This window comes from Aeromicrobium panaciterrae, from assembly GCF_039537165.1.
Lineage (GTDB): Bacteria > Actinomycetota > Actinomycetes > Propionibacteriales > Nocardioidaceae > Aeromicrobium > Aeromicrobium panaciterrae.
Genome location: NZ_BAAAZZ010000002.1, coordinates 3,179,158 through 3,292,487 on the forward strand (window position 1 = coordinate 3,179,158; position 113,330 = coordinate 3,292,487).

The 113,330-nt window shown below is 67.0% G+C and carries 109 protein-coding genes and 1 tRNA gene (1 of these 110 running past the window's edge); 39 read left to right on the forward strand and 71 right to left on the reverse strand.

What is annotated here, in order from left to right; translation table 11 throughout:
• Window positions 1-222 precede the first annotated feature (222 nt).
• The 12 genes from tatC to dop all read right to left on the reverse strand — a co-directional run bounded on the left by tatC (window position 223) and on the right by dop (window position 12,431).
• Window positions 223-999: a twin-arginine translocase subunit TatC gene (tatC, locus tag ABD683_RS16625; protein ID WP_344771188.1), complete on the reverse strand. Its 777-nt coding sequence runs from the start codon at window positions 997-999 to the stop codon at window positions 223-225.
• Window positions 1,000-1,040: 41 nt separating this feature from the next.
• Window positions 1,041-1,262, reverse strand: coding sequence for a twin-arginine translocase TatA/TatE family subunit (gene tatA / locus ABD683_RS16630; RefSeq protein ID WP_344771189.1), 222 nt, complete (start codon window positions 1,260-1,262; stop codon window positions 1,041-1,043).
• Between the two features lie 8 nt (window positions 1,263-1,270).
• Complete coding sequence (locus tag ABD683_RS16635) at window positions 1,271-2,239, reverse strand: helix-turn-helix transcriptional regulator (protein WP_344771190.1); 969 nt, start codon at window positions 2,237-2,239, stop codon at window positions 1,271-1,273.
• Between the two features lie 76 nt (window positions 2,240-2,315).
• A complete protein-coding gene (locus ABD683_RS16640) occupies window positions 2,316-3,284 on the reverse strand; it encodes a helix-turn-helix transcriptional regulator (protein WP_344771191.1) in 969 nt (322 codons plus the stop codon).
• A 12-nt stretch (window positions 3,285-3,296) separates the two neighbouring features.
• Window positions 3,297-4,211, reverse strand: a complete 915-nt coding sequence (locus ABD683_RS16645; protein WP_344771192.1) for an FKBP-type peptidyl-prolyl cis-trans isomerase — start codon at window positions 4,209-4,211, stop codon at window positions 3,297-3,299.
• Window positions 4,212-4,284: 73 nt separating this feature from the next.
• Window positions 4,285-5,646 carry a Pup--protein ligase gene (gene pafA / locus ABD683_RS16650; protein WP_344771193.1) on the reverse strand — a complete coding sequence of 454 codons (1,362 nt, stop codon included), beginning with the start codon at window positions 5,644-5,646 and terminating at the stop codon, window positions 4,285-4,287.
• A gap of 13 nt (window positions 5,647-5,659) precedes the next feature.
• Entirely contained in the window at window positions 5,660-8,608 is a 2,949-nt protein-coding gene (locus tag ABD683_RS16655; protein WP_344771194.1) for a hypothetical protein, read from the reverse strand.
• Between the two features lie 39 nt (window positions 8,609-8,647).
• Entirely contained in the window at window positions 8,648-9,343 is a 696-nt protein-coding gene (prcA, locus tag ABD683_RS16660) for a proteasome subunit alpha (RefSeq protein ID WP_344771195.1), read from the reverse strand.
• Window positions 9,344-9,356: 13 nt separating this feature from the next.
• A complete protein-coding gene (prcB, locus tag ABD683_RS16665) occupies window positions 9,357-10,178 on the reverse strand; it encodes a proteasome subunit beta (RefSeq protein WP_344771617.1) in 822 nt (273 codons plus the stop codon).
• Complete coding sequence (locus tag ABD683_RS16670; RefSeq protein ID WP_344771196.1) at window positions 10,178-10,372, reverse strand: ubiquitin-like protein Pup; 195 nt, start codon at window positions 10,370-10,372, stop codon at window positions 10,178-10,180. The genes prcB and ABD683_RS16670 overlap by 1 nt, the downstream gene beginning before the upstream one ends.
• Window positions 10,373-10,419: 47 nt before the next feature.
• The gene (locus ABD683_RS16675) at window positions 10,420-10,926 is read right to left on the reverse strand and encodes a GNAT family N-acetyltransferase (RefSeq protein WP_344771197.1); all 507 of its coding nucleotides are present in this window, start codon (window positions 10,924-10,926) and stop codon (window positions 10,420-10,422) included.
• Between the two features lie 2 nt (window positions 10,927-10,928).
• Window positions 10,929-12,431 (reverse strand): depupylase/deamidase Dop, encoded by a 1,503-nt coding sequence (dop, locus tag ABD683_RS16680; protein ID WP_344771198.1) that lies wholly within the window; start codon window positions 12,429-12,431, stop codon window positions 10,929-10,931.
• 80 nt (window positions 12,432-12,511) lie between these two features.
• Between dop and ABD683_RS16685 the strand changes: the two genes are divergently transcribed.
• The gene (locus ABD683_RS16685; RefSeq protein ID WP_344771199.1) at window positions 12,512-13,351 is read left to right on the forward strand and encodes an SDR family oxidoreductase; all 840 of its coding nucleotides are present in this window, start codon (window positions 12,512-12,514) and stop codon (window positions 13,349-13,351) included.
• A gap of 3 nt (window positions 13,352-13,354) precedes the next feature.
• On the opposite strand, the gene ABD683_RS16690 is transcribed toward ABD683_RS16685, so the two are convergent.
• The 4 genes from ABD683_RS16690 to ABD683_RS16705 all read right to left on the reverse strand — a co-directional run bounded on the left by ABD683_RS16690 (window position 13,355) and on the right by ABD683_RS16705 (window position 17,471).
• The gene (locus ABD683_RS16690) at window positions 13,355-13,765 is read right to left on the reverse strand and encodes a GNAT family N-acetyltransferase (protein WP_344771200.1); all 411 of its coding nucleotides are present in this window, start codon (window positions 13,763-13,765) and stop codon (window positions 13,355-13,357) included.
• A gap of 59 nt (window positions 13,766-13,824) precedes the next feature.
• Window positions 13,825-15,561 (reverse strand): proteasome ATPase, encoded by a 1,737-nt coding sequence (gene arc, locus ABD683_RS16695; RefSeq protein WP_344771201.1) that lies wholly within the window; start codon window positions 15,559-15,561, stop codon window positions 13,825-13,827.
• An 84-nt stretch (window positions 15,562-15,645) separates the two neighbouring features.
• Complete coding sequence (locus ABD683_RS16700) at window positions 15,646-16,533, reverse strand: tRNA (adenine-N1)-methyltransferase (protein WP_344771202.1); 888 nt, start codon at window positions 16,531-16,533, stop codon at window positions 15,646-15,648.
• Between the two features lie 8 nt (window positions 16,534-16,541).
• The gene (locus ABD683_RS16705; protein WP_344771203.1) at window positions 16,542-17,471 is read right to left on the reverse strand and encodes a site-2 protease family protein; all 930 of its coding nucleotides are present in this window, start codon (window positions 17,469-17,471) and stop codon (window positions 16,542-16,544) included.
• 66 nt (window positions 17,472-17,537) lie between these two features.
• Between ABD683_RS16705 and ABD683_RS16710 the strand changes: the two genes are divergently transcribed.
• Entirely contained in the window at window positions 17,538-18,401 is an 864-nt protein-coding gene (locus ABD683_RS16710) for a RecB family exonuclease (RefSeq protein WP_344771204.1), read from the forward strand.
• A 96-nt stretch (window positions 18,402-18,497) separates the two neighbouring features.
• On the opposite strand, the gene ABD683_RS16715 is transcribed toward ABD683_RS16710, so the two are convergent.
• Window positions 18,498-19,139 (reverse strand): HAD family hydrolase, encoded by a 642-nt coding sequence (locus ABD683_RS16715; protein WP_344771205.1) that lies wholly within the window; start codon window positions 19,137-19,139, stop codon window positions 18,498-18,500.
• A gap of 246 nt (window positions 19,140-19,385) precedes the next feature.
• Between ABD683_RS16715 and metH the strand changes: the two genes are divergently transcribed.
• Window positions 19,386-23,105 (forward strand): methionine synthase, encoded by a 3,720-nt coding sequence (gene metH, locus ABD683_RS16720; RefSeq protein ID WP_425548537.1) that lies wholly within the window; start codon window positions 19,386-19,388, stop codon window positions 23,103-23,105.
• Window positions 23,106-23,125: 20 nt separating this feature from the next.
• Window positions 23,126-23,974 (forward strand): PAC2 family protein, encoded by an 849-nt coding sequence (locus tag ABD683_RS16725; protein ID WP_344771207.1) that lies wholly within the window; start codon window positions 23,126-23,128, stop codon window positions 23,972-23,974.
• A 1-nt stretch (window position 23,975) separates the two neighbouring features.
• Here the strand turns inward: ABD683_RS16725 and ABD683_RS16730 are convergent, their stop codons facing one another.
• Window positions 23,976-24,389, reverse strand: coding sequence for a MarR family winged helix-turn-helix transcriptional regulator (locus ABD683_RS16730; protein WP_344771208.1), 414 nt, complete (start codon window positions 24,387-24,389; stop codon window positions 23,976-23,978).
• A 49-nt stretch (window positions 24,390-24,438) separates the two neighbouring features.
• On the opposite strand from ABD683_RS16730, the gene ABD683_RS16735 reads away from it, so the two are divergent.
• Window positions 24,439-25,905 carry an MFS transporter gene (locus ABD683_RS16735; protein ID WP_344771618.1) on the forward strand — a complete coding sequence of 489 codons (1,467 nt, stop codon included), beginning with the start codon at window positions 24,439-24,441 and terminating at the stop codon, window positions 25,903-25,905.
• On the opposite strand, the gene mshC is transcribed toward ABD683_RS16735, so the two are convergent.
• Window positions 25,902-27,125: a cysteine--1-D-myo-inosityl 2-amino-2-deoxy-alpha-D-glucopyranoside ligase gene (gene mshC, locus ABD683_RS16740; RefSeq protein WP_344771209.1), complete on the reverse strand. Its 1,224-nt coding sequence runs from the start codon at window positions 27,123-27,125 to the stop codon at window positions 25,902-25,904. The genes ABD683_RS16735 and mshC overlap by 4 nt on opposite strands.
• Before the next feature lie 31 nt (window positions 27,126-27,156).
• Between mshC and corA the strand changes: the two genes are divergently transcribed.
• The gene (gene corA / locus ABD683_RS16745) at window positions 27,157-28,158 is read left to right on the forward strand and encodes a magnesium/cobalt transporter CorA (protein WP_344771210.1); all 1,002 of its coding nucleotides are present in this window, start codon (window positions 27,157-27,159) and stop codon (window positions 28,156-28,158) included.
• On the opposite strand, the gene ABD683_RS16750 is transcribed toward corA, so the two are convergent.
• Window positions 28,159-28,995 (reverse strand): undecaprenyl-diphosphate phosphatase, encoded by an 837-nt coding sequence (locus tag ABD683_RS16750; protein ID WP_344771211.1) that lies wholly within the window; start codon window positions 28,993-28,995, stop codon window positions 28,159-28,161. It abuts the gene before it with no gap.
• 49 nt (window positions 28,996-29,044) lie between these two features.
• On the opposite strand from ABD683_RS16750, the gene ABD683_RS16755 reads away from it, so the two are divergent.
• A complete protein-coding gene (locus tag ABD683_RS16755) occupies window positions 29,045-29,998 on the forward strand; it encodes an aldo/keto reductase (RefSeq protein WP_344771212.1) in 954 nt (317 codons plus the stop codon).
• 10 nt (window positions 29,999-30,008) lie between these two features.
• Window positions 30,009-30,194: a DUF5703 family protein gene (locus ABD683_RS16760; protein WP_344771213.1), complete on the forward strand. Its 186-nt coding sequence runs from the start codon at window positions 30,009-30,011 to the stop codon at window positions 30,192-30,194.
• Here ABD683_RS16760 and ABD683_RS16765 read toward each other — a convergent pair.
• Complete coding sequence (locus tag ABD683_RS16765) at window positions 30,191-31,483, reverse strand: M20/M25/M40 family metallo-hydrolase (RefSeq protein WP_344771214.1); 1,293 nt, start codon at window positions 31,481-31,483, stop codon at window positions 30,191-30,193. The two genes, ABD683_RS16760 and ABD683_RS16765, sit on opposite strands and share 4 nt — an antisense overlap.
• Before the next feature lie 44 nt (window positions 31,484-31,527).
• On the opposite strand from ABD683_RS16765, the gene ABD683_RS16770 reads away from it, so the two are divergent.
• Complete coding sequence (locus tag ABD683_RS16770; RefSeq protein ID WP_344771215.1) at window positions 31,528-32,094, forward strand: dihydrofolate reductase family protein; 567 nt, start codon at window positions 31,528-31,530, stop codon at window positions 32,092-32,094.
• On the opposite strand, the gene ABD683_RS16775 is transcribed toward ABD683_RS16770, so the two are convergent.
• The gene (locus ABD683_RS16775) at window positions 32,091-32,507 is read right to left on the reverse strand and encodes an SRPBCC family protein (protein WP_344771216.1); all 417 of its coding nucleotides are present in this window, start codon (window positions 32,505-32,507) and stop codon (window positions 32,091-32,093) included. The two genes, ABD683_RS16770 and ABD683_RS16775, sit on opposite strands and share 4 nt — an antisense overlap.
• Before the next feature lie 15 nt (window positions 32,508-32,522).
• On the opposite strand from ABD683_RS16775, the gene ABD683_RS16780 reads away from it, so the two are divergent.
• Together ABD683_RS16780 and ABD683_RS16785 are read left to right on the forward strand one after the other, a co-directional pair.
• Window positions 32,523-33,404, forward strand: a complete 882-nt coding sequence (locus ABD683_RS16780; RefSeq protein ID WP_344771217.1) for an AAA family ATPase — start codon at window positions 32,523-32,525, stop codon at window positions 33,402-33,404.
• A complete protein-coding gene (locus tag ABD683_RS16785) occupies window positions 33,401-34,807 on the forward strand; it encodes a vWA domain-containing protein (protein ID WP_344771218.1) in 1,407 nt (468 codons plus the stop codon). The genes ABD683_RS16780 and ABD683_RS16785 overlap by 4 nt, the downstream gene beginning before the upstream one ends.
• On the opposite strand, the gene ABD683_RS16790 is transcribed toward ABD683_RS16785, so the two are convergent.
• The 4 genes from ABD683_RS16790 to macS all read right to left on the reverse strand — a co-directional run bounded on the left by ABD683_RS16790 (window position 34,804) and on the right by macS (window position 39,152).
• A complete protein-coding gene (locus tag ABD683_RS16790; protein WP_344771219.1) occupies window positions 34,804-36,321 on the reverse strand; it encodes an MFS transporter in 1,518 nt (505 codons plus the stop codon). The genes ABD683_RS16785 and ABD683_RS16790 overlap by 4 nt on opposite strands.
• Before the next feature lie 84 nt (window positions 36,322-36,405).
• The gene (locus tag ABD683_RS16795; RefSeq protein ID WP_344771220.1) at window positions 36,406-37,242 is read right to left on the reverse strand and encodes a phosphatase PAP2 family protein; all 837 of its coding nucleotides are present in this window, start codon (window positions 37,240-37,242) and stop codon (window positions 36,406-36,408) included.
• A gap of 100 nt (window positions 37,243-37,342) precedes the next feature.
• Window positions 37,343-37,975 carry a response regulator gene (locus ABD683_RS16800; RefSeq protein WP_344771619.1) on the reverse strand — a complete coding sequence of 211 codons (633 nt, stop codon included), beginning with the start codon at window positions 37,973-37,975 and terminating at the stop codon, window positions 37,343-37,345.
• 22 nt (window positions 37,976-37,997) lie between these two features.
• Window positions 37,998-39,152, reverse strand: a complete 1,155-nt coding sequence (macS, locus tag ABD683_RS16805; RefSeq protein ID WP_344771221.1) for a MacS family sensor histidine kinase — start codon at window positions 39,150-39,152, stop codon at window positions 37,998-38,000.
• An 84-nt stretch (window positions 39,153-39,236) separates the two neighbouring features.
• Between macS and ABD683_RS16810 the strand changes: the two genes are divergently transcribed.
• Window positions 39,237-40,970, forward strand: a complete 1,734-nt coding sequence (locus tag ABD683_RS16810) for an aminotransferase class I/II-fold pyridoxal phosphate-dependent enzyme (RefSeq protein ID WP_344771222.1) — start codon at window positions 39,237-39,239, stop codon at window positions 40,968-40,970.
• Window positions 40,967-41,770 carry a phosphatidate cytidylyltransferase gene (locus ABD683_RS16815; RefSeq protein WP_344771223.1) on the forward strand — a complete coding sequence of 268 codons (804 nt, stop codon included), beginning with the start codon at window positions 40,967-40,969 and terminating at the stop codon, window positions 41,768-41,770. Before ABD683_RS16810 ends, ABD683_RS16815 begins: the two co-directional genes overlap by 4 nt.
• A gap of 90 nt (window positions 41,771-41,860) precedes the next feature.
• Here ABD683_RS16815 and ABD683_RS16820 read toward each other — a convergent pair.
• The 3 genes from ABD683_RS16820 to ABD683_RS16830 all read right to left on the reverse strand — a co-directional run bounded on the left by ABD683_RS16820 (window position 41,861) and on the right by ABD683_RS16830 (window position 43,928).
• Window positions 41,861-41,945, reverse strand: a tRNA-Leu gene (locus ABD683_RS16820).
• A 70-nt stretch (window positions 41,946-42,015) separates the two neighbouring features.
• Window positions 42,016-42,273, reverse strand: a complete 258-nt coding sequence (locus ABD683_RS16825) for a DivIVA domain-containing protein (protein WP_344771224.1) — start codon at window positions 42,271-42,273, stop codon at window positions 42,016-42,018.
• A gap of 377 nt (window positions 42,274-42,650) precedes the next feature.
• Window positions 42,651-43,928, reverse strand: a complete 1,278-nt coding sequence (locus ABD683_RS16830; protein WP_344771225.1) for a DUF445 domain-containing protein — start codon at window positions 43,926-43,928, stop codon at window positions 42,651-42,653.
• Between the two features lie 53 nt (window positions 43,929-43,981).
• Here ABD683_RS16830 and ypfJ point away from each other — a divergent pair, with 53 nt between their 5' ends.
• The 3 genes from ypfJ (at window position 43,982) to hrpA (ending at window position 49,232) form a co-directional block, all read left to right on the forward strand.
• Window positions 43,982-44,878, forward strand: a complete 897-nt coding sequence (gene ypfJ / locus ABD683_RS16835; protein ID WP_344771226.1) for a KPN_02809 family neutral zinc metallopeptidase — start codon at window positions 43,982-43,984, stop codon at window positions 44,876-44,878.
• A 108-nt stretch (window positions 44,879-44,986) separates the two neighbouring features.
• Window positions 44,987-45,643, forward strand: a complete 657-nt coding sequence (locus ABD683_RS16840) for a CPBP family intramembrane glutamic endopeptidase (RefSeq protein ID WP_344771227.1) — start codon at window positions 44,987-44,989, stop codon at window positions 45,641-45,643.
• Between the two features lie 7 nt (window positions 45,644-45,650).
• Window positions 45,651-49,232, forward strand: coding sequence for an ATP-dependent RNA helicase HrpA (gene hrpA, locus ABD683_RS16845; RefSeq protein ID WP_344771228.1), 3,582 nt, complete (start codon window positions 45,651-45,653; stop codon window positions 49,230-49,232).
• Window positions 49,233-49,242: 10 nt separating this feature from the next.
• Here the strand turns inward: hrpA and ABD683_RS16850 are convergent, their stop codons facing one another.
• Entirely contained in the window at window positions 49,243-49,965 is a 723-nt protein-coding gene (locus ABD683_RS16850) for a GAP family protein (protein ID WP_344771229.1), read from the reverse strand.
• Between the two features lie 9 nt (window positions 49,966-49,974).
• Complete coding sequence (locus ABD683_RS16855) at window positions 49,975-50,334, reverse strand: FKBP-type peptidyl-prolyl cis-trans isomerase (RefSeq protein ID WP_344771230.1); 360 nt, start codon at window positions 50,332-50,334, stop codon at window positions 49,975-49,977.
• A 41-nt stretch (window positions 50,335-50,375) separates the two neighbouring features.
• Here ABD683_RS16855 and ABD683_RS16860 point away from each other — a divergent pair, with 41 nt between their 5' ends.
• Complete coding sequence (locus ABD683_RS16860; RefSeq protein WP_344771231.1) at window positions 50,376-51,422, forward strand: zinc-dependent alcohol dehydrogenase family protein; 1,047 nt, start codon at window positions 50,376-50,378, stop codon at window positions 51,420-51,422.
• Here the strand turns inward: ABD683_RS16860 and ABD683_RS16865 are convergent.
• From ABD683_RS16865 to ABD683_RS16875, 3 genes are read right to left on the reverse strand one after another with little or no spacing between them, the layout of a single operon-like run.
• Window positions 51,400-51,732 carry a DUF952 domain-containing protein gene (locus ABD683_RS16865; protein WP_344771232.1) on the reverse strand — a complete coding sequence of 111 codons (333 nt, stop codon included), beginning with the start codon at window positions 51,730-51,732 and terminating at the stop codon, window positions 51,400-51,402. The two genes, ABD683_RS16860 and ABD683_RS16865, sit on opposite strands and share 23 nt — an antisense overlap.
• On the reverse strand, window positions 51,732-52,946 hold the full coding sequence (locus tag ABD683_RS16870; protein WP_344771620.1) for an acyl-CoA dehydrogenase family protein: 1,215 nt from the start codon (window positions 52,944-52,946) through the stop codon (window positions 51,732-51,734). Before ABD683_RS16870 ends, ABD683_RS16865 begins: the two co-directional genes overlap by 1 nt.
• Window positions 52,947-52,959: 13 nt before the next feature.
• Window positions 52,960-54,273 (reverse strand): acyl-CoA dehydrogenase family protein, encoded by a 1,314-nt coding sequence (locus ABD683_RS16875; RefSeq protein ID WP_344771233.1) that lies wholly within the window; start codon window positions 54,271-54,273, stop codon window positions 52,960-52,962.
• A gap of 151 nt (window positions 54,274-54,424) precedes the next feature.
• Here ABD683_RS16875 and def point away from each other — a divergent pair, with 151 nt between their 5' ends.
• Entirely contained in the window at window positions 54,425-55,024 is a 600-nt protein-coding gene (def, locus tag ABD683_RS16880; protein WP_344771234.1) for a peptide deformylase, read from the forward strand.
• 104 nt (window positions 55,025-55,128) lie between these two features.
• Here def and ABD683_RS16885 read toward each other — a convergent pair whose 3' ends face one another.
• Window positions 55,129-55,932: a TrmH family RNA methyltransferase gene (locus ABD683_RS16885; protein WP_344771235.1), complete on the reverse strand. Its 804-nt coding sequence runs from the start codon at window positions 55,930-55,932 to the stop codon at window positions 55,129-55,131.
• Window positions 55,933-55,950: 18 nt separating this feature from the next.
• Here ABD683_RS16885 and ABD683_RS16890 point away from each other — a divergent pair, with 18 nt between their 5' ends.
• The gene (locus ABD683_RS16890; RefSeq protein ID WP_344771236.1) at window positions 55,951-56,478 is read left to right on the forward strand and encodes a YbhB/YbcL family Raf kinase inhibitor-like protein; all 528 of its coding nucleotides are present in this window, start codon (window positions 55,951-55,953) and stop codon (window positions 56,476-56,478) included.
• Between the two features lie 3 nt (window positions 56,479-56,481).
• On the opposite strand, the gene ABD683_RS16895 is transcribed toward ABD683_RS16890, so the two are convergent.
• From ABD683_RS16895 to ABD683_RS16905, 3 genes are read right to left on the reverse strand one after another with little or no spacing between them, the layout of a single operon-like run.
• The gene (locus tag ABD683_RS16895; protein WP_344771237.1) at window positions 56,482-57,573 is read right to left on the reverse strand and encodes an SPFH domain-containing protein; all 1,092 of its coding nucleotides are present in this window, start codon (window positions 57,571-57,573) and stop codon (window positions 56,482-56,484) included.
• Entirely contained in the window at window positions 57,573-58,025 is a 453-nt protein-coding gene (locus tag ABD683_RS16900) for an NfeD family protein (protein ID WP_344771238.1), read from the reverse strand. Before ABD683_RS16900 ends, ABD683_RS16895 begins: the two co-directional genes overlap by 1 nt.
• A complete protein-coding gene (locus tag ABD683_RS16905; protein ID WP_344771239.1) occupies window positions 58,022-58,843 on the reverse strand; it encodes an ABC transporter ATP-binding protein in 822 nt (273 codons plus the stop codon). Before ABD683_RS16905 ends, ABD683_RS16900 begins: the two co-directional genes overlap by 4 nt.
• An 80-nt stretch (window positions 58,844-58,923) precedes the next feature.
• Between ABD683_RS16905 and serB the strand changes: the two genes are divergently transcribed.
• Entirely contained in the window at window positions 58,924-60,135 is a 1,212-nt protein-coding gene (gene serB, locus ABD683_RS16910; protein WP_344771240.1) for a phosphoserine phosphatase SerB, read from the forward strand.
• Here serB and ABD683_RS16915 read toward each other — a convergent pair.
• On the reverse strand, window positions 60,132-60,437 hold the full coding sequence (locus ABD683_RS16915; RefSeq protein WP_344771241.1) for a transcriptional regulator: 306 nt from the start codon (window positions 60,435-60,437) through the stop codon (window positions 60,132-60,134). The two genes, serB and ABD683_RS16915, sit on opposite strands and share 4 nt — an antisense overlap.
• An 88-nt stretch (window positions 60,438-60,525) precedes the next feature.
• Here ABD683_RS16915 and ABD683_RS16920 point away from each other — a divergent pair, with 88 nt between their 5' ends.
• The gene (locus ABD683_RS16920; RefSeq protein WP_344771242.1) at window positions 60,526-61,728 is read left to right on the forward strand and encodes an MFS transporter; all 1,203 of its coding nucleotides are present in this window, start codon (window positions 60,526-60,528) and stop codon (window positions 61,726-61,728) included.
• 3 nt (window positions 61,729-61,731) lie between these two features.
• On the opposite strand, the gene ABD683_RS16925 is transcribed toward ABD683_RS16920, so the two are convergent.
• Window positions 61,732-61,947, reverse strand: coding sequence for a dodecin (locus tag ABD683_RS16925; RefSeq protein WP_344771243.1), 216 nt, complete (start codon window positions 61,945-61,947; stop codon window positions 61,732-61,734).
• A 42-nt stretch (window positions 61,948-61,989) separates the two neighbouring features.
• Between ABD683_RS16925 and ABD683_RS16930 the strand changes: the two genes are divergently transcribed.
• Both ABD683_RS16930 and ABD683_RS16935 read left to right on the forward strand, forming a co-directional pair.
• Complete coding sequence (locus tag ABD683_RS16930) at window positions 61,990-62,304, forward strand: DUF3099 domain-containing protein (protein WP_344771244.1); 315 nt, start codon at window positions 61,990-61,992, stop codon at window positions 62,302-62,304.
• On the forward strand, window positions 62,297-62,491 hold the full coding sequence (locus tag ABD683_RS16935) for an acetone carboxylase (protein ID WP_344771245.1): 195 nt from the start codon (window positions 62,297-62,299) through the stop codon (window positions 62,489-62,491). The genes ABD683_RS16930 and ABD683_RS16935 overlap by 8 nt, the downstream gene beginning before the upstream one ends.
• A 5-nt stretch (window positions 62,492-62,496) precedes the next feature.
• Here the strand turns inward: ABD683_RS16935 and moaA are convergent, their stop codons facing one another.
• The gene (gene moaA, locus ABD683_RS16940; protein WP_344771246.1) at window positions 62,497-63,483 is read right to left on the reverse strand and encodes a GTP 3',8-cyclase MoaA; all 987 of its coding nucleotides are present in this window, start codon (window positions 63,481-63,483) and stop codon (window positions 62,497-62,499) included.
• 68 nt (window positions 63,484-63,551) lie between these two features.
• Between moaA and ABD683_RS16945 the strand changes: the two genes are divergently transcribed.
• Window positions 63,552-64,328 (forward strand): SURF1 family cytochrome oxidase biogenesis protein, encoded by a 777-nt coding sequence (locus tag ABD683_RS16945; RefSeq protein ID WP_344771247.1) that lies wholly within the window; start codon window positions 63,552-63,554, stop codon window positions 64,326-64,328.
• A 54-nt stretch (window positions 64,329-64,382) separates the two neighbouring features.
• On the opposite strand, the gene ABD683_RS16950 is transcribed toward ABD683_RS16945, so the two are convergent.
• From ABD683_RS16950 to ABD683_RS16995, 10 genes are all read right to left on the reverse strand, one after another.
• A complete protein-coding gene (locus ABD683_RS16950) occupies window positions 64,383-65,981 on the reverse strand; it encodes an ABC-F family ATP-binding cassette domain-containing protein (protein ID WP_344771248.1) in 1,599 nt (532 codons plus the stop codon).
• Window positions 65,982-66,209: 228 nt separating this feature from the next.
• On the reverse strand, window positions 66,210-66,575 hold the full coding sequence (locus ABD683_RS16955) for a metal-sulfur cluster assembly factor (RefSeq protein ID WP_344771249.1): 366 nt from the start codon (window positions 66,573-66,575) through the stop codon (window positions 66,210-66,212).
• Window positions 66,572-67,033: a Fe-S cluster assembly sulfur transfer protein SufU gene (gene sufU, locus ABD683_RS16960; protein ID WP_344771621.1), complete on the reverse strand. Its 462-nt coding sequence runs from the start codon at window positions 67,031-67,033 to the stop codon at window positions 66,572-66,574. Before sufU ends, ABD683_RS16955 begins: the two co-directional genes overlap by 4 nt.
• A gap of 23 nt (window positions 67,034-67,056) precedes the next feature.
• A complete protein-coding gene (locus ABD683_RS16965; protein WP_344771622.1) occupies window positions 67,057-68,304 on the reverse strand; it encodes a cysteine desulfurase in 1,248 nt (415 codons plus the stop codon).
• A 2-nt stretch (window positions 68,305-68,306) separates the two neighbouring features.
• Complete coding sequence (gene sufC, locus ABD683_RS16970) at window positions 68,307-69,071, reverse strand: Fe-S cluster assembly ATPase SufC (protein WP_344771250.1); 765 nt, start codon at window positions 69,069-69,071, stop codon at window positions 68,307-68,309.
• On the reverse strand, window positions 69,071-69,409 hold the full coding sequence (locus tag ABD683_RS16975; RefSeq protein WP_344771251.1) for a non-heme iron oxygenase ferredoxin subunit: 339 nt from the start codon (window positions 69,407-69,409) through the stop codon (window positions 69,071-69,073). The genes sufC and ABD683_RS16975 overlap by 1 nt, the downstream gene beginning before the upstream one ends.
• Before the next feature lie 85 nt (window positions 69,410-69,494).
• A complete protein-coding gene (gene sufD / locus ABD683_RS16980; protein ID WP_344771252.1) occupies window positions 69,495-70,655 on the reverse strand; it encodes a Fe-S cluster assembly protein SufD in 1,161 nt (386 codons plus the stop codon).
• A complete protein-coding gene (gene sufB, locus ABD683_RS16985; protein ID WP_344771253.1) occupies window positions 70,652-72,091 on the reverse strand; it encodes a Fe-S cluster assembly protein SufB in 1,440 nt (479 codons plus the stop codon). The genes sufD and sufB overlap by 4 nt, the downstream gene beginning before the upstream one ends.
• Window positions 72,088-72,771 carry a helix-turn-helix transcriptional regulator gene (locus ABD683_RS16990; RefSeq protein ID WP_344771254.1) on the reverse strand — a complete coding sequence of 228 codons (684 nt, stop codon included), beginning with the start codon at window positions 72,769-72,771 and terminating at the stop codon, window positions 72,088-72,090. Before ABD683_RS16990 ends, sufB begins: the two co-directional genes overlap by 4 nt.
• Window positions 72,772-72,819: 48 nt before the next feature.
• Window positions 72,820-74,943, reverse strand: coding sequence for an MMPL family transporter (locus tag ABD683_RS16995; protein WP_344771255.1), 2,124 nt, complete (start codon window positions 74,941-74,943; stop codon window positions 72,820-72,822).
• Between the two features lie 75 nt (window positions 74,944-75,018).
• Here ABD683_RS16995 and ABD683_RS17000 point away from each other — a divergent pair, with 75 nt between their 5' ends.
• Complete coding sequence (locus ABD683_RS17000; RefSeq protein ID WP_344771256.1) at window positions 75,019-76,080, forward strand: DNA polymerase domain-containing protein; 1,062 nt, start codon at window positions 75,019-75,021, stop codon at window positions 76,078-76,080.
• Here the strand turns inward: ABD683_RS17000 and ABD683_RS17005 are convergent.
• The gene (locus ABD683_RS17005; RefSeq protein ID WP_344771257.1) at window positions 76,077-77,162 is read right to left on the reverse strand and encodes an ATP-dependent DNA ligase; all 1,086 of its coding nucleotides are present in this window, start codon (window positions 77,160-77,162) and stop codon (window positions 76,077-76,079) included. The two genes, ABD683_RS17000 and ABD683_RS17005, sit on opposite strands and share 4 nt — an antisense overlap.
• 37 nt (window positions 77,163-77,199) lie before the next feature.
• Here ABD683_RS17005 and ABD683_RS17010 point away from each other — a divergent pair, with 37 nt between their 5' ends.
• Genes ABD683_RS17010 through ABD683_RS17020 form a run of 3 tightly spaced genes read left to right on the forward strand, consistent with a single transcriptional unit; the run spans window position 77,200 to window position 79,818 of the window.
• Entirely contained in the window at window positions 77,200-78,126 is a 927-nt protein-coding gene (locus ABD683_RS17010; protein WP_344771258.1) for an ABC transporter ATP-binding protein, read from the forward strand.
• Window positions 78,123-78,899: an ABC transporter permease gene (locus ABD683_RS17015; RefSeq protein WP_344771259.1), complete on the forward strand. Its 777-nt coding sequence runs from the start codon at window positions 78,123-78,125 to the stop codon at window positions 78,897-78,899. The genes ABD683_RS17010 and ABD683_RS17015 overlap by 4 nt, the downstream gene beginning before the upstream one ends.
• Before the next feature lie 4 nt (window positions 78,900-78,903).
• Complete coding sequence (locus tag ABD683_RS17020; RefSeq protein ID WP_344771260.1) at window positions 78,904-79,818, forward strand: COX15/CtaA family protein; 915 nt, start codon at window positions 78,904-78,906, stop codon at window positions 79,816-79,818.
• On the opposite strand, the gene ABD683_RS17025 is transcribed toward ABD683_RS17020, so the two are convergent.
• From ABD683_RS17025 to ABD683_RS17035, 3 genes are all read right to left on the reverse strand, one after another.
• Window positions 79,763-80,581: a hypothetical protein gene (locus ABD683_RS17025; protein ID WP_344771261.1), complete on the reverse strand. Its 819-nt coding sequence runs from the start codon at window positions 80,579-80,581 to the stop codon at window positions 79,763-79,765. The genes ABD683_RS17020 and ABD683_RS17025 overlap by 56 nt on opposite strands.
• A gap of 9 nt (window positions 80,582-80,590) precedes the next feature.
• Window positions 80,591-81,667, reverse strand: a complete 1,077-nt coding sequence (locus tag ABD683_RS17030; protein WP_344771262.1) for a hypothetical protein — start codon at window positions 81,665-81,667, stop codon at window positions 80,591-80,593.
• A gap of 62 nt (window positions 81,668-81,729) precedes the next feature.
• Window positions 81,730-82,659 carry a heme o synthase gene (locus tag ABD683_RS17035; protein ID WP_344771623.1) on the reverse strand — a complete coding sequence of 310 codons (930 nt, stop codon included), beginning with the start codon at window positions 82,657-82,659 and terminating at the stop codon, window positions 81,730-81,732.
• A 216-nt stretch (window positions 82,660-82,875) separates the two neighbouring features.
• On the opposite strand from ABD683_RS17035, the gene tkt reads away from it, so the two are divergent.
• Genes tkt through pgl form a run of 6 tightly spaced genes read left to right on the forward strand, consistent with a single transcriptional unit; the run spans window position 82,876 to window position 90,868 of the window.
• Entirely contained in the window at window positions 82,876-85,053 is a 2,178-nt protein-coding gene (gene tkt, locus ABD683_RS17040; protein ID WP_344771263.1) for a transketolase, read from the forward strand.
• Between the two features lie 19 nt (window positions 85,054-85,072).
• On the forward strand, window positions 85,073-86,161 hold the full coding sequence (gene tal / locus ABD683_RS17045; RefSeq protein WP_344771264.1) for a transaldolase: 1,089 nt from the start codon (window positions 85,073-85,075) through the stop codon (window positions 86,159-86,161).
• A 3-nt stretch (window positions 86,162-86,164) separates the two neighbouring features.
• Window positions 86,165-87,757, forward strand: a complete 1,593-nt coding sequence (locus ABD683_RS17050; protein WP_344771265.1) for a glucose-6-phosphate isomerase — start codon at window positions 86,165-86,167, stop codon at window positions 87,755-87,757.
• Window positions 87,757-89,274: a glucose-6-phosphate dehydrogenase gene (gene zwf, locus ABD683_RS17055; RefSeq protein WP_344771266.1), complete on the forward strand. Its 1,518-nt coding sequence runs from the start codon at window positions 87,757-87,759 to the stop codon at window positions 89,272-89,274. The genes ABD683_RS17050 and zwf overlap by 1 nt, the downstream gene beginning before the upstream one ends.
• On the forward strand, window positions 89,274-90,173 hold the full coding sequence (locus tag ABD683_RS17060) for a glucose-6-phosphate dehydrogenase assembly protein OpcA (RefSeq protein WP_344771267.1): 900 nt from the start codon (window positions 89,274-89,276) through the stop codon (window positions 90,171-90,173). The genes zwf and ABD683_RS17060 overlap by 1 nt, the downstream gene beginning before the upstream one ends.
• A complete protein-coding gene (pgl, locus tag ABD683_RS17065; RefSeq protein WP_344771268.1) occupies window positions 90,170-90,868 on the forward strand; it encodes a 6-phosphogluconolactonase in 699 nt (232 codons plus the stop codon). The genes ABD683_RS17060 and pgl overlap by 4 nt, the downstream gene beginning before the upstream one ends.
• 102 nt (window positions 90,869-90,970) lie before the next feature.
• On the opposite strand, the gene ABD683_RS17070 is transcribed toward pgl, so the two are convergent.
• The 11 genes from ABD683_RS17070 to uvrA form a co-directional block, all read right to left on the reverse strand.
• Window positions 90,971-91,324: an RNA polymerase-binding protein RbpA gene (locus ABD683_RS17070; RefSeq protein WP_344771269.1), complete on the reverse strand. Its 354-nt coding sequence runs from the start codon at window positions 91,322-91,324 to the stop codon at window positions 90,971-90,973.
• Window positions 91,324-91,560 (reverse strand): preprotein translocase subunit SecG, encoded by a 237-nt coding sequence (gene secG / locus ABD683_RS17075; protein WP_344771270.1) that lies wholly within the window; start codon window positions 91,558-91,560, stop codon window positions 91,324-91,326. The genes ABD683_RS17070 and secG overlap by 1 nt, the downstream gene beginning before the upstream one ends.
• 16 nt (window positions 91,561-91,576) lie before the next feature.
• Window positions 91,577-92,380 carry a triose-phosphate isomerase gene (tpiA, locus tag ABD683_RS17080; protein WP_344771271.1) on the reverse strand — a complete coding sequence of 268 codons (804 nt, stop codon included), beginning with the start codon at window positions 92,378-92,380 and terminating at the stop codon, window positions 91,577-91,579.
• A gap of 2 nt (window positions 92,381-92,382) precedes the next feature.
• Entirely contained in the window at window positions 92,383-93,573 is a 1,191-nt protein-coding gene (locus ABD683_RS17085; protein WP_344771272.1) for a phosphoglycerate kinase, read from the reverse strand.
• A gap of 20 nt (window positions 93,574-93,593) precedes the next feature.
• A complete protein-coding gene (gap, locus tag ABD683_RS17090) occupies window positions 93,594-94,598 on the reverse strand; it encodes a type I glyceraldehyde-3-phosphate dehydrogenase (protein WP_344771273.1) in 1,005 nt (334 codons plus the stop codon).
• A gap of 172 nt (window positions 94,599-94,770) precedes the next feature.
• Entirely contained in the window at window positions 94,771-95,754 is a 984-nt protein-coding gene (gene whiA, locus ABD683_RS17095; protein WP_344771274.1) for a DNA-binding protein WhiA, read from the reverse strand.
• A gap of 39 nt (window positions 95,755-95,793) precedes the next feature.
• Window positions 95,794-96,723 carry a gluconeogenesis factor YvcK family protein gene (locus ABD683_RS17100; protein ID WP_344771275.1) on the reverse strand — a complete coding sequence of 310 codons (930 nt, stop codon included), beginning with the start codon at window positions 96,721-96,723 and terminating at the stop codon, window positions 95,794-95,796.
• An 8-nt stretch (window positions 96,724-96,731) separates the two neighbouring features.
• Entirely contained in the window at window positions 96,732-97,559 is an 828-nt protein-coding gene (gene rapZ / locus ABD683_RS17105) for an RNase adapter RapZ (RefSeq protein WP_344771624.1), read from the reverse strand.
• Window positions 97,560-97,591: 32 nt separating this feature from the next.
• The gene (gene uvrC / locus ABD683_RS17110) at window positions 97,592-99,535 is read right to left on the reverse strand and encodes an excinuclease ABC subunit UvrC (RefSeq protein ID WP_344771276.1); all 1,944 of its coding nucleotides are present in this window, start codon (window positions 99,533-99,535) and stop codon (window positions 97,592-97,594) included.
• 29 nt (window positions 99,536-99,564) lie between these two features.
• Complete coding sequence (locus tag ABD683_RS17115) at window positions 99,565-100,506, reverse strand: DUF808 domain-containing protein (RefSeq protein ID WP_344771277.1); 942 nt, start codon at window positions 100,504-100,506, stop codon at window positions 99,565-99,567.
• Window positions 100,507-100,515: 9 nt separating this feature from the next.
• Window positions 100,516-103,371 (reverse strand): excinuclease ABC subunit UvrA, encoded by a 2,856-nt coding sequence (gene uvrA / locus ABD683_RS17120; protein WP_344771278.1) that lies wholly within the window; start codon window positions 103,369-103,371, stop codon window positions 100,516-100,518.
• A 184-nt stretch (window positions 103,372-103,555) separates the two neighbouring features.
• Here uvrA and ABD683_RS17125 point away from each other — a divergent pair, with 184 nt between their 5' ends.
• From ABD683_RS17125 to ABD683_RS17135, 3 genes are read left to right on the forward strand one after another with little or no spacing between them, the layout of a single operon-like run.
• On the forward strand, window positions 103,556-104,212 hold the full coding sequence (locus ABD683_RS17125; protein ID WP_344771279.1) for an MBL fold metallo-hydrolase: 657 nt from the start codon (window positions 103,556-103,558) through the stop codon (window positions 104,210-104,212).
• 4 nt (window positions 104,213-104,216) lie between these two features.
• Entirely contained in the window at window positions 104,217-104,462 is a 246-nt protein-coding gene (locus ABD683_RS17130) for a hypothetical protein (protein WP_344771280.1), read from the forward strand.
• A 42-nt stretch (window positions 104,463-104,504) separates the two neighbouring features.
• Entirely contained in the window at window positions 104,505-104,900 is a 396-nt protein-coding gene (locus ABD683_RS17135) for an outer membrane protein assembly factor BamD (RefSeq protein ID WP_344771281.1), read from the forward strand.
• Here the strand turns inward: ABD683_RS17135 and ABD683_RS17140 are convergent.
• Window positions 104,897-106,168: a cytochrome P450 gene (locus ABD683_RS17140; RefSeq protein WP_344771282.1), complete on the reverse strand. Its 1,272-nt coding sequence runs from the start codon at window positions 106,166-106,168 to the stop codon at window positions 104,897-104,899. The two genes, ABD683_RS17135 and ABD683_RS17140, sit on opposite strands and share 4 nt — an antisense overlap.
• 109 nt (window positions 106,169-106,277) lie before the next feature.
• On the opposite strand from ABD683_RS17140, the gene ABD683_RS17145 reads away from it, so the two are divergent.
• On the forward strand, window positions 106,278-107,690 hold the full coding sequence (locus ABD683_RS17145) for an APC family permease (RefSeq protein ID WP_344771283.1): 1,413 nt from the start codon (window positions 106,278-106,280) through the stop codon (window positions 107,688-107,690).
• On the opposite strand, the gene ABD683_RS17150 is transcribed toward ABD683_RS17145, so the two are convergent.
• From ABD683_RS17150 to uvrB, 3 genes are all read right to left on the reverse strand, one after another.
• Entirely contained in the window at window positions 107,687-108,685 is a 999-nt protein-coding gene (locus ABD683_RS17150) for a TerC family protein (RefSeq protein ID WP_344771284.1), read from the reverse strand. The two genes, ABD683_RS17145 and ABD683_RS17150, sit on opposite strands and share 4 nt — an antisense overlap.
• Window positions 108,686-108,862: 177 nt before the next feature.
• Window positions 108,863-109,621: an aldose 1-epimerase gene (locus ABD683_RS17155; RefSeq protein WP_344771285.1), complete on the reverse strand. Its 759-nt coding sequence runs from the start codon at window positions 109,619-109,621 to the stop codon at window positions 108,863-108,865.
• 22 nt (window positions 109,622-109,643) lie between these two features.
• Window positions 109,644-111,728, reverse strand: coding sequence for an excinuclease ABC subunit UvrB (gene uvrB / locus ABD683_RS17160; RefSeq protein WP_344771286.1), 2,085 nt, complete (start codon window positions 111,726-111,728; stop codon window positions 109,644-109,646).
• Between the two features lie 62 nt (window positions 111,729-111,790).
• On the opposite strand from uvrB, the gene ABD683_RS17165 reads away from it, so the two are divergent.
• Complete coding sequence (locus ABD683_RS17165) at window positions 111,791-112,459, forward strand: TetR/AcrR family transcriptional regulator (protein ID WP_344771287.1); 669 nt, start codon at window positions 111,791-111,793, stop codon at window positions 112,457-112,459.
• A gap of 55 nt (window positions 112,460-112,514) precedes the next feature.
• On the opposite strand, the gene ABD683_RS17170 is transcribed toward ABD683_RS17165, so the two are convergent.
• A protein-coding gene (locus ABD683_RS17170) for an acetyl-CoA C-acetyltransferase (RefSeq protein WP_344771288.1) crosses the window boundary here: on the reverse strand, window positions 112,515-113,330 show its 3' portion. 516 nt of this gene lie beyond the right edge of the window; the window shows 816 of its 1,332 coding nt (coding positions 517-1,332); its start codon lies beyond the right edge, outside the window — the gene reads right to left on this strand; its stop codon occupies window positions 112,515-112,517.

Genomic DNA, 113,330 nt, shown 5'->3' on the forward strand with positions numbered 1-113,330 from the left:
GGCGCGCATCGCGTCGATCGTGATCCCCGAATCCATGCCTCCAGACTACTAGAACGCATGTTCGATGACCAGTGAAAAACCCTGTGAATTCAACGAAAATCAGCGATGCTTGTCCACAAGGCAAGCCGCCGGACCAGCCTGTCCACAAACCAAGCCCGCGCCCTTGTATGTGCGCCCTTCAAACCGGCCAAATCCACGACGCGAGCCACGCAACGCAACTGACTAGAGCGGGGACGCTTCGTCGTCGGAGAGCTCTTCGGGGGTCGCCTTGGCCTTGCGACGATCCGTCACCCGGGCGATGACTTCCGAGACCAGGTACAGCACGGTCATGGGCACCGCGAGGAAGAGCATCGTCAGGGGGTCGGTGCTGGGCGTCGCGACGGCGGCGAACACGAAGATCCCGATGACGGTCCATGGCCGGGCGGAGGCGAGCTGACGGCCACTCACGATGCCGAGGCGGTTGAGCATCACGACGACCAGTGGGATCTGTGCGGCGATGCCGAACACGAGCACCGTACGGATCACGAAGTTGAGGTAGTCGCCCAACGTCAGCAGCACGTTGACCGACTCGGGCGCGAAGCTCACGAGCACCTCAATGCCCTTGGGCAGCACGAAGTAGCCGGCCGCAACCCCGGCGGCAAACAGCGGGGCACCTGTGGCGGTGAGCAAATAGGCCCATCGGCGCTCGTTGTGGTGCAGCGCAGGGAGCACGAAGCGCCAGATCTGGCCGATCCACACCGGGGCGGCGATCACCAACCCGATGACCAGCGCGAACTTCAGCCGAAAGCTGAACGCACTGCCGACCCCGCCGCTGAGCACCAGCTCGGCCTCGAAGCCCTTGCGCTCGAGCAGCGGCGCGATGCCGTCGACGTACGGCTGCTTGAGGAACTCGAATGCCGACGGATAGATGATCCAGCCGACGATCGTGCCGATGAGGATCGCCACCACGGCGATGACGAGACGTCGCCTGAGCTCACGCAGGTGCTCGACGAGCGGCATCGTGCCTCCTGGCGGAGGCGTGCCGCGGCGAAGCGCCAACCTCAGCCCTGTTCGGGCTTCTTGTCCGCCTCTGCCGACTCGAGGGCCTCGGGCGCCGGAGACTCGTCCTTGGCGTCGTCACCCAGGTCCTTGACCTCGGACTTGAAGATGCGGAGTGCGCGGCCAGAGCCGCGGGCGAGCTCGGGGAGCTTCTTGCCGCCGAACAGCAGCAGCACGACACCGAGAAGCAACAGAATCTCTGGCGGACCGATCGAACGGAACATGGCTACTCCTAGTTGGGTGACTCGACTTCATCGTACGCGCGTAGTGCCAATGCAGCCTGAGTGGCCACATCTGCGGCGAGTTCGGCGGGCTCGATCACGGCGACCGAGCCGGCATTGCGCAGCACGAGCCGGCGCAGCCATCCCCAGTCGGCACCGTAGAGCCGGGCGCGCCAGGTGCCGTCGTCGGCTTGCTCGATCAGGTCGACCTGGTAGTACTCCGTCAGCCAATGGGCGCGCGGGTGCAGGTCGACCAGGGCATATGGGGTCTCCTCCCCCACCGTGAAGAAGCCGTCGGACAGGTCGCGGGGGGTCACGTCATGCTCCTCCGCGTCGAACGACGTGAGCTCCGCGGCGACGATGCGGTCGAGCCGGAAGAACCGCAGGTCCTCGGCCTTGAGGCACCACGCCTCGAGGTAGAGCTTGCCCTGTTCGGTGAAGAGTCGTCGGGGGTCGACGTGGCGATCGGTCTGCTCGTCACGCGAGGCGGTGGCGTACGTCAGCTCGAGCCGTTTGCCGGTGGCGAGCGCCTGCACGATCGTCGAGTGGATCGCGGGGTCGACCTCGTCGAGAACCACATCGACCGGAGCTGAGACTGAGTCGCCGACCGCGGCCTCGAGCTTGGAGAGGGCACTGTCGATGACCGTCAGCTCCTCGCCGCTCGCGGACGCACGCAGCGTACGGAGCGCCACGATCAGCGCCGCGCCTTCGCTGGTGCTGATGCGGAGTGGCCGGGTCATGAACTCCGCGTCGCGGATCGCGACGACACCGTCGTCCTCGAGCGCGGTGAGGTCGAAGTCGATCAGCTCTCCGGGATATTCGCCGACTCCGGTGTACATCAGCAGGCGCAGGTCGTCGCGGATCTGCTTGGGCTTGACCCCGAACTCGGCAGCGACGTCGTTGACGGGGATGCCGTCGTGCGACTGGAGATAGGGCACCAGGGCCAACATGCGCACGACCTGTGAGCGGGAGCGAGTCATGTCGACGTCTCCGTGGACAACCCACAATGCGGAGCCGTCGACATGACAGCCCCGTTGTGTCCTCGCTGGCGCTGGGTCATGCGTTGACCGTCCCGCTGGCAGCGGCTTTGAGACGTGTGACGACGGCATCACGTACGGAGGGCGGCGACACCACCACGACGTCGGGACCGTAGGACGCCACCTCGGAGGCGAGCTCCCAGTCGGACGAGTAGCGGATCGCCACCTCGTCGAGGTCATCGTTGATCGGGGTGACCTTCTCGGCCAGGCGGCGCAACGACAGCCCGCGGCCCTTGCGGATGCGGAGCACGGCGGCCTCGTCGGGCGGAGCCGGGAACAGCCCGCGGGCGAGGTCCTTCATGTCGGTGCCGTCGGGCACCTCGTACGAGCCGGCGGCCCCGATCGTCGAGACCTGGCCGATGATGCGTGACAGCCGGAAGATGCGCGGACCTTCGCGGTCGAGGTCGAATCCGCCGACGTACCAACGGTCGTGCCACGAGATGATCCCCCATGGCTGCAGGTGGCGCTCCATCGCCTCGCGGCCCGGTCGCGCGTAGGCGAACGACACCGGGATGCGCCGCGTCACGGCATCCCAGACGACGTCGAACGAGGGCTCGTTGGTCGAGAGCTTGGGCTCGGCCATGCGCAGCACCGAGGTGTCGACGTCGACACCGATCGCCTTGAGCTTCATCAGTGCGGTGGTCGAGTCGTTGGCGAGACCCGCGTGCTCCCACACCTGGGTGGCCAGACCGATGACGGCAGCCTCCTCGCGGGTCAGCTCGAGATCGGGCAGCTCCGCCTCGTCGCGGCGGATGCGGTAGCCGACCTCGTCACTGAAGTACGTGTCGTTGCCGCCGGTCTCGACCGGGATGCCGAGCTCGCGGAGCTCTTCCTTGTCGCGCTCGAACATCCGGTCAAATGCATCACTGCTCGGAGCATCGCGATAATCGGCGATTGCATCGCGAATCTGCGCCTTCGTGAGGAACTGCTTGCTCACGAGCAGCGCAAAGATGAGGTTCATCAACCTCTCGGTCTTGCGCTCGGCCATGACAGGAGGATGTCAGGAAGCGTCGAGCAAGTCGATCGAGAAGATCAGCGTGTCGCCACCCTTGATGTCGGCGCCGCTGCCTTCCTTGCCGTACGCGACGTCAGCCGGGCACACGAGAACGACGCGGCTGCCGACCTTGAGACCGGGCAGCAGGTCGGTCCAGCACTTGATGAGCTGGCCTTCCGCGAGCGCGAACGACGACGGAGCGCCACGTGTCCACGACGAGTCGAAGATCTTGCCCGTGGGGTAGATCTGGCCGAGGTAGTGGACGCTGAGCGTCTGACCGAGCTTGACGACGGGGCCGTTGCCCTCGATCACGACGTTGGCGCTGGGCTTGTCCTTCGTGGGGGCTGTCTTTGCGGTCTTCTCGAACTTCGACGGCTGCGACTTGTCGTCGAGTACCAGCTTGGGGAGGTCCTTGGGGAGAGCCTTGGGCTTGCCTGCTGCCGCGGTCGGCACCTTGGAGACGACGTCGAAGAGGAACACCATGGTGTCGTCCTTCTTCATGCCGAGATCGGGCTGCGCCTGGCCGAAGCCGTCCTTGGGCGGGATGGCCACCAGGACACGGCTGCCGACCTTCTGGCCGGTCAGGCCCTTGACGAAGCCGGGAAGGACTTCCTTCTCCGACAGCGTCAGCGTCAGCGGCTTGTCGCTGGTGAAGGAGTTGTCGAACTCCTTGCCGGTGCGTCCGTTGATGGCGACGTAGTTGACCTTGACGGCATCGCCCGCGGCCAGCACGAGACCGCTGCCCGGCGTGACGACCTTGGAGGTCGTCTTGGTGGCCGTGAAGCCCTTGCCGACGGTGACCTTCGGCTTGGAGTCCTTGCTGACGCTGATGTCGCCCAGACCACCGCCGGAGCTGTCAGAGCCGCATCCGGCGAGAACCAAGCTGGTGGCGGCAACAGTTGCCACGAGGAGACGACGCACGAAGGAACCTTTGGATCGGTGGAAGGGCCGTTGGTCATCGTATCGACAGAAGCCAAGAGGATGCTGAGGCCGGTCACATACCGTCGATGAGTCGCTGCACTCGCTCGTCGTGCGAGCGGAACGGATCCTTGCACAGGACGGTGCGCTGCGCCTGGTCGTTGAGCTTGAGGTGTACCCAGTCGACCGTGAAGTCGCGCCGGCGTTCTTGCGCCCGCTTGATGAAGTCGCCACGCAGGCGAGCGCGCGTGGTCTGCGGCGGTATCGACTTCGCGGCAAACACGTCGAGGTCGTTGGTGACGCGCGCGACGGCGCCCTTCTTCTCGAGGAGGTAGAAGATCCCGCGGTCACGACGGATGTCGTGGTAGGCGAGATCGAGCTGGGCGACGCGCGGGTCACCCCAGCTCAGGCCGTTGACCGAGCGGTAGCGGTCGAGCAGCTTGTACTTGATGACCCAGTCGATCTCGCGCTCGACCAGCGAGAGGTCCTCGGACTCGACGGCCTTGAGCGTGCGCTCCCACAGGTCGAGCGTGCGGGTGATGGTCGGCGTGTGCAGACCGTGGCGGTCGACGAACTCGGCGGCCTTGCCGAAGTACTCCGCCTGGATCTCGAGGGCCGACAGCTCACGACCGTTGGCGAGCTGGACCTTCTTGCGGCCGGTCATGTCGTGGGCGATCTCGCGGATGGCGCGAATGGGGTTGTCGAGCGTCATGTCGCGCATCGACACGCCGCCCTCGATCATCCGCAGGACCAGGTCGGTCGTGGCGACCTTGAGCAGCGTCGTGGTCTCACTCATGTTGGAGTCGCCGACGATGACGTGCAGGCGGCGGAACCGCTCGGCGTCGGCGTGCGGCTCGTCGCGGGTGTTGATGATCGGACGTGAACGCGTGGTGGCGCTGGAGACGCCCTCCCAGATGTGCTCGGCGCGCTGGCTGACCGAGAAGATCGTGCCGCGCGGCGTCTGCTGGATCTTGCCCGCACCGCAGATGATCTGGCGCGAGACCAGGAACGGTATGAGGACATCCGCGAGCCGGCTGAACTCCCCTGCCCGGCTCACGAGGTAGTTCTCGTGGCAGCCGTAGGAGTTGCCCGCCGAGTCGGTGTTGTTCTTGAACAGGTAGATGTCGCCCTCGACACCGTCGTCGGCGAGCCTCTGCTGGGCGTCGATCATCAGACCCTCGAGGATGCGCTCGCCTGCCCGGTCGTGGGTGACGAGGTCGACCAGGTCGTCGCACTCCGGCGTGGCGTACTCCGGGTGGCTGCCGACGTCGAGGTAAAGGCGGGCGCCGTTGCGGAGGAACACGTTGCTGCTGCGGCCCCACGAGACGACGCGGCGGAACAGGTAGCGGGCCACCTCGTCGGGTGACAGACGGCGCTGGCCCTTGAACGAGCACGTGACGCCGTACTCGTTCTCGATGCCGAAGATCCGCCGATCCATGGGGCCAGCCTAGTCACGCCCGCCTGACACCGCGGGACAACACGGCGCCAATCGCGCACAGGATCGCGCCGAGGATCACCGCTGCATGGACCGAACCAGGCGGTATGCCGAGGTAGACCGTGATGCCGAGGATGCGTGACAGGCCCCAGGGCAGCAGCGCCATCTGGTCGTTCCACGCTGTCATGGCGTCCTCGAGCCCGATCGTGGCGACGAGTGCACCCATGCCCAGGAGCGGCACGCCGGCGGCCAGCAGGACGACGCCCCAGGCGCGGCGGCGGGTCGTCGATGCCGCGATGGCCCACCCGGCCGCGACGAGCACCCAGAGGAACAGCGCGACCGCGACCGTGACGTAGACCGTGCGCGCACCCGGCTCGGTCCAGAACATGAGCCAGTAGCGACCCGGTCCTCGGATCGACAGCACACCGAGGAGCAGCAGCGTACGGGCGATTGCCGCTCCCCCGACGGCCGCCAGGACCGGGAGGCGCAGGCGTGCCGGCAACAGGACGTACAGGGCAAGCGCGAACAGCAGCCAGCCGCCGAGCACGAGGACCAGATGCGCCGGCGCGGCGAACCACGTGTAGATCCCGCGACTCACGGCCAGCGCGACGACGGGAACGCCGACGAGCAGCGCGAGGTCCCGCCCGCGTACGTCGAGGTCCTTCGTGCGCCACGGACGGGTGAAGCCGGTCCAGTGCGCCCTCGCCGCGACGGAACGGCCGAGCGCTCCCAGCAGCATCCAGCCCGCGAGCAGCACGAGAAGCCCACGGGCCGCCCACGCCATGGGCAGGTCGCGGTCTGCGCGTTCCAGCCCGATGTCGGCGGCCGTGAGGTTGTAGGCGGGCAGGTCGAGGTTGCCGGCGTACGCCTCCTCGTGCGCGTCTCGCGCGGCGATGAAGGCAGCGCGGGCGGACTTCCACTCGTCGCGGGCCTCGCTCGAGCCGGTGTCGAGCCATTGTGCGTGGCGCAGCACCATCGAGCGGTATGCACCCAGCATCGTGAACAGGTTGACCTGGTAGTCCGTGGCTTCGATGAAATGCTGGCGCAGGGCTGGCTCGCGCCAGCTGCCGGCGGGCGTGTCGGCGATGAGCTTCTGCATCTGCTTGGCCGTCGTGACGGCCTCGGCTCCCCCACCGATCGCCTCGTCGAGCTCGTCCTTGCTGACCTCGTAGATGACGTCGAGCACGGCGCTGTCGCCGGTGAGGATGTCCCACTCGAAGATCCACATCATCGGCGGCGGCTCGAGGCCGAGCGCGAACACGCGATGGTCGGCGTACGGACCGATGTAGAGACCCGTCGACACGGCTTGGCGCGACAGCGCCATGGCGTCGCCGATCGCCTTCACCGTCGCTGGATCGTCGGAGAACCAGCGGTGAGCCCAATCGGCGGTGATCTCGGCCGGGTCGGTCGTCGGGTCCTGCGCAAGACGCGCGGCCGCATACGTGTTGAGCTCGTAGAGCTGCCAGAACCCGCTCTTGAGCTCGAGCGACATCGGCCCGGCGCGCCACGGACCGCCGTCCTGCGTCCACGTCCAGATGCCCTCCACGTGAGGGTTGGGGGCAGTGAACCGCTGAATGGCCTGCTGATAGAGCGTGCCGAGGTCGTTGGGCAGCGAGCCGTAGCCCTCGAACTCGCGACGGCTCTGCAGCTCGATGATCCGGCGCTGGTCGCCCACCTCGAGCGTGTCGTTGAGCGGCAGGTGGCTGTAGAAGTCGCCGAGGGTGTACTTCGTCGAGACGATCAGGTGGTCGCTGTCGATGCCGTCGAGCACGGATTCGTACGACCCCTGGTTGGTGTGCATGTCGCCGACCGCGCCGACGCCGACACTCCAGCTGCGGAAGATGACTTCCTTGTCGGCGGCCTCGGCCTCGTCAACGAATGCGTTCAGCATCTGACGCACCGACTTCACGGACGTCACGGCCAGGTCGGAGTAGTAGTCCCAGCCCGGGAGGTCGTAGACCTTGCCGGCCTCACCGATGCGTACGAGCGTGCCGTCGATGTAGGGCATGCCGGCGTAGACCTCGTCGAGCCCCGCCCGGTAGACGTCCCACATGGCCTGGTCGTCGGTCGTCAGGCCCTGGTCGTCGAAATACTTCTCCAACGGTGTGCTGAGCGCCAGCATGTCGGTACGGAAGTAGACCTTCATGCCCATGTCGTGGGCGTACTTCCACATCGGTCCGAACGCCGCCTGCATCGCCTTCGCGCGGTCGATGTGGTCGGTCTTGCCGGTGTAGATCTCGTGGCCGTCGCCGACCTCGCTGAACGTGACGTACTCCAGGAAGCCGGGAACGGCGATGGCGTTGTAGCCCTCGGCCAGCACATGGTTGACGTAGGTCTTGAAGTCCTCGTTGGCCTCGGTCAGCGCGGACCGGTCGATGTAGGGAGCCTTCGGCAGGATCACATCGGCGAACGCACCGGAGTTGTGCGAGTAGTCGGTGCCCTTCCTCCATTCCTTCGGGTCTGGTGTGACTCCGGCGGCGCCGAGATCGACCATGCGGAACGGCAGCCCGGGAGTGACGGTCCTGCCGAGATTGGCCAGGACGTCACGGCCCGTACGCACGCGGTCGGCCATGTCATACAGCGCCGCGGTTGCACCTGCCGGCGACGTGGAGGTGATGACGGGTGCGGACGCCGAGCCCGACAGCTGGTAGCTCTGGTCGGTTCCGGCTCCGGTCACCCGGACCGTGAGCGTGCTGGTGCCCTGGCGTCCGGGTGCGGCCTTGACGACCTCGGCGAGCTCGGTGGCCGCACGGCGTACGCGCGGGTCGTCGGGTACGGAGCTCAGCGTGATGTCAGGTGCCGGGACGCGTGCGCTGGCCGGCGCGGCCGTGAGCTGCTCGATCGGTATGGCGGACGACTCGGTGCGCAGACCGAGTGCGGAGCCGATGCCGCTTGCCACCCCCCAACCGACGGCCAGCAGGATGATCACCACGAGGGCAACCGTGATCGATTGTCCCCGGCGCATCCGAGGAGTTTATCGAGCCGGGGGTTCAGTCAGCGGGCGTCAGGATCCCAGCGCGGCCACGACGTCGGACTCGGGGATGCGTCGGAACTTGCGAGGCTGCGAGCGAGCCCGGGTCAGCACGGCCACCTCGAGCGAACCGGCGTCGACGGTGCGAGGCGGCTCCACGTCGTGTCCCAGTGACGTGACGGCTGTCTTGATGGCTGTCGTGAGGTCCATGCCGGGCTTGTAGCTCGCGCCGAGGTGCTCCTCGACCTGCTCGCTCTGCCCGCCCATGACGCCGAAGCCCTGCACGTCGGCGACGGAACCGTCGTAGGTCAGGCGGTAGATCTGGTCGTCATCGGCGGTGTCGCCGACCTCGGCGACAAAGATCTCGACCTCGTACGGCTTCTCACCGCCGGAGGAGAAGATCGTGCCCAGGGTCTGCGCGTAGGCGTTGGCCAGACCGCGACCCGTGACGTCGCGGCGATCGTAGGAGTAGCCGCGCATGTCGGCCAGGCGCACGCCGGCGATGCGAAGGTTCTCGAACTCGTTGTAGCGACCGACGGCCGCGAAGCCGATGCGGTCGTAGATCTCGCTGATCTTGTGGAGCGCCTTGGAGGCGTTCTCCGACACGAACAGGATGCCGTCGGCGTACTGGACGATCGCGACGCTCTTGCCGCGGGAGATGCCCTTGCGGGCGAAGTCAGCCCGGTCCTTCATGAGCTGCTCGGGCGAGACGTAGAACGGTTGTGTCATGGGGTCTCTCCTCTCAGCTCAGCGGGGCGGTCGGGCCGTCGGGACGTACGAGACGACCACCGATGACATCATCGGCGATCGCTCCGACCTCCTCGTCGGCGAGGCGGCGGTAGCCGTCGGCGGTGACCACCGCGACAACCGGGAAGATGCGACGCGTCAGATCGGGTCCACCCGTGGCGGAGTCGTCATCGGCTGCGTCGTAGAGCGCCTGGATGACGGCGGTGACACAGTCGCCCTCGGTGAGTCCGGGGCCGTAGAGCTTCTTGAGCGCTCCCCTGGCAAACACCGAGCCCGAGCCGACCGAGTGGAACGCGTGCTCCTCGTAGCGACCACCCGTGACGTCGTAGGAGAAGATGCGGCCCTGGGCCGTCTCGAGGTCGAATCCGGCAAACAGGGGTACGACGGCGAGACCCTGCATCGCGAGGCCCAGGTTGCCGCGGATGAGTGCGGCGAGGCGGTTGGCCTTGCCGTCGGCCGACAGGACGATGCCCTCGATCTTTTCGTAGTGCTCGAGCTCGACCTGGAACAGGCGCACGAGCTCGATCGCGAGCCCCGCGCTGCCGGCGATGCCGATGCAGGAGAACTCGTCGGCGGGAAAGACCTTCTGCATGTCGCGTTGGGCGATCAGATTGCCCATCGTCGCTCGGCGGTCGCCGGCCATGACCACGCCGCCGTCGAACGTTGCGGCCACGATCGTGGTGCCGTGCGGGGCCAGGTCGCCGTGGTTGCCGGCGCCGCCGCGGGCAGCGGCACCCGGCAACAGGTCGGGCGCGGTCGTCGAGAGGTAGTCGGCGAAGGAAGACGATCCGGACAGGCGGTTGCCCTCCGGGAGCATCACTCGCCGCCCTTCTGCACGAAGCTGCGGACGAACTCCTCGGCGTTCTCCTCAAGCACGTCGTCGATCTCGTCGAGGATCGAGTCGACGTCGTCGTCGAGCTTGACCTTCTGCTCGACGTCGACCTCGGTCGCCTCGGCCGTGACCTCGGGCTCGGTCTGTTTGCGGGTGTTCTTGTGCTGCTGCTCGGACATACCTGAACCCTATATCGCCACGGAAGCGCCGCGTGGTGATCTCGGGGTCAGTGGTCGAGGGATCTCTCGAACCATTGGACGTCGACATGGCGCCCGAGCTTGTATCCGGCTTCCGTGAACGTGCCGATCGAGGCGAACCCGCAGGCGAGGTGCAGGCCCGTCGACGCCGGGTTGGGCAGCGCGACGCCCGCGTACGCGCGGTGCAGGGTCGGGACGGCCACCAGCCTGCGGATCAGCTCGTCGTACAGCGCGCGGCCGATGCCCTGCCCGCCCTTGCCGGGGGCGACGTAGACCGTGGTCTCGACCGACGAGTCGTATGCGGCCTTGACCCGGAACTGGCTGCTGGTGGCATATCCGGCCGGAGATCCGTCGATGTCGGCGACCAGCAGCACGTGCCGGTCGTCGACCGAGTGGTCGTCGAACCAGCCCCGCCGCGCCTCGACGGTGAGCTCGTCGAGGTCGAACGTCGCGTGAGACGTGCGTATGTAGTGGTTGTAGATCTCCGTCAGCGCAGGCAGGTCGTCAGGAGCGCCGAGGCGAACGTCGACAGTCATGCTCACCGCCGGGTGATCGCGGCGAACAGCTCGGACGCCGTGGTGCTCGTCTCGAACAGTGCGCCCACGTGCTCGGCGGTCCCGCGCAGCGGCTCCATCGTCGGGATCCGCTGCAACGAGTCGTGTCCGGGCAGGTCGAAGATCACCGAGTCCCACGAGGCGGCGGCGATGTCCTTGGCGAACCGCGCCAGGCACATGCCGCGGAAGTAGGCGCGGGTGTCGTGTGGAGGGTCGGTCACGGCGGCCGCGATCTGGTCCTCCGTGATCAGGCGCTCCATGCGGCCTGCACGCACCAGCGAGTGATAGAGCCCTTTGTGCAGCCGGATGTCGTGATATTGCACGTCCACGAGGTGCAGCTTGGCGTGGTCCCAGTCGAGCCCGTCGCGCTCGCGGTACTGCTCCAGCAGCGCCAGCTTGGCGACCCAGTCGAGCTCGCGGACACACTCCATCGGGTCGCGGGCGAGTCGTTCGAGCACGCTCTCCCACCGGGCGATGACGTCGTCGGTCTGCTCGTCCGAACCTTCGCGCTCGACGAAGGACTTGGCCAGCTCGAGGTAGTGGCCCTGGATCTCCAGAGCCGTCATGCGGCGGCCGTCGGCCAGCTCGACGGTGTGCGTCAGCGATGGGTCGTACGAGATCTCGTGCAGGGCGGTGACCGGCGCGGCGAGGGCGAGGTTGCCGGTGACGAAGCCGGCCTCGATCATCGCCAGCACCAGCGAGGTGGTGCCGTGCTTGAGGTAGATCGCCGTCTCGGAGCAGTTGGCGTCGCCGATGATGACGTGCAGCCGCCGATACTTCTTGGGGTCGGCGTGCGGCTCGTCGCGGGTGTTGATGATGGGGCGCTTCAGCGTCGTCTCCAGGCCGACGCCGACCTCGAAGTAGTCGGCACGCTGGCTGACCTGGAATGCGTGGACGCTGCCGTCCTGCTTCTGGCCGACCCGGCCGGCGCCGGTGAACACCTGGCGTGACACGAAGAACGGGGTGAGGTGCTCGACGATCTGGTCGAACGGCACGTCACGGCGCATCAAGTAGTTCTCGTGCGACCCGTAGGACGCACCCTTGTTGTCGATGTTGTTCTTGTAGAGCACGATCGGCGCGGTGTTGGGAATCTGCGCGGCCAGCTCCGCGCCGAGCCGCATGACGTTCTCGCCGGCCTTCTCCCAGATCACGACGTCCATCGGGTTGGTGACCTCGGGGCTGGAGTATTCCGGGTGCGCGTGGTCGACGTACAGGCGAGCGCCGTTGGTCAGGATGATGTTGGCGAGGCCCATGTCCTCGTCGGTGAGCTGTGACGGGTCGGCGACCTCGCGGCTCAGGTCGAAGCCGCGGGCGTCGCGCAGCGGGTTCTCCTCCTCGAAGTCCCATCTGGCGCGTCGCGTGAGCCCGTGCGCCGCGGCGTACGAGTTGACGACGTGCGTCGACGCCACCATGGGATTGGCGTGCGGCTGCCCCTGCACGGCGATGCCGTACTCGACTTCACTCCCTTGCACACGCCTCACGGTCATGCAGCCACCCTACGGTTGCGGCTCGACCGAATTGCGGAGTGTCGGTGGACAGTGAAACTGAAACGTGTTCTAGTTTTCCCATGACTGACACGTTTGGAACCGGGATCCTCGCAGGCAAGGTGGCATTCGTCGCGGGCGGAACCCGTGGCATGAACCTCCAGATCGCCCGACGCTACGCCGAGCACGGCGCCAAGGTCGCGGTGCTGAGCCGCAACCAGGAGCGCGTCGACGCTGCGGTGGACGAGCTCAAGCAGATCGGTGGAGAAGTACGCGGCTTCGCGGGAGACGTCCGCGACTACGACCAGATCGACGCCGCCATGAAGGCCACCGCTGAGGAGCTCGGCAACATCGACCTCGTGGTCGCGGGCCAGGCTGGCAACTTCTACGCCCCCGCAGCCGAGATGTCCGCCAACGGCTTCAAGGCCGTCGTCGACATCGACCTGGTCGGCACGTTCAACGTGTTCCGTGCGGCGTACGACGTGCTCAACAAGCGGGGTGCCTCGATGATCGCGATCACCGCGCCCGAGGCCGTACGCCCCCTGAACTTCCAGGCCCACGTGTGCGCCGCCAAGGCCGGCGTCAACATGCTGATCAAGGTCCTCGCGCTCGAGTGGGGGCCCGAGGGCGTCCGGGTCAACGGCATCTCCCCCGGCCCGATCGAGGGATCGTGGGGCATGGAGAACGTCGTCTCGCCGACCCAGGAGATGAAGGACCACATCGGCCAGTCGATGCCACTGCGCCGTTGGGGAACCGTCGACGACGTTGCCGACAGTGCGCTGTTCCTGTCGTCGGACGCGGCGTCCTACATCACCGCGACGATCCTCGACACCGACGGAGGCGCCGTGATCTCGGTGCCTGCCACCGACAAGGCCGACAAGAACGACGTCCGGGTCAAGGGCCGCGGCCACAAGGTCGAGTAGCACTCATTGGTGGCCGGTGAGAACCTTGCCGAGGTGGACGCTGAGCTCTGCGTCCGCGTAGTAGCCGAAGGCGGGGATGTCGTCGTACCCGGCCGTGCGATAGAGCTCGATCGCCTCCGGCTGCGCCATTCCCGTCTCGAGGATGAGCCGCCTGAAGCCGGCAGCACGTGCCGTGGTCTCCAGATGCGCCAGCAGCTCGCGGGCCAGGCCGCGGCGCTGGTAGGCGGGACGTACGTACATCCGCTTGATCTCCGCATCGCCGCCGTCACCGTGCCGACGCCAGCCGCCCATCGCGGCTGGTGCACCGTCGACGTCGATCATGAAGAACGCGCCGTCCGGGGCGTCGAACTCCGACGTGTCGACCGGTGCCGTGTCGCCCTCACCGCCGTAGCGACGGACGTACTCCAGCTGCACCTCCGCAGTCAGCAGAGCCGCGTCGTCGCTGTCATAGCGGGCGACGCGGATCTGATGACTCAGAGGTACTGACCCGTGTTGGCGACCGTGTCGATCGACCGTCCGGGCTCGTTGCCACTCTTGCCGGAGATGAGGGTGCGGATGAACACGATGCGCTCACCCTTCTTGCCCGAGATCCGCGCCCAGTCGTCGGGGTTGGTCGTGTTGGGCAAGTCCTCGTTCTCCTTGAACTCATCGAGGCACGCCTGCAGCATGTGCTGCACCCGCAGGCCCTTCTGGCCGTTCTCGAGGAGGTCCTTGATCGCCATCTTCTTGGCACGGTCGACGATGTTCTGGATCATGGCGCCGGAGTTGAAGTCCTTGAAGTAGAGGACCTCCTTGTCGCCGTTGGCGTAGGTCACCTCGAGGAACTGGTTGTCCTCGGACTCGGTGTACATCCGCTCGACGGTGCGCTGGATCATCCCGTTGGTGCAGGCGGCTCGATCGCCGCCCCACTCCGCCAGGTCGTCAGCATGCAGTGGCAGGTTGGGCGTGAGGTACTTGCTGAAGATGTCGCGCGCCGACTCCGCGTCGGGGCGCTCGATCTTGATCTTGACGTCGAGGCGGCCGGGCCGCAGGATCGCGGGGTCGATCATGTCCTCGCGGTTGGAGGCACCGATCACCAGCACGTTTTCGAGGCCCTCGACACCGTCGATCTCGCTGAGGAGCTGCGGGACGATCGTGTTTTCGACGTCGGAGGAGACGCCCGAACCGCGGGTGCGGAACAACGAGTCCATCTCGTCGAAGAACACGATGACCGGCGTGCCCTCGCTGGCCTTCTCACGGGCACGCTGGAAGACCAGGCGGATGTGCCGCTCGGTCTCGCCGACGTACTTGTTGAGGAGCTCGGGGCCCTTGATGTTGAGGAAGTAGGAACGTCCCTCTTCGCCCGTGCGCTCGGAGACCTTCTTGGCCAGCGACGCCGCGACCGCCTTGGCGATCAACGTCTTGCCGCAGCCGGGAGGACCGTAGAGCAGCACGCCCTTGGGTGGCTTGAGCTCGTGCTCGATGAACAGCTCGGGGTGGAGGTAGGGCATCTCGACCGCGTCGCGAATCGACTCGATCTGGTTCTTGAGGCCGCCGATGCTGTCGTAGTCGATGTCGGGGACCTCCTCGAGCACCAGCTCCTCGACCTCGCTCTTGGGCACCCGTTCGTAGACGTAGCCGGAGCGGCTGTCGAGCAGCAGGGAGTCGCCGGCGCGGATCTTGAGGCCCAGCAGGGGCTCGGCGAGGCGTACGACGCGTTCTTCGTCGGCATTGCCGATCACGAGGGCACGCTCGCCGTCGGCGAGGATCTCTTTCAAGGACACGACTTCGCCGGTCTGCTCGAACTCGAGCGCCATGACGACGTTCATCGCCTCGTTGAGGATGACTTCTTGGCCTTTGCGGAGGTCGTCCTTGTCGACGGTCGGGCTGACGTTGACCCGAAGCTTGCGGCCGCCGGTGAACACGTCGACCGAGTCGTCGTCGTTGCGCTTGAGGAACGTGCCGAAGCCCGTCGGCGGCTGAGCCAGCCGGTCGACTTCTTCCTTGAGGGTGACGATCTGGTCGCGCGCTTCGCGCAGCGTCGACGTCAGCCGCTCGTTCTGGGCGTTGGTGGCCGAGAGCTTCGCCTCGATCTCGGCAAGACGCGAGTCGGTCGAACCCTCGCTTCCGAGCCGGCGGCGCAGGTGCTCGACCTCCGCGCGCAAGTAGCCAAGCTCCTGCTCGGTCTCGCTGGTCTGACCACGCTTCTGGACGGGCTCTTTGTCGGTCATAGCCACCTCCTGCTCGTACGGCCGACCCTACCCGCCCGCTCCACGCGATTGGGTGTCATCTCAGACACAGTCGCGTCGTTTCTTTCAGGAGTCGGTCTCGGGCTCGAGCCCGAGGGGACGCGGGCCCTTGTAGTCGGGCCCGTACGCGCCGGGAGCCGGTCGCCGCGACTTCTCCAGCGAGCGCTGGCCGGGTGCCATCCGCCGGGCAGTCACCAGGAACGCGGTGTGGCCGTTCATCTTGTGGTCGGGTCGCACCGACAGCCCCTCGAGGTGCCAGTCGCGCACCAGCGTCTCCCATGCGTGGGGCTCGGTGAACCCGCCGTCCTCGCGGATGCTCTCGACGAACATCGACAGCTGCGTCGTCGTCGCGACGTACGCGCACACGATGCCTCCCGGCACCAGGCGCTCCGCCGCGAGCGGGATGCAGCTCCACGGGTCGACCATGTCGAGGATCAGGCGGTCGATCTCGGTCTCGGTGATCGCTTCCTTGACGTCCCCCACGGTCAATGTCCAACCGGGTAGGTCGGTGCCGGCGACCTGCTCGACATTGCGGCGGACGTTCTCGGCGAACTCGTCACGGAGCTCGTACGAGCCCAGCGTCCCTTCGGGGCCGATCGCGCGGAGGAGATAGGTCGTCAGACTGCCTGAGCCGGCGCCGGCCTCGACGACTCGTGCGCCGGGGTAGATGTCGGCCATCGTCACGATCTGGGCGGCGTCCTTGGGGTAGATGATCGCGGCGCCGCGCGGCATCGACACGACGTACTCGAACAGCAGTGGACGGAACACCTGGTAGGCGGCGCCCATCGACGACTCGATCACGATCCCCTCGGGGTGGCCGATCATGTCGTCGTGGTCGAGCTGGCCCTTCTTGGTCGAGAACTGGGCCCCGGTCTCGAGCTTGAGGTTGTGCTTGCGTCCCTTGGGATCGGTGAGGCGAACCCATTCACCCTCGACGAGCGGTCCGCTGCGCATGCCGGCGCTCATCGGCTCGCCCGGTAGGCGTCGTCGACGGCTCGCGCGGTCAGCGTGCCGACGACGGTGCCGTCGGCTTCTGTGAGCGCATAGGCGTCTGCGGGATGTGCGGCCATGGCGCGCAGCAAGGTGGCTCCGTGAAGGTCGGCGGCGAGCGGGGGCGCTCCGGGCGGGGGTGGAGACGGGTCGGCCAGCCTACGAGCCACGAGCTGGTTGATGCGCGACGAGCGTCCGGCGTGCCGGAGCGCGTCGGTGGCGCCCTGCCACAGGAACCAGGCGACCAGCAGGGCGATCGCGAGATTGACGCCGACCCGGTCGCCGTCGCGACTGTTGAGGAGTGCGTACGCGACGACACCGATCGCGGCGGCACGGCCGATCCACGCGGCGATGCGCACCCCGGTGGCCTCGTTGCCCGTGACCTGCCAGATGATCGCGCGGAACACGCGCCCACCGTCGAGGGGCAACCCGGGGAGCATGTTGAAGATCGCCACCAGGATGTTGACGTAGCCGATCGACCAGAGGATGTCGGAGGTCGTGCCGTCGAGCGACCCGGACAGCGACAGCGCCGAGACGCCGATCGCGAGGGACGTGAGCGGACCGGCGATCGCGATCGAGAGCTCCTGCCATGGCGTACGGCTCTCGCCCTCGATCATCGTCTCGCCGCCGAGCAGGTGCAGCGTCACGGACTGGACCCGCATGCCGAACCGGCGCGCGGTGAACACGTGGGCGAGCTCGTGGATGAACACCGAGACGTACAGCGCGATCACGAACGTCGCGGCGAGCGCGTACGGGTTGGCGTCGGACCGATCGTCGAACCGCGGCGCGAACAGCACGACGAGCACCACGCCCATGAGCACGACCGACGGCTTGATGAGCAGGTCGACCCCACCGACGCGACCGAGTCGCCAGGTTCCGGGAGGCGAAGAGGGGGAACTCACGCGGCCAACCTATCGTCTCCCGCGTGGTTCCCGGTTTCCGTCGGTGCTGCCGTCTAGCCTGCAGGAATGGACGCCCCGCAGCTCGAGCTTCACGAGTCCGCACCCGGTGTGACGGTGCGCAGCTCGCTGTCCCCGAGCCGGGCAGGCGACTTCCAGAGCTGCCCGCTGCGCTACCGGCTGCGCGTGATCGACCGCATCCCGGAGCCCGCCGACCCCGTGATGGTCCGCGGCACGCTGGTGCACGCCGTGCTCGAAGACCTGCTGGCCGAGCCCGCCGAGAGCCGCACCCTCGACGAGGCCGTCAAGCTCCTGCCGTCCGAGTGGGGCAAGCTGCGCGCCGAGGAGCCGCGACTGGCAGAGCTGTTCACGGCCGAGCAGGCTGCCGAGGAGACGGACTGGCTGGCCTCGGCCGTGTCGCTGCTCGAGACCTACTTCCGCATGGAGGACCCGCGCTACCTCGGCGAGCACACGCGTGAGGAAAAGATCAGCTTCGAGCACGAGTCCGGGCTGACGTTCGCCGGCATCGTCGACCGCATCGACATCGCCCCCGACGGGCGCATTCGCGTGGTCGACTACAAGTCCGGCAAGAGCCCGAGCCCTCTCTACGAGGACAAGGCGCTGTTCCAGATGAAGTTCTACGCACTCGTCATCTGGCGCACTCGCGGCATCCTGCCGACGCTGTTGCAGCTCATGTACATCGGCGACGAGTCCTTCCTCACCTATGAGCCGCAGGAGCAAGACCTGATTGCGACCGAGCGCAAGGTCCTGGCGTTGTGGGACGCCATCGCCTCCGCGGTCGAGCGCCGCGACTTCCCGGCCAAGAAGAGCGGACTGTGCACGTTCTGCTCCCACCAGGCGATTTGCCCCGAGTGGGGTGGCACTCCCCCGCCGTTCCCCGAGATCGTCCCGGAAGTCCCGCTCGTTCCCTAGCTGGCTCGCTCGGCTCAACCACGTGCGGCGGCTTCGCCGCGGGACGCTCACACTCGGTCAGCCTGGTTTCGCGCTCGCTCGCAGGGCTCGCTCGGCTCAACCAAACAAGGCGCGTAGCGCGTCGGGAGTGACGTTCTCGAGGGTCGGCAGCTGCGTACGGCGCGGCGCTTCAGGCACGTTCACGAAGTGCGGGACGACCAGCACGTGGCAGCCAGCCGCGTTGGCCGAAGTGGCACCCGTGCCGGAGTCCTCGATCGCCAGACAGTCGGCGGGCTCGACGCCCAACATCTCCGCCGCCGCGAGATAGGGCTCGGGATGGGGCTTGCCTCGTACGACCTTGTCGCCCGTGACGACCGCTGCAAACGGCGTCGCCGCGGCGATCGGCTCGGCGATCGACGTGTAGGACATCGTCACGAGCGCTTGAGGCGTGCCCTCGGCGTGCAGTGCGTCGATCAGCTCGCGAGCGCCCGGCCGCCACGGGATCTCCTGCCGCAGCGCTGCCGCCAGGCGAAGGACCAGGAAGTCGACGATCTCCTCGGGCGACATGTCGGCCTCGAGCCGATTCTTGATGTATTCGCCCGAGCCGATCAGGGAGTTGCCGACCAGCGCAAGGCCGTCCTCCTGCGTCCACGTCTTGCCATAGCGCTCGGCCAGCTCGTGCTCACCCGCCATCCAGAGTGGCTCGCTGTCGATGATGGTTCCGTCGAGGTCCCACAGCACGGCGGCGTAGTTGGTCACGCGTCCACGGTAGACGTACGCGATCATCGGCGTTCCACGGATTGGTGCTTGCCCGCGAACGCGTGGCGGAAGTGGCACAATGAAGGTTCAGTTCGGGATCCCCCGAGGCCCAGGCGAGCCCGCCGCCGGCTGGAGATCCCCAGCACTCCTTATCCGATCGTTCCCCAAGGATTGCTCGTGTCCAGCACCCAGCACCATCGCCCCGACGCCACCGAAGCCCTCACCGCCCTGCTGCGGAGCCGCATCATGGTGCTCGACGGCGCGATGGGTACGGCAATCCAGCGCGACCGGCCCGACGAGGCCGGCTATCGCGGCGAGCGGTTCAAGGACTGGCCCAGCGACGTCCAGGGCAACAACGACCTCCTCACGCTGACGGCACCAGAGATCATCGCCGGGATCCATCGCGAATATCTCGAGGCCGGCGCCGACATCATCGAGACCAACACGTTCAACGCCAACGCCGTGTCGTTGTCCGACTACGGCATGGAGGAGTTCGCCTACGAGTTCAACTACGAGTCGGCCCGCCTGGCTCGTGCGATGTGCGACGAGGTCGGCACCGAGGAGAAGCCCCGCTATGTCGCGGGCGCGCTCGGTCCGACGACGCGTACGGCGTCGATCTCCCCTGACGTCAACGACCCGAGTGCCCGCAACGTCTCCTACGACCAGCTCGTCGCGGCCTACGAGGATGCGACTCGTGCCCTGCTCGACGGCGGCTCCGACCTGATCTTCATCGAGACGATCTTCGACACGCTGAACGCCAAGGCCGCCATCTCGGCGGTCGAGAACGTCTTCACCGAGTTCGGCCGCCGCTGGCCGGTCGTCATCTCCGGCACCATCACGGATGCCTCCGGGCGTACGTTGTCGGGCCAGACCACCGAGGCCTTCTGGCACTCGGTGCGCCACTCCAAGCCGCTGCTCGTGGGTCTCAACTGTGCTCTCGGCGCCAAGGAGATGCGGCCCTACATCTCCGAGATGAGCCGCGTCGCCGACACGTTCGTCTCTGCCTATCCCAACGCCGGACTCCCCAACGCCTTCGGCGAGTACGACGAGGCTCCTGCGGAGACCGCGGCGATCGTCGCGGAGTTCGCCGACGCCGGTTTCGTCAACCTCGTCGGCGGGTGCTGCGGCACGACGCCGGCGCACATCGCCGAGATCGCGCGCAACGTCGAGGGCAAGGCCCCGCGTACGGTTCCCGAGACCCAGCCGGCGCTTCGACTGTCGGGGCTCGAACCGTTCTCCATCGTCGAGGACACCCTGTTCGTCAACGTCGGCGAACGGACGAACATCACCGGGTCGGCCCGCTTCCGCAACCTCATCAAGGCGGGTGACTACTCGACGGCTCTCAACGTCGCTCGCCAGCAGGTCGAGAACGGTGCTCAGGTCATCGACATCAACATGGACGAGGGCATGATCGACGGCGTCGACGCCATGGATCGCTTCACCAAGCTGATCGCGACCGAGCCCGACATCAGCCGGGTGCCGACCATGATCGACTCCTCGAAGTGGGAGGTCATCGAGGCCGGGCTCAAGAACGTGCAGGGCAAGTCGATCGTCAACTCGATCTCCCTCAAGGAGGGCGAGGAGAAGTTCGTCCGCGAGGCCGAGCTGTGTCGCAAGTACGGCGCCGCGGCCGTCGTCATGGCGTTCGACGAGGACGGCCAGGCCGACAACCTCGAGCGTCGCAAGCAGATCTGTGAGCGCGCCTACCGGATCCTGGTCGACCAGGTCGGCTTCCCGCCCGAGGACATCATCTTCGACCCCAACGTGTTCGCGGTTGCCACCGGCATCGAGGAGCACGCCAACTACGGCGTCGACTTCATCGAGGCCACCCGCTGGATCAAGCAGAACCTGCCGGGAGCCAAGGTGTCCGGCGGCGTCTCGAACGTGTCGTTCTCGTTCCGCGGCAACAACCCCGTGCGCGAGGCGATCCACGCGGTGTTCCTCTACCACGCGATCGGCGCGGGCATGGACATGGGAATTGTCAACGCCGGTGCCCTCGAGGTCTACGACCAGGTGCCTGAGCTGCTGCGCGAGCGCATCGAGGACGTCATCCTCAACCGCCGCCCCGACAGCACCGAGCGACTCCTCGAGATCGCCGGAGACTTCGCGGGTGACGGTTCCGTCAAGGAGGTCGCCTCCGAGGAGTGGCGTTCACTCCCGGTCACCGAACGCATCACCCACGCGCTGGTCAAGGGCATCGACGAGTTCGCCGAGGACGACACCGAGGAGCTTCGCGCGATGATCGCCGAGCGCGGCGGGCGTCCGATCGAGGTCATCGAGGGTCCGCTGATGGACGGCATGAACGTCGTGGGTGACCTGTTCGGCGAGGGCAAGATGTTCCTCCCGCAGGTCGTGAAGTCAGCCCGTGTCATGAAGAAGGCTGTCGCCTATCTCCTGCCGTTCATCGAGGCGGAGAAGAAGCCCGGCGACGCCGAGCGCACCAACGGCAAGGTCGTGATGGCGACCGTCAAGGGCGACGTCCACGACATCGGCAAGAACATCGTCGGCGTCGTGCTGCAGTGCAACAACTACGACGTCGTCGACCTCGGCGTGATGGTCCCTGCCCAGAAGATCCTCGACGCTGCCAAGGAGGAGGGTGCCGACGTGATCGGTCTCTCGGGCCTCATCACGCCGTCGCTCGACGAGATGGTCAACCTCGCCTCGGAGATGGAGCGGCAAGGCTTCGACATCCCGCTGCTGATCGGCGGCGCCACGACGTCGCGCGCACATACGGCCGTCAAGGTCGACGCGAAGTACCACGGCCCGGTGATCTGGGTGAAGGACGCCTCACGCTCCGTACCCGTCGTCGCCGCACTGCTGTCGGACGAGCAGCGGCCCAAGCTGCTCGCCGACACCCAGGCCGACTACGACTCGCTCCGTGAACGCCACGCGGCACGCCAGGATGCGCGTTCGCTGCTCCCGCTCGCCGCTGCGCGTGACAACGCGACGCCGATCGACTGGACCGGCTACCAGCCGCCGCGACCACGCATGCTCGCCAAGCAGGCCCGCGACTCGCACACCGACGACTACCACGTGTCCGGTACCCCGACCCAGTTCGTCAAGACGTTCAGCGACTACTCGCTCGACGAGCTGCGCAAGTACATCGACTGGCAGCCGTTCTTCAACGCGTGGGAGATGAAGGGCAAGTTCCCCGACATCCTCAACAACCCGACGACCGGCGAGGCCGCGCGCAAGCTCTATGACGACGGCCAGGCCATGCTCGACCGCCTGATCGAGGAGAAGTGGATCCGCGCCAACGGCGTGTTCGGCCTCTTCCCGGCCAGCCAGATCGAGGGTGACGCGATCGAGGTCTACACCGACGAGTCGCGTACCGAGGTCCGTACGGTGCTCAACCAGCTGCGCCAGCAGGGTGAGCACCGCGATGGCGTGCCCAACCGGTCGCTCGCCGACTTCGTGGCGCCCAAGGACACCGGGCTGCGCGACTACGTCGGTGCGTTCGCGGTCACCGCCGGCATCGGCATCACCGACAAGATCATGGAGTTCAAGAAGGAGCTCGACGACTACAGCGCGATCCTGCTCGAGTCCCTCGCCGATCGTCTGGCCGAGGCCTTTGCCGAGCGCATGCACGAGCGCGTACGCAAGGAGTTCTGGGCGCACGCACCGCACGAGGCCTTCTCCAACGATGAGCTCATCAAGGAGAAGTACGAAGGCATTCGCCCTGCTCCGGGCTACCCGGCGTGCCCCGAGCACACCGAGAAGCTCCGCATCTGGGACCTTCTCGACGTCGAGGCCAACACCGGTATCGAGCTGACGGACAGCATGGCGATGTGGCCCGGCGCGGCGGTCAGCGGCCTCTACTTCTCGCACCCGCAGTCGCAGTACTTCGTGGTCGGTCGCATCGGGCGTGACCAGGTCGAGGACTACGCCGAGCGCAAGGGCTGGTCGATCGACGAGGCCGAGAAGTGGCTGTCCCCCAACCTCGGCTACCGCACGGAGAATGAGTGATCGCCGCGTAGGGTGAAGGTGTGACCGACATTGACATCCCGCCGCTGCGTGATCCCTGGATGGTTGCGGCGTTCGAGGGGTGGAACGACGCTGCCGACGCCGCTTCCGGCGCCGTCGACCACCTCATCGAGGAGTGGGACGCCGAGCTGTTGATCGAGCTCGACCCGGAGGACTACTACGACTTCCAGGTGCATCGCCCGCACGTCACGACCGACGAGGACGACGAGCGCGTCATCGTCTGGCCGGCACCGTCGATCTTCCATGCCCGGCCGCGGCACAGCGACCGGGACGTGTTGCTCCTGCGTGCACCCGAGCCCAACTTCCGGTGGAGCGCGTTCTGCTCGACCGTGATCGGTGTCGCCAAGCTCGCCGGGGTCACCGAGCTCATCACGCTCGGCGCGCTGCTGGCGGACTCGCCGCACACCCGCCCCGTACCCGTGAGCGGTTCCACGAGCGACAAGGCGCTCATGGAACGAATGTCGCTGCAGCCGTCGCGCTACACCGGCCCGATCGGCATCACGACGGTGCTCAACGACACCGCTGCGCGCGAGGGCATCGCCACGGCATCATTGTGGGCGGCCGTACCCCACTATCTCGCGGAGCCACCCTGCCCCAAGGCGACACTCGCGCTGCTCGGTTCACTGGAGGACGCGCTCGGCATACCCCTCCCCCAAGGCGTGCTGGTCGAGATGACCGATGCGTGGCAGCGCGGAGCCGAGGACCTCGCGTCGCGCGACTCCGAGATCGCCGAGTACGTCGAGGCGCTCGAGCAGGAGCGCGACACCAGCGACCTGCCCGAGGCGAGCGGCGACGCGATCGCCCGAGAGTTCGAGCGCTACCTCCGACGCCGCAACGTCGACCCCGAGTGACTCATTCGTCGACGAGCCGTCTCATCAGGTCGATGCCGGCCTTGAGGGTCTTGCGCTCCTCGGCGTCGAGCCGGGTGGAGATCGCGTCGTTGACCCAGGCGTCCGCGGTTCGCCGGAACTCCACCATCGAGGTACGACCCGACGCGCTGATCTCGATGAGCATCTGACGACCGTCGGCCGGATCGGAGTGGCGTTCGACGAGCCCAGCGGTGAGCAGCTGTGCGACGGTGTGCGCCATGGACTGCGGGCGTACGCCCTCCAGCGCCGCGAGCTGGCTGGTCGTGATGGGACCCCGACGCATGAGTGTGCTGAGCACGTTGAACTGCGGCTGCGGGATCTCCCGGTCCTGTCTGAACCGGCGGACCAGCTGGGCGACCACGACGCGGAGCTCTTCGGCAACGGGTGTCTGATCCATCACATCAGCGTACAGAACTAGACAGTCTTTCTGTATAGTTTCGGACGTGATGTCACTCCGGGAACGCTTGTTCATCCCGGCCCTCCTGTTCGTCGGCGCGGTCAACGCCATCATCAGCAGCCTCGGTGCGCCGCTGCTCCCCCAGATCGCCCGAGACCTCGACGCCAGCATCTCGAGCACGCAGTGGGCCCTGACCTCGACGATCGTGGTGGCGGCCATCGCATCACCGCTGGTCGGACGCATGGGTGACGGACGACATCGACGCACCGTCATCGCCGTGTGCCTGAGCGCGGTCGTGATCGGCTGCGCCGTCGCCGCACTCGCGACATCGCTCGGCCCGCTGATCTTCGGGCGTGCGCTCCAGGGACTCGGCATGGCGATCATGCCGCTGACGATGGCAGCCGCCCGCGACCACCTCCCGGCAGACAAGGCACGCAGCGTCATCGCCGGCCTGTCCGTCGTCGGCGCTGCAGGAGTCGGCCTCGGCTATCCCCTCACCGGACTGGTCGCCGATCACGGCGGTGTCGCGGCGGCGTACTGGCTGGGTACGGGCATCAGCGTGGTGTCGCTGACGCTTGCGGTGTGGGTCGTGTCGCCGCCCAACGAGGCCCGCGACGACAGCGACCTCGACATCCTCGGCGCACTGGTCGTGGCCGTCGGCCTGGTGCTCGTGCTCATCCCGCTCGACAAGGCCGTCGACTGGGGCTGGGGATCCCCGGCCGTGATCGGGATGCTGGCGGTCGGTGTCGTGTGCATGGTCCTGTGGACCTTCCACGAGCTGCGTACGAGCCATCCCCTGGTCGACCTGCGCCTCCTCAAGCACCGCGCGGTGCTGACCGCCAACATCGCCGGACTGCTGCTCGGACTCACGATGTACATCCTCATGGTGGTCATCGCGCAGTTCGTCCAGCTCGACACGTTCGGGCTGGGTGAGACGATCTTCGTCGCCGGACTGACGCTCGTTCCCATGTCGATCTTCAGCTTCCTGATGACCCTCGCACTCCCCCGGCTCCAGTCCCGCTTCAGCACTCGCTCCGTGATGCCGTTCGGTGCGCTCGCCGTCGCGTTGGGCGCCCTGCTCTTCGGCCTCACCGCCACGGCGCTGTGGCAGGTGCTGGTGTGCATGGCACTCGTCGGCGTCGGCATGGGTACGACGTTCGCTGCGCTTCCGGGTCTCATCGTCCGAGCCGTGCCAGCCGAGGAGACCGGCAGCGCGATGGGCTTCTACCAGGTGTCGCGTTTCATCGGGTTCGCGCTCGGTTCGGGTCTCGCCGTGACGTTCCTACGCGGATTCGGCGACGACGGCGTACCCACGCTCGACTCCTACAGGTCCACAGCTCTCGTCATCGTCGGGCTCGGGATCGTCACCGCACTCGTGACCTGGCTGCTCCCGGCTCGTCCCAAGGCTGCTCCGCCCGAGCCCGACGTGGAGCGATTCCAGGTCGAGGACGGCATGCTCGCCTCGGCCGGCCTGGAAGATGCCGCGCCAGCTGACGCGGCCGGCATCACTCGTTAGAGGAGCACGCCCAGCAAGGCGTCAATGGCCGTACGAGCGGTGGCGCCGGCCTCGGCGTCGTCGCCGGATCCCGCGGCCCAGGCGTCCACCGCGGCAAGGGCGGCAGGCGCGTCGAGGTCGTCGGCCATCGCTGCCCTGACCGCAGCGACGAGATCCTGGCCGGACGGGCCCGTCGGGCGGGCAACAGCCGTACGCCACGCCGCGAGGCGCGCCTCGGCTCCGTCGATCTCGCCACCGAACCATTCCCAGTCGCTGCGGTAGTGGTGCGCCAGGAGCGCCAGTCGGATCGCCATGGGGTCGCGGCCTTCGGCTCGGAGCTTCGACACCAGGACGAGATTGCCCTTGGACTTCGACATCTTCTCGCCGTCGTAGCCGACCATGCCGGCATGGACGTAGGCACGCGCGAATGGTTCGTGGGTTGCCACGGTCGCCTCCGACGCCGACATCTCGTGGTGCGGGAACACGAGGTCGGAGCCGCCGCCCTGCACGTCGAACGCCGTGCCGAGGTGGTGCAGCGCAATCGCAGCGCACTCGATGTGCCAGCCGGGACGACCACGGCCGAGCCTGGTCTCCCACGAAGGCTCGCCGGGACGCTCCGCGAGCCACAGCAGGCAGTCGAGTGGGTGCTTCTTGCCCGGCCGGTCCGGGTCTCCACCACGCTCGGGGAAGATCTGCAGCATCGTCTGCTCGTCGAACCCCGAGACCGTGCCGAACGCCGCGTCGGCGTGCACGTCGAAGTAGAGGTCGTCGTCGACGCGGTAGACGGCACCGGCGGCCTCGAGCGTGTCGATCAGGTCGACCACCAGGTCGATCGACTCGACCGCGCCGACGTACGCGGCCGGTGCCAGCACGCGCAACGCGGTCATGTCGTCGCGGAACAGCTGGGTCTCGCGCTCGGCCAGCTCCACCCAGTCGATGCCGGTGGCGGTGGCGCGTTCAAGCAGCGGGTCGTCGACGTCCGTCACGTTCTGGGTGTAGGTGACGTCGAGTCCGCGGTCGAGCCAGACGCGTTGCAGAAGATCGAAGGCGAGGTAGGTCGAGGCGTGGCCGAGATGGGTTGCGTCGTAGGGCGTGATGCCGCAGACGTACAGACGGGCGGCCCCCTCGGGGTCGCTCGTGACGGCACCCTTGGATGCCGAGTCGTGGATCGTGAGCGCAGGTCCGCGCCCGAGTCCGAGAGCGTCGAGTGACGGGACCTCGGGTGACGACCAGCTACGCATGTGTCGAGCGTATCGGCAGGGCGAACACGGCATGTCGACGGCTGGACTGCTGGATGCGGTGCAGAATGACGACGTGATCATTGACTGCGCCGTCTACCGCGACGGTGTCCGAGAATCCACCGAGCACCACACCTCCGCACTCGAGGAGGCGCTGGCTGGTCTGGGGGACGACGACTTCCTGTGGATCGGCATCGGCAACCCCCGGACCGACGAGCTCGAACGCGTCGCGGAGACGCTGGGCCTGCACCCGCTTGCCGTCGAGGACGCACTCGAGGCGCACCAGCGGCCCAAGGTCGAGCGCTATCCCGATCACATCTTCATGACCCTGCGCTCGGTCTCCTACAGCGACGACGACATCACGACGCACGAGGTCAACATCTTCATGGGCAAGAAGTTCCTGCTCACGGTGCGCCACGGCGGCCCCGACCTCAAGGACGCCAGACGCTCGGCCGAGAACATGATCGAGCCACTGTCGCACGGCCCGACTGCGGCCCTTCACGCTGTGGTCGACACGATCGTCGACCGCTACGAGGACGTGGCCCGGGAGCTCGAGACCGACGTCGAGGAGGTCGAGTCGTCGGTCTTCTCCAGCGAGTTCTCCAACGACTCGTCGCGCATCTACCGGCTCAAGCGCGAGACGCTCGAGTTCAGGCGCGCGGTCTTCCCGTTGCGGGATCCGGTGGAGCGTTTTGCGACGACGTCGATGCCCGAGGACGCGCGACCATACTTCCGCGACATCGGCGACCATCTGGCCCGCGCGGCTGAAGCCATCGACTCGATCGACAAGCTGCTCGACAACGCCCTCAACGCCCACCTGGCGCAGCTGAGCGTCCAGCAGAACGAGGACATGCGCAAGCTGACGGCCGGTGCCACGATCTTCGCGGTGCCAACCGCCGTGGCGGGCGTCTACGGCATGAACTTCGAGCACATGCCGGAGCTGTCGTGGTCGTTCGGCTACCCACTCGTCGTGGGGCTGACTGCCGGAGTCTGCCTCTACATCTACCGACGCTTCAAGCGCTCAGGCTGGCTCTGATCAGCTGACCGTGACGACCGAGGTCATCGCACCGGTTGCGACCAGCACCAATACGAGCACGCCCAGCGCCACGCGGTAGACCACGAACGGTGTGTAGGACTTCTTGCTGACGTACTCGAGCAGCCAGTGGATCACGGCGAGGCCGACGACGAACGAGACGACGGTCGCAACGATCGTCGGACCGGGTCCGTAGGCGTTGGCCTGTCCCGGGATGTCCTTGAGGTTGTAGATGCCCGCTCCGAGCACGGCGGGAATCGCCAGGAGGAACGCATAGCGTGTCGCGGCACGGCGTTCGTAGCCCAGCAGCAGACCCATCGTGATGGTGCCGCCGGAGCGGCTCACGCCGGGGAACAGTGCACAGGACTGCGCCAGCCCGAACAGGACGGCGTCGCGGTAGGTGAGCTTCTCGATGGGCCGGTTCTTGAGGCCCCAGCGCTCGGCGAAGCCGAGGAGCAGGCCGAACAGGATCAGCGCGACAGCGATCAGCGCGACGCGGCGGAACTCGTGCTTGATCGCATCCTGGAACAGCAGGCCGAGGATGACGATCGGGACCGAGCCGATGATGACGAACCAGCCCATTCGCCACTCGAGAGCCTCACGAGCACCGGCGTTGAACACCCCCTTGAGCCAACCCGTGGCAATCGTGACGATGTCGCGCCAGAAATAGATCAGGACGGCGAGCTCGGTGCCGATCTGGATCACCGCCGTGAACGCGGCGCCCGGATCGTCCCAGCCGAGGAACTTGGGGAAGATCGCGAGGTGTGCGCTGCTGGAGATGGGAAGGAATTCGGTCAGTCCCTGGAGAACGCCCAGGAACACGGCACGGAGAAAGTCCACTGTGCGAGCCTACCGGCGTCTCAACCAGTGCCCGACTAGCGTTGCGTTCATGCAGCATCGCCGCGTCGGCCACTCGGGTCTCGAGGTCTCGCGGCTCGCGCTCGGCACGATGTCGTGGGGTGCGGCGGTCGACGGCTACGAGGCGGAGGAGCAGCTCAAGACCTTCCTCGACGCCGGCGGCACGCTGGTCGACACCGCACCGATCTATGGTGACGGCAACTGCGAGGAGCTGCTCGGCACGCTGCTCACCAAGACCGGCGTGCGCGACAAGATCGTGCTGGCCGGCAAGGCGGCGTTGATCCATCGCGACGGCGAGGTCGTACGCGATGGTTCGCGCAAGACGTTGCTCGCCCAGCTCGAGCTCTCGCTGCAGCAGCTCGGCACGGATCACCTGGACCTGTGGCAGATCCACCGCTGGGACGAGAAGACTCCGATCGAGGAGACGTTGGCGACGCTCGAGCAGGTGGTCCGTTCGGGCAAGGTCACGTACGTCGGCATCTCCAACTTCACCGGCTGGCAGACGTCACTCGCGCACACCTGGCTCGCCGGGCGTCCCGACGCGCTGCCGTTGGTGAGCACTCAGGTCGAGTACTCGTTGGTGCACCGCGAGCCGGAGGACGAGGTGTTGCCCGCTGCCGACCACCACGGCATCGGCGTGCTGGCATGGTCGCCGCTGGGTCGTGGCGTGCTCACGGGCAAGTACCGCACGGGCATTCCGGCCGACTCGCGTGCTGCAGATCCCGGGTGGGGCGACTTCGTGTCGCGCTACTTGACGCCCGGCAAGTCGGCCGTCGTCGAAGCCGCTGCACGAGCGTCCGAGGGGTTGGGCGTCACGGTCGCGCACGTGTCGCTCGCCTGGCTGTTGGGCCGTCCCGGTGTCGCCTCGGCGATCGTCGGGGCGCGTACGACGGCGCAGCTGCAGGAAAGTCTCGCCGCAGACGAGCTGGAGCTCCCACCGGAGATCGTCCAGGCTCTCGACGACGTGTCGGCGGCAGCCAGATGAAAGGCAACAGATGATCGAGTACGAGTTCTGGAACCTGACGATCCCCCGCACGAAGTCTCGTACGGCCGTGTGCCGCATGCTGACCGACGCGGCGGAATATCACGGCTGGGAGCTCGACCGATTGCGCAAGGACGGGACCGGCGAACGTACCGTCGTGCTGCGTCGCAAGATCATGCGCATGCGCAGCACCCTCTAGACCAGGTTGAGGAACTCGTCGAACACCCTCGAGCCGAACTCGAGCGCGTCGACGGGTACGCGCTCGTCGACGCCGTGGAACAACGCGGTGAAGTCGAGGTCGGCCGGCAGTCGCAGCGGCGTGAAGCCGTAGGACGTGATCCCGAGCTTGTGCCATGCCTTGGCGTCCGTGCCGCCCGACATCAGGAACGGCGCGATGTGGGCCTCGGGGTCCTGGCTGTGCAGTGCAACCGTCATGGCGTCGACCAGGTCGCCCTCGAAGGCGTATTCCAAGGCCGCATCGCTGATGTAGGGCTCGACCGTGACGTGACGGCCGACGATCTCCCTGACGGTCGGCAGGAACGTGTCGGCGTGGCCGGGCAGGTAGCGCCCATCGACGTAGGCGACAGCTTCGCCGGGTACGACGTTGTGCTTGTAGCCGGCCTGGAGCATGGTCGCGTTGGTCGTGTTGCGGATGCCGGCGCCGATCATGCGTACGGCGGGTCCGAACAGCTCGAGCAGCTCATCGGGTGACCCGTCCGTGCCACTGAGCTCACCTACCTTGCCCAACAGGAGCTGCATCGACGGACCGGGGGCGTCGGGCCACTCGTGCTCTCCCAGTGCGAGCAGGGCACGGGCGAGGTGGGTCACGGCGTTGTCGGCGTTCTTCATCGAGCCGTGGCCGGCGGTGCCGTGGGCACGCAACCGCATCCAGGCGATGCCCTTCTCTCCGGACTCGATCAGATAGAGGCGCTGGCCGCCGATCTCGGTGGAGAACCCGCCGACCTCGCCGATGGCCTCGGTGCACCCCTCGAACAGCTCGGGATGGTGCTCGACGAGCCAGTGCGCGCCGAGGACTCCGCCCGCCTCCTCGTCGGCGGTGAACACGAGCGTGATCGGGCGATCCGGGATGACACCGGCACGCTGTCGGGCACGGACGACCGACAGCAGCATCGCGTCGAAGTCCTTCATGTCGACCGCGCCTCGGCCGAAGAGATAGCCGTCGACGACCTCTGCAGCGAACGGTGCGACCTTCCAGTCGGCCGCCTGTGCGGGCACGACGTCGAGGTGCCCGTGGATCAGCAGCCCGGGCTTGCTGGAGTCCTGGTTGCCCCAGCGTGCGACGACGCTGGCACGTCCCGCCTCGGACTCGAAGATCTGCGACTCGATGCCGACCTCGGCCAGTGACCCCGCAACGTACTCCGCCGCTCGACGCTCCCCCGGTCCCGAGTCGTCACCGTAGTTGGATGTGTCGATGCGGATCAGGTCGCGGCAGATGTCGAGTGCTTCAGATTCTGGCGAGTACCCCATAGCGTGATCCTACGCACGACACTTGACCATCGGGAGGTTCACTCATGCCGGCAGTGGTGCTTGCCATGACGACGTCGCTCGACGGCTTCGCGACCGGCCCTGACATCAGCGTCGAGGACGCCATGGGGGTCGGTGGCGAGGCCCTGCATGAGTGGATCTTCGGCGACGATCCGGTCGACCAAAAGGTCGCCAGGAGCCTGTCTGCCGGCATCGGTGCGTGCATCATCGGCCGTACGATGCACGACCTCGGGGTCCCGCACTGGGAGGACGTGCCCTATCCGCTGCCCACCGTCGTGCTGACGCACGAGGAGCTGCCTGATCGCCAGATGAAGAGCGACTCGTTCCGCTACGTGGCCGGCGTCGAGCAGGCGCTCGCCAGGGCCAAGGAGCTGGCCGGCGACAAGGACGTCCTCGTCATGGGTGGCTCCGCCACGGCGCAGCAGTTCCTCAACGCCGGACTGATCGACGAGATCCGCCTGAGCATCGCCCACCTCCTGCTGGGAGACGGCGTACGTCTCTTCGACGACCTCGACGTCGCGCCCGGACTCGAGACCGTGTCGTCGGAGTCGAGCACGCACGCCACGCACCTGGTGCTCCGCACGACGGCCTAGGTCGTGCCAGACACGGCCTCGGTCAGCAACCCGTCGATCACCCGTCCGAACAGCCAGGAGCCGGCGCGGCGTGTCAGGCCGTCGAGCACCCGCGGCACGCTCCGGACGCGGATCTCCTCGACCCACGTGACACGGCTGCCGTCACCGTACGTGTCGACGCTCAGCTCGGCCCAGCCCGACACCAGTCGGCCACGCTTCTCGAGGCGGCAGAACGACGGTTCCTCCCACGTGACGACGTCCATCGGATCGTCGAAGCCGATCGGCCCGAGCCCCGTACGCGCGACGAAGCCCGTGGGCGTCATCGACACCGTGGTCAGCGGCACGAACCGGCCGTGGGCTGGCCAGTCGGTGACGCGCTGCCAGGCAACATCTGGGCTGAGGCGTACCTCGCGAACGATCTGGATCCGGGCCACGGCACGATGGTAGGCATGCGCACCATGCCGTTCACCTCGATCGACGACGTCAAGGCCAAGCTCGCGGCCGCCGACTACCTCGCTTCTCATGCCGTGGCGACCACCGTGTTCCTGGCCAGTGAGCTGGGCAAGCCCCTGCTGGTCGAGGGACCCGCCGGTGTCGGCAAGACGGAGCTGTCGCGAGCTGTGGCTGAGGCGTGTGGAGCCGATCTCGTACGCCTGCAGTGCTACGAAGGCGTCGACGAGGCCCGCGCCCTGTACGAGTGGAACCACGCCAAGCAGCTGCTCCGCATCACTGCCGGCCGCGAGGAGACGTGGGACGAGGCACGCAGCGACATCTTCAGCGAGGAGTTCCTGCTTGCCCGGCCGTTGCTGACGGCGATCCGCAACGATGGCCCCACCGTGCTGCTGATCGATGAGACCGACAAGGCCGACGTCGAGATCGAAGGTCTGCTTCTCGAGGTGCTCGGTGAGTTCCAGGTGACGATCCCCGAGCTCGGCACGATCAAGGCCGAGCACCGACCGTTCATCGTGCTGACCTCCAACGCGACCCGCGAGCTGTCCGAGGCGTTGCGTCGTCGCTGCCTGTTCCTTCACATCGACTTCCCCGATCCTGAGCTCGAGCAGCAGATCATCCGGCTCAAGGTCCCCGAGCTCGACGGCACGCTGGGCGATTCGCTGATCCGCGTCATCAATGCCCTGCGCACCATGCCGCTGCGCAAGGCCCCGTCGGTGTCGGAGTCGATCGACTGGGCTCGCACGCTGGTCGCGCTCGGGGCCGACATCCTCGACGACGACGTCGTACGCGAGAGCCTCGGCGTGATCCTCAAGCACCAGGACGACCTCGACAAGGCGACCGAGCGGCTCGATCTCGACGAGGTGCTCGGCGCGTCATGACCGAGGCGCCGGTGTCGCACGACCTCGCGGGCAGGCTCGTCGAGTTCGTGGGCGCGTTGCGGAGCAAGGGCATCCCGGCAGGTACGAGCGAGTCAGTCGACGCCGCGGCCGTCATCGACGTGCTCGGCATGAGCGATCGATCGCTGCTGCGCGAGGGCCTGGCGTCGGCACTGGTGCGACGAGGAGGCCAGCGTGACGTCTTTGACATGACGTTCGACCTCTACTTTCCCGCCGGAGTGGGTGCCTCGCAGGCTGCCCGCGACATGGACGAGGACTTCGACATCGATGACCTGCGCGACCTGCTTGCGATGGCGCTCGCCGAGAACGACCTGCGCACACTGGAGCAGGTGGCCGAGATCGCGGTCGATCTGCTCGGACGCGTCGGTGAGGCGGGCCCGGCCGGCGGTTGGTCGGCCTATCAGACCCTTGAGCGCCTCCGGCCGCAGACGCTCCTCGTCCAGGCACTCGGACAGCGTGGCGAGGGCGGCGGCGGTGGACCGGGGCAGGGCCAGGGCCAGGGCCAGGGTGGCGACTTCACCCAACGCCTCGAACGCGACGAGATCCGCCAGAACATCGACCGGTTCCGCGCCATGGTGGCCAGCGAAGCGCGCCGCAGGACTGCCGAGCTGCGGGGACGCGACGTGGTCACCCGCCACGCCGTGCGCGTCGGGTCCGACCGCATCGACTTCCTCAGCGCCAACCGCCAACAGCTCGAGGAGCTGGGCCGGACCGTACGACCACTCGCCCGCAAGCTCGCCACCCGACTCGCCGCTCGACGCCGCAAGGCACATCGGGGCAAGATCGACATCCGCCGGACGCTGCGGCGATCGATGGGCACCGGCGGGGTGCCGATGCATCCCGTCTTTGCCAAGCCGCATCCGGCTCGGCCCGAGCTGGTCCTGCTGTGCGACGTTTCGGGGTCGGTGTCGGGATTCTCGCAGTTCACGATGCACCTCGTGCAGGCGATGAGCGGGCAGTTCAGCAAGATCCGCGTGTTCGCGTTCGTCAACGCGATGGCCGAGGTCACCGATCTGGTCAAGGAGGACTCCGACGACCTCGCGGCACGTATCGGTCGCGAGGCGCGAATCACCAAATGGCACACCAGCAGCGACTACGGCGAGGCGTTCGCCGACTTCCGTGCCGATCACATGACGGCGATCGGCCCCCGCACTGCCGTGCTCATCCTGGGAGACGCGCGCAACAACAACCAGGACCCCAACCTCGAGGCGCTGCACGAGATCAGCCAGCGGGCTCGGCGTACGTTCTGGCTCAATCCGGAGCACTCGATGCGTTGGGGTCTGGGCGACTCGATCGCGCCGGCGTACGCCGAGATCGTCGAGATGCACGAGGTGTGCAACGTGGATCAGCTGACGAAGTTCGTCACCCGCCTGCTGCCGGTCTAGGCAGCAGCAGGCACGCCGGCCTCGTTGGGGATGTCGTCCTTCTTGGCGTTGATCAGCAGCACGGCGAAGATCAGGGCCACCACCAGCATCATCGAGCCCCAGAAGAACGCCACGTGATAGCCGTGCACGAAGCCATCGCTGGTCGCCTGACCAATCTGCGCCTTGTCGGAGTTGGGACCGATCCTGTCGGCGAGGAAGTTCGTCACGGCTCCCGCGTAGAGCGTGTTGAGCAGAGCTGTGCCGAGCGATCCGCCGACTTGCTGCGACGTGTTGAGCAAGGCGCTCGCCACGCCGGCGTCGTGCTCGCTGACACCGACCAGCGCGGTGCTGGAGGCCGTGATGAACACGCAGGCCATGCCGATGCTCATGAGCAGCTCGGCGGGCAGTACCCAGCCCCAATAGCTCGTTCCGGTGTCGACCTGGGTCAGCATCAGCATGCCGATGGTGGCGATCACCAGCCCCGGCACCATGATCGGCTTGGGGCCGATCTTGGGCATGATGTTGGCGACCACGCCGGCAGTCGCGATGACGCCGACGCTGAACGGCAGGAAGGCGAAGCCGCCCTTGAGCGGGCTGTAGCCCATGGTGATCTGGAAGTAGAACGTCAGGAACAGGAACATGGCGAACATGCCCGCGCCGATGAACAGGAAGATGAGGTAGGACCCGCCACGGTTGCGGTCGAGGGCCACCTTCATCGGCAGCAACGGGGACTTGGACCGGCGCTCCCACAGTACGAACGCGACCAGCAGCACAACGCCAGCACCAAGGAACGTGAGCGTTGACGAGTCGGTCCAGCCGAGCACCTCAGTGCTCTTGCCGGGATCCTTGAGCTTGGCAGCCTGCGTGAACCCATAGACCAGAGAGACGAGGCCGAGGGTCACCAGGATCGCGCCGGGGATGTCGTACTTGGTGTTGCCGTGCGCCTTGCTCTCCTTGACGTAGAGCCAGGCTGCGGCTGTCGTCGCAAGGGCGATGGGCACGTTGACGCCGAGGCACCAGCGCCACGACGCGTATTCGGTCAGGGTGCCGCCGAGGATGATGCCGATCGCGGCACCACCGCCGGACACCGCACCGTAGACGCCGAAAGCCGTGGCGCGCTCCTTGGCCTCGGTGAAGGTCACCGAGATCAGCGAGAGCGCCGCCGGCGCCATGAGCGCGGCGAAGGTGCCCTGCAGGCCACGCGCCGCATAGAGCAGGCCGGCCGTGGAGGCGATGCCACCGAGAGCCGAGGCAGCGGCGAAGCCGATCAGGCCGACGATGAACGTACGTTTGCGTCCCATGTAGTCGGCGATGCGACCGCCGAGCAGCAGGAACCCGCCGAACGTCAGTGTGTAGGCGGTGACGACCCATTGCCGATCGGCATCGCTGATGCCGAGGTCCTTTTGAGCCGACGGGAGTGCGATGTTGACGATCGATGCGTCGAGCACGATCATCAGCTGCGCAATGGCGATGACGGCGAGGGCCAGCCAGCGCTTCGGGTCAGGGGTGGTGCCGGGCACTTCGGATGCAGTCATGGGAGAACTCTCTCGACGGTGCTTGCATGGTCACTTGGACGCTACAACTGCCGACTGACAGTATCCGCTTCTCGGGCTGCGATTTCACCTAGCTTTCACGAACGACGGCTCAGCCCGGCTGGGCGTCTTGGCGCGACGGGCTCGTACGTAGGTGTCCAGCTTCAGCCCGCCCCACAGCAGGCCGATCGCCACGATGCCGTCCATCCACCAGTGGTGACCCGTCGCTGCGACGACGAACATCGTGATCGGCAGGTGCAGGACGAACAGCCACCGCCACCTGCTCGTCGTCGACATGAAGATTCCGCACGCCACGACGGCGGCCCATCCCACGTGGATCGACGGCATGGCCGCGAACTGGTCGGAGATGCCGTGCCCCACCGGTCCGTAGACGCCGAGGCCGTAGCGGTCGGAGAGGTTGACGAAGCCGAGCTCCTCGATGAATCGCGGGGGTGCGACGCGTACGAAACGGATGATCAGGCAACCGAGCGTGACAAGGGCGAGACCGTTGCGCCAATGGGGGAAGCGGTCGCGGTGGCGGACGAACAACCACACCAGGAAGATGAGGAGTCCCGGTACGTGCACCGTGGCGTAGTAGGCGTTGGTGGCCCTCGCCAGCCAGTCGTGGTCGATCACGAAGTGCTGGAGCGAGATCTCCGTGGGCAGGTGGAGGAAATTCTGGAACGCGTCGATCTGGCGGGCGCGGTCGAGCGCTCCCGCCTCGTGCGTGAACGGCAGCTCACGCGCAACGCGCCAGATCGCGTACAACCCCGAGATCAGCCCGAACTCGTACGCCGCCGCCATCACCTCGGTGCGTACGCGGGTGGGTCGGGTCCAGCAAACGCACAGCCAGAGCACGGCAGAAGCGCCGCAGGCGATGCCGGCCTGGAGCGCCGAGGGCCACGGCAGTCCGTCCCCGGTCACGGGAGGAGGGCCTGGTTCATGAACAGGATCGTAACCGCGTACGTCTCCCGGACGTGGGCGACCCGAGGAACCGGTTCACGCTCAGCGATTCGGCAGGTGCTCAGTCGGTGTCCAGGCCGTGCTCGATGGCGTAGCGGGTGAGCTCGACGCGATTGTGCATCTGCAGCTTGCGCAACGTGCTCTGCACGTGGTTCTGCACCGTGCGGTGCGAGACCACCAGACGTTCAGCGATCTGGCGATAGGACAGCCCGGTGGCGACCAGCTTGAGGACCTCGGTCTCGCGTGCTGTGAGACGTGACTTCTCTCCGTCGTCGGGTGACGCCTCGGCGATGCGCCGGAACTCGCCGAGGACCAGGCCTGCAAGACCTGGGGTGAACACTGGATCTCCGGCCGACACGCGGCGCACCGCGGTCAAGAGATCGGTACTGGATGCCGACTTCACGAGGTATCCGGTGGCACCCGCCTTGACGGCCGCCAGCACGTCGGCTTGTTCACCCGATGCCGACAGCACGAGCACTCGCACTAATGGGTTCTGGCGGACGAGTTCCGCAGTGACCTCGATGCCTCCTGGAGCGGGAATGTGCAGGTCGAGAACCACCAGATCCGGTCGGGTGGCCGAGAACCTCGCGACGGCTTCGCGACCCGTGCTCGCCACTGCCACCACGTCGTGACCTGCCTGGACCAGATCGCGTTCGACGGCTTCGCGCCATATGGGGTGGTCGTCGACGACCATGATCCTGATCGCATGCTCTGTCTCAGGCACGTCGGCTCCCCGAGACCGACGGTGAGCCATCGCGTGGGATGACGATCTCCCACTCGGTCCCGGACGTTCCGGTCACGAGCTCGGTGGTGCCGCCCAGCGCCGCAACCCGTCCTCGGATGGACTCGGCGATTCCCAGCCTGCCCTGGGCAAACGCCGCCTCGATGCGTCCTGGCGCGATCCCGGGGCCCTCGTCACGCACTGACACCTCGACGTGCTCCGACCCTGCTTGCACCAGCACCCAGGCGGGAGCACGTTCTCCCACGTGGACCTTGACGTTGTCAAGACATGCCCTGACCACCGCCACCACCTCGTCAGCGGTGTGTGGAGACAGCTCGATCGGTGTTCCTGGGGTCGACACGGTCACCGCGGGGATCGACTCCAGCTGAGTCAGTGCCGAGCTGAGGTCGACCGCGTCAGAAGCGATCATGCTGGAGCTCTGCATGCGGATCAGCCGGCGCAGCACACGTTCCTGCTCGCCGGCGAGCTCGCCCAGCCGTTCGGCCTCGCCCCCCAGCTCGCGGCCGCTTCGCTGCATCAACGCAAGCACCTGGAGCACGCCGTCGTGGACGGCCCGCGCCAGCCGGGCGCGCTCGGCAGCGGCAGCAGTTGCGCGCTCGGCCGCATCACGTTCGGCCGCCATCTGCTGGAGGGAACCGCAGAGGTAGCCGACTATCGTCCCGCTGAGGATCAGGAGGAACGCATTGCCGTAGTCGGACGCACCGAGATCCTGGCGTTGGGCGACGTCGGCAACGGCAAGCACGAGTCCGGCCCCGAACCCGCCCCACAGACGAAAGCGGGCAGACCAGGCAAGCAGGGCACCGATGATCCACGAGCCCGGGAGGGTCGAGCTGAAGTCGCCTCCCTTCACCAGCGGGGTCACGAGCACGAGTGCAACGGCCAGCACCAGGTCGACGACCAGCAGGGCAGCCGTACGGCGCTCCGGGCGTCGATACGCCCACAAGGCGAACGCCGTCCACACGACCATGACGCCCACGCACACCGCTGCGGCCCTCGGATGCTCGAACGTCCCGCGCCGATAGATGTTCAGCCCGACTGCGTTGACGAGGACGACGATGCGTAGGACGGCGATCGCGTTGAACAGCCGATCCTCGACCGCGGTCGCGGCAGGGCGGGACGGCGTGATCACACGACGCAGTGTTGCACCTTGGTGGCCCGAAGATGAGTATCCGTACGGATGTGGTGCCTGTGGCAGCTGCGCGACATTGAGGTCATGACAACCACGACGACCGGACTCGAGGTCCGCGAAGCATCGCTGCAGGATCTCGAATGGATCTACAGCCTCCGACACCGCGTGTACGCCGAGGAGCTCGGGCAGCACGCATTGAGCCCAACAGAACAGCTGCGGGACGCCCTGGACGGCGACAACGTCTACCTGGTGGCGGCTTCAGGCCCCACCCCCATCGGATTCGTGAGCGTCACTCCCCCGTGGGCTGGGCAGTTCGGCCTGGACAAGTACTTCACGCGCGACGAGCTGCCGGTTCTGGACTCCGACGCGGTCTTCGAGGTGCGAATCCTCACGGTCGATCGCGACTGGCGTGGCTCAGGAGTGGCGACCCTGCTGATGTATGCAGCGCTGCGGTGGATCTCGTCACGTGGTGGACGCACGATCGTGGCGATGGGACGTACCGAGGTCCTCGAGATGTACCTAGCAGTGGGACTCGTGCCGGCGGGACTCACCGTCACCAGCGGAGCGGTCGATTTCGAGGTGATGACGGCGAGCACGTCGGCGCTCACCGCGATGGCGCAAGGCCCCTACCGCGAGGTCCTCCACGCGTGGGAGGCCGATCTCACGTGGCACCTGGACACAGCGTTCTGGCCGAGAGCTGACGGCTGCGAGCACGGTGGTGCCTCGTTTGGGGCAATCGGTACCGGCTTCTCGACCCTGCAACGGCGTGACGAGGTCGTCGCGGCCGACGTCCTGGACGCGTGGTTCTCCCCGCCTCCCCGGGTACTGGCCGCGTTGACCGACAATCCGTCCTGGGCCGCGCGCACCTCGCCGCCGACCGATGCGGACGGCATGGTCGCCGCGATCGCGTCGGGTCGGGGGCTGCCTGCCGACGCCCTGGCCGTCGGCGCGGGCTCGTCCGACCTGATCTTCCGTGCGTTCGGCCAGTGGCTGACGGCAGAAAGCCGGGTGCTCCTGATGGATCCGGGGTACGGCGAGTACGTGCACGTCACCGAACGGGTCATTGGCTGCCACGTCGACCGGTTCCGGCTGCGCCGCGAGGACGACTGGCGCATCGACCCGGCCGCCCTGGCGGCTGTCGTTCGATCGGGTGACTACGACCTGGTCGTCGTGGTCAACCCCAACAACCCGACCGGGCGGCATGTGCCGGCCGCTGAGCTGCGCGTGGTGATCGAAGGCTCGCCGATGCGTACGCGATGGTGGATCGACGAGGCCTACCTCGGCTACGTCGACCCCGAGCAGTCGCTCGCGCCCCTCGCGGCAGCTCACTCCCGGGTGGTTGTGTGCACGTCGCTCTCCAAGATGTTCGGGCTGTCCGGCATGCGTGCGGCGTTCCTCGTCGCCGAACCCTCCGTCGCGGCCGACCTGCGCCGCTGGACGCCGCCTTGGCCCGTCAGCCTTCCGGCTCAGATGGCTGCCGTGGCTGCCCTCGGCGAGCCGGACTACTACCACGACTGCTGGCAGCGCACCCACGAGCTTCGGGCAAAGCTGTCCGCCGAGCTTTCCGGACTCGATGCCGAGCTGGACGTTGACGAAGGTGTGGCGAACTTCCTCAACATCGTCCTGCCGATGCGGGGCCCGAGTGCCGCCGCGTTCGTGGCCGAGTGCCGCCGCCACGACGTCTATCTCCGCGACCTGTCTCCCTTGTCGTCGCAGTATGAGGGTCGTACGGTGCGGGTTGCCGTCAAGGATGCTCGCGAGAACTCGCGCATCGTGAATGCCTGCCGCGCCGTTCTCGATGCTCATCGACGCACATGATCACGGTGTCCTCCCTGGTCCCGTTCTTCGGCGGGGCACTCCTGCTGTGCGGCACCGGAGTCATGCTGACGCGTCGGCGTGAGCTGATCCTGCGGTGGTGCACGTGGGCAGTGACGGTGCCAGTCGTCGTCGCCCTGTTCTGGGCCGGACAACCGGGCACGGCTGCGCTGGCCATCTGCGCCGGCGGCCTTGCCGCGGTGGAATACGGCTCACTGGTCAAGCTCAGCCGGATCGATCAGACCGTGCTGGTGCTGGCTCTCACTGCGATCGTGCTGACGACCTGGTGGGAGCCTGACCAGACCTTCAGGGCCACCGGTGCCGGGATGCTCGCAATCGCCGCCGTGCCTGTCATCGCCGGCGATGCGAAGCATGGCCTGCGCCGAGTCGGTGCCGGGGTGCTCGGGATCGCCTGGTTGGGCCCGATTGCCGCCGTCGTACCGCTGGGTGCGACAGCACTCGCCCTGTTCGCGGCCGTCTCCGTCGCCGACGTGGTGGCGTTCTTCGCCGGCCCGCGGCTCGGCGGCCCCGCGCTGTCCCCGTTGTCGCCCGCAAAACGATGGAGCGGAGCCCTGGCTGGTGCAGCTGCCGGCGTCGGAGTGCTGGCAGCCGTGGATTCGCTGACCTGGCAGCTGGGACTTGCAGTTGCGATCGGCGGGCCTGCGGGCGATCTGTTCGAGTCGATGGTCAAGCGCGGTGCCGGAGTCAAGGACTCCGGTACGTTGCTCGGCGGTGCGGGAGGGCTGCTCGACAGGATCGACTCGCTGCTCGTCGTCCTCGCTCTCGCGCTGCTCATGACCTGATCCAGCCTGAGGGCGCACCATGGCGTTCGACCCGCAAAGTCGCGGGAAAGTACAAGACCCCCACACCGGCGAGAGTGTGAGGGTCGTGCGTGTCCGAGGGGGGACTTGAACCCCCACGCCCCTTACAGGGCACTAGCACCTCAAGCTAGCGCGTCTACCATTCCGCCACCCGGACGGGTGCGCGCTCCAAGAGCGCTGTGCAGCACTGAACTTTAGCAAACGTCCGGTGGGGTTCCGAATCCGGTCTATGCCTGGCGCCGTCCGGTCACCGCCCACTCATGGAGCGTGTCGAGGTGCTCGTCAACCGCACCCATGTCGTAGCCCTGCTGTCTCAGCCGTACGGGCGTGAACCGCGCGTGGGCGATCCGACGGGCGAGCTCGGCGTGGGGAAGGGGGCCGAGGAGATTGCGCTCGACCTCCGCCAGGAACGCGTCGACCTCGTCGATGTCGTAGCCCTCGCGCAAGCGAACTTTGCTGAAGGTCCGTATCGCGGTGTGCGTCATGCCCGGAAGTTTGGCAGAATGTGGGTGCACAAATGAGTTGAGGCCCCGGGAAGTATGAGTTCCCGGGGCCTCGCCTTGGCCGAGTGTGATGATCTCGATCTATCCGGAATCTCCATCTTCACCCGCCTGCCACATCACTGGCTGACTGTCTTTGACTTGCGTCGCTGACCATGGGATCAAACTTTGATTCTTTCCCGCTCTCCCGAAGGAGTGCGTAGGTCATTTGTATGCCCTGGCCCGAGGGTGCGCAATAGCTTTTCGAGAAGTTTTTTGGGTATTTTTGCCCGTCCCCAGGGTTGCCCACAGACCTGGACATGTCACCCACAGGGTGACCCCGGTTGTGCACATCTTTTCCACAAAATCAGGCCGAAAAATGGTCAGAGAGTGGCCGAGATGGCGTGGATCACGACGCCGGCGAGACCACCGACCACGGTTCCGTTGATCCGGATGAACTGCAGGTCGCGTCCCACGTGCAGCTCGATGCGTTCGGCGGTCTCCTTGCCGTCCCACCGGTTGACGGTCGCGGAGATGATCGTCGCGACCTCGTGCCCGTAGTGGTTGACGGCGTACGCGGCCACGTCGGAGATCGTGGCATCGAGTCGGCGGCTCAGCTCCGGGTCGTCGATCAGCCGCTGGCCGAACGCGTCGACCTCCTCACGGGCGCGGCGTCGCAGCAATCCGTTCTCGTCACCGAGTGACCCGATCAGTGCACGGCGCAAGGCGTCCCACAGCTGGATCGAGGTCGCAATCACGCGTGGCTGGGACAGCATGCGCTCCTTGAGGTTTTCCGCGCGCTGCATCGTCTCGGCGTCATGCTGCAGGTCGTGGGCCAGCTGCACCAGCCAGCTGTCGAGCGTCACACGGGCGGGGTGACCCGGCGTACGGCTGATCTCGGCAACCCACTCGACCACCTGCTCGTGGACCCATCCGGCGACCCGTTTGTCGAGCCACTGCGGCGTCCAGGACGGCGCTCGATTCTCGATCAGCGCCGCCACCTCGTCGTGGTTGTGCATCAGCCAGCGGCCCAGCTCGTCGAGCACCAGGTCGACGAGACCACGATGCGCGTCGTCGCGCAGGACCTCCTCGAGCAGCTGTCCGACGACCGGGCTCAGCTCCTCCTCGCGGAGACGAGGGATGAGTGCCTCCTCGATGACCGCGGCGACATCGGACTCCTTGACGTGGGACAGCGCGTCCGAGAGCACGCGAGAGCCCTCGTGGACCAGGCGCTGACTGTGCTCGCCCGTCACCAGCCACTCACCGACCCGTCGGCTGACCTCGGCGGTCTGGATGCGTTCGCGGATCACCTCCTCACGCAGGAAGTTGTCGGCGACGAACTCCTGGAGGCTCTCCCCCAGCGACTCCTTGCGGTTGGGGATGATCGCGGTGTGCGGGATCGGCAGGCCGAGCGGGTGACGGAACAATGCGGTCACCGCGAACCAGTCCGCGATCGCGCCGACCATCGCCGCCTCGGCACCGGCGTTGACGTAGCCGACGAGCCCGTCCTCGTCGCGGGTGAGGACGTAGATGACGGCCGCGAGGATCAGCAGCGACAGCGCCAGCGCGCGCATCTTGCGGAGCCCCCTGAGCCGCGCCTCGTCACCCTCCGAGAGACCCTCGGGCATCTGGAAGCTGGCGGTGCTCTCAGGCGTCGTCACACGCCGAAGACTATCGGCGACGTGCGGGACCCGTGCTGCGTACACTTTCAGCCATGAGCTTCAACGAAGGCGCATCGCTGGACACGAGCCAGGTCACCGGAGGCGGCGGCCGTCGCGGAGCGGCGATCGGTGGTGGCGCCGGAGGCATCATCCTGCTGATCCTGGGCCTCATCTTCGGCCAGAACCTCACCGGGGGCAGCACCAACCCGTTCGACACCAGCCAGATCCAGGGCGGTGGCGAAGAACAGACGGCAACCTTCGACCAGTGCAAGACCGGATCCGATGCCAACCGGGACGACGTCTGCCGCATCATCGGCACCGTCAACAGCGTCCAGGACTACTGGACTGACGCCCTCCCGGCTGACGTCAAGCGTCAGTACCAGGAAGCCAAGACCGTGATCTTCTCCGGCTCGACCCAGTCCGCCTGCGGCACGGCGTCTGGTGCGACCGGCCCGTTCTACTGCCCGTCGGACCAGCGCGTCTACATCGATGCCGGCTTCTTCGACGAGCTCACGTCCAAGTTCGGTGCCGATGACGGTGCGCTTGCGCAGGAGTACGTCGTGGCCCACGAGTACGGCCACCACGTCGAGAACATCCTCGGCTTCCTCGCCAAGGGCCAGGATGGCCAGACGGGCCCACAGAGCGGCGGCGTGCGCATCGAGCTGATGGCCGACTGCATGGCTGGTGTGTGGGCCAAGCACGCGTCCACGACCGAGGACAAGAACGGCGTGACGCTGCTCAAGCCGCTCACCGACGACGACATCAAGTCGGCGCTCTCGGCCGCAGCCGCGGTCGGCGACGACCACATCCAGAGCACGTTGGGCGGCGGCAACGTCAACCAGGAAACCTGGACCCACGGCTCGAGCGAGTCACGGCAGAAATGGTTCCTCGCAGGCTACGAGAGTGGCAACGTCAACTCGTGCGACACGTTCAGCACGAACGATCTCTGATCGGTGGCTGCGACCCGGCCCGCCTCTTCACGGTTCCGCACTGAAGTCTGGATCGTTCTCGGCCTCTCACTTGGCCAGTCGGGTGTCTACGCGCTCCTGAGCCTGATCGTGAAGCTCACGGACCAGGGCATACGCAACTCGACCGCGACACTCAACGGCAGCCAGAGCGACCGTGAGTGGCTGGACTTCACGCTCCAGGTTCTCGGCATCGGCTTCGCGCTGGTGCCGGTCGCCCTTGCGCTCTACCTGCTCAGTCTCGACCCGGACCAGGCCTCGCCTCTTCGGCGCCTCGGCATCACCGGCGACCACCGCGGACGTGACGTGCTGTGGGGTGCCGGACTCGCGGCAGCGATCGGCCTGCCCGGTCTCGGCCTGTATGCCGCCGGTCGCGCACTGGGCATCACCGCCGAGGTCATCCCGTCGCCCGTCGACCAGTACTGGTGGACCGTGCCGGTGCTGATCCTGTCGGCGTTGCAGAACGCGATCCTGGAGGAGGTCGTGGTCGTCGGCTTCGTCATGACCCGCCTGCGGCAGATGAGATGGAACGTCTGGTCGACGATCGTCACAAGCGCACTGATCCGTGGCAGCTATCACCTCTACCAAGGATTCGGCCAGGCGTTCGGGAACGTCGTGATGGGACTGGTGTTCGGCTACTTCTACACCCGCACCAAGCGCGTCCTGCCGCTGATCGTGGCGCACACGATCATGGACGTCGTGGTGTTCGTCGGCTATCCGCTCCTCAAGGACCACGTGGACTGGTGGTGAGTCACCGATGAAGACCACGTACGACCCGGCGCTGCCGATCACGGCCCGCCACGACGACATCGCCGATGCGATTCGCAACCACCAGGTCGTGGTCGTCGCCGGCGAGACCGGTTCGGGCAAGACCACCCAGCTGCCCAAGATCGCGTACGAGCTGGGTCAGCGCAGCATCGCGCACACCCAGCCGCGACGTATTGCCGCGCGCTCGGTGGCCAGGCGCATCGCCGACGAGTGCGAGGTCGAGCTCGGCGCGGAGGTCGGCTACGCCGTACGGTTCGACGACAAGACGTCCAGGGACACCGCGATCAGGCTGGTCACCGACGGACTGCTGCTTGCCGAGATCCATTCGGACCGGTCGCTCAAGCGCTACGACACGATCATCATCGACGAGGCGCACGAACGGTCGTTGTCGATCGACTTCCTGCTGGGCTACCTCAAGCAGCTGCTCCCCCGCCGACCCGACCTCAAGATCGTCATCACCTCGGCAACGATCGACGTGGACCGCTTCGCGGAGATGTTCGACGCGCCGGTCATCGAGGTCAGCGGGCGTACGTATCCCGTCGAGGTCCGTTACCGTCCGCTCGACGAGTCGGGCGCCGATGACCAGCTCGACGCGATCGCCGCGGCGATCGCGGAGCTGCCCAGTGACGGCGACATCCTCGTCTTCATGTCGGGCGAGCGGGAGATCCGCGACGCCACGGACTACCTGCTCGCCAAGAGATATCCCCGCACGGAGATCCTCCCGCTGTACGGCCGACTGGCTGCAGCCGATCAGCAGAAGATCTTCAGCTCGCACCCCGGCCGACGCATCGTGCTGGCCACCAACGTTGCCGAGACGTCGCTGACCGTGCCTGGCATCCGCCACGTCATCGACCCGGGATTTGCCCGCATCTCCCGGTTCAGCCAACGGCTCAAGGTGCAACGACTGCCGATCGAGCCGATCTCCCAGGCCAGTGCTTCCCAGCGTGCCGGACGTTGCGGTCGCGTCGCAGACGGCATCTGCATCCGGCTCTACTCCGAGGAGGACTTCGACGGACGCCCCGAGTTCACCGACCCCGAGATCCAACGCACCAACCTCGCATCCGTGCTGCTGCAGATGGCATCCCTCGACCTCGGTGCGATCAAGGAGTTCCCGTTCCTCGACCCGCCGGACTCTCGATCGGTCACCGACGGCCTCAACCTCCTGTACGAGCTCGGCGCGATGCAGGCGGAGAGGCTGACGAAGGTCGGCCGCCAGATGTCGACGCTGCCGACCGACCCACGCCTCGGCCGGATGCTGCTGGCCGCCGACAAGCTCGGTTGCCTCGCCGACGTGCTCGTGATCGTGTCGGCGATGTCGATCCAGGACCCCCGCGAGCGGCCGTTGGAGCACCAGCAGGCGGCGGACGAGAAGCACCGTCGCTTCTTCGAGCCCGACTCGGACTTCCTGTCCTGGCTGACGCTGTGGAAGTACATCCGCGAGCAGCGCGACAACCTCTCGAGCTCGGCGTTCCGGCGGATGTGCCGCGACGAGTACCTCCATTACCTGCGCATCCGCGAATGGCAGGACGTGCACTCCCAGCTGCGCCGCACCGCGAAGGAGATGGGCATGAAGCCGGGACGGCTCGGGGCCGATCCAGACCTCGTGCACCAGGCCCTGCTGACAGGGTTGCTCTCCCACGTCGGGCTGCGGGAGCCCGACGGCCGTGAGTACCTCGGCGCACGCCAGGCGAAGTTCATGATCTTCCCCGGCTCCGGGCTCGCCCGGAAGCCGCCGCGCATGACGATGGTCGGCGAGCTCGTCGAGACCAGCCGGTTGTGGGGTCGTACGGCGGCCAAGATCCAGCCGGAGTGGGTCGAGGAGGCCGGCGAGCACCTGGTCAACCGGTCCTACAGCGAACCGCACTGGTCGACGCGGCGTGGATCGGTGATGGCTCGCGAACGGGTGCTGCTCTACGGCATCCCGATCATCGTCGACCGTCTGGTCCAGTACGGGCGCGTCGATCCCGTCGTCTCCCGCGACCTGTTCATCCGTCACGCGCTCGTGCAGGGCGAGTGGCGTACGCACCACCGCTTCTGGGCCAAGAACCAGCAGATGCTGGGCCAGGTCGAAGAGCTCGAGGAGCGGCTCCGGCGCCGCGACCTGCGGATCGACGACGACACCTTGTACGCGTTCTACGACGAGCGGGTGCCACCCCACGTGGTGTCGACCCGGCACTTCGACACCTGGTGGAAGAAGACCCGCGTCGACCAGCCCGACCTGCTGACGTTCGATCCGGCGATGCTCAGTCACGGTGCCGGCGTCGCGGACGATGAGTTCCCCCGCGAGTGGCACTCCGATGGCGTGTCCTACCCGCTGACGTACGCCTTCGAGCCGGGCCTCGAGGACGACGGAGTGACGGTCGACCTCCCGGTCGAACGGCTCATGACGGTCGACGACCGTGCGTTCGACTGGCACGTTCCCGGTCACCGGCTCGAGCTGGTCACGGAGCTGATCCGATCGCTGCCGAAGCGACTGCGTCGAGAGTTCGTCCCCGCAGGCCAGTTCGCACCCCGGCTGCTCGATGCCATGGATCCTGGGGCCAGCGACCTCAGCGCCGAGCTCGCACGCCAGATGCGCCTGCTCAACGGCTCCATGGTCCAGCCCGAGGACTTCGACTTCGCGAGCCTCCCGGGTCACCTGCGCGTCACGTTCCGGGTGATGGACGGCACGGACGAGCTGGGGCGTGGCAAGGACCTCAGGACGCTTCGCACGGATCTCTCGTCGTACGTCCGCGCCGACCTCACCAAGGCGGCACGCGAGGAGGAGCGGTCCGGGCTGCTGGCATGGACCGTGCACGAGATCGACCGGACGATCACCGCCGGCCAGGTCACCGGCTATCCCGCGATCGTCGACGAGGGCACCTCGGTCGCCCTGCGCGTGCTGGACACCGAGGCCGAGCAGACCGCGGCGATGCTGCGCGGTCAGGCCAAGCTGATCTCGTTCGGTCTCGCAGCGCCGGTTCCCCAGATCGGCCGCTCCCTCGACCTGCACTCCAAGCTGCTGCTGTCGACCGGGCCCTACGCTGACGCGGCAGCCGTCATCGAGGAGTGCTGGCTGGCTGCGATCGAGGCGCTCATCCCGTCGCACGGCGGTCCGGCGTGGGACGAAGCGGCGTTCGACGCCCTCCAGGAGGCCATACGCGCGGACGTGTACGACGAGACCGAGCGCGCCGTGCACAGCGTGATCGCCGTGCTCAGGGCGCTGGGTGACGTGACGCCGGACCAGTCCGAGGCCGGGGAGGACGTACGCGTGCAGCTCTCATGGCTGATCTATCCCGGCTTCATCCGCGACACCGGTGTGGCCCAGTTGAGGCGGCTGCCGCTCTACCTCGAGGCAGCCAAGCGCCGACTGGCCGGCAAGACGCCCGCAGACCTCGCGGCGACACAGGAGCTCGAGGCGGAGTTCCACGAACGTACGGACGGGCTGAGCGTATGGGCGCGTCTGGCTCCTGATGTCCAGCACGTCCGATGGGCGCTCGAGGAGCTGCGGCTCAGCCTGCTCGCCCAGGACCTGCGGACGGCATTTCCGGTGTCGGTCAAGCGGGTGTCGGCGCTGGTCGACGCCCTTTGACCTCCCTGCGTCAGCCCTTCGACCACGAATCGATCTGGTCCAGGACACCGAGACCATTCAGAGCGGTCGCAGCGACGTAGAACCCGACGAGTCCGACGATCCATGCGGTGTTCTCCGGTCCGTTGCGGACCATCCAGCCGTTGATGCGCTGCAGCACGGGCTCGACTCGCGTCGCAGCCCTGATCCGTACGGCAAGGAGCACCAGAGCCGGCAGGATCATCACGAGGCAGTAGCCCGCGAGCACCAGCACGGTCGAGGGCCAGGACAGGTCCGCGGCCCCGATGAGCCCGATCGCCACCAGGTAGGGCAGCATCGACGCGGCCTCGATGACGGCCGCGGTGACCGCGAGCGCCATCAGGCCACCCGTCGATCCGTCCTCACCGACGGCCCGCTCGCGCCACACCGTGAACCGGCCAGACTCCCCCGCGGACGTACCGCCGGGCAGCCTGAACGCTGCGACGAGCAGGCCCACACCGACGAGCAGCTGGACCACCTGCGCCGGCTTGGTGTCGAACGCGTCGGACAGCTGCTCGGAGAACGCATCGAGGCCGGCGACGAGCGCCAGGCCCAGGACGAGGTAGAACGCCGCAACAGTTGCCAGGAACACGATGATCCGCCCCGGCCGAAGCCGGCCGGGGGCCAGCATCAACCAGATCGGGATCAGCAGAGTGCCAAAGCTGGTGCTGTCGACCAACGCCAACAGCACCAGCGGAGCAAGCGCGGCGAGGTCCATCCCGGTGGGTCAGACCCCCAGGAGGTCGATCACGAAGACGAGTGTCTTGCCCGAGAGGCGGTGGCCGCCACCGGCCGGGCCGTACGCGAGCTCCGGCGGGCAGACGAGCTGGCGTCGGCCGCCGACCTTCATGCCCGGGATGCCCTGCTGCCATGCCGGGATCAGCTGCGGCAGCGGGAAGTTGGCGGACTGGCCGCGGTCCCACGAGGCGTCGAACTGCTCGCCCGTGTCGAACTCGACGCCGACGTAGTGCACGTCGACGTTGCCGCCGGGAACTGCCTCGGGGCCATCGCCCACGATGAGATCGGTGATCTGCAGCTCAGTGGGCGCAGGCCCTTCGATGAAGTCAATTTCAGGCTTGTCAGTCATGCGTCGACCCTCTCACACGGCCTCGCTGCCACAATGACCACATGCGCGCCACGAACCTCCATGCACCCCGTGACATCCGCCTCGACGACGTGGCCGAACCGCAGCTGCACCAAGACGGTGACGCGATCGTGCGCGTCGTCGCATCCTGCGTCTGCGGGTCGGACCTGTGGCCCTATCGCGGTGTCAACGAGGTCCACGGGCCCCAGCGGATCGGTCACGAGTTCGTCGGCATCGTCGAGCAGGTCGGCGCGAGTGTCTCCACCGTCACGATCGGTGACTTCGTGATCGCGCCGTTCATGTATTCCGACAACACGTGCAAGCTCTGCCAGCGCGGCGTGCACACCTCGTGCTTCAACGGCGGGTTCTGGGGCAGCATCGACCAGGACGGCCACATGGTCGACGGGGGTCAGGGCGAGGTCGTACGCGTACCCGTCGCCGACGGCACCCTCGTCGCGACTCCGTCACAACCGAGCCAGGAGCTCGTCCCCCACCTCCTGACCCTGTCGGACGTCTTCCCGACCGGGCACCACGCCGCCGTCGCGGCGGGCGTGACCACGGGCAGCACGGTGGCGGTCGTCGGTGACGGCGCCGTCGGGCTGTGCGCGATCCTCGCCGCCAAGCGCCTCGGCGCCGGCAGGATCGTCGCGATGTCGCGGCACGCCGACCGGCAGCGGCTGGCCCGCGAGTTCGGCGCGGACGAAGTCGTCGCGGAGCGCGGCAAGGAGGGGTCCGGCGCCGTACGCGAGCTGCTCGACGGCATCGGCGCCGATCAGGTGCTCGAGTGCGTCGGCACCTCGGAGAGCATGAAGCAGGCCATCCAGTCGGCGCGTCCCGGCGGCCGTATCGGCTACGTCGGCGTGCCGCACGACGTCGAGCTCAACGTGCCGGCGATGTTCAGTCGCAACATCGGCATCGCGGGCGGCGTCGCACCCGTACGCGCCTACATCGACGACATCCTCCCGGACGTGCTCGACGGCTCGCTGCTGCCCGGCAAGGTGTTCGACCTGACCGTCCCGCTCGACCAGGTGGCGCAGGCCTACCAGGCGATGGACGAGCGTACGGCGATCAAGTCGATGCTGACGGTCTGAAGGGCTCAACCTTCACGACCGCATCGATGTTCAGTGGCCCGTAGATGTGCGGGAAGCTCAACGCCTGACCCGGTACGTCGTCGTACTGCCACGGCGACGCCAGCAGGTCGGTGTCGATCGTCAACAGCAGTACGGGTTCGGTGACGTCGCCGTAGTAGCGGCCAAACACGCCATCGACCTGCTCCGGACGTGAGCAGTGGATGAACCCGACATCAGAAACGTCGAGGCCCAACGTCGACACCGTGTAGGTGCCGGAACGTCGGGCCTCAGACCACGCGTTTTCGAGCGCGAGGTGATGAATCAGCGGCACTAGCGCAGCTCAGACGAGCTCAAGCCGAGCAGACGGCGGGCGATGATGAGCTGCTGGATCTGCTGCGTCCCCTCGAAGATGTCGAGGATCTTGGAGTCGCGCGCCCACTTCTCGATCAGCTCGGTCTCGCTGTAGCCGAGAGTTCCGGCGAGCTCGACGCAGCGGAGCGTGATGCTGTTGCCGACGCGTCCCGCCTTGGCCTTGGCCATCGATGCCTCCATCGAGTTGGGCTTGCGGTTGTCGGCGAGCCACGCGGCCTCGAGGGTGAGCAGCAGCGCAGCCTCCCAGTCGGCCTCCATCGAGATGAACGTTGCGGCAGCGTACGACTGCGACTGCACTGGCACGTCGTAGTCGATGACGACGCCGGCGTCCTCCAGGAGCCTGCGAGTGTCCTCGAGCGCGGCGCGGGCGCAGCCGACCGCCATGCCGGCCACCAGGGGACGCGTGTTGTCGAACGTCGCCATCGCGCCGGCGAAGCCCTTCTTGACGTCGACCTCAGGGTTGCCGAGGAGGTTCTCGGCCGGGACCCGGCAGTTCTCGAGCACGATCACGGCGGTGTCGGAGGACCGGATGCCGAGCTTGTGCTCAAGCCGCTCGACCCGGATACCGGGCAGGCTCTTGGGCACCAGGAACGACTTGATCGCGGCGCGGCCCAGACTCTTGTCGAGCGTCGCCCAGACGACCACGGAGTCGGCGCGTTCACCTGAGGTGACGAAGATCTTCTCGCCGTTCAGGACGTATGCGTCACCGTCCTTGACCGCAGTCGTGGTGATCGCGGCCGAGTCGGAGCCGAAGCTCGGCTCGGTGATGGCCATGGCGGCCCAGGTACCCTTGAACCGTTCGAGCTGCTCGTCGTCGGCCACCGAGGCGATCGCGGAGTTGCCGAGGCCCTGGCGCGGCATCGACAGCAGCAGGCCGACGTCGCCCCAGCACATCTCGATGACGGACAGCACCGACGACAGGTTGGTGCCGTTCTTGACCTTGCCCTTGTCGTCGTCGGAGTCGTCACGGCGTACGCCGGCAGCGCCGGCGCCCTGCCCCTGACCGGAGTCACCCATGCCGTCGATCAGCGAGGCCAGGAGGTCGAGCTCCTTGGGGTAGGCGTGCTCCGCAAGGTCGTACTTGCGGGAGTTGGAGCGCAGGAAGTTGTCGGCGACCTGGTTGGCCTGCTGGACGAATCCGCGGAACTTTCGGGGAGTCTCAAGATTGATCATGTCGGTCACGTCCTCAGACGAGGACGGCTCCTTCCATCAGGCCGATGGCGCGCAGATCGCGATACCAGCGTTCGACTGGGTGCTCCTTGACGAAGCCGTGACCGCCGAGCAGCTGTACGCCGTCGGTGCCGATCTTCATGCCGTACTCCGCCGTCAGCCGGCGAGCCAGTGCCACCTCGCGGGCGAAGTCCATGCCCTGCTCGGCGCGCGATGCGGCCTTGAGGGTCGTGAGGCGCATGCCCTCCAGCTCGATCGCGATGTCGGCGACCATGAACGCCACCGCCTGGCGGTGCGAGATGGGCTCGCCGAATGCCTCGCGGGTGTTGACGTACTCGGTGACGTAGTCGAGCACGGCGCGCGCCGTACCGAGGGCAAGCGCCGCCCAGGCAAGCCTGGAGAGCCTGATGCACTCGCGGTAGTCGTCGACCGAGCCCTCGCCGAGCACGGCGCCGGCTTCGACGTCGACGTCGTCGAGGACCAGCTTGCTGAGTCCTGCGGCGCGAAGACCCATGCTCGGATCACTCTCGATCGTCACGCCCTTGGTGCTCGACTCGAGGAGGACCAGCGTCGGTGTGCCGTCGAGATCGACCGCGACCACGAACAGCTCGGCCTCCGCACCGCGTACGACGCCGGACTTCACGCCGTTGATGCGCAGGCCGGACGCCGTGCGTACGGCCTTGGTGTCCAGCGAGAACGGGTCGAACAGTGCCCGGGGTTCGGCGACAGCGAGCGCGGCGCTCGGGATGTCATCGCCGGCGAACGCCGGAAGGTAGGTCTGCTGCTGCTCGTCTGAACCCCACAGCGAGATCGCGGTGGCGACGGCGGCGGGCGCGAGGCAGGCCACTGCCTGTCCCATGTCGCCCTCGGCGAGCGCCTCGGCAACGAGGACACCAGTCACGGCGGAACGGTCCTCCGACAGGCCTCCAAGCGCCTCGGGGATGTTGAGCAGGGTCAGGCCGAACTCGCTGGTCTGCGCCAGGATTTCCTTGGGGGTGTCGTTGGCCGTCTCGGCGACGAGTGCGCCGGGGCGGAGCACCTCGGCGGCGAACTCCTTGATGACACCGACGATCATCTGCTGGTCCTCGGTGGGGGTCAGGTCGAAGACGCCACTGTCGCCCGTGCGGGCGAGCCGTGTGGGCTTGCCGGAACCCTTGACGCGCCTGAAGGTGCGCGACGCGGCACCGGCGGCCCGGAAGCCGGTCTTGGCGCCTTGGTAGACGGCCTTCTCGGTCGAGTTGCGAAGCTTCAGCTTGTCGACCAGCGGCGAGCTGGCGATCCGGTTGAGCACGGCGAGGCCGATGCCCATGGGATCTATGCGATTGGCCACGGATTTCTCCTTGGAGCGATGTTGGTTGGACGAGTTGCCCACCTCAGGAAGAACTGTAACTGGGAGTTACACCTGCGCATACCCATGGTATCCGAACTCACATCGCCGGACCAGCGACGCGTGGCGACGCGCACTCGATAACCTTGTCGGCATGTCGCAGTCCAGACCGCTGCCCGAGGGCGGCAGCGTACGTCCCATCACCCGATGGGGCACACCCGTCATGCACCGAGAGCTCGCGGAGGTCACCTCGTTCGGCGACGATCTCGCCGAGCTTGTACGCGACATGGTCGCGACGATGCGAGCTGCTCGGGGCGTGGGTCTGGCCGCAAACCAGGTTGGGGTCGACCTCAAGGTGTTCGTGTTCGAGTGCCCCGACGCCGACAACACGCAGGTCACAGGTGTGGTGTGCAACCCGGTCCTGCTGCTCCCCGAGGGCAAGGACCGCCAGCTCGAGGACGAGGACGAGGGCTGCCTGTCGCTGCCTGGCGCGTTCACCTCGTGTGCGCGCCCCGACCAGGCCCGTGTGACGGGCGTGGACGAGCACGGCGAGCCGGTCGAGTTCTACGGGACGGGCCTCCTTGCGCGCTGCCTCCAGCACGAGACTGACCACCTGTTCGGCACCGTGTTCGGCGATCGTCTGCCCGAGCGCGCGCGCAAGAAGCTCTACAAGCAGCACCACGAGCTCTCCGACAACTATCCCGACGACTGGCCCGTCACGGTCCTCGTCGACGACCCCGTCATCGAGCGCTGAGACCGAGGCCGCCTGCGGCCGAGCGTCGAAGCGCGCCAGCGCAGCGTGAGCGTCCCGCGGCGAAGCCGCCAGTCAGCGAGGCGTGGTGAGATGTGCAGTCGACGCTAGCGGGCTCGGAGCTCCCAGCAGGCGACGGCGACCGACGACGCGACGTTGAGGGAGTCGATGTCGGCTGACATCGGGATCGTGACGCGGTGATCGGCTGACTGCTCCCAGCGGGCGCTCAGACCGTGTCCTTCGGAGCCGACGATCAACGCGAGACGTTCGACGTCGTGGGGCACTTCGTCGAGCGCCACGGAGTCGTCGGCGAGCGTCATGGCGTACGTCGTGAAGCCCGCCTCGCGGAGCAGGTCAGGCGCGGCGTACCAGTCGTCGACGCGGGCGTACGGCAACCAGAACACCGATCCCATCGACACCTTGATCGCGCGGCGATAGAGCGGATCGGCGCACCGCGGCGACAACAACACGGCATCGAAGCCGAGCGCGGCGACGCTGCGGAAGATCGCCCCGACATTGGTGTGGTCGGCGAGGTCCTCGACCACCACGACGCGACGAGCCTTCGCCAGCACCTCGGCGGGCGACGGCAGTGCGGGCCGCTGCAAGGCCGCGAGCGCTCCCCGGTGCACGTGGAAGCCCGTGAGTCGCTCGATCGCCTGGTCGTCGAGCACGAAGCACGGCGCATCGGTACGGTCCAGCACGTCGGCCAGCGCATCGAGCCACTTCGGTGACATCAGGAACGAGCGTGGCTCGTGGCCCGACTCCACCGCCCGGCGGACGACCTTCTCCCCCTCGGCGAGGAACAGGCCGCGCTCGTCCTCGAGCCGAAGACGGAGCTGGACGTCACGCAGGTCGACGTAGTCACGCAGACGCGGATCATCGAGATCGTCCAGTCGTACGATCCGTGCCACCGGGCTAGCCTAGCGATCATGAGCCTTGATCGACCCATCACACCCGATCCCTACCCACTCCTTCCCGCAGTCGCGTCGTTCACCGTGACCAGCTCCGACGTGACGGACGGTCAGCCGTTGAAGGACGACCAGGTCTACGCGCACGGCGACACCTCGCCCCAGCTCTCCTGGAGCGGCGCACCCGAGGGCACCAAGTCGTACGTCGTGACCTGCTTCGACCCGGATGCCCCGATCGTGTCGGGCTTCTGGCACTGGGTCGCCGTGGACATCCCGGCTGACGTGACCGAGCTCGCCGCGGGAGCGGGCGCGTCAGACGACGCACTGCCCGGCGCAGCGTTCCACGTCCGCAACGACGGCGGTGCCAAGAGCTTCATGGGCGCCGCTCCCCCGGAGGGCGACCAGGTCCACCGCTACTACTTCGTGGTGCACGCGGTCGGGGAGGAGACCCTTGGCGTCGACGGTGACGTCTCCCCCGCCGTCGTGGGGTTCAACCTCGCGTTCAAGACGCTGGGGCGCGCCATCGTCCACGGCACCTACCAGCACTGACCGCTACGTGGTGGGCGCCTCCGGCGGCGTCTCAGGGGCTTCTGCAGGCGCTGCGGCAGCCCCGGTGCTCTCGGCCGCCTTGGCGGCGTCCAGCGCCTGCTGGACGGCCTCGGCGGTCGCACCCTCCTCCGGGGCATCGTCGACGATCGGTGCATCGAAGTCGACGCGCGTCTTGCTGCCTCCGCCGTCGACGGGGATCTTGCCGACCGTGCCGCCCAGTGTGCCGAGTGCCTTGGTGAGCTCCGCCGGGATGATCCACGTCGTCGCGTTGTCGCCCTCGGCGATCTTGGGCAGCATCTGGAGGTACTGGTAGGACAGCAGCTTCTGGTCGGGGTTGCCGTCGTGGATCGCCTGGAACACGGTCTGGATGGCCTGCGCCTCGCCCTGGGCACGCAGGATCTGCGCCTGACGGTCGGCCTGGGCCGTGAGGATCGCGGCTTGCCGGTTGCCCTCCGCGGTGAGGATCGCCGACTGCTTCTGGCCCTCCGCGGTGAGGATCGCGGACTGACGATCACCCTCGGCCGTGAGGATCATGGCGCGCTTGTCGCGCTCGGCGCGCATCTGCTTCTCCATCGCGTCGATGATCGTGGGCGGCGGGTCGATGCCCTTGAGCTCGACCCGGTTGACGCGGATGCCCCACTTGCCGGTGGCGCTGTCGAGCTCGCCGCGCAGTCCGGCGTTGATCTGGTCGCGGCTGGTCAGCGCGTGCTCGAGCGTCATGCCACCCGTGATGTTGCGGAGCGTCGTCATGGTGAGCTGTTCGATGGCCTGGATGTAGTTGGCGATCTCGTACGTCGCCGCCACCGGGTCGGTGACCTGGAAGTAGATGACCGTGTCGATCGAGACCACGAGGTTGTCCTCGGTGATGACGGGCTGCGGCGGGAACGACACGACCTGTTCGCGTAGGTCGATCATGTAGCGCACCTTGTCGACGAACGGCATGACGACGTTGAGTCCTGCGGGCAGCGTCGTGCGGTACTTGCCGAATCGCTCGACGATGCCCGCGCGTGCCTGGGGCACGATCTTGACCGTCATCGACACGACCACGATCGCCAGGACGGCGAGCGCGACGAGCACTCCAAGTGCTGTGGACATCAGGACTCCTTGGTTGTCACGACGGCAGTGGCGCCGTCGATGCGGGTCACACGTACTTCGGTGCCGGTCTCGAACGACTCATCGTCGGACTCGGCGCGGGCTGACCACACCTCACCCGACAGCTTGACGCGTCCACCGTGCTTGTCGACCGGCTCGGACACGACGGCAGACCTGCCGACGAGTGCCTCGTGGCCGGTGGCGAGGGTCGGCCCGGCGTGGAGCTTGGCGACCATCGGCGGTCGTACGAAGAACAACAGGCCGAGCGCGACGCCGGCGAACACGACGATCGCGACCCACACGGGTGCGCCGAGGCCGGCGGTCACGGCGGCGGCAAGGGCGCCCAGTGCGAACATCAACAGCACGAGGTCGAGGCTCATCATCTCGACGATGGCGAGGATGACCGCCACACCGATCCACGCTGCGGCAGCGTGGTCCCTGATCCAGTCGATCATGATGCTTCTCCTCTGCGGTCCGCCCGATGTCCGTATGCTGCCCGACGTGCACTGAAGCGTCCACCGTCGTTCTGGAGCTCCAGTCGTAGTCCGAACGTAGTGCCTAGAGCGTCAGCCGTCAGCGTCGTGTCGATCGGACCCTGTGCCACGACCCTGCCGTCACGGAGCATCAGGACGTGGGTGAAGCCCACGGGGATCTCCTCGACGTGGTGCGACACCATCACCAGCACGGGCGAGTCATCGGCAGCCGAGAGGATCTCGAGGCTGGAGATCAGGTCTTCGCGAGCGCCGAGGTCGAGCCCGGCTGCTGGCTCGTCGAGCAGCAGCAGCTCGGGATCGGTCATGAGCGCGCGGGCAATGAGCACCCGCTTGCGCTCGCCCTCCGACAAGGTGCCGAACGTGCGCGTGCCGAGCGCGGAGATGCCGAGCTCTCCCATGATCTGGATCGCGCGGCGGATGTCCTCCTCGTCGTACTTCTCGTTCCAGCGTCCCGTCACGGCATAGGCCGCCGAGAGGACGGTGTTGCGTACGGACTCGGTCGGCGGGATCTGGTCAGCGACGGTCGTGCTGGTGTGACCGATGCGCGTACGCAGCTCGAACACGTCGACGCGGCCGAGCTTCTGGCCGAGCACGCGGACCTTGCCGGAGGTCGGGTGCAGCGTCGTGCCGACCACCGCCATGAGCGTCGTCTTGCCCGCACCGTTGGGTCCGAGGACGACCCACCTCTCCCCCTCGTCGACGGTCCAGCTGACCTTGTCGAGAAGTGTCTTGCCGGGGCGCGTCACAGTCACCTTCGACAGCTCGAACGCAGCCGGCATGCACACTCCTGGTCGCCATGGATCGCCGTGCAGTCAACCTATCGCGAGCAACACACGCGCGAGCGATAGCCTCGGTCACGATGACCGAGCACGTGCCCGCGCTGCACCTGACAGATCCGACCGTCCTGGTCACCCTCACCGGTACCGACCAGAGCGGTGTGACGACGCGCCTGTTCGACGACCTTGCGGCGTTCGCCGTCGAGGTCATCGACATCGAGCAGCTCGTCGTACGAGGCCGGCTGATCCTCAGTGCGCTCCTCACGATCCCCGATGATCGCGACGGACTTGAGCGTACGGTCCGTGCCGTCGGCGACACGTTCGGGCTCGACGTCAACGTGGAGTACGGCACGGGTGACAACCGGCCGCGCCGGGTCGGTCGCACGCAGGTCGTCATCCTCGGTGCGCCGCTCAAGCCCAGCGCGATGGCTGCGCTCGCAGCGCAGATCAAGGACGACGGCGGCAACATCGACCGCATCGTCCGCATGGCGCGCTACCCCGTGACGGCGATCCGCATGGAGGTCTCGGGGGCCGATCCCGATGAGCTGCAGGCCCACCTGGCCGCGGTGGCGTTCGAGCAGGGCGTCGACATCGCGGTGCAGGAGAACGGCATCCAGCGGCACGCCCAGCGTCTCGTGGTGATGGACGTCGACTCGACGCTGATCCAGGGCGAGGTCATCGAGATGATTGCCGCCCACGCCGGCTTCGAGGCCGAGGTGGCGGCGATCACCGAGTCGGCCATGAACGGCGAGATCGACTTCCGCGAATCGCTCACGGCGCGGGTGAAGCTGCTCGAGGGAGTCGACGAGGCGGCGCTCGCCGCGGTCTACGACGCACTCGTCTATGCTCCGGGCGCCCGCACCATGATCCGCACGCTCAAGCGGCTGGGCTACCGGTTCGCGCTGGTCAGCGGCGGTTTCACCCAGATCATCGAACGAATCGCCGCCGAGCTGGGCGTCGACTACTTCGCCGCCAACGAGCTCGAGGTCGTCGACGGCACGCTGACGGGGCGGATCATCGGCGACGTCGTCGACCGTGCCGGCAAGGCCGAGGCACTGCGACGTTTCGCCGACGAGGCGCGGATACCCGTACGCAACACCGTCGCGATCGGTGATGGCGCCAACGACCTCGACATGCTGGCGGCGTCGGGTCTCGGCATCGCGTTCAACGCCAAGCAGGTCGTACGCGACCAGGCCCGCACGTCGGTCAACGTGCCCTACCTCGACGCGATCATCTACCTCCTCGGCATCACCCGCGAAGAGGTCGAAGCCGCCGACGCTGCGGACACCCCCTAGCGCAGAATTGAGTCGAGCAGGCCCGGGAACCGCTCGTCGAGCTCCTCGCGACGCAGGGTGAGCCTGCGGCCTCGGCCATCCGGCTCGTTGCGGACGACGCCCGCTTCGCGCAGCACCTTCATCAGGTGGGACTTGGTGGATTTCGGCAGTGCCGGGTTGGTCGCCCCGCACTCCGCCATGCTCAGCGGACCCGCCGAGACCTCGCGCACGATCTCGAGGCGCGCGGGATCGCTCAGCGCGAACAGCACGTCCGTCAGCTCGATCTCGTCGATCGCAGGGTGTTCGAGGTCATACGAAGCCATGGTTCGATAATACTTGAACTGTGGTGGACCCCGACGTACCTTGGCATGGTTCCAACTTTTTGGAACCAAATCCGTCCCGAGGAATCCCATGACCATCACGCTCGACTCCCCTGCGATCACTCGCCGGACCGCAGGTCCGTTCACCGTCGGACTCGTGGCCCTGGTCGCGATGATGACCGGCGCGAGTGCGCCGTCGCCGTTCTATCCCGTGCTGCAACAGGAGCTCGGCTTCTCCTCCGCGACGCTCACGGGCATCTTCGCGGTGTACGCCCTCGCACTCCTCGCGACGCTCCTGGTGGCAGGATCACTGTCGGACCACGCGGGACGACGTCCGGTCGTCTCGTCCGGCTTCGTGATGCTGGCGCTGAGCATGGTCGTGTTCTGGCACGCAGACTCGGTGTCGATGCTGTTCACGGCCCGCATCGCCCAGGGCATCGCCTCGGGTCTCCTGATGTCCGCACTGTCGGCGTTCGTCGTGGATCTGGAGCCGAGCGAGAAGCCCGGTGCAGCGGCGACGTTCAACAGCGTCAGCCCGATGGCTGGACTGGCCCTCGGCGCCCTGTTCGGCGGGATCGTGCTCGATCATGCCGGCGCACCACTGGTCGTCGTGTTCGGCGCGCTGACCGCCGTGTACGTCCTGCTCGCCGTTGCCGTGTGGCTGCTGCCTGAGACGTCGCCACGGCGTGAAGGGTTGGCGCAGTCGTTCAAGCCCCGTGCAGGAGTCCCGGTGCCGGCTCGTGCGGCGTTCCTGCGCAGCACACCGGCCCTGATCGCGGGCTGGGCGACCGGTGGCCTCTACCTGTCGCTCGGCGCACCGATCGTCGCGCAGGAGCTCGGTGGCACCAACCACCTCGAGCAGGGGCTCGTCGTGACGATGCTGACCGGATTCGGCGGGGTCGCGTGCTTCCTCGCACGCGCGGCTTCGCCGCGCCGGATCACGATCTACGGCACCACCGCCCTGACGCTCGGCACGGCCCTGACTCTCGCCGCCCTCGACGCCGGATCGCTGTGGGCGTTCCTCGTGGCTGCTGCGTTTGCCGGGACGGGCTTCGGCACCGGATTCCTGGGCATCATGCGCTCGATCACGCCGCTCGTCGGTGCACACGAGCGCGGCGAGCTGTTCGCCTCGGTGTTCGTGGTCAGCTACATCGCCTTCGCGATCCCCGCCGTGATCGCGGGAATCGCCGCCCCGCACATCGGGCTGGCGACGACGACGTACCTGTACGGCGGCGCAGTTGTCGTGCTGTCAGGCGCGGCGGCCCTGCTCAGGACGTTCGCCTCACCGGACTGAGTGCTATTCGTCGTCTTCGAGGCGGAAGCCGATCTTCATCGTCACCTGGTAGTGCGAGACCTCGGTGTCGGTGATCTGCCCACGGATGTTGGTGACCTCGAACCAGTCGAGATGACGCAGGGTCTGGCCGGCGCGCTCGATCCCGTTGTCGACGGCCTCGCTGACTCCTTCGGTGGAAGTGCCGACGATTTCACTGATGCGATAGGTGCGGTTGCTCATGCTCACATCATGCACGGTGGCGCAGCGACGTACTCTGGAGGTGTGACACGCGAACCGTTGGAGCCCCGCAAGCAGCAGGTCTACTCGATCACGACCGCTGCCACGTCGCACAGCGACGACATCGGCGGTCGCGAGCGTCGCTACGCGATCTCGATGGCCATTCGCACGCTGTGCTTCGTCGGCGCGATCATCGCCGACGGCTGGCTGCGCTGGGTGCTCGTGGCAGGAGCGCTGCTGCTCCCCTACACGTCGGTGATCCTCGCGAATGCCGGCGTACGCCAGCGTGGCTCGGGGCCGTCGGTGTTCGGCCCCGAGAAGGCCATCGAGGCCCCCCGCCCCTCACAGCTCGATGAGTGACGACCGGCTCGTCTGCTCGGCCAAGGGCTGCGGCGAGGACGCGACCCACCAGGTGATCTGGAACAACCCCAAGATCCACACGCCCGACCGGCGCAAGGTCTGGTTCGCCTGCGACGAGCACGTGCAGTCGCTGCAGCGGTTCCTCGACGCCCGCGGATTCTGGATCGAGAACACCCCGCTGGTGTGATCGGGTCAGCCGCCGATGGAGGACATGGGTCGCGCCGACTGCAGGAATGTCGGGTCGTCGATGCCGTGACCCGGCAGCTTGGTCATCATCGCCGCGACCCACTGCTCGGCGATCTGTGAGTCGTTCGCTCCCCCGCGCAGCGCTGACCGCAGGTCGGACTCCTCGCGGGCGAACAGGCAGTTCATGATCTGGCCGTCGGCGGTGAGCCGCACGCGGTTGCAGTCGCCACAGAACGGACGCGTCACCGAGCCGATGATGCCCACAGTGTGCGGACCGTCGTCGACCCGGAACGTCTCGGCCGGCGCCGAGCCGCGACCGTCGAGCGGTGTGAGACGGAACTGCTCCTCCAGGAGTGCGAGAGTCTCGTCAGCGGTGATCATCTCGGCGCGATTCCAGCCGTGCTGGGCGTCGAGTGGCATCTGCTCGATGAATCGCAGCTCGTACGCGTGCTTGATGCACCAGCGCAGCAAGTCAGGAGCCTCGAGGTCGTTGATCCCACGAAGCAGCACCGCGTTGACCTTCACCGGTGCGAGTCCCGCGTCCGAGGCGGCCTTGAGTCCGTCGATCACGTCGCCCAGACGGTTGCGACGGGTGATCTTCTCGTACGTCTCGGCGTCAGTCGTGTCGAGGCTGATGTTGACCCGGTCGAGTCCGGCCGCGGCGAGCGCTCCGGCCGTGTGCTTGAGGCCCAGACCGTTGGAGGTCATGGCCGTGCGGGGGCGCGACGGCAGCACCGTGGTGGCGGCGACGATGGCGGGCAGTCCGCGTCGTAGCAGTGGCTCGCCGCCGGTGAAGCGTACGTCCCGGACGCCGAGCATCTCGACGCCGATGCGGATCAGCCGGTTGAGCTCGTCATCGGTGAGTGTGTCCGCGGTCGGCATCCACTCGAGGCCCTCGGCGGGCATGCAGTACTGGCATCGCAGGTTGCATCGATCGGTCAGCGACACCCGGAGGTCGGTGGCGACCCTGCCGTGGGTGTCGATGAGCTGCATGCGCCCATCCTAGGCGTGCGTGGCCACCCCGCAGCGCCATGGTTGGCACACTCAACTACCGTCATGGTGTGTTCCGCTTCCTGATGAGCATTCGCTGGATCGGCTTTGCGATATTCGTCGTCCTTCTCGCGGGTGTGTGCGTCCGCCTCGGGCTGTGGCAGATCCACCGCCTCGACCATCGGCTGGACCAGAACAAGGTCATCTCGGCTCATTTCAAGGCTGCCCCGGTCGACCTGTCCTCCGCTCTGCCCCCCGGCGACGGGGTCGACGACTCGACCGAGTGGACGCGTGTCACGGCGACGGGCACGTACGACGTCGAGCACCAGGTCACGGTGAAGTTCTCGACCCGCGACGGCGCTCCCGGGGTGGACGTCGTCACGCCGCTGGTGCTGGCCGACGGATCCGCGGTGCTCGTCGACCGTGGCTGGATCGAGACCAACAACACCGTCGACCACCCTGACGTACCTCCTCCGCCGCCCGGCGAGGTCAGCATCATGGGCTGGCTGCGGCAGGACAACGGTGCCGGCAGCGATGCCACGCGTCCCGTCAACGGTCAGATCCGCGCCATCTCCAGCATCGGGATGGCCACGTCTGTGCCCTACGACCTCAGCAACGGCTACCTCAACCTCCGCACCCAGCAGCCGGCCGCCGACGACGCTCTCGCGCTGGAGCCCAAGCCAGAGCTCGGCCAGGGGCCGCACTTCTTCTACGCGCTCCAGTGGTGGTTCTTCGCCCTGCTCGCGAGCGTCGGCTACTTCTGGTTCGCCTGGGCCGAGGCCAAGGAGCGCCGCAACCCGACCCGCATCGACGGTTTCGCGACGACCGCCGACCCTCGCGATTTGTGACCTTCCGAGCGCTAAATCGCGCTCATGACGCCTGGAAGGTCACAAATCGCGGTGTCAGGCGAGGCTGACGAGGTCGGCGTAGTCGTCGGACCAGAGGTCCTCGTCGCCGTCGGGCAGCAGCAGCACGCGGTCGGGCTCCAGGGCCATCACGGCGCCCTCGTCGTGCGAGACGAGCACGATGGCACCTTCGTACGTACGGATCGCGCGCAGCACCTCTTCACGCGATGCAGGGTCGAGGTTGTTGGTGGGCTCGTCAAGGAGCAGCACGTTGGCGCTCGAGACGATCAGGCTCGCCAGCGCCAGACGGGTCTTCTCACCGCCGGACAGCACCGCAGCCGGCTTGGAGGTGTCGTCGCCGCTGAACAGGAACGAGCCCAGCACACTGCGCGCTTCGGTGTCGGTCAGCTGGGGAGCGGCCGACTGCATGTTCTCCAGCACCGTACGCGAGGTGTCGAGGGTCTCGTGCTCCTGCGCGAAGTACCCGATCTTGAGTCCGTGTCCGGGGATGATCTCGCCGGTGTCGGCCTCGAGGGTGCCGGCCAGCATGCGCAGCAGGGTCGTCTTGCCGGCGCCGTTGAGGCCCAGGATCACGACGCGGCTGCCCTTGTCGATCGCCAGGTCGACATCGGTGAAGATCTCGAGAGACCCGTACGACTTGGACAATCCCTCCGCCATCAGCGGCGTCTTGCCACACGGTGCCGGCTTCGGGAACTTGATGTTGGCGACCTTGTCCTGCACCCGCTCGGTCTCGAGCCCCGCTACGAGCTGCTCGGCGCGACGCAGCATCTGCTGTGCCGTGGCGGCCTTGGAGGCCTTGGCCCGGAACTTGTTGGCCTGGCTGGTCAGCTCGCCAGCCTTCTTGACCGCGATGGCGCGCTCGCGCTTGCGCCGGTGCTCATCGGCCTCGCGCTGCTTGACGTAGGACTTCCAGCCCATGTTGTAGATGTCGATCGTCGCGCGGTTGGCGTCGAGGTAGAGGACCTTGTTGACGGTCTCCTCGATCAGGTCGACGTCGTGGCTGATGATCACGATGCCGCCGCTGAATCCCTTGAGGAACCCGCGAAGCCACACGACCGAGTCAGCATCGAGGTGGTTGGTGGGCTCGTCCAGCAGCAGCGTGTCAGCGTCGGAGAACAGGATGCGCGCGAGCTCGATGCGTCGACGCTGTCCGCCTGAGAGGGTCGACAGCGGCTGCTCGAGCACCCGGTCGGGCAGACCGAGCGCGTGCGCGATCGTGGCGGCCTCCGACTCGGCCGCATAGCCACCACCGGCACCGAAAGCCGTGTCGGCGCGGGAGTAGGCCTTCATGGCCTTCTCGGCGATGTCGGGGTCGGGCGAGCCCATGTCGAGCTCGGCCTTGCGCATTGCGATGAGCGCCTCGTCGAGCCCGCGGGCACCGAGGATGCGGTCGCGGGCCGTCGTCGACAGGTCGCCGGACTTGGGATCCTGTGGCAGATAGCCGATCTTGCCGGTCGACGTGATCGAGCCCTCGGCGGGCTGCCCGTCACCGGACAGCATGCGGGTCAAGGTCGTCTTGCCGGCGCCGTTGCGTCCGACGAGGCCGATCTTGTCGCCCTTGTCGACGCGGAACGAGACGTCCGACATCAGGACGCGCGCGCCGAAGCGCAGCTCCACATTGGAGACGGTGAGCATGGTGTGACTTTCGGTATGGGTGAGTATGGGTCGACGGAGCGAAGCTCGACGTCATTCCCGCTGGTAGAAACTCACCCGTTCATTCTACGGGGCGTCCGAGCGGTCTCCGACCATTCTCCAGTGTGCCCCTCAACACGGTCAGCCGCGCTTCGCAGTGCGGCCGCTTCGCGGCGAGACGCTCCCGCTTCGCTGGCGTGGTTTCGCGCTCAGGCGCGGAGCGCCTTCGGCTCAGCCAATGTTGAAGCCGAGGGCTCGAAGCATCTCGCGGCCGTCGTCGGTGATCTTGTCGGGGCCCCACGGCGGCATCCAGACCCACTCGATCCGAAAATCGTTGACGAGGCCGTCAAGCGCAGCGCGGGTCTGGTCCTCGATCACGTCGGTCAGCGGGCACGCCGCGGAGGTCAGCGTCATCGACAGGACCGTGTTGGAGTGCTCGTCGACATCGGCGCCGTAGACGAGTCCCAGGTCGACGACGTTGATGCCGAGCTCGGGGTCGACGACGTCCTTCATGGCCTCCAGGACGTCATCGACGGTCGTCGTGCCGCCAGAAGGCTGGGTGGAGACATCGGGCAGGTCGCTGTGGTCGGTGGTCATACGGGATCTCCCGGGTTTGAGGTTGAGACAAGTGCCTGTGAGACGGCGTCCTTCCAGGCCATCCAGCCCAGAAGTGCGCATTTGACGCGTGCGGGGAACTGGGCGACTCCGGCGAAGGCGATGCCGTCCTCGAGGACGTCCTCGTCGGGCTCGACCTTGCCCTTGCCCTGCATCAGCTCGGTGAACGAGTCGAGCACGGCCATGCCCTCGGTGACCGACTTGCCGATGATGAGCTCGTTGAGCACCGAGGCGGACGCCTGGCTGATCGAGCAGCCCTGTGCCGCGTAGGACACGTCAGCGACGGTCTCGCCGTCGAGATGCACCCGCAGCGTGATCTCGTCGCCGCAGGTCGGGTTGACGTGGTGCACCTCGGCCTCGAAGGGCTCGCGGAGGCCGGCACCGTGCGGGTGCTTGTAGTGGTCGAGAATGATCTCTTGGTAGAGGCTGTCGACATTCATCGCTTCAGTCACGGTCACTCCCTTCAGGCTCCGAAGTACTTCTTCGTATGGTGCAACGCCTCGACGAGCGAATCGATTTCCGCCGTCGTGGTGTAGAGGTAGAACGACGCACGGGTCGTCGACTGCACGCCGAACCGCAGGTGCGCCGGCTTGGCGCAGTGGTGTCCGGCGCGTACGGCGATCCCCTTGGAGTCGAGCAGTTGCGAGACGTCGTGCGGATGGACGTCGCCCAGCGTGAAGCTGATCGCTCCCCCACGCTGGTCCGCAGTCTTGGGGCCGACGACCTTGAGACCCTCGATCTCCTGCAGCGCACCGAGCGCGTACGCGGTGATCTCCTGCTCGTGGGCGGCGACGTTGTCCATGCCGATCGACGAGAGGTAGTCGACCGCGGCGCCGAGACCGACCGCCTGGGCGATCGGCGGAGTGCCCGCCTCGAAGCGTGCCGGCGGCGGCGCGTACGTCGACTCGGCCATCGTGACGGTCTCGATCATCTCGCCACCGCCGAGGAACGGCGGGAGCTCGGCAAGGAGGTCGTAACGACCCCACAGCACGCCGATACCGGTCGGACCGACCATCTTGTGACCCGTGAACGCGACGAAGTCGGCACCGAGGGCTCCGACATCGACGGGGAGCTGCGGGACGGCTTGTGACGCGTCTACGACGACGAGAGCGCCAACGGAGTGGGCCTTCTCGATGATGACGTCGAGCGGGTTGATCGTGCCCAGCATGTTGGACACCCAGGTCACCGACACGACGGCGGTCTGCTCGGTGATCAGCTGGTCGATGCCGTCGAGATCGAGCCGGCCCTCGTCCGTGACGCCGAACCAGCGCAGCGATGCTCCGGTCCGCTGCGACAGCTGCTGCCACGGCACGATGTTGGAGTGGTGCTCCATCTCGCTGATCACGATCTCGTGGTCCTGGCCGATGCGTCCGGAGTCGCCCAGCACCCGGGCCACGAGGTTGAGTGCCTCGGAGGCGTTCTTGGTGAACACGACCTCGTCGCGGTGGGGCGCCCCGATGAATCCGGCGACCTTGTCACGGCCGAGCTCGAACGCCTCGCTGGCCTCTGAGCCGAGCTGGTGCATCGCCCGGGCGACATTGGCGTTGTGGAGCCGGTAGTGGTCGTCGAGCGCGCGGATGACGCTTTCGGGCTTCTGCGAGGTGTTGGCGCTGTCGAGATAGACCAACGGAAGGTCTCCGGCCAGGCGTCGGCTCAGGATCGGGAAGTCTGCCCTGATCCTGGCGACGTCGTAGGTCGGGCTCTCGACGATGGTCACGCTGAAGCAGCCGCCTTGACGTACTTGTCGTAGCCGTTGGCCTCGAGCTGGTCGGCGAGCTCACGTCCACCGCTCTCGGCGAGCTTGCCTGCGACGAACACGTGCACGAAGTCGGGCTTGATGTATTGCAGGATGCGCGTGTAGTGGGTGATCAGGAGCACGCCACGGTCACCCTGCGAGCTGTAGCGGTTGACGCCCTCGGAGACGACACGCAGCGCGTCGATGTCGAGGCCGGAGTCGGTCTCGTCGAGGACGGCGAACTTCGGGTTGAGCAGCTCGAGCTGGGCGATCTCGTGACGCTTCTTCTCTCCGCCCGAGAAGCCCTCGTTGACGCTGCGCTGCGCGAAGTCCTTGTCGAGCGTGACGCGCTCGAGAGCCGCGTTGACATCCTTGACCCAGGTACGGAGCTTGGGTGCCTCGCCGTCGATCGCGGTCTTGGCCGTACGCAGGAAGTTGGCGACCGAGACGCCGGGGACCTCGACGGGGTACTGCATCGCGAGGAACAGGCCCGCGCGGGCACGCTCATCGACCTTCATCGACAAGATGTCGACGCCGTCGAGCGTGACGGATCCGCTGGTCACGTTGTACTTGGGGTGACCCGCGATCGAGTAGGCGAGCGTCGACTTGCCGGAGCCGTTGGGGCCCATGATGGCGTGGACCTCTCCCGACTTGACGGTGAGATCGACGCCTTTGAGGATCTCCTTCTCGCCTTCCTCGGTCGTGACCGAGACGTGAAGGTCCTTGATTTCAAGCGTTGACATTAGTTGTCTCCTGTTACTGCGTTGTCTACGGGGGAAAGATCGACCAGAACGGCGTCTCCCTCGATCTGAGTGGGGTAGGTGGGTACGGCTTCGGTGGCCGGAAGGTTGACGGGCTTGCCAGTACGTACGTCGAAGCGCGAGCCGTGCAACCAGCACTCGATCTCACAACCTTCGACATCGCCCTCTGACAGCGGGATCGACGCGTGCGAGCACTCGTCGCGGAGCGCGTAGACGTCGTCACCGTCGCGAACCAGGGCGATCTCCTGACCGTCGATCTCGACGGCGAGGACTCCCCCATCCGGTACGTCGACCAACGCTGCAGCCTGGACATAGCTCACTTGGGGTCCCCGCTGACGCATGAGCGCAGATCTGCGTGAGATGTGCACATACGGTCAGGGCGCGAAGGCGTCTGTGGGGGAAAGATCATGCAAGCCGTCCTACGTGCGCGGCCAGCTCCTCCTCGATCGAAGCGACGAGGCGCTCCTGGAGGGCCGGGACGCCGATGCGACGGATGATGTCGTTGAAGAAGCCGTGCACGACGAGACGGCGCGCGTCTTCTTCCTCGATGCCGCGGCTCTGCAGGTAGAACAGGTGCTCGTCGTCGAAGCGGCCCGTCGTCGACGCGTGACCCGCGCCTTCGATCTCGCCGGTCTCGATCTCGAGGTTGGGCACCGAGTCGGCCTTGGCTCCGTCCGTCAGTACGAGGTTGTCGTTGCTCTCGTAGGTCAGGATGCCTTCGGCCTCCTTGCGGATCAGCACGTTGCCGATCCAGACCGTGTGAGCGTCCTTCCCCTGGAGCGCGCCCTTGTATTCCACATTGCTCTTGGTTCGAGGCGCCGTGTGGTCGACGAACAGCCGGTGCTCGATGTGCTGGCCCTCGTCGGCGAAGTAGACACCGAGCATCTCCACACTGCCGCCCGTACCGACGTAGTCGGCCGAGGTGCTGGCGCGTACGACGTCACCCCCGAGCGAGACGGCGATGTGGCGCAGCGAGGCGTCACGCCCGACCCTCGCGTGCTGGGTGACGACGTGGACGCTGTCGTCGTTCCAGTCCTGGATCGTCACGAACGTCAGGTCTGCACCATCCTCGACGACGACCTCGATGTTCTCGGCCCACGTGGCGGAACCGTCGTAGTCGACGACGACAACGGCCTTGGAGAACTGGCCCGCGCGTACGAGCAGCTGCCCTGCCGCGGCCTTCTCGAGTCCCTCGCCGTGCAGGCGGATCGTGGTCGGCTCGGAGATCTCGGCGTTGGCCGGGATCGTCACCTCGAAGACCGACTTCGCGGCATCCCAGGCACGTGCCGACACGCGGTCGACTGGTATGTAGCCCGAGACTCCACGAGCCGAGTCGGCAGCAGGCACCGAGACGGCGCTGACGCCGTCAGCCGCATCGACCTCGACCTTGAAGTAGTCGCCGTCGAGCGGGGTGTCCTGGTGCAGGCCGCGGAGACGCTTGAGCGGTGTGAACCGCCAGATCTCCTCCAGGCCCGTGGGCACGGCGTGATCCGCGAGGTCGAACGACCCCTCCGGGTGCAGATGACTTTCGACCGGAGCGAGCTCCAGTGCCTCGGCGATACTCAACCGACAGCGCCTTCCATTTGAAGTTCGATGAGACGGTTCAGCTCGAGCGCATACTCCATGGGGAGCTCGCGAGCGATGGGCTCGACGAAGCCGCGGACGATCATCGCCATGGCCTCGTCCTCCTCCATGCCTCGCGACATGAAGTAGAAGAGCTGGTCATCGCTGAGCTTGGAGACCGTGGCCTCGTGGCCCAGGGTCACGTCGTCCTCGCGGACGTCGACGTACGGGTAGGTGTCCGAGCGGCTGATCTGGTCGACCAGGAGCGCGTCGCACTTGACCGTGCTGGCCGAGCCCTCGGCGCCCTCGAGCACCTGCAGGAGGCCGCGGTAGGACGTACGTCCGCCGCCACGGGCCACCGACTTGCTCAGGATCGAGCTCGACGTGTTCGGCGCGGCGTGCACCATCTTGGCGCCGGCATCCTGGTGCTGGCCCTCGCCGGCGAAGGCGATCGACAGCGTCTCGCCACGGGCGTGCTCGCCCATGAGGTAGACGGCGGGGTACTTCATCGTCACCTTGGAGCCGATGTTGCCGTCGACCCACTCCATCGTGGCGCCCTCTTCGCAGACGGCGCGCTTGGTGACGAGGTTGTAGACGTTGTTGGACCAGTTCTGGATCGTCGTGTAGCGGACGCGGGCGCCCTTCTTGACGACGATCTCGACGACCGCCGAGTGCAGGGAGTCGCTGGAGTAGATCGGCGCGGTGCAGCCCTCGACGTAGTGAACGTAAGAACCCTCGTCGGCGATGATCAGGGTGCGCTCGAACTGGCCCATGTTCTCGGTGTTGATGCGGAAGTAGGCCTGAAGCGGGATGTCGACGTGGACGCCCTTGGGCACGTAGATGAACGAGCCACCGGACCAGACCGCCGAGTTGAGCGCGGAGAACTTGTTGTCGCCGACCGGGATGATCGTCGCGAAGTACTCCTTGAACAGCTCGGGGTGCTCCTTGAGCGCCGTGTCGGTGTCGAGGAAGAGCACGCCCTGCTCCTCGAGGTCTTCACGGATCGAGTGATAGACGACCTCGGACTCGTACTGAGCCGCAACGCCCGACACGAGGCGCTGCTTCTCGGCCTCGGGGATGCCGAGGCGGTCGTACGTGTTCTTGATGTCCTCGGGCAGGTCGTCCCACGTCGCCGCCTGCTTCTCGGTCGATCGGACGAAGTACTTGATGTTGTCGAAGTCGATGCCGCTGAGGTCGGAGCCCCACGTCGGCATGGGCTTGCGGTCGAACAGCTTCAGGCCCTTGAGGCGCAGGTCGAGCATCCACTCCGGCTCGCTCTTGAGCGCGGAGATGTTGCGCACGACGTCCTCGCTGAGGCCCCGCTGGGAGGTGGCGCCGGCGTCGGTCTTGTCGGACCAGCCGAACTCGTAGCGGCCGACATCCTTGAGGCCTGGGTTGGCATCGATGATGGCGTTGGGTGTCTCCGACGTGGTCGTCATGAGGGCAACCTCTCTGCGGTGGTGAGTGGCAAATGGGTCGTGCAGACGCCGTCGCCGTGGGCGATGGTGGCAAGTCGCTGCACATGGGTACCGAGGAGACGAGCAAACATCTCGGTCTCGGCCTCGCACATCTGGGGGAACTCCTCGGCCACATGGGCGACCGGGCAGTGGTTTTGGCACATCTGCGTGCCGGCGGGGGTGCTGCCGACCGACGCGGCGTAGCCGTCCTGGCTCAGCGCGTGGGCGAGGACCTGGACACGGTCCTCGGGCTTGGCGCTGGCCAGCAGCGGGCGGTAGCGGTCTTCGGCCTCGCTGAGGCGGTGGCGGGCGAATGCCATGACGGCGTCGTCTCCCCCGGTCTCCTTGAGGTAGCGCAGCGCACCGGCAGCGAGCTCGTCGTAGGCGTGCTTGAAGTGGTCACGGCCCGCATCGGTGATCACGAAGACCTTGGCAGGACGGCCACGACCACGCTGACCGACGACACGCTGCTCGCGCGTCATCAGCACGCCGTCGGCCAGGAGCTGGTCGAGGTGGCGGCGTACGGCGGCAGGTGTCAGGTGCAGCCACTGGGCGAGATCGGCAGCCGTCGACGGCCCGTGCTCGAGGATCGTGGTGGCCACGCGCTCACGGGTCGGAGCGTCGTCTACCAACGACGCGTCGTCCAGCCCGGTGTATTTCACAAGACAAGTGTGCCTTTATTCACCAAGGCCTTTCAACGAAGGTGAGCCTTACCCCGTACGAACCGCCTTTTCAGCCTCGGTCTCGTCACCGTGACCGGGCCACCACGCCGCGTGGCCGATCAGCGCCGTGAGCGCCGGCGTGAAGAACATCGCCATGACGAAGGCCGAGACGAAGATGCCGAACGAGATCGCGAATCCCATCGACACCAGCAACGAGTTGCCGCCCAGCATCAGCGACGCGAACGTACCGGCCAGGATCACTCCGGCCGCGGCAACCGTCGGGCCCGCGTGTCGTACGGCCTGGGCTGCGGCCTCACGAGAGCTCTTGCCCTCGCGGGCTTCCTCACGCAGCCGCGCGATCATCAAGATGTTGTAGTCGGTGCCCAGGGCCACCACGAAAAGGTAGATGTAGATCGGCAGCATGAAGATCAGGCCGTCCTTGTCCTGCACGTGCTGGAACAGGAGCACCGCGGCTCCGAGGGTCGCCCCGAATCCGAGGCCCACCGATGCCATGAGGTACCACGGTGCCACCAGGCTCCGCAGGAGCAGCGCGAGGATCACCATGATGATCACGGCGGCCACGGGGAACACGACGGAGTAGTCGCGGTTCATGGCCTTCTGCAGGTCGACGAACACCGACGTCGTGCCGCCGACGAGTGCTTCGGTGCCGTCGGGTGCCGCATCGTGCGCCGTCGTACGGATCGGGCCCTTCATGTTCTTCATCGCGGCGTCTGACGACGGATCCGAGTCGAGCACGGCCGTGAAGACGGCGGTGGACTTGTCCTCCGACAGCGTGGCGGGAGCGACCTGTGCGATGCCCTTCGCCTGAGCCAGGTCGGTGCCGAATCTCGTCACCGCGGCGTCGTCCAACGGAGATCCGTCCTTGCTCCTCAGGAACACGGCCGTCGGGTCGGTGGCGCCGGGCGGCAACCCCTTCTCGAGCGTCTTGAGGGCCACCGCCGACTCGGCAGTGCTGGACGAACCGGTGTCGCCGAGGTCGAAGGTCGGCTTGAAGCCGAGCGCGAAGACCGCCAATGCGGCCAGCACCAGCCCGGATGCGAGGGCGTAACGCACCGGATGCCTGCCGAGCGAGTCGCCGACGGCACCGAATCGGGCGCCCTTGGGCTCGACCTTCCACGCCTTCGACGGCCAGAACACCCTGGTGCCGAGCAGCGAGACGATCGCGGGTACGAGGGTCAGCGACGCCAGCACCGTGACGGCCACCGCGATGGCGAGTGCCGGTCCGATCGAGCGGAAGATGCTGAGCGTGGACAGCACCAGCGCCATGAAGGCGACGATGACGGCGCCGCCCGCGGAGGTGATGGCCTCGCCGGCACGCTCGACAGCAGTCTCGACGGCCTGCTTGCTGTCCTGCCCCTTGCGAAGGTACTCGCGGTAGCGGAACAGGAAGAACAGGATGTAGTCGGTGCCGATGCCGTAGAGCACGACGAGCAGGATCACCTCGATCGAGCTGTCCGCCTTGAGGTTGAACGCGTCGTTGGCGAACGCGATGAGTCCCGTGGCGATCTGCGACACCACCGCGACCACCACGATCGGCAGGAACGCGATGATCGGGCTGCGGAAGATCAGCAGCAGGAGACCAAGGATCAGGGCGATCGTCGCGATGCCGACGATGACCAGCGCGTCCTCCGACGACTCCTGCTGGTCGAGACCCTGCGGCACCGAGCCGGTCGTGCCGACGTTGAGATCGGTGTCTGCGACGAGGGGCTTGAGGTCTGCGCGCAGCTCCTTGGCGCTGTCGAGGATCTTGGTCCCGAACGGGTCAGCATCCTTACCGAGGCTGACGATGGCCGTCTGGACCAGCTTGTTGTCCGACGGAGGCGCGGCCACGATGGGCCCGAACTGCGGGATGTTCTTGCTGTCCAGCTCCTGCGCGATCCGTTCGACGTCGGCCGAGTCGTCCGCCGTGAGCGGGGCGCCGTCCTTGCGGTCGAAGACGATGATCGCGCCGATGTCGGTGCGATCGGGGAAGGCTTCGCTCTGCAGGTCGAACGCCTTGATCGACTCGTAGTGACCGGGCAGGAACTCGGCCTCGTCGGTGGTCGAGGTGAGCTTGGGGGCTGTGAGCACGACCACCACCGCCACCACGATCCACGCAAGGATGACTTTCCACGGATTGTTGGCCACGAACCGACCCAGCGCTGAAAACATGGGATCAACGTAGTCAAGGGCGACCGCTGTCGAGCATGAGGGTCCTGCGCGTGTCGCCGCCTTTAAGGTGAACACATGGCATCGGATGCGGTCGAGATCGAGGCGGGCGGACGATCGGTGCGGGTGTCGAGCCCCACACGCGTGATCTACGAGGCCACGGACTTCTCGGCCGAGGTGACCAAGGTGATGGTCGCGGAGTACTACGTCGCGGTCGCCGACGGGCTGATGCGCGCCCTGCAGGACCGGCCCGTTGCCCTCGAGCGGTGGCCCAAGGGCGTACGCGAGGGCATGGTCATGTCGACCCGCGCCGACAGCCACGGCGACGCGTTCTACCAAAAGCGGATGATGCGCGGCGCGCCTGACTATGTCGAGAGCACCCGGATCCTGTTCCCGTCAGGACGGCCCGCCGACGAGATCTGCATGACCGAGGTCGCGGTGGCGGCCTGGGCAGCGCACATGGGCGCCATCACGTTCCACCCGTGGCCGACCCGTCGTACCGACAACGATCGCCCTGACGAGCTGCGCATCGACCTCGATCCGTTCGGCCGGGCGACGTTCGCCGACGCCGTACGCATCGCCGGCGTCGCCCGCGAGCTGTTCGCCGAGGCCGGCATCCGTGCATTCGCCAAGACCAGCGGCAAGCGCGGCATCCACGTGTACGCCAGGGTCGCGCCGAAGTGGACGTTCACCGATGTCCGCCATGCCGCCATCGCCTTTGCCCGCCAGCTCGAGAAGCGCACGGACGGCGTCACGACGAACTGGTGGAAGGAAGAACGCGGTGACAACGTCTTCGTCGACTTCAACCAGAACTGCCGTGACCGCACGATCGCGTCGGCCTACAGCCTGCGACCGACCCCCGGCGCCACGGTCTCGATGCCGGTGGGCTGGGACGAGCTCGCCGCGTTGACCGATCCGCGCGAATTCACGCTGCACACCGTCCCGGCCAAGCTCGCCGGCGACGGGGACGCGTGGGCTGAGATCGACGAGGTGGAGCACTCGCTCGACACGCTGCTGCAGTGGTGGGACGACGACCCGACCGAGATGCCCTATCCCCCCGAATACCCCAAGATGCCGGGAGAACCCAAGCGCGTACAGCCCAGCAAGGACACCCGCAACAAGAAGACAGAAGCGCCCTAGGTCAGGACGTCCTTGAGGTTGTACTTCGCGACCTCTTCGAGCTGTTCGTACGTGCACGACTTCGGCTCGCGGTCCGGTCGCCAGCGCTTGAACTGCGCCGTGTGACGGAACCGCGTGCCCTCCATGTGCTCGTAGCCGACCTCGGCGACACGCGTCGGGGCGAGCGTGACGAACGACAGGTCCTTGGTCCCGGTCCAACGGCTCTGCCCGCCTGGCAGCCGGCCACCGGCCTGGGCCGCGGCGTCCTGCCACTGCCCCCACGGGTGGCCGGCGGCGTCGACGACCAGAGGTGCCAGCTCGTCGATGAGCTCGGCGCGTCGCGCAGCCGTGAACGACGCTGCGACGCCGACATGCTGCAGGTCGCCGTTGTCGGCATACAGTCCCAGCAGCAACGATCCGAGCAACGGCAGCTCGTCGGTCGAGGTCTTGTGCAGGCGGTAGCCCGCGACCACGACATCTGCGGTGCGGGAGTGCTTGATCTTGAGCATCGTGCGCCCGTTCGGCGCGTACGGCTTGGCGAGCGCCTTCGCGACGACGCCGTCCAGACCCGCACCCTCGAACGTGTCGAACCATCGCTCGGCCTCGCCGGCGTCGGTGGTCGTACGCGTCAGGTGGATCGGCGCCGCGGCCGTGGCCAGCGCCTGCTCGAGGCGTGCCCGGCGTACGGAGAACGGCTCGTCCATCAGCGATTCGTCGCCGATCGCGAGCAGGTCGAACGCCACGAACGAGGCAGGCGTCTCCTCGGCGAGCATCTGGACGCGTGAGTCGGCGGGGTGGATGCGCTGTGACAAGGCATCGAACTCGAGCCGGCCGTCGATGGCCAGGAAGATCTCGCCGTCCAGCACGATCCGGTCCGGCAGCTCGGCCTTCACCGCCTCCACCACGTCGGGGAAGTAGCGTGTGAGCTCCTTCGTCGAGCGGCTCGCCAGCACGACCTCGTCGCCGTCTCGGAACACGATGCAGCGGAAGCCGTCCCACTTCGGTTCGTACGACAGACCGCCATCGACCGAGTCCTGGGCGGGCACTCCCTTGACCGACTTGGCGAGCATCGGCTGCACGGGAGGCATGACGGGTAGGTCCATGCCACCACCCTAGATTGGCCGCACCTACACTGGGCGGGTGATCGGCGTTCCCCCTGCTGTCGAAGTCAGGGATCTCGTCATGACGTACGGCGAGGTCACCGCCGTCGACGGGCTCAACGTCACGGTCGAGCCGGGCACGGTGACCGCCATCCTCGGCCCCAACGGTGCCGGCAAGACCACCACGATCGAGACCTGCGAGGGATTCCGCCGACCGCAGAGCGGGTCGGTCCGCGTGCTGGGGCTCGATCCGATCGCCGACGCCCACCAGCTGCGCCCTCGGGTCGGCGTGATGCTCCAGTCAGGCGGCGCCTGGTCCGGCTCCCGCGCCTACGAGATGCTGCGCCACATCGCGTCGCTGCACGCGCATCCCCTCGACGTCGAGCTGCTGATCGAGCGCCTCGGCATGCAGTCCTACGGTCGTACGCCCTATCGCCGACTCTCGGGTGGCCAGCAGCAGCGACTCAGCCTGGCCATGGCGATCGTCGGGCGACCCGAGCTGGTGTTCCTCGACGAGCCGACGGCCGGACTCGACCCGCAGGCACGGCGCTCCACGTGGGAGCTCGTCAGCGAGCTGCGATCCAGCGGCGTCACCGTCGTGCTCACGACCCATTTCATGGACGAGGCCGAAGCGCTCGCCGACACGGTCCACATCATCGACGAGGGTCAGGTCATCGCCTCCGGCACGCCACAGGGACTCGCCGCCTCGGGCGCCCAGAACACCGTGCGGTTCACGGCCCGTCCCGGCATCGACGTCGAGAGCCTCATGCTGGCGCTGCCCGACGACGCCAAGGTGGATGAGGTGAGCCCCGGCTCGTACGTCATCGCCGGCACCGTCGACCCGGCACTCCTCGCCACGTTCACCGCCTGGTGCGCGACGCAAGGCGTGCTCACCGAGTCGGTCATGGTCGAGCGCCAGACGCTCGAGGACCGATTCCTCGAGCTGACCGGGAAGGCCCTTAGATGACCGCGCTCGACCTGTCGCCGAAGCCCGGTGCTGCCCCGCGTATGGCCATGCTCCGGTCGCAGATCTCCATGGAGCTGCGCCTGCTGTCGCGCAACGGTGAACAGCTCCTCTTGACGCTGATCATCCCGCTCGTGCTGCTGATCCTCGGTGCACGCGCTGACAAGATCGTCGACCTCGGTCCCGGTCGCCCGATCGACATCATCACCCCCGGCATCCTGGCGCTGGCGGTGCTGTCGACGTCGTTCACGTCGCTGGCCATCGCCACAGGCTTCGAACGTCGGTACGGCGTCATCAAGCGGCTCGGAGCATCGCCGCTCCCCCGCTGGGGCTTGCTGGTCGGCAAGATCGGCGCGATCGCGATCATCGAGGTCATTCAGCTCGCCATCCTTTCGGGCGTCGGGCTGTTGCTGGGTTGGGAGCCGCACGGCGGTCTCCTGGCCGTGGCGCAGGCGCTGCTGCTGGTCGTGCTTGGTACGGCGGCGTTCGGCTCCCTCGGTCTGCTGATCGCGGGCATCATGCGCGCAGAGGCCACGCTCGCGGTCGCCAATCTTGTCTACGTGCTGCTGCTCGTGGGCGGCGGCCTGATCGTCCCGCTCAGCCGCTACCCCGAAGCAGCGAGCCACGCCCTCCAGGTGCTCCCGTCCGGTGCATTGGGTCAGGGTCTACGCGATGTGTTCGCCGGCCAGGGCCCGGGAGCGTTCTCCGTCGTTGTCCTGATCATGTGGGCCGTCTGCTGCGGGCTCGGAGTGTCGAGGACGTTCAAGTGGGAGTGACATCGTGAGTTTCCTGGCGAGCATCCGCAATCCGGATCGTCGTTCGGTCGAGCTGTGGACGTGGGCAACACTCGCAGCCAACACTCTGATCGTCCTGACCGGCGGTCTCGTACGACTCACCGGCTCCGGACTTGGCTGCCCGACCTGGCCCAAGTGCACCGAGGACTCGTTCGTCCCGCATCGCGAGCTGGGCACCCATGGCGTCATCGAGTTCGGCAACCGCATGATGATGTTCGTAGTGATGCTGGTCGCCATCTCCGCCCTAATTGCCGTGTGGCGATGGTCTGGATCCAGCCAGACCATGCGACGTCTGATGCTGATCATCGCCCTCGGCGTGCCGTTCCAAGGCGTGATCGGTGGCATCACGGTGCTGACCCATCTCAACCCCTGGGTCGTTTCGCTCCACCTCATCCTGTCGATGGGGCTCATCGCAGCCACAACGGTTCTATTGGTGCAAGTTCGTGGGAGTCTGACCGGATCATCAACACACCCCCGTCTCGTCGTCCCGACGTACGGCGTGATGTGGCTCGTCGTCTACCTCGGCACGATCGTCACCGGCAGCGGCCCGCACGCCGGCGACGTCGAGGCGCGACGCAACGGCCTCGATCCGCAGGTCATGAGTCATGTGCACGCCGCTTCGGTCTACCTGCTTGTGGCGCTGACAATCGTGCTGGTCCTTGTCCTTCGCGGCGAGGTGCGGAAGCTCGCGCTGGTACTTCTCGCCGTTGAGCTCGCGCAGGGCACCATCGGATTCGTGCAGTACTTCACCGACCTGCCGATCGCCCTGGTCGCGGCCCATCTGGTCGGAGCGGCGGCGCTGGTCGCCGTGGCCACGAAGGTGCTGCTGACGGTGGTCTCGCCGGCTAGTTCGTCGGCTGAGGCTCCGTCGACGGCTCCCCAGACGTCGGCACAGCACTAGCCCCGTCCGGCATCCACCCGACCTCGGCGCCAATCGGCTTGAGGTCGTAGCCGGTGGTGTAGCGCTGCTTCGGATCCAGCTCGAGAATCAGGTGCACCAGCGCACCCTGGATGTCGATCAGCCGGGTGTTGTCGCCCTCGGCGACTCGTCGCATACCTGCGTCGACCGGGTTGAACCACTCACGGAACGTGGGGTCGTCCTTGTACTTGGCCGAGAACGCTGCGTACCCGAGCACGTGCGGGATGCGCAGGCCGCTGTCAGGCACGACTTCCCAGAAGAACATCAGCTCGCCGATCGCCCGCTGCTCGGCACTGAAGAACGAGAACCCCTCGCTGTCATCGCCGCGGCGCATGATCTTGGTGATGCCGTCGATCAAGCTCTGGACCTTCTCGTCGCGATTGCCCTTGCCACTCGAGTCCAGGACGGACTGGCGGCGCGCCTCCACCCAACCGAAGTAGTGGGCAAACAAGAACGCGGTGCTCTTGGACGGGTAGTCACCGTGGCCTTCGTACCTCTTGGTCAGGGTCACCCAGTCGTTCTCGACGATGTTGTAGATGCGCGACTGGAGCTCGGCTGCGGCCTGCGCCATGGGTTCGTAGACGCGTTGGGCGGCAGCCAGTGCCGACTCCTCCTTCTCACGTCTGCTCTCCTCCAGGCGAAGCTTGGCGCTGATGCGCTGCTGGCGCACCGACATGTAGCCGGACAGCACCACGCTGAAGACGCTGAACAGCAGCGGCAGGACCTGGGTGACAGTCTTCGACATTCCCGAATACTAGTGACGTGAACCCGGGCGGCGGGCCCACTTCTCGGCATCGATCGCGTAGACCCAGCGCTGCCGGGGCCACTCGGTCAGCGACCAGAGCTGTTTGCGCTGTGGCCAATAGGTCACGTCCTCAGGCCCTGTCGGCAGGACACCGGCGTGGCGAACGTAGTCGCCCGGGTGGCCGACCCACAGGTCGCCCGGCTTGCCCTTGCCGTTGCTCGCGGTGATGACCCACGTGTCGTCCACCAGCGTCGCGCCCTGCATCCGTTCGACCTGCCGGTCGTAGAGCTCCGCCGGAACGGCCCACCCACGGTCGTCGCGCCGCAGCAGCTCGGTCTTGCGGTCGAGCGGATAGCGCATCAGCCGGTGGCTGCCGCCCTTGCGGCCGTACTCCCCTGCGATCAGGTGGTCCACGTCGCCGGTGCGGTCGAGTGACATGAACGAATACATCATCTCGCCGACATCCTTGTCATGATCGGCGTCGTAGAACGTGAACTGCGGCAGCACGTAGCGGTAGCTCTTGGTACGAAAGCGGTTGCGGACCCGCACGATGTCGTCGAGCCGGAACACCCGGATGCCGTGCTGGCCGCCCGCGACGTAGAGGTAGCCGCCGTACCAGACGATGCCGCCGGCGTGGACACGGATCGTGGTGAGCCAGTTGATGCCGAGAAACCTGCGCGGGTTGACCAGCAGCACGTGGCGATATGGCGCAACCATCGTGTCGGTGCAGTCCATCACCGAGATCCGTGAGCCGAAGATGAAGCCGAAGACATGATTGGCGTACCAGCTCGTCAGCACGAGGTGGCGACCGTCGACGGTGCCCGCCGTGGGGTCCGGACCGTAGGCGTCGGCGGACGTGGTGATGCCCTGGGGCAACCAGCGCCGAGTACGGCTGTCGCCACGCTGCCACGCGTAGCCGCCGAGCGCCGCCTCACCGGGGACGTCAGCCCAGGTCGCGACCCGGTTGGTGTCGGTGAGCAGTCCGCGCAGCCCCACGCGTCGGTAGCGGCCGAAGAATCGTTCGGACAGGTTGGTGCGCCGGGGAGCCTCGATCAGGCGGTAGGCCGCCGCGTTGAGGTCAGACATCCGGATCCTTCAGCTCGCTGACCCACACCGTGCTGACGACGAACATGGCCGGCGCCCAGGACTCACTTGATGAACGGGTCGATCGCCGAGGCCACGAACAGCAGCGCAAGGTAGGCGTTGGAGAAGTGGAACAGGCGCATCGGCTTGATCACCGAGAGGTCCTCGGTGTCACGCGCCCGTGACCGCAGGTCGTATGCCTCGATGAGGAACACGATGCCGAGCGTGATCGCGATCGCGGGGTAGAACCAGCCGGTGTAGGGCCACAACAGCAACGAGGTGGCAACCATGACCCACGAGTAGATGACGATCTGGCGGGAGACCTCGTCGGAGCTCGCGACGGACGGCAGCATCGGCACGCTGGCTGCCGCGTAGTCCTCGCGATAGCGCATCGCCAGGGCCCAGAAGTGCGGCGGCGTCCAGAAGAACACGACCATGAACAGCACGACCGGGGCCCAGGCGAGCTCGTTGGTCACGGCGGTCCAGCCGATCAACGCCGGGAAGCAACCTGCCGCCCCGCCCCACACGATGTTTTGCGTCGTACGGCGCTTGAGGATCATCGTGTAGCCGATGACGTAGAAGACATTGGCCGCGAGCGCGAGCATCGCCGACAACGGGTTGACCAGGGTCCAGAGCCACACCGTCGAGAGGACGCCGAGGGCCAGACCGAAGTAGAGGGCGCCGCGGGTCGAGACCTGGTGACGCGGGAGCGGACGCCGCGACGTACGACGCATCAGCTGGTCGATGTCGGCGTCCACGACGCAGTTGAGCGCGTTGGCGCTGCCGGCCGACAGCGTGCCGCCGACGACCGTGGCCACGACGAGCCACAGGGGCGGGACGGCCTGCGCGGCAAGGAACATCACCGGCACCGTGGTCAGCAGCAGCAGCTCGATGATGCGCGGCTTGGTGAGCGCGACGTACGACATGACGACGTCACGTCGCGTGGACGGCGGCACGGTGGATGGTTCGACGCCCTCGGTCGGCGTCACATGCACGGCAGTCACGCAAGCGAGTCTAGTGCCACCCGGATGCCCGCGTACCGACGGTTCGACGTGTCTGACATCAGGCCGCCGATCTCGCCCGGCTGACGTGCCCGAAGGCCCAAAAAACCACGCTGGAGGCGCCTCCCACCTGCGGGGGCGTAGTGTCGTCATCGACGGCTGGGCAAGGCCGGCCGCCGCACCGAGATCGACGATTCAGGAGTCCGCGCTGTGACGACAGCCCCCACCCCCCTCGACTGGACCGAGCTCGACAAGAAGGCGGTCGACACCGTACGACTTCTTGCCGCAGATGCCGTGCAAAAGGTGGGCAACGGCCACCCCGGCACCGCAATGAGCCTGGCCCCTGCGGCCTACCTGCTGTACCAGAAGCTGATGCGTCACGACCCGACCGATCCGCACTGGCTCGGTCGCGATCGTTTCGTGCTGTCGTGCGGGCACTCGAGCCTCACGCAGTACATCCAGCTCTACCTCGCCGGCTACCCCATGACGCTCGACGACCTCAAGAGCCTCCGTACGTGGGGCAGCCAGACCCCCGGGCACCCCGAGTACCACCACACCCCCGGCGTCGAGGTCACCACTGGCCCGCTCGGTCAGGGCATCGCCAACGCCGTCGGCTTCGCCATGGCGGCTCGCCGTGAGCGCGGTCTCCTCGACCCGTCGGCTGCGGCCGGCACCAGCCCGTTCGACCACCACGTCTATGCGATCTGCTCCGACGGCGACATCGAAGAAGGCGTGTCGGCCGAGGCGTCGTCACTCGCCGGTCACCAGCAGCTCGGCAACCTGACGCTGCTCTATGACGACAACAAGATCTCGATCGAGGACGACACCGACGTCGCGCTCAGCGAGGACGTCGCGGCACGCTACGAGGCGTACGGCTGGCACGTCCAGGTCGTCGACTGGACCAACGGCGGCACGGGCTACACCGAGGACGTCCAGGCCCTCTGGGACGCCTACCAAGCCGCCGAGGCCGTCACGGACAAGCCGTCGTTCATCGTGCTCCGCACGATCATCGCGTGGCCCGCTCCGACCGCCCAGAACACCGGCGGCTCACACGGGTCCGCCCTGGGCGATGACGAGATCAGGGCCACCAAGGAGCTGCTCGGCTTCGACCCCGACAAGACGTTCATCGTCGACGACGACGTCATCGCCCACACGCAGTCCGCTCGCGACCGTGGCAAGGCGGCGCGGGCCGAGTGGCAGAAGCAGTTCGACGCGTGGACCACCGCCGCGCCGGAGAAGGCCCAGCTGCTCGAGCGTCTCAGCAAGCGTCAGCTGCCCGACGGCTGGGACGCGGGTCTGCCGACGTACGAGCCCGACGACAAGGGCGTCGCCACCCGCGTGGCCTCCGGTGACTTCCTCTCAGCCGCCGTGGCCAACCTGCCGGAGCTGTGGGGCGGCTCGGCCGACCTCGCCGGGTCCAACAACACGACGCCCAAGGGTGAGCCGTCGTTCCTCCCGCCACAGCGCTCGACCGCGAAGTTCACGGGCGACTGGTACGGCCGCGTGCTGCACTTCGGCATCCGCGAGCACGCCATGGGAGCGGTCATGAACGGCATGGCCCTGCACGGGCTGACTCGTCCGTACGGCGGCACGTTCCTCGTGTTCAGCGACTACATGCGCCCGTCCGTACGACTGGCCGCCCTGCAGGAGCTGCCGGTCACGTACGTCTGGACCCACGACTCGATCGGCCTCGGCGAGGACGGTCCGACGCACCAGCCGGTCGAGCACCTCGCCGCACTGCGCGCGATCCCCGGACTCGATGTCGTTCGTCCGGCGGACGCCAACGAGACGATCGAGGCGTGGAAGACGTTGCTCGGCATCACCAACCGTCCGGTCGCGCTCGCGCTCAGCAGGCAGAACCTGCCGACGTTCCCGCGCGGCACCGACGGCTACGCCTCCGCCGACCTGACCGCCAAGGGCGCCTACACCCTGCTCGACACCGACGGCACGCCCGACGTGATCCTGTTCGCCACGGGTTCTGAGGTGCAGCTGGCGGTCAAGGCCCGTGAGCTGCTCGCCTCCGAGGGGATCCAGGCGCGTGTCGTGTCGATGCCGAGCCGCGAGTGGTTCGAGCAGCAGGATGAGGCCTACCGCAACGAGGTCATCCCGCCGTCACTGCGTGCCCGTGTCTCGGTCGAGGCCGGCATCGCGCTCGGCTGGCGCGACATCGTCGGCGACGCCGGCCGCATCATCAGCCTCGAGCACTTTGGCGCCTCGGCCGACTACGCCACGTTGTACGACAAGTTCGGCATCACCGCCGATGCCGTCGTCGCCGCGGCGAAGGACTCGATCGCCGCCGCTGCCAGCGAGCCCACCGCTCCCTTTCACGCCCGACCGGCGGGGCCCGTCGGCCCCGGCGACAACGTAGACGCCACAAACACGCATTGATCCTCACCAAGGAGACATCATGAACGACCGATTGAAGGCCCTCGCCGACGCCGGCGTGTCCATCTGGCTCGATGACCTGTCCCGCGAACGCATCGAGACCGGCAACCTCGCCCAGCTGATTGCCGAGTCGGGCGTCGTGGGCGTCACGACCAACCCGTCGATCTTTGCCTCGGCTCTGGCCAACGGCGAGAAGTACGAGCCGCAGGTCAAGGAGCTCAAGGCGGCTGGCGCGAGTGTCGATGAAGCCGTGTTCGAGCTGACCACCAGCGACGTACGACAGGGCTGCGACATCCTGCTGCCGGTGTTCGACGCCACCCATGGTGTCGACGGCCGCGTGTCGATCGAGGTGGAGCCGGGCCTCGCACGCGACACCGATGCGACCGTCGCCATGGCCAAGAAGCTGTGGGACAAGGTCGGCCACCCCAACACGCTGATCAAGATCCCCGCAACCGTGGAAGGGCTTCCCGCGATCGCCCAGACCATCGCCGCCGGCATCAGCGTCAACATCACGCTGATCTTCTCCCTCGAGCGCTACCGCGGTGTCATGGACGCCTACCTCGACGGCCTCGAGCAGGCGGACGCGGCCGGCCTCGACCTGCGCAACATCCACTCGGTGGCGTCGTTCTTCGTCAGCCGGGTGGACTCCGAGGTCGACAAGCGGCTGCCTGAGGACAGCCCGCTGCGCGGCAAGGCGGCGATCGCCAACGCGCGGCTGGCCTACGAGGCGTACGAAGAGGTCTTCGGCTCCGAACGGTTCACCGCACTCCAGGCCAAGGGCGCCAACGCCCAGCGTCCGCTGTGGGCATCGACCGGCGTCAAGGACCCGGCCTACTCCGACACGATGTACGTCACGGAGCTCGTCGTTGCCAACACCGTCAACACGATGCCCGAGAAGACGCTCCAGGCATTCGCGGATCACGGCGAGCTCCACGGCGATGCGGTGACCGGGACGTACGACGACGCACGGGCGCTCATCGCCGAGCTCGAGGCACAGGGCATCAGCTACGACGAGGTCGTCGACCTCCTCGAGACCGAAGGACTGGAGAAGTTCGACGCCTCGTGGGCCGAGCTCCTCGAGACGGTGTCGACCGAGCTCGACAGGGCCTGACACGTGGTCGAGCTCTTCCTCACCGCGCCGTCGCAGCACGAGTACGAGTCGGCACTCAAGGACGCGATCAACAACCGCATCGCATCACGCATCGCCGCACACGACCCCACCGAGTGGGGGCCCGAGGCGGTGTCGGAGGCGTCGATCCGGTTGAGCTGGACCGGGCTCGCCGAGTCGTCCCGCCCGTTGATCGCCGAGATCCTCGAGCTCCGGGAGGCCCTTGCCGCCAAGGGCCTCGACCATGTCGTGCTGTGCGGCATGGGTGGCTCGTCGCTGGCACCTGAGGTCATCTGCACCACGTACGGCGTCCCGTTGACGGTCCTCGACTCCTCACAGCCCGACATGGTGCGCGCGGCGATCGCCAATGACCTCGAGCGCAGCATCGTCGTCGTCTCCAGCAAGTCCGGCGGCACGATCGAGACCGACAGCCAGCGTCGCGCGTACGAGAAGGCGTTCACGGACGCCGGCCTCGTGCCGACCGACCACATCATCGTCGTCACGGATCCCGGGTCGCCGCTCGACCGGGAAGCCACCCAGGCGGGCTACCGGGTGTTCCACGCCGATCCCCACGTCGGCGGTCGTTACTCCGCACTGACGGCCTTCGGGCTGGTGCCGAGTGGCCTGGCCGGTGCGGACGTCGGCGAGCTGCTCGACCAGGCGGCGTCCGCACAGGACGACGTCGCGGTGGACGGCGCAGACAACCCCGCCCTGCGTCTGGGTGTGCTGCTGGGTGTGGCGCACCGGCACCAGGTCGACAAGCTGGTGATGGCCGACCAGTCGCGCCACGGGTTCGGCGACTGGATCGAGCAGCTCGTGGCGGAGTCGACGGGCAAGAACGGCAAGGGCATCCTGCCGGTCGTCGTACCGTTCGAGAACGCCGTCAACTTCAACCCCAGCACGGCAGACTCGGTCCTGCTGTCGATCGACGGTGACAGCGCACCCGAGGCCCAGTCGGGCTACGGCATCGCCATCAGGGCTGATCTCGGTGCCGAGATGCTGATCTGGGAGACCGCCGTGGCAGTGGCCGGCAGCGTCATCGGCATCAACCCGTTCGACCAGCCCGACGTCGAGAGTGCCAAGCAGGCAGCTCGCGACCTGCTCGGTGGTGGCGGCGAGAAGCCCACCCCCGACGTCACGGTCGGAGCCATCGACGTCTACGGACACGACGGGTCCTCGATCACCGAGACCATCACCTGGCTGTTGGACCAGCTCGACCTGGATCACGGCTACGTCGCGCTGCAGGTCTACCTCGACCGGTTCGACCATGCCGACTTCGCGGGAGCGCGCGAGATCGTGGCGCAGCGCACCGGCCGGCCGACCACGTTCGGCTGGGGACCGCGGTTCCTCCACTCGACGGGGCAGTACCACAAGGGTGGCCCCGCCACGGGCGTCTACCTTCAGGTCACCGGTGACCCGATCGAGGACCTCAGCATCCCCGGCCGCGAGTTCACGTTCGGCTCGTTCATCGAGTCACAGGCAGCCGGTGACGCGGCTGTGCTGCGCCAACGCGGCCGCCCCGTCGTACGGCTGCACCTCAAGGACGTCCCGGCAGGTCTTCAGCTCCTGCGCACGGCCCTGGCCGGAAGGAGCGAATGATGGTCGACAACCCGCTCCGCGATCCCCGGGATCGCCGGCTCCCCCGCATCGCCGGGCCGTGCAGCCTGATCCTGTTCGGCGTCACCGGCGACCTCGCCAAGAAGAAGCTCATCCCCGCCGTCTACGACCTTGCCAACCGCGGCCTGCTTCCGCCCGGATTCGCCCTCGTCGGGTTCGCCCGCCAGGACTTCGGCAAGCAGGCGTTCTCCAAGATGATCAAGCAGGCGGCCAAGGACGGCGCCCGTACGCCGTGGAGCGAGACCGTGTGGAAGCAGCTCGCCGCAGGCATCCGGTTCGTTCCCGGCGAGTTCGACGACGATGACGCCTGGGAGCGCCTCGGCAAGACGATGGAGGAGCTCGACAGGCAGCAGGGTACGGGCGGCAACCACGCGTTCTACCTGTCGATCCCGCCGAGCCTGTTCCCCGTCGTGGTGTCCCAGATCAAGAAGCACGGTCTCGCGGAGTCGTCGCAGGGCTGGCGCCGGGTCGTCATCGAGAAGCCGTTCGGCCACGACCTCGCCACGGCCCAGGAGCTCAACACGATCGTCGCCGACGTGTTCCCGAGCCAGTCGGTGTTTCGCATCGACCACTACCTCGGCAAGGAGACGGTCCAGAACATCCTGGCGTTCCGCTTCGCCAACGGCATGTTCGAGCCGATCTGGAACAACCATTACGTCGACCACGTGCAGATCACGATGGCCGAGGACATCGGCATCGGATCACGCGCCGGCTACTACGACGGCATCGGTGCGGCCCGCGACGTCATCCAGAACCACCTGCTGCAGCTGATGGCCCTGATCGCGATGGAGGAGCCGGTCTCGTTCAACGCCAAGAGCCTGCGCATCGAGAAGCAGAAGATCCTCGCCAACGCCCGGACACCTGCACGGATCGACCTGCACTCGGCCCACGCACAGTACGACGGCGGCTGGGCGGGCGGCGAGAAGGTGCTCGGCTACCTCGAGGAGCAGGGCATACCGCAGACGTCGACCACCGAGACGTACGCCGCGATGCGCATCGACATCAGCACCCGGCGCTGGGCGGGCGTCCCGTTCTACCTCCGCACCGGCAAGCGCCTGGGTCGACGCGTCACGGAGCTCGCGGTCATCTTCAAGCGCGCGCCCCACCAGCCGTTCAGCAAGCACGACGTGGAGGAGCTCGGCCAGAATGCCCTCGTGATGCGGATCCAGCCCGACGAGGGCGTGACACTGCGCTTCGGTGCCAAGGTCCCCGGCACGACGATGGAGATCCGCGACGTCAACATGGACTTCGCTTACGGCGGCGCCTTCGTCGAGAGCAGCCCGGAGGCGTACGAGCGGTTGATCCTCGACGTGCTCCTGGGTGATCCCCCGCTGTTCCCGCACCGCGAGGAGGTCGAGCTCTCCTGGGAGATCCTGGATCCGGTGATCGAGCACTGGAGCAAGCAGAAGACGATCGACACCTACCCGTCGGGCACCTGGGGCCCTGAGTCCGCCGACAAGATGCTCGCGCGCGACGGCCGTGTCTGGAGGCGTCCCTGATGGAAATTGCTCTCGAGAAGACCAACGCCGCGCGGATCGCCCGCGCGCTCGTCAAGGCACGCCGTGCGGCGGGCAGCCCGGCGATGGACATGGTGCTCACGCTGCTCGTGGTCACCGACGACGAAGAGGTCGGGGCTGCGCTGCGTACGGCCACCACGCTGTCGCGCGAGCATCCCTCCCGCGTCATCGGCGTGATCCTCGGCGACGGCCGCGGTGCCGCCGAGCTCAACGCCAAGGTCCGGGTCGGCGAGAGCTCGTCGGGCGAGTCGATCCTGCTGCGCATCTCCGGCGAGCTCACGAAGCACGCCGAGTCGGTCGTGCTGCCGCTGCTGCTTCCCGACTCCCCCGTGGTCGTCTGGTGGCCGGGCAAGCCGCCCACCGACCCGTCCGCCGACGCGATCGGTCAGCTCGCCCAGCGCCGCCTGACCGACGCCGAGGCGACCGACTCACCTATCCGGTCACTGAAGTCGGTGGGACGTCACTACGCGCCGGGTGACACCGACCTCTCCTGGACCCGCCTGACACCGTGGCGTGCGCTCCTCGCGGCTGCGCTCGACCAGTCGACCAGCAAGGTCTCCAGCGGCTCCGTGACCGCTGGTACCGGCAATCCCGCCGCGACGTTGCTCGTCGCGTGGCTGGAGAGCCGGCTCAAGGTGCCGATCACGCTGCGCAAGGGTGACATCGAGCAGATCTCGTCCGTCGTCCTCCACACCGCTGCGGGCGATGTCGTCATCGAGCGTGTTGGCCCGACGTCCTGCCACTTCAGCGTGCCGGGCTCGTCGCCGCGCGAGGTGCCGCTGGGCGCCCGTACGCTCGCCGAGCTCCTGGCCGAGGACCTCCGCCGCCTGGATGCCGATGACATCTACGAGGCCACGATCAGTCACCTCCTGACATCATGACGCGCACCGAGATCTTCCCGGACGCCGAGACCCTGGCGACGTCGATCGCGTCGCTGCTGTCGATCCGCATCGCCAACGTGCAGGCGGAAGGTCGCCGGCCGAGCGTGGTCCTGACGGGCGGCACGATCGCGATTGCCGCGTACGCGGTCCTCGAGGCGGGCGAGGTCGACTGGACGGACGTCGACTTCTACTGGGGAGACGAGCGGTTCGTGCCCGAAGGTCATTCCGACCGCAACGATCAGCAGGCCCGGGACGCGTTCCTCGACCGCCTGCGCGTGCCGACCGAGCACATCCACTCGATGCCGGCGCACGGGTGCGACCTCAGCATGGCCGACGCCGCGGACGCTTACGGCGACAAGCTCCCGCGCGACCCGTTCGACGTCGTGCTGCTCGGCGTCGGACCCGACGGGCACGTGGCGTCGCTGTTCCCCGGGTTCGCGCAGCTGCACGAGACCGAGCGACGAGCTGTCGAGGTCTTCAACTCCCCCAAGCCTCCGCCAGAGCGCATCACGATGACGTTCCCGACGCTCAACAACGCCGATGCGGTGTGGTTCCTGGTGTCAGGGGACGGCAAGGCTGACGCGGTGGCTCGTGCGCTGGGTGACGGCACGATCGACGACATTCCGGCAATCGGCGTGAAGGGTCAGACGGAGACGGTCTGGCTGCTCGACGAAGCCGCGGCTTCGCGGCTCTGACCCGAGGCGATGACCTGCGCGATCACGTCCGGGAGCGGTGCCTGAGCGGCCAATCCAGCGCCCTGATGGGTGGTTAGGTCCCGCCCACACACCCGAGGTGATTTAGAAGATGACTTCGCCAGTCTTGCGCTTGGTGCGCAGCATCTCGATGGCCTCCGTCAGGATCTCGGCCGCTTCGGTCTCGGAGCGACGCTCCTTCACGTAGGCCAGATGCGTCTTGTAGGGCGCGATCTTCTGGGCGGCTTGGAGGTTCTCGGCGTCGGAGCTTGCCGGCATGCCGCAGCGCGGGCAGTCCCACGACTCGGGGGGCTCAGCCTCGATGGCGAACTGCAGCACGGTGGTGTGCTCGTTCATGCAGAAGTACGTCACCGCCTGGCGCGGAGCGGACTCGCCGCGCTCGGCTTCTCCCATCGGACCAGCGCCGATGCGGCTGCCCCGGATCGCACCTGCAGCCACTAGTTGCTCACCTTCAGGAGCAGGCCGAGAGCAAAGATGCACACAACCCAGACGACGGCGATTCCGACCGTGATGCGGTCAAGGTTGCGCTCGGCGACGGACGAACCGCCGAGCGAGCTCGAGACACCGCCACCGAACATGTCGGAGAGGCCACCCCCACGGCCCTTGTGCATGAGAACCAGCACGATCATGAGCATGCTGCTGATCGTGAGGATTATGGAGAACGTCAAAATCACGGATGGGCCTTCGTTGTCAGGCGCCGGAGAGATCCGGCATGTCGTAGAACCGGGCGATCCCGGCAAACTCCTCCGCTTGGAGGCTTGCACCGCCGACCAAGGCTCCGTCGACGTCCGACTTCGCCATGATGGCGGCAATGTTCGCCGCTTTCACTGATCCGCCGTAAAGGATACGCAATGAGTCGGCCGCATCGGCAGACCAGGTCTCCGCAACACGCGCACGGATTGCAGCGCACACCTCCTGGGCGTCCTCAGGAGTGGCGACTTCGCCGGTGCCGATGGCCCATACGGGCTCGTAGGCGACGACCAGCGATGCCACCTGCTCGGCGCTGAAACCATCGAGCGAGCCGTCGACCTGCGCCAGCGTGTAGGCCACGTGCTCGCCGGACTGACGAACCTCCAGACCTTCGCCGACGCACACGATCGGCGTCATACCGGCAGCCAGCGACTTGCCCGCCTTGGTGTTGACCAGGGCATCGGACTCACCGTGGTATTCGCGGCGCTCGGAGTGGCCGACCACGACGTACGTGCAGCCGAGCTTTGACAGCATCGTCGCCGAGATCTCGCCGGTGTAGGCACCGCCATCGTGCTCGGAGACATCCTGCGCGCCGTAGCCGATCGCCAGGTGGTCACCGTCGACCAGCGTCTGCACGCTGCGGATGTCGGTGAACGGCGGGATCACGACGACCTCGGACTTCTCGAAGTCATGCTTCTTGTCCTGCAGCGTCCAGGCGAGCTTCTGGACGAGAACCACGGCTTCCTGGTGGTTGAGGTTGGACTTCCAGTTGCCGGCCATCAAGGGCTTGCGTGCGGAGGCCATGGTTACTTCCCTTCCAGGATGTCGAGGCCCGGGAGCGTCTTGCCCTCGAGATATTCGAGACTTGCGCCACCGCCGGTGGAGATGTGTCCGAAGTCGGAGTCCTCGAAGCCGAGCTGGCGTACGGCCGCTGCCGAGTCGCCACCGCCGACGACCGACAGGCCGTCGACCTCGGTGAGTGCCTGCGCGACGGCCTTGGTCCCGGCCTCGAAGGACGACATCTCGAACACGCCCATCGGACCGTTCCAGAACACCGTCTTGGAGGCCTTGATGATCTCGGCGAATGCCTTGGCGCTGGCGGGGCCGATGTCGAGACCGAGCTGGTCGGCCGGGATGGCGTCAGCGTTGACCGTCGATGCGTTGGCATTGGCGAACTCGGGGGCGACCACGATGTCAGTCGGCAGCACGAGCTTGACGCCCTTGGTCTCGGCCTGCTTGATGTAGTCGCGAGCGATGTCGAGCTGGTCGTCCTCGAGGAGAGATTTGCCGACTTCGTGACCCTGGGCCTTGAGGAAGGTGAACACCATCCCGCCACCGATCAGCAGGTTGTCGGCCTTGTCGAGCAGGTTGTCGATGACGCCGAGCTTGTCGGAGACCTTCGAACCACCCAGCACGACGGTGTAGGGGCGCTCCGGGCTCTCGGTGAGCTGCTTGAGCACCTTGACCTCGGTCTCGACGAGACCGCCGACGGCAGCCGGGAGACGTGTCGCGATGTCGTAGACGCTGGCCTGCTTTCGGTGGACGACGCCGAATCCGTCGGACACGAACACGTCGGCCAGGTCGGCGAGCTCGTCGGCAAACTCGCCACGTTCCTTGTCGTCCTTGCTGGTCTCGCCGGCGTTGAACCGTACGTTCTCCAGCACCAGCACGTCACCGTCGGCGAGACCGGCGATCTGGGTCTTGGCGTCCTCGCCGACCGTGTCCTGGGCGAAGTAGACCTGCGGCTCGATGAGCTCGCCGAGGCGAGCTGCCACGGGCTCGAGCGAGTATCGCGGATCGGGCTTGCCCTCAGGCCGGCCGAGGTGGGCGACGACCAGCACCTGGGCGCCTGCATCGGCGAGCTGCACGATCGTCGGGACGCTCGCGCGTACGCGGCCGTCGTCGGTGATCGTCGCGCCGTCGAGCGGCACGTTGAGATCGCTGCGGACGAGCACGCGCTTGCCGCGCAGGTCACCCAGGTCGCTGATCGTCTTCACGGGTCAGACTCTCGCGCTGACTAGAGGGAGGTGCCGACGAGGACCGTGAGGTCGACGAGACGGTTGGAGTAGCCCCACTCGTTGTCGTACCAGCCGACGACCTTGACCTGGTCGCCGATGACCTTCGTCAGGCCCGAGTCGAAGATGCACGACGACGGGTCGGTGACGATGTCGGACGAGACGATCTCGTCCTCGGTGTAGGTCAGGAAGCCCTTGAGCGAGCCCTCGGACGCGTCCTTGAGGATCTGGTTGACCTCCTCGACAGTGGTCTCGCGCGAGGCCGTGAACGTCAGGTCGGTGGCCGAACCCGTCGGCACAGGCACGCGGAGCGCGTAGCCGTCGAGCTTGCCCTTGAGCTCGGGCAGCACGAGGCTGACGGCCTTGGCCGCGCCGGTCGACGTGGGAACGATGTTGATCGCGGCGGCACGGGCACGACGCAGGTCACCGTGCGGGGCGTCCTGCAGGTTCTGGTCCTGCGTGTAGGCGTGGATCGTGGTCATCAGGCCACGCTCGATGCCGAGTGCGTCGTTGAGTGCCTTGGCCATCGGCGCCAGGCAGTTGGTCGTGCACGAGGCGTTGGAGATGATCGTGTGCGCCTGGGCGTCGTAGGTCTCGTGGTTGACGCCCATGACGATCGTGGCGTCCTCGTTCTTGGCCGGTGCCGAGATGATGACCTTCTTGGCGCCGCCGTCGACGTGGGCCTTGGCCTGCGTCGCGTCGGTGAAGAATCCGGTGGATTCGATGACGATGTCGGCGCCGACGGCAGCCCAGTCGAGCTTGGAGGGGTCGCGCTCAGCGAACGCAGCGATCTTCTGACCGCCCACGGTGATCGACGTGTCGTCGTACGAGACGTCGGCGTCGAGACGGCCGAGGATCGTGTCGTACTTGAGCAGATGTGCGAGCGTCTTGTTGTCGGTCAGGTCGTTGACGGCGACGATCTCGATGTCTGCGCCGGCGGCACGAGCCGCGCGGAAGAAGTTGCGGCCGATACGGCCAAATCCATTGATGCCTACGCGAACAGTCACGGGGACGGGTCTCCTGCGGGAAGGGGTGGGATTACCACCTCACCCTACCGAGTGGCGACTGCTACCCGCGAGTCACCTCCTTCGGTCGCTGCGCTCCCTCACGGCCTCGTCCTGCCCCCTACTCGTACCTCGTGGGGGGACCCCCAGGCCCAGGAACCGGAAAGGGAGGTACCTAACCCTCCGCGAGGGACTCCTCGCTGAGGCTCGACTCGGTGTCAGGGATACCGAGCTCCTCGGCGCGCTTGTCAGCCATGGCCAGCAGGCGGCGTATGCGGCCCGCGATCGCGTCCTTGGTCAGCGCCGGGTCGTGCAGCTGGCCCAGCTCCTCGAGGCTCGCCTGACGGTGCTCGACCCGCAGGCTGCCAGCCATCTTGAGGTGGTCGGGCACCTCCTCGCCGAGGATCTCCAGGGCGCGCTGCGCGCGGGCACCAGCCGCGACGGCGGCGCGTGCGGAGCGACGGAGGTTGGCGTCATCGAAGTTGGCGAGGCGATTGGCCGTCGCCCGCACCTCGCGCCGCATGCGTCGTTCTTCCCAGGCAAGCAATGACTCATGGGCGCCCAGACGCGTCAGCAGGGCACCGATGGCCTCACCGTCGCGGATCACAACTCGGTCGACGCCACGGACCTCACGCGCCTTGGCGCTGATGCCGAGACGACGCGCCGCACCGACGAGGGCGAGTGCCGCCTCGGGTCCGGGGCAGCTCACCTCGAGCGCCGACGATCGGCCGGGCTCGGTGAGGGAGCCGTGCGCGAGGAAGGCTCCACGCCACGCAGCAACGGCGTCGCAGGAGGAACCCGAGACCACCTGGGGTGGCAGACCGCGTACGGGGCGACCGCTGGCGTCGATCAGGCCCGTCTGTCGGGCGAGCGCGTCACCGTCCTTGGCGACACGAACGAGGTAGTGGGTGGCCTTGCGGATGCCGGCATTCTGCATCACCGCGACCTCGCTGTCGTGGCCGTAGACCTCGGCGATGTCCTTGCGCAGGCGCCTCGCCGCCGCGCCGGTGTCGAGCTCAGCCTCGATCACGATGCGTCCGGCGACGATGTGGAGTCCACCGGCGAACCGGAGGATCGACGAGACCTCAGCCTTGCGACAGCACGACTTGGTGATTGCTGTGTTGGCGAGCTCTGCCTTCACCTGAGCAGTCATGGCCATCGGGTGGAACCCCCATCGATCGATATCCCCGAGCTCACTCTATGCCTGTTTCATCGCGCGACTGAACGCGGCCGCGAGCCTGATCGGGTCGTGCTGGTCGGACCCCGGTGACAGCGCGACGTCGGCGACGACGAGCCTGGCTCCGAGTGCACGTGCTGCTGCCTCGAGGTTGCCACGCGGGTCCACGAGCGAGGTGTCGGCGATCACAACATCGAGACCCAGCTCGGGCGCGTGCGCCCCCAGGACCTCGAGGTGATCGGTGGGTGTGAGCCCCTCGGTCTCGCCGGCCTGCTCCCCCAGGTTGAGCACCAGGATCCGGTTGGCGGTGCAGCTGACCAGGGCATCGCGGAGCTCGGGCACGAGCAACGTCGGCATGACGCTGGTGAACCACGAGCCCGGGCCTACCGTCACCCAGTCAGCATCCTTGACCGCGGTGACCGCCTCCGGGCACGCCGGCGGGTCGAGCGGGTCGAGCCTGACGCTGACCACCTGCCCGTCGACCGAGGCGACCTGCGACTGGCCACGTACGACGGTGAGCCGGTCGGGCGCTGAACGCAGGTGCACCTCGGCCTCGATGTCGAGGGGGACGGCGGCCATCGGGAGTACGCGACCCTGCGCGCCCAGCAGCTCCGCGACGAGGTCCAGCCCGGCAACGTGGTCGCCGAGCTGGTCCCAGATCGCGGCGATCAGGAGGTTGCCCACCGCGTGGTCCTTGAGCGGCCCGTCGCTGCTGAAGCGGTGCTGGAGGATTCCGGCCCAGGTGCGACCCCACTCGTCGTCGCCGCACAGCGCCGCCAGCGCCATGCGGAGGTCTCCGGGCGGGAGCACGCCGAGCTCCTCACGCAGTCGTCCGGACGAACCCCCGTTGTCGGCGACTGTGACGACGCCGGTCAGGTCACGAGTGAGATGGCGCAGGGCGCTGAGGCTGGCGGCGAGTCCGTGACCCCCGCCGAGCGCAACGACCTTCATGCTGTCGCTCACTCGCGGCCCAGGTCGCGGTGCACGACGAGCACGCGTACGCCGTGCGCCTCGAGTCGTTCGCCCAACGCCTCGGCCATCGCGACGCTGCGGTGCCGCCCGCCGGTGCAGCCGAGGGCGATCGTCAGGAAGTGCTGGTCCTCGCGGAGGTAGCCGTCGGTCAGCAGGGCGACGAGCTCGTCGTACTTCTCGAGGAAATCCTCCGACAGCGGTTGCTTGCGTACGTAGTCTCGCACCGGCTCGTCGAGCCCGCTCAGCGGCCGGAGCTCCGGCACCCAGTAGGGGTTGGGGAGGAACCGCAGGTCAGCGACCATGTCGGCGTCGATCGGCAGTCCGTACTTGAAGCCGAACGACATGACCGAGGCGCGGAGCCGGCCGCCGTCGTCGGCGTCCTCGAAGGCGGCCCGGATGCGCTGTCCGAGCTGGTGGACGTTGAGGTTGGTCGTGTCGACGACCAGGTCGGCGCGGCCGCGAATGCGCCGCAACAACTCACGCTCGCGGTCGAATCCATCCATGAGCCGGCCCTCACGACTCAACGGGTGCGGACGGCGCGCGGCCTCCTGACGGCGTACGAGCACCTCGTCGGAGGCCTCGAGGTAGAGGATGCGGGCACCGGTGCCGTCCTTGCGCAATGACTCGAGCTCGTCCACGAGGCGGGCGAAGAACTCTCGCGACCTGGCATCGACGACGACGGCGAGCTTGTCGAACTCTGATGACTCGGCGGTGTCGACAACCGCCTTGATCAGGCTCGGCGGGATGTTGTCGACGACGTAGTAGCCGAGCTTTTCGAGGACCTTGGCTGCCGATCCGCGTCCGGCGCCGGTCATGCCGGTGACGACGACGAACTCCGACAGCTTGGTCAACGGTCCTCCAGGATCTCTCCGGTCGCGGTGTTGACGGCCGGTGCAGACTCGCCCGCTGCGAGTGCCTCCACGATGGATTGTGCCGTAGCCGGGCCGATGCCGGGCACAGTTGCGATCTCCTCTGCGCTGGCCTGTCGGAGCTTCTTGACCGAACCGAACGTCTTGATCAGCGCCTTGCGCCGTGTGGGACCGAGCCCGGCCACCGGATCGAGGATGCTGTCGATCATCGACTTGCTGCGCCGCTGGCGGTGGTGGGTGATGGCGAAGCGGTGCGCCTCGTCACGGATGCGCTGCAGGAGGTAGAGCCCTTCGCTGGTGCGGGGCATGATCACCGGGTCTGTGTCGTCGGGCAGCCACACCTCCTCCAGCCGCTTGGCCAGGCCGACCAGTGCGATGTCGGTGATGCCCAGCTCGGTCATCGCGGCCTTGGCGGCGGCGACCTGCGGTGGTCCGCCGTCGACCACGACCAACGATGGCGTGTAGGCGAAGCGCCTCGGCTTGCCGGTCTCGGGATCGACGCCGGGTCCTTCCTCATCGTTGCTCTCGCGGGCACGCAGCAGCTGGGTGAACCGCCGGGTGATGACCTCGTGCATCGCCGCCACATCGCTCTGTCCCTCGTTGCGTATCGTGAAGCGGCGATATTCGGACTTGCGCGGCAGCCCGTCCTCGAACACGACCATCGAGGCAACGGTCTCGGTGGCACCGAGGTTGGAGATGTCGTAGCACTCGATGCGCAGCGGAGCCATGGGAAGGCCGAGCGCCTCCTGGATCTCCTCCAACGCGAGGCTGCGTGCCGTCAGGTCGGACGACCGCTTGAGCTTGTGGCGCATCATCGACTGCTTGGCGTTCTGCTCCACCGTCGCCATGAGGGCGCGCTTGTCGCCGCGTCGTGGCACCTTGATCGACACCGGCCCACCGCGACGCTCGCTGAGCAGCTCGGTCACGACGCCGGCGTCCGACGGCAGCTCGGGCACCAGCACGTCGCGCGGAATCGCCGTCGGCGCCGCGTCCTCGTACAACGTCATCAGGGCGTTCTGCACGAGGTCGCTCATCGGCGCCTCGTCGGTCTTGTCGGCGACCCAGCCGCGCTGACCGCGGATGCGACCACCGCGTACGGAGAAGATCTGCACGGCGACCTCGAGCGGATCGTCGACGAAGCCCAGGACGTCGGCGTCGGTGCCGTCGCCGAGCACGACGGTCTGCTTCTCGAGGACGCGGTGGATCGCCGCGAGATCGTCACGCAGCTTGGCAGCCAGCTCGAACTCCTCGGCGTCGGAAGCCTCACGCATGCGCTTCTCGATGCGCTTGGTGAAGCCCGCGGTCTGGCCACCCATGAACGCGAGGAAGTCGTCGACGATCGCGCGGTGCTCGTCGGCGTCGACCCGGCCGACGCACGGTGCCGCACACTTGCCGATGTCACCCAGCAGGCAGGGACGGCCGATCGCCGCGGCACGGCGGAACACGCCTTGGGAGCACGACCTCATCGGGAAGACCCGGAGCAACGTGTCGACGGTGTCGCGGATCGCCCAGGCGTGCCCGTAGGGCCCGAAGTAGCGCACGCCCTTGCGCTGGGCTCCACGCATGACGGTGACCCGCGGGAACTCCTCGCCCACCGTCACGGCGAGCCACGGGTAGGACTTGTCGTCGCGGTACTTCACGTTGAAGCGCGGGTCGAACTCCTTGATCCAGGAGTACTCGAGCGCCAACGCCTCCACCTCGGTGTCGACGACCGTCCAGTCGACGGAACTCGCGGTGAGCACCATCTGCTGGGTGCGTTGATGGAGGTTGTTGAGGTCCTGGAAGTAGGAGCTCAGTCGCGGCCGGAGCGACTTGGCCTTGCCGACGTAGATGACCCGGCCGGCGTCGTCGCGGAACCGGTAGACACCCGGAGCGACAGGGATCTCCCCCTGGGCGGGTCGATAGCTTGCCGGGTCTGCCACGCCCCCAGCCTACGAGGTGACTACGACAGTCAGTGGGCGCCGCGGCGTCGCGGAATGACGTGCATGATCGCGACCACGACCGCACCCACAGCCGCGCCGACGACCGCCGACAGCGCCGTGTTGGTGAGCCAGCCGCCCACTGCACCGAAGCCGCCAAGCGCGTCGTGGACGTGATGCTCGAGGTCGTGCACCAGCTCGTACGGGCCATGCCAGCCGAGGTCGTCGACACCGACGAGCAGGATGTGCCCTCCAACCCACAGCATCGCGACGATGCCGACCGCAGAGATGGTGCCGAGCACCTTGGGCATCGCCCGGACGAGCCCCAGCCCGAACCGCTGCGAGACCGCTGACTTCCGCTGTGCGAGCGCGAGCCCGATGTCGTCCATCTTGACGATGACCGCGACGACGCCGTAGACCAGCACCGTGATCGCGACGGCCACGACCGCGAGGATCACCAGGCGGGACCAGAAGTTCTCGTCGGCGACCTCGTTCAGCGCGATCACCATGATCTCCGCCGAGAGGATGAAGTCAGTGCGGATGGCGCCGGAGACGAGCGTCGTCTCCTGCTCGGGCGTCAGATCGGTCGCCTGCGCCTCCTCGGCCTCCGGCGCGTGACCCGTGATGCGCTCGAAGATCTTCTCGGCGCCCTCGAAGCACAGATAGGTGCCGCCGACCATCAGCAGAGGTGTGAGCAGGTCGGGCAGGAACTCACTCAGCAGCAGGGCCGCCGGCAGGATGAACAGCAGCTTGTTGCGCAGGGAACCGATCGCGATCTTGCGAATCATCGGCAGCTCACGCTTGGCCGCGACACCCTGGACGTACTGCGGTGTCACGGCGGTGTCGTCGACGACGACGCCCGCGGCCTTGGCGCTCGCGCGGCCGGCTGCCGCCCCGACGTCATCGATGGAAGCCGCAGCGGTCTTGGCGAGCACTGCGATGTCGTCGAGCAGTGCAGCAAGTCCTCCAGCCATGCAAGAACCCTAGAGCAGAGGCTTGAGGAACGTGCCGGTGTGGCTCGCGGAGTTGCCGGCGATGTCCTCGGGGGTGCCCTCGGCGATCAGCAGTCCGCCGCCGCTGCCGCCTTCGGGGCCCATGTCGATGACCCAGTCGGCGGTCTTGATCACGTCGAGGTTGTGCTCAATCACGATCACCGAGTTGCCGGAGTCGACGATGCGGCCGAGCACGCCGAGGAGCTTGCGGATGTCTTCGAAGTGCAGGCCGGTGGTCGGTTCGTCGAGGACGTAGACCGTACGGCCGGTGGACCGCTTCTGGAGCTCCGCCGACAGCTTGACCCGCTGGGCCTCGCCGCCCGACAGCGTCGGTGCGGACTGACCGAGCCGTACGTATCCGAGGCCGACGTCGACCAGGGTGCGGAGGTGACGGGCGATCGCGGGAATGGCCTCGAAGAAGTCGACGGCCTCCTCGATCGGCATCTCGAGCACCTCGGCGATGGTCTTGCCTTTGTAGTGCACCTCGAGCGTCTCGCGGTTGTAGCGGGCGCCATGGCAGACCTCGCACGCGACGTAGACGTCGGGCAGGAAGTTCATCTCGATCTTGATCGTGCCGTCGCCTGCACATGCCTCGCAGCGACCGCCCTTGACGTTGAACGAGAAGCGGCCCTGCTGATAACCGCGCATCTTGGCCTCGGGCGTCTGCGCGAACAGCTTGCGGACGTGGTCGAAGACGCCGGTGTAGGTCGCCGGGTTGGAGCGCGGGGTGCGACCGATCGGCGACTGGTCGACGTGGATCACCTTGTCGACCTCGTCGAGCCCGCTGATCGACTTGTGACGGCCCGGGATCGTCCGGGCGCCATAGATCGTACGGGCGAGCTGCGTGTAGAGGATGTCGTTGACCAGCGTCGACTTGCCGGAGCCGGAAACGCCCGTGACGGCGACGAGCATGCCGAGCGGGAACGTGACGTCGATGTCCTGGAGGTTGTGCTCCTTGGCGCCGTGCACCGTGAGCTCGCGGCCCTTGACCCGCGGACGGCGGACCTCCGGCACCGGGATCGACATACGTCCCGAGAGGTACTTGCCGGTCATCGAGTCGTCGCTGTCGAGGAGCTCCTTGACCGTGCCGGAGACGATGACCTGTCCCCCGTGCTCGCCGGCACCGGGCCCGATGTCGACGGCCCAGTCGGCGGCACGGATCGTGTCTTCGTCGTGCTCGACGACGATCAGCGTGTTGCCGAGATCACGCAGGCGTATGAGGGTCTCGATGAGTCGGTGGTTGTCGCGCTGGTGGAGGCCGATCGATGGCTCGTCCAGCACGTAGAGCACTCCCACGAGCCCGGCGCCGATCTGCGTCGCCAGGCGGATGCGCTGGGCCTCTCCGCCCGACAGTGAGCCCGCGGCCCGGTCGAGTGCGAGGTAGTCGAGCCCCACGTCGAGCAGGAAGCGCAGGCGCTCGTTGATCTCCTTGAGCACGCGTTCGCCGATCTGGCGCTCGCGGTCGGTCATCTCGAGCGTCGCGAGGTAGGTCGCAGCCTCGGAGATCGACAGTGCGCAGACCTCGGCGATGTTCTTGGGGCCGAACTCCTCGGAATTGAGCTGTACGGCGAGGATCACCGGCTTGAGGCGGGTGCCGCCGCACGTGGGACACGGAACCTCACGCATGAAACCTTCGAGGCGCTCGCGGTTGGTCTCGGAGTCGGTTTCGTCGTGCCGGCGCTCGAGGTAGGTGATCGCACCTTCGAACGCGGTGTAGTAGGACCGCTCGCGGCCGTAGCGGTTCTTGTACTTGACGTGCACCTTGGTCGGGTGACCGTGCAGGACCGCGTTGCGCACGTTGTCGGGCAGGTCGCCCCACGGCGTGTCGGGGCTGAACTTCAGCTCTTGGGCCAGCGCACCGATGATGCGCGAGTAGTAGTCGGCGACGTGTGCCGATGACCACGGAGAGACCGCGCCCTCGTTGAGCGTCTTGCTCTCATCGGGCACGACCAGCTCGGGGTCGACCTCCATGCGGGTGCCGAGGCCATGGCACTCGGGGCAGGCACCGAACGGGGCGTTGAACGAGAACGACCGGGGCTCGAGCTCGTCGACGGCGAGCGGGTGGTCGTTGGGGCAGGCGAGCTTCTCGGAGAAGCGTCGCGTGCGGTTGGGGTCGTCGGCATCGAGGTCGACGAAGTCGACGATGACGAGCCCGTCGGCGAGATTGAGCGCGGTCTCGACGGACTCGGTCAGGCGCTGCTGCATCGTGTCCTTGACCTGGAGCCGGTCGACCACGACGTCGATCGTGTGCTTCTTCTGCTTCTCGAGCTTGGGCGGCTCGTCGGCCAGCATGTGCAGCTCGCCGTCGACGATGGTGCGGCTGAAACCTTGGGCCTGCAGCTGGCGGAACAGTTCCCCGTACTCACCCTTGCGACCGCGGATCACGGGTGCCAGCACCTGGAACCTGGTGCCCTCGTCGCCGGCCATGATGCGGTCGACGATCTGCTGCGGGGTCTGGCGGGCGATCGGCTCGCCGCACTCGGGGCAGTGCGGCCGGCCGGCACGGGCGTAGAGGAGACGGAGGTAGTCGTAGACCTCGGTGATGGTGCCGACCGTGGATCGTGGGTTGCGGCTCGTGGACTTCTGGTCGATCGACACCGCCGGTGACAAGCCCTCGATGAAGTCGACGTCGGGTTTGTCCATCTGGCCCAGGAACTGGCGCGCGTAGGCGGACAACGACTCGACGTAGCGGCGCTGGCCCTCGGCGAAGATCGTGTCGAACGCCAACGACGACTTGCCGGAGCCGGACAGGCCCGTGAACACGATGAGCGAGTCTCTGGGGAGGTCGAGGGAGACATCCTTGAGGTTGTGCTCTCGTGCGCCGCGGATGACGAGGCGGTCGGTCACTTGTTCCCCTGGAAGGATCGAGATTTGAGCGGTCTGCTGACGCGCTCCATCGTAACGACGGCCCCTGACAGAAACATTCCAACGGCGCCACGCCCAAGCCCGGAGCGACGGACCGCGCACCTGTCGGCGCTCGCGAAAGGTGCAGGACTCACCGCTCAGGCAGAGCTGCTCGTATGCTCACTGCATGACGTACACGGGTGAGGTCGAGGTCGGCGGTCCAGCGGATGTCCAGCACGCGGGAGACCTGCAGATCACCAAGGTCGCGGTCGGCGGCATGTCCAACAACGCCTACCTGCTGAAGTGCAACCTCACCGGCGAACACGTGCTCATCGATGCGGCCGACGAGGCGGACACCTTGCTCTCGCTGATCGGTGACGCCGGCCTGGCGCGGGTCCTCACGACGCACCAGCACTTCGATCACTGGCAGGCACTCGAGGCCGTCGTCGGGGCCACCGGCGCGGAGACCGTCGCGGGCGAGGACGACGCCGATGAGCTGCCGGTGCCGGTGGACGTACGGGTGCAGACCGGCGCTCGCGTGCGGGTCGGCTCCTGCGAGCTGGAGGTCATCGGCCTCGTCGGGCACACTCCGGGCTCGATCGCCCTCGCGTACGACGACCCCGATGGCATCGTCCACCTGTTCACGGGCGACTCGCTGTTCCCGGGTGGAGTCGGCAACACGTTCGGCGATGCCGACGCCTTCGTCAGCCTGATCAACGACGTCGAGGCCAAGCTGTTCGACCGCTTCCCGGACGACACGCACTTCTACCCGGGCCACGGCAATGACTCGACCCTCGGCGCCGAGCGCCCCCACCTCGCCGAGTGGCGGGAGCGGGGCTGGTGAGCTCATGAACGCCGACGGCGTGGACCTGCTCTTCTCGGTGTTCAACACCGCGCTGTTCATGGCAGTGGCCGTCGTGAGCTTCCGACGAAGCCATCTGCTGAGCCGCTACCCGATCTGGCGAAGCGTGCTGATCGGAGTCATCGCTGGCACGTGGTGGATCGTCTGGATGATTGTGTCGTGGGTCAACCGTGATCAGATCAAGCGCGAGTGGGCCATGTACCGCGCGGAGCGCGCACCCTCTGCGGTCTGACTTCGACTGGCACATTCGTCGCCAGCGCCTAGCGTCGGGCACATGAGGTCCCTCGCCGTCGCGGTGCTGCTCACGCTGGCCGCGTGCGGATCCGACAGCTCCGACACCTCGAACGAACCGACGGCTGCGGAGCTGCAGCAGCAGACCTGCACCGAGGTCCGGAAGGGCATCGACGCGTTCAACCGGCAAGACTACGAAGAGACCGTTCGCCACTTCGAGAAGGCCAAGAAGCCGGCCAAGGTCAACGCCCAGGTCAACACTGAACCTGAGGCCGACGCACTGCTCGACGCCGTCGAGTACTACGCCAACCTCGACCCCGCCGACTACCCGGAGGCCGCACGCTCGTCGGAGAACTTCGCGCGCAACAAGGTGATCACCCTGGGCCAATGCACCGACGGGCTACCGATGGACGAGCAGGACAACGAGATCCAGACCTAGAAGGTGACCGGCAGCTCGTCGACGCCGTAGACGAACGACAGCTGCCGGAAGCTCAGCTCCTCCTGGGGCTTCGCGAGGGCGAGGTCCGGGAACCGCTGGAACAGCCTGGGCAGGGCGATACGGAGCTCCATGCGGGCCAGCTCGGCACCGATGCAGCGGTGGATGCCGTGACCGAACGCGAGGTGGCCGCTCTCGGGAACGCGGAACGGGTCGAACTCCTCGGGACGCTCCCCCACGACCTTCGGGTCGCGGTTGGCGCCACTCAGCGACGCGAGGACGACATCACCGGCCTTGATCTTCTTGCCGAACAGCAGCATGTCCTGCTTGGCGAAGCGCGGGAACGCCACCTGCACGACGGAAAGGTAACGGAGCAGCTCCTCCACCACCCGGTCGACGTCGTCCTTGGAGCCGTTGCGGATCATGTCGGCGTACGCGGGGTCTCGCAACAGGACGATCGTGCCGAGCGCGATCATGCCCGCCGTGGTCTCGAAGCCGCCGGTGAAGACACCATCAGCAAGCCCGGCGAGGTCGACATCGGAGATCATGTCGCCCTCATCGAGCAGGATCTGCCCGATCAGTCCGGGCCCCGGCTCCTTGCGCTGCTTGGCGACGGTGGCGAACAGGAACTCGCGCTGCTCCGAGACCGCACCGAATGCGGCAGCTCCTCCATTGGTGGCGTCGAAACGCGCGCTGCCGAGCTTCTCGAACGCGTCGCGGTCCTCGAAGTCGAGGCCGAGCAACGCGCAGATCGTCTGGAACGGGACGGGAAATGCCACATGCTTCGCCAGGTCGGCACCGGACCCCTCGGCCTCCAGCGCATCGAGCCGGGCGTCGACGATCTCCTTGATCATCGGCTCGAGCCGGGCCAGGCGGCGCATCGTGAATTCCGGCGTGACGATCTTGCGCAGCCGCGTGTGCAGCGGTGGATCGGTGAAGCCCAGGCCGCCGATGTCGTCGGACGTCGCCGGTCCGTCGCCGTGGAACATGTGCCGGATGTCGTTGGAGTAGGAATCGCGATCCGTCAGGATCCGGCGCGACTCCTCGTAGCCGGTGACGAGGTAGATGTTGAAGTCGAACGGCAGGTCGAGGCGGTGCATCGGCGTCGTCTCGCGGATCTCGGCAATGCGGGGCACCGGATCGAGGCCCGTACGCTGCAGCGGCACCTTGGTGGCCTCTGGAATGAAGGACAGGCGTGACAGGTCGATGCCCTTCTTCTGGATGCGGCGCACGACCAGCGCGCGGACCCATCCTGAGACTCGAGACTTCACCTGCAACACGGTGACGAAACTACACTGAGCGGTTGCGACCGTGGGTCAGCCGGTGAAAGGTGGGGGCAAAGACGCGGGGTGGCCCGCGTCCTCTCAGGGGGTTTCGCGCATGAGTGTTGGCACGACACAAGATCCACAACCGACCGAGCTCCGGCGGGTCATGGGGCCCAAGCTTCTCCTGCTGTTCATCGTCGGCGACATCCTCGGTACGGGCGTCTATGCGCTCACCGGCCAGGTGGCCGCCGAAGTGGGTGGCGCTGCGTGGCTGCCGTTCCTGGTGGCGTTCATCGTCGCCCTGCTCACGGCGTTCTCCTACCTCGAGCTGGTCACGAAGTACCCGCAGGCCGCGGGGGCCGCGTTGTACGTCCACAAGGCGTTCGGCGTGCACTTCTTCACTTTCATCGTCGCCTTCGCCGTCATGTGCTCCGGCATCACGTCGGCGTCGACGGCGTCACGCGCCTTCGCCTCCAACCTGGCAACCGGAATCGAGTGGGAGGCGTCCAACAGCCAGATCATGCTGATCGCGCTCGCGTTCATGGCTCTTGTCGCAGCCGTCAACTTCCGCGGTGCGAGCGAGAGCGTCCGGGCCAACGTGGTGCTGACCCTGGTCGAGCTGTCCGGCCTGGTCATCGTGATCCTGATCGGCTTCTACGCGATCGGCGATGCCTACTTCAGTCGCGCCGTCGCGTTCGACACCCCCGACGACAAGAACGTGTTCCTCGCCATCACCACCGCGACCTCTCTCGCATTCTTCGCAATGGTCGGCTTCGAGGACTCCGTCAACATGGCCGAGGAGTGCCACGAGCCCCACCGCATTTTTCCCAGGATGATGCTGACGGGCCTGGGCATCACCGGCGTCATCTACATCCTCGTGTCGATCTTCGCCGTCGGTCTGGTCCCCGTCGGAGAGCTCGCCTCCAGCGACACCCCACTCGTCGAGGTGGTGAAGGCCGGCGCTCCGGACTTCCCGATGGACAAGATCCTGCCGTTCATCTCGATGTTCGCGGTGGCCAACTCCGCCCTGATCAACATGATGATGGCGAGTCGTCTGCTCTACGGCATGTCGCGCCAGGGCGTCCTGCCTGCGGCGTTGTCGAAGGTGCACCCGACCAACCGCACTCCGTGGGCCGCGATCCTGTTCACCACGGCCCTCGCGTTCGGCCTGATCGCGTACGTCTCGAATGCGAGCGACGACGCGATCGCCGTGCTCGGCGGTACGACGTCGCTGCTGCTGCTCGGCGTGTTCGCGGTCGTCAACGTCGCCGTGCTGGTGCTGCGCCACGACCGGGTCGAGCACGAGCACTTCCGTACGCGCACCGCAATTGCCGCCCTTGGCGCGTTCACCTGTCTCTACCTCGTGACCCCGCTGTCAGGACGCGACGGCGAGCAGTACGAGGTCGCCGGCATCCTCCTGGGCATCGGCCTGATCCTCTCCGTGCCGATCTACCTCCTGCGTCGGGGCCAGGGCGATGACCTGCAGATCACCAACCCGGAGGACATCCCGCCGCACGAGATCGACTAACCCTGGCTCTGGGCGTTGCGCTCGCGACGACTCGACACCGTGAGGCTGACGACCGCGGTGATCGAGAGGGTCGCGACGATGACACCCAGACTCAGCAACGTGGGGATCTCGGGCACGTCGAAGTGCTCGCCGCCATTGAGGAACGGCAGCTCATTGGTGTGCAGCGCGTGCAGCACCAGCTTGACGCCGATGAACGCCAGCAGGACGGCAAGGCCCTGCGACAGGTAGATGAGCTTCTTGAGCAGGTCGCCCAGCAGGAAGTAGAGCTGGCGCAGTCCCATCAGCGCGAAGACATTGGCCGTGAACACGAGGTACGGCTCCTTGGTGAGGCCGTAGATCGCCGGGATCGAGTCGAGCGCGAACAGCAGGTCGGTCGTGCCGAGCGACAGGATGACCAAGAACATCGGCGTGATGAAGGTCTTCTTGTTCTCCTTGATGAAGAGCTTGAGACCGTGCCACTCGTCCTTGACGTTCATGTAGCGACGCGCGAACCGTACGACTGCGTTCTCGCCGTCGTCGTCGTGCTCGGTGTCCTTGACCAGTGTCCACGCAGTCCAGAGAAGGAACGCACCGAAGATGTAGAAGATCCACGAGAAGTTGTTGATCGCCACGGCGCCGAGCGCGATGAAGATGCCGCGGAAGATGAGAGCGATGATGATGCCGACCAGCAAGGCCTCCTGCTGCAGCTTCCTCGGCACCTTGAAGCTCGCCATGATGATCAGGAAGATGAACAGGTTGTCGATCGACAGGCTGTACTCCGTGAGCCATCCGGCGAAGAACTGCAGTCCGAAGTCACCGCCCTTCTCGTTGACGTCGTGGTGCACCGTGACCCAGATGCCGAACGCGATCGCGAGACCGACGTAGCCGGCCAGATAGACCGCGCACTCCTTGAGCGTGGGCTCGTGCGGCTTGCGCGCCACGATGATGACGTCGAACAAGAGCACGGCGACGGTGACGGCGATCGTCACGATCCACTCGGTCTGGGAGACCGACATGCTCACGGTGTCGGCTACAGGTGATGCAAGATGCATAGAGTCCTCCGGTCAGAGCCGGAGGTCTCTTCCGCCGCCTGAGGCGGCCCACAGCACCGGGTGACTGCTGGGAACCACCGTGATGACGACGCTGCGATCGGGGAATACTCCCCTCCGCGACACATTGTTGCAGCAGGCTGTTCAGAGTGCTTCGTCGACCGCGCTGATCTCGAACCAGAGTGAACGCGGCCACAGCCCATCCGGCTGCAGAGCAGGATGGGCGAACGCATCGGGCGGCGCACTCTGGGGCTCGACACACACCGTTTCGGCCGGTTGGTCATAGACGACCCACCACGGACTCGACGACGACAAGCTGACCTCGAGAGCTCCAGGCCAGTTGAGTACGGGCGAACCGGCGACCTTGAAGCAGTCATCCCACGGACCCGACGATGGTTGGACCAGCCGACCGGTCGGCAACGCGTCGGTTCCGCGCTCAACCATCGCCGTCGGCTCGAACCTCAGGTCGACGTCACCTCCGACGTCAAGGCGACGACGAAACCACGGGTGCAGGCCTATCGAGCACGGAGCGTCCGTACCGTCGTCCCAGCTCAACGTCGTGCGTAGTCCGTTCGACCGCAGCTCGTACTGGAGCGTCGCCACTCCCGACGTGGGCCAGGGTGCACCCATCTCGCAGGCGTACGAGGCATCGTCCACGCGATCCCACGCCACGTTGCGACCGAGTCCGTGAATCGCGTTGCCGTCCGTGGACAGCGGAAGCTGGTGCGTGATGCCGTTGAGCGTCAAGCGCCCGTCCCGGATGCGGCCCGCCCACGGAACCATCGGGAAGCTGCCGTCAGTGTCGAGGAGCTCATGGCCGTCGATGACCAAGGACGTGAGCCGGGCACCACGCGAGGGATCGATTGCAGCCTGGACGCGGCCATTGTCGAGGACGTCAGTCACGCGACCAGCATGGCAGTGCGGCCTAGACGCCTGCCTGGAGCATGCTCCGGAGCTCCTTCTTGAGATCACCGATCTCGTCGCGCAACCGCGCCGCAACCTCGAACTGCAGCTCGGCAGCTGCGGCACGCATCTGCTCGCTGAGCTGCTCGATCAGGTCGGCCAGCTCGCCTGACGGGAGGTTGGCGAGATCGGCCGTGTGGCTGCCGAGCGGGACCGGTGCACCCCTGCGTCGATGATCTCCCGTCGCGGCGAGGAGCTTCTCGGTGTCGGCGTCCTCGCGGGCCAGCATGTCGGTGATGTCGCCGATCTTCTTGCGAAGCGGAGTCGGGTCGATGTTGTTGGCGGTGTTGTAGGCGACCTGCTTGGCGCGGCGACGGTTGGTCTCCTCGATCGCCGTCTCCATCGAGTCGGTGATGCGGTCGGCGTACATGATGACCTGACCGGACACGTTGCGTGCTGCACGTCCGATCGTCTGGATCAGGGAGCGACCCGAGCGCAGGAAGCCCTCCTTGTCGGCGTCGAGGATCGCCACGAGGCTCACCTCGGGCAGGTCGAGCCCCTCACGCAGCAAGTTGATGCCCACGAGGACGTCGAACTCACCCATGCGCAGCTCACGGAGCAGCTCGACCCGTCGCAACGTGTCGACCTCGCTGTGGAGGTAGCGCGTGCGGATGCCGGCTTCGAGGAGGTAGTCGGTGAGGTCTTCGGACATCTTCTTGGTCAGCGTCGTCACGAGCACACGCTCGTCACGTTCGACGCGCAGTCGGATCTGGCTGATCAGGTCGTCGATCTGTCCCTTGGTCGGCTTGACGATGACCTCGGGGTCGATGAGTCCGGTCGGGCGGATGATCTGCTCGACGACGTCGTCCTTGACCTTGTCCATCTCGTACGTCCCGGGCGTCGCCGAGAGGTAGACGGTCTGGCCGATCCGGTCGAGGAACTCGTTCCACTTGAGCGGGCGGTTGTCCATGGCACTCGGCAGCCGGAAGCCGTGCTCGACCAGCGATCGCTTGCGGGACATGTCGCCTTCGTACATCGCCCCGATCTGCGGGATCGTCACGTGCGACTCATCGACCACGAGCACGAAGTCCTCGGGGAAGTAGTCGAGCAGGCAGTTGGGTGCCGAGCCGGCGACGCGCCCGTCCATGTGGCGCGAGTAGTTTTCGATGCCGGCGCAGGTGCCGATCTGCTCCATCATCTCGAGGTCGTAGGTCGTGCGCATGCGCAGTCGCTGCGCCTCGAGCAGCTTGCCCTCGCCCTCGAGCTCGGCGAGCCGCTCCTCGAGCTCGATGCCGATCGTCTTGATGGCACGCTTCATCACGTCGTTGCCGGCCGCGTAGTGCGTTGCTGCGCCCACGAACAGCTCCTGGTCGTCGCTGAGGACCTCGCCGGTCAGCGGGTGGAGCGTCATGAGCCGCTCGATCTCGTCGCCGAAGAACTCCACGCGTACGGCCATCTCCTGGTAGACCGGGAAGATCTCGACCGTGTCGCCCTTGACCCGGAACGTGCCCCTGGTCGACGCGACGTCGTTGCGCACGTATTGGGCCTGCACGAGCGTACGGAGCAGCTGCTCGCGTGGAAGCTGCTCGCCGACCTTGAAGCCGATCATGCGGTTGAGGTATTCCTGCGCCGAGCCGAGACCGTAGATGCATGACACCGAGGCGACCACGATGACGTCACGTCGAGTCAGCAGCGACCAGGTCGCCGAGTGACGCAGCCGCTCGACCTCCTCGTTGACCGACGAGTCCTTCTCGATGTAGGTGTCGCTCTGCGCGATGTAGGCCTCAGGCTGGTAGTAGTCGTAGTAGGAGACGAAGTATTCGACCGCATTGTTGGGGAACAGGTCGCGCAGCTCGGTCGCGAACTGCGACGCAAGGGTCTTGTTGGGCATGATCACCAAGGTCGGGCGTTGCAGACGCTCGGTGAGCCAGGCGACCGTCGCGGTCTTGCCCGTGCCCGTGGCGCCCATGAGGACGACATCCTTCTCGCCGGCGCTGATGCGACGCTCGAGATCATCGATCGCAGCCGGCTGATCTCCACCGGGAGAGAAGTCGGAGACGACCTCGAATGGCGCCACCTGGCGACGCAGCTCAGACACGGACCTCATAGTCATCGAGCGTACGTGGTGGGTCGGACAAAGTCGGCCCACCGACCTCTACGATGGCCTTCATGCCTGCCACGGAACGCCGCGCAGAGCGCAAGCGCGAGATCCTCGACGCCACACGAGCGCTTTTCGACGAACGCGGTGTCCGCGACGCGCAGATCGAGGACGTCGCCCGTGCGGTCGGCATCAACCGGGCCATCATCTATCGGCACTTCTCCGGCAAGGAGGAGCTGTTCGCGATGACGCTGGTCGACTATCTCGGCGAGCTCGACCAGGTCCTGGCAGCAGCCGATGACCCTGACGCTCCCCCGGCGGAGCGCCTCGCGGTGATCACCGACGCGTTCCTCGACTTCGGCGCGCGACTCCCGGCGTTCGTCGACTGTGCCCAGGCGTTGCTGCGCCGGCGCGGCGACGAGCTGATGGAGGAAGTCAGCGAATCGGTGATGCTCAAGCTCGGCGTCGGCATGACGTCGTGCCTGTCACATGTCGTACGAGTGCTCGAGGCCGGTGCGGCGACGGGAGAGTTCCACGTACGCGACCCGTACCTCCTGGCCAACATCTTCTACACCCAGGCGTTGGGTGTGCTCAACCTCGCGACGCTCCAGCTGTCGGTGCGTGGTGAGAACCCCGGCCTCCCGGCCGTCGATGCCGTGCCGTTCGACGAGGTCAAGACCTACCTGCAGCGCGGCGCCGTCGCGATGGCACGCGGCGACGCCAACCCCCGCGATTTGTGACCTTTACAGCGTGACAACGGTCGCGAAACGCCCTGAAGGTCACAAATCGCGTGAGTCAGGCTTCGAGGATTGCGACGACTCCCTGGCCGCCTGCTGCACAGATCGAGATCAGGCCGCGACCCGAGCCCTTCTCGTGCAGCAGCTTCGCGAGGTTGGCGACGATGCGGCCACCCGTCGCGGCGAACGGGTGAGCCGTCGCCAGCGATGAGCCCTTGACGTTGAGCTTCGAGCGGTCGATCGAGCCAAGAGGCTTGTCGAGGCCGAGCTTCTGCTTGCAGAAGTCGGCGTCCTCCCAGGCAGCGAGGGTCGTCAGCACCTGGCTGGCGAACGCCTCGTGGATCTCGTAGAAGTCGAAGTCCTGCAGCGTGAGGCCCTGGCGCTCCAGCATGCGCGGCACGGCGTACGCGGGAGCCATCAGCAGGCCTTCCGCGCCCGACACGTAGTCGACGGCAGCGGTCTCGTAGTCGACGAAGTAGGCCAGCGGCGTCCAACCATGCTTCTTGGCCTCGTCCTCCGACGCCAGCAGCACGGTCGACGCACCGTCGGACAGCGGCGTGGAGTTGCCGGCGGTCATCGTGGCGCCTTCGCCGCGGCCGAAGACGGGCTTCAGCTTGGCGAGCTTCTCCACGGTCGAATCGGGACGCAGGTTGTTGTCCTTCTCGACACCGAGGAACGGCGTGACCAGGTCGTCCTGCCAGCCCTCGTCGTACGACGCGGCGAGGTTGTGGTGCGAGGTCGCTGCGAGCTCGTCCTGGGCCTCGCGGGTGATGCCCCACTCGAGCGTCGTGATGGCCTGGCTGTCACCCATCGACAAGCCGGTACGCGGCTCGGAGTTGCGCGGCTGGTCGGGCGCAAGGTGCGCCGGACGCAC

What these genes read in the sequence shown, in the direction of transcription:
- tatC (WP_344771188.1), bottom strand. Translation starts at nt 999, where the DNA reads ATGCCGCTCGTCGAGCACCTGCGTGAGCTCAGGCGACGTCTCGTCATC.
- tatA (WP_344771189.1), bottom strand. Translation starts at nt 1,262, where the DNA reads ATGTTCCGTTCGATCGGTCCGCCAGAGATTCTGTTGCTTCTCGGTGTC.
- ABD683_RS16635 (WP_344771190.1), bottom strand. Translation starts at nt 2,239, where the DNA reads ATGACTCGCTCCCGCTCACAGGTCGTGCGCATGTTGGCCCTGGTGCCC.
- ABD683_RS16640 (WP_344771191.1), bottom strand. Translation starts at nt 3,284, where the DNA reads ATGGCCGAGCGCAAGACCGAGAGGTTGATGAACCTCATCTTTGCGCTG.
- pafA (WP_344771193.1), bottom strand. Translation starts at nt 5,646, where the DNA reads ATGGATCGGCGGATCTTCGGCATCGAGAACGAGTACGGCGTCACGTGC.
- ABD683_RS16655 (WP_344771194.1), bottom strand. Translation starts at nt 8,608, where the DNA reads ATGCGCCGGGGACAATCGATCACGGTTGCCCTCGTGGTGATCATCCTG.
- prcA (WP_344771195.1), bottom strand. Translation starts at nt 9,343, where the DNA reads ATGACACAACCGTTCTACGTCTCGCCCGAGCAGCTCATGAAGGACCGG.
- prcB (WP_344771617.1), bottom strand. Translation starts at nt 10,178, where the DNA reads ATGCTCCCGGAGGGCAACCGCCTGTCCGGATCGTCTTCCTTCGCCGAC.
- ABD683_RS16670 (WP_344771196.1), bottom strand. Translation starts at nt 10,372, where the DNA reads ATGTCCGAGCAGCAGCACAAGAACACCCGCAAACAGACCGAGCCCGAG.
- ABD683_RS16675 (WP_344771197.1), bottom strand. Translation starts at nt 10,926, where the DNA reads ATGACTGTCGACGTTCGCCTCGGCGCTCCTGACGACCTGCCTGCGCTG.
- dop (WP_344771198.1), bottom strand. Translation starts at nt 12,431, where the DNA reads ATGACCGTGAGGCGTGTGCAAGGGAGTGAAGTCGAGTACGGCATCGCC.
- ABD683_RS16685 (WP_344771199.1), top strand. Translation starts at nt 12,512, where the DNA reads ATGACTGACACGTTTGGAACCGGGATCCTCGCAGGCAAGGTGGCATTC.
- arc (WP_344771201.1), bottom strand. Translation starts at nt 15,561, where the DNA reads ATGACCGACAAAGAGCCCGTCCAGAAGCGTGGTCAGACCAGCGAGACC.
- ABD683_RS16700 (WP_344771202.1), bottom strand. Translation starts at nt 16,533, where the DNA reads ATGCGCAGCGGACCGCTCGTCGAGGGTGAATGGGTTCGCCTCACCGAT.
- ABD683_RS16710 (WP_344771204.1), top strand. Translation starts at nt 17,538, where the DNA reads ATGGACGCCCCGCAGCTCGAGCTTCACGAGTCCGCACCCGGTGTGACG.
- metH (WP_425548537.1), top strand. Translation starts at nt 19,386, where the DNA reads ATGGTGCTCGACGGCGCGATGGGTACGGCAATCCAGCGCGACCGGCCC.
- ABD683_RS16730 (WP_344771208.1), bottom strand. Translation starts at nt 24,389, where the DNA reads ATGGATCAGACACCCGTTGCCGAAGAGCTCCGCGTCGTGGTCGCCCAG.
- ABD683_RS16735 (WP_344771618.1), top strand. Translation starts at nt 24,439, where the DNA reads ATGTCACTCCGGGAACGCTTGTTCATCCCGGCCCTCCTGTTCGTCGGC.
- mshC (WP_344771209.1), bottom strand. Translation starts at nt 27,125, where the DNA reads ATGCGTAGCTGGTCGTCACCCGAGGTCCCGTCACTCGACGCTCTCGGA.
- corA (WP_344771210.1), top strand. Translation starts at nt 27,157, where the DNA reads ATGTCGACGGCTGGACTGCTGGATGCGGTGCAGAATGACGACGTGATC.
- ABD683_RS16755 (WP_344771212.1), top strand. Translation starts at nt 29,045, where the DNA reads ATGCAGCATCGCCGCGTCGGCCACTCGGGTCTCGAGGTCTCGCGGCTC.
- ABD683_RS16760 (WP_344771213.1), top strand. Translation starts at nt 30,009, where the DNA reads ATGATCGAGTACGAGTTCTGGAACCTGACGATCCCCCGCACGAAGTCT.
- ABD683_RS16765 (WP_344771214.1), bottom strand. Translation starts at nt 31,483, where the DNA reads ATGGGGTACTCGCCAGAATCTGAAGCACTCGACATCTGCCGCGACCTG.
- ABD683_RS16770 (WP_344771215.1), top strand. Translation starts at nt 31,528, where the DNA reads ATGCCGGCAGTGGTGCTTGCCATGACGACGTCGCTCGACGGCTTCGCG.
- ABD683_RS16780 (WP_344771217.1), top strand. Translation starts at nt 32,523, where the DNA reads ATGCGCACCATGCCGTTCACCTCGATCGACGACGTCAAGGCCAAGCTC.
- ABD683_RS16785 (WP_344771218.1), top strand. Translation starts at nt 33,401, where the DNA reads ATGACCGAGGCGCCGGTGTCGCACGACCTCGCGGGCAGGCTCGTCGAG.
- ABD683_RS16790 (WP_344771219.1), bottom strand. Translation starts at nt 36,321, where the DNA reads ATGACTGCATCCGAAGTGCCCGGCACCACCCCTGACCCGAAGCGCTGG.
- ABD683_RS16800 (WP_344771619.1), bottom strand. Translation starts at nt 37,975, where the DNA reads ATGGTCGTCGACGACCACCCCATATGGCGCGAAGCCGTCGAACGCGAT.
- ABD683_RS16810 (WP_344771222.1), top strand. Translation starts at nt 39,237, where the DNA reads ATGACAACCACGACGACCGGACTCGAGGTCCGCGAAGCATCGCTGCAG.
- ABD683_RS16815 (WP_344771223.1), top strand. Translation starts at nt 40,967, where the DNA reads ATGATCACGGTGTCCTCCCTGGTCCCGTTCTTCGGCGGGGCACTCCTG.
- ABD683_RS16825 (WP_344771224.1), bottom strand. Translation starts at nt 42,273, where the DNA reads ATGACGCACACCGCGATACGGACCTTCAGCAAAGTTCGCTTGCGCGAG.
- ypfJ (WP_344771226.1), top strand. Translation starts at nt 43,982, where the DNA reads ATGAGCTTCAACGAAGGCGCATCGCTGGACACGAGCCAGGTCACCGGA.
- hrpA (WP_344771228.1), top strand. Translation starts at nt 45,651, where the DNA reads ATGAAGACCACGTACGACCCGGCGCTGCCGATCACGGCCCGCCACGAC.
- ABD683_RS16850 (WP_344771229.1), bottom strand. Translation starts at nt 49,965, where the DNA reads ATGGACCTCGCCGCGCTTGCTCCGCTGGTGCTGTTGGCGTTGGTCGAC.
- ABD683_RS16855 (WP_344771230.1), bottom strand. Translation starts at nt 50,334, where the DNA reads ATGACTGACAAGCCTGAAATTGACTTCATCGAAGGGCCTGCGCCCACT.
- ABD683_RS16860 (WP_344771231.1), top strand. Translation starts at nt 50,376, where the DNA reads ATGCGCGCCACGAACCTCCATGCACCCCGTGACATCCGCCTCGACGAC.
- ABD683_RS16870 (WP_344771620.1), bottom strand. Translation starts at nt 52,946, where the DNA reads ATGATCAATCTTGAGACTCCCCGAAAGTTCCGCGGATTCGTCCAGCAG.
- def (WP_344771234.1), top strand. Translation starts at nt 54,425, where the DNA reads ATGTCGCAGTCCAGACCGCTGCCCGAGGGCGGCAGCGTACGTCCCATC.
- ABD683_RS16890 (WP_344771236.1), top strand. Translation starts at nt 55,951, where the DNA reads ATGAGCCTTGATCGACCCATCACACCCGATCCCTACCCACTCCTTCCC.
- ABD683_RS16895 (WP_344771237.1), bottom strand. Translation starts at nt 57,573, where the DNA reads ATGTCCACAGCACTTGGAGTGCTCGTCGCGCTCGCCGTCCTGGCGATC.
- ABD683_RS16900 (WP_344771238.1), bottom strand. Translation starts at nt 58,025, where the DNA reads ATGATCGACTGGATCAGGGACCACGCTGCCGCAGCGTGGATCGGTGTG.
- ABD683_RS16905 (WP_344771239.1), bottom strand. Translation starts at nt 58,843, where the DNA reads ATGCCGGCTGCGTTCGAGCTGTCGAAGGTGACTGTGACGCGCCCCGGC.
- serB (WP_344771240.1), top strand. Translation starts at nt 58,924, where the DNA reads ATGACCGAGCACGTGCCCGCGCTGCACCTGACAGATCCGACCGTCCTG.
- ABD683_RS16915 (WP_344771241.1), bottom strand. Translation starts at nt 60,437, where the DNA reads ATGGCTTCGTATGACCTCGAACACCCTGCGATCGACGAGATCGAGCTG.
- ABD683_RS16920 (WP_344771242.1), top strand. Translation starts at nt 60,526, where the DNA reads ATGACCATCACGCTCGACTCCCCTGCGATCACTCGCCGGACCGCAGGT.
- ABD683_RS16925 (WP_344771243.1), bottom strand. Translation starts at nt 61,947, where the DNA reads ATGAGCAACCGCACCTATCGCATCAGTGAAATCGTCGGCACTTCCACC.
- ABD683_RS16935 (WP_344771245.1), top strand. Translation starts at nt 62,297, where the DNA reads ATGAGTGACGACCGGCTCGTCTGCTCGGCCAAGGGCTGCGGCGAGGAC.
- moaA (WP_344771246.1), bottom strand. Translation starts at nt 63,483, where the DNA reads ATGCAGCTCATCGACACCCACGGCAGGGTCGCCACCGACCTCCGGGTG.
- ABD683_RS16950 (WP_344771248.1), bottom strand. Translation starts at nt 65,981, where the DNA reads ATGCTCACCGTCTCCAATGTGGAGCTGCGCTTCGGCGCGCGCGTCCTG.
- ABD683_RS16955 (WP_344771249.1), bottom strand. Translation starts at nt 66,575, where the DNA reads ATGACCACCGACCACAGCGACCTGCCCGATGTCTCCACCCAGCCTTCT.
- sufU (WP_344771621.1), bottom strand. Translation starts at nt 67,033, where the DNA reads ATGAATGTCGACAGCCTCTACCAAGAGATCATTCTCGACCACTACAAG.
- sufC (WP_344771250.1), bottom strand. Translation starts at nt 69,071, where the DNA reads ATGTCAACGCTTGAAATCAAGGACCTTCACGTCTCGGTCACGACCGAG.
- sufB (WP_344771253.1), bottom strand. Translation starts at nt 72,091, where the DNA reads ATGACGACCACGTCGGAGACACCCAACGCCATCATCGATGCCAACCCA.
- ABD683_RS16995 (WP_344771255.1), bottom strand. Translation starts at nt 74,943, where the DNA reads ATGTTTTCAGCGCTGGGTCGGTTCGTGGCCAACAATCCGTGGAAAGTC.
- ABD683_RS17000 (WP_344771256.1), top strand. Translation starts at nt 75,019, where the DNA reads ATGGCATCGGATGCGGTCGAGATCGAGGCGGGCGGACGATCGGTGCGG.
- ABD683_RS17005 (WP_344771257.1), bottom strand. Translation starts at nt 77,162, where the DNA reads ATGGACCTACCCGTCATGCCTCCCGTGCAGCCGATGCTCGCCAAGTCG.
- ABD683_RS17015 (WP_344771259.1), top strand. Translation starts at nt 78,123, where the DNA reads ATGACCGCGCTCGACCTGTCGCCGAAGCCCGGTGCTGCCCCGCGTATG.
- ABD683_RS17025 (WP_344771261.1), bottom strand. Translation starts at nt 80,581, where the DNA reads ATGTCGAAGACTGTCACCCAGGTCCTGCCGCTGCTGTTCAGCGTCTTC.
- ABD683_RS17030 (WP_344771262.1), bottom strand. Translation starts at nt 81,667, where the DNA reads ATGTCTGACCTCAACGCGGCGGCCTACCGCCTGATCGAGGCTCCCCGG.
- tal (WP_344771264.1), top strand. Translation starts at nt 85,073, where the DNA reads ATGAACGACCGATTGAAGGCCCTCGCCGACGCCGGCGTGTCCATCTGG.
- zwf (WP_344771266.1), top strand. Translation starts at nt 87,757, where the DNA reads ATGGTCGACAACCCGCTCCGCGATCCCCGGGATCGCCGGCTCCCCCGC.
- ABD683_RS17060 (WP_344771267.1), top strand. Translation starts at nt 89,274, where the DNA reads ATGGAAATTGCTCTCGAGAAGACCAACGCCGCGCGGATCGCCCGCGCG.
- pgl (WP_344771268.1), top strand. Translation starts at nt 90,170, where the DNA reads ATGACGCGCACCGAGATCTTCCCGGACGCCGAGACCCTGGCGACGTCG.
- tpiA (WP_344771271.1), bottom strand. Translation starts at nt 92,380, where the DNA reads ATGGCCTCCGCACGCAAGCCCTTGATGGCCGGCAACTGGAAGTCCAAC.
- whiA (WP_344771274.1), bottom strand. Translation starts at nt 95,754, where the DNA reads ATGGCCATGACTGCTCAGGTGAAGGCAGAGCTCGCCAACACAGCAATC.
- ABD683_RS17100 (WP_344771275.1), bottom strand. Translation starts at nt 96,723, where the DNA reads ATGAAGGTCGTTGCGCTCGGCGGGGGTCACGGACTCGCCGCCAGCCTC.
- rapZ (WP_344771624.1), bottom strand. Translation starts at nt 97,559, where the DNA reads ATGACCGGCGCCGGACGCGGATCGGCAGCCAAGGTCCTCGAAAAGCTC.
- ABD683_RS17115 (WP_344771277.1), bottom strand. Translation starts at nt 100,506, where the DNA reads ATGGCTGGAGGACTTGCTGCACTGCTCGACGACATCGCAGTGCTCGCC.
- ABD683_RS17125 (WP_344771279.1), top strand. Translation starts at nt 103,556, where the DNA reads ATGACGTACACGGGTGAGGTCGAGGTCGGCGGTCCAGCGGATGTCCAG.
- ABD683_RS17130 (WP_344771280.1), top strand. Translation starts at nt 104,217, where the DNA reads ATGAACGCCGACGGCGTGGACCTGCTCTTCTCGGTGTTCAACACCGCG.
- ABD683_RS17135 (WP_344771281.1), top strand. Translation starts at nt 104,505, where the DNA reads ATGAGGTCCCTCGCCGTCGCGGTGCTGCTCACGCTGGCCGCGTGCGGA.
- ABD683_RS17145 (WP_344771283.1), top strand. Translation starts at nt 106,278, where the DNA reads ATGAGTGTTGGCACGACACAAGATCCACAACCGACCGAGCTCCGGCGG.
- ABD683_RS17150 (WP_344771284.1), bottom strand. Translation starts at nt 108,685, where the DNA reads ATGTCGGTCTCCCAGACCGAGTGGATCGTGACGATCGCCGTCACCGTC.
- uvrB (WP_344771286.1), bottom strand. Translation starts at nt 111,728, where the DNA reads ATGAGGTCCGTGTCTGAGCTGCGTCGCCAGGTGGCGCCATTCGAGGTC.
- ABD683_RS17165 (WP_344771287.1), top strand. Translation starts at nt 111,791, where the DNA reads ATGCCTGCCACGGAACGCCGCGCAGAGCGCAAGCGCGAGATCCTCGAC.